Raw genomic sequence first — 112,224 nt, 5'->3', positions numbered from 1 at the left:
CCGTCGCCAAGATCGAGGGGGCGGTCAACGCCTACGAGGACGTGATCACCGCCTGCCGGGTGAACAGTTTCCCGGGCGCCACCCGGGTACTGATGGCGGACGGCTCCCGCAAGGCGATCCGGGACGTACGGGTGGGTGACCTGCTGCTCGCCGGCGACCCGCTGACCGGGCGGTCGGCCGTGCAGCCGGTGACCGACACCTTCCGGCATCCGACGACGCGTCTGATCGACATCGCCCTCGCGGACGGGGCCCTCACCAGCACCGCCGGCCACCGGTTCTGGGTGGAGGGCAGGGGCTGGACCCTGGTCTCCGACCTCCGGACGGGCGACCGGCTCCGCACCCCGGACGGCGCCCTCCACGCGGTGACGGGGCTCACGGACCGGAGCGGGCTGGCGGCGCGCGAGGTCTTCGACCTGACGGTCGACGCGCTGCACACCTTCTACGTCACCACCGAAGGCACCCGGCCCCAGGACGTCCTCGTCCACAACTGCACCGACATCGTCGGTGACGAGGGCATCGAGGGCGCCCACACCCTGCGCGACCACGTGAACAAGACCGACGCGCAGATGAAGCAGAAGGCGCTGGACTCGGTCCGGGGCATCGCGACGCGGTGGCTCGACGAGGCGACCGCCGCACGCGCCGTCGACAAGGCCATGAGGCAGTGGATCGCACAGCCGCGCAACGCCGACAAACTGGAGACCTGGAAGAACAAGCAGGCCCAGCGCATCGGGAAGGGGATCGGTTTCGACCCGCGGAAGGATCTGCTCACCTTCACCTGGACGCTCGGCGACGAGGGATCCTTGGGCTTCAAGTGGGTGAGGAACGGCGACGACGCGGTCAAGTCCGCCGCCGGCAACAAGGTGTCGATCAGCCTGAAGTACGTGGGCAAGCAGCACAAACCGACCAAGTACGTGGTCTACACCGCCTACCCGGAAGGCTGACCCATGACCGACGGAACCGGGAAAGGACCGGGCACCCTGAACGAGTACCTGGAAGACACCTTCGTGGAGGACATCGGCCTCAGCTGGGTGACCTCCAAGTGGAACGTCCCCGACGAGCTCTCCCCGGAGGACGCCGAGCGCTTCCTTCCCGGGGGCGGGCCGTCGGCGTGGTGGCTCACGCTCCCCGCGGCCGCGGTGGAGAACTTCGACCGGTCCAGAGCCGTACGGCTGGGGCACGACATCCGCGCTCTGGTCGAGTCGCCGCTGCCGGACGGGACCATCCGCACGGTGTGGCTCGGCGCCACGCACGGCACCTTCGACCCGGGGGCGTACGGCTTCGGCGCCCGCGCCTGGCTGCGAGCGCTGGAGGACGCCTGGCTCACCCGGGTCCGTGAGGACGATCCCGCCTTCACGCCTCCGCCGGCACGGCCGGTGCTGGACGAGCAGGCGCGGCAGGCCGTCCTCGGGGCGATCCGCCCGGTCGCGGAGGACCTGGACCGTGCGGCCTCGGACCCCGGCTACGGGCTCCCCGTGCGCGGCCTCGTCCCCGCACTGCGGCAGGTCGTCACGGAGGCCTGTGCCGACCTGGGTTACCGGCTGTTCCTGCGCGCCGTGAAGGCGTACTTCGTGGAGATCGACACGTCGAGCCATGAAGCCTTCGTCGCTCTCGGGCAGCGGTTCGGCTATCCGGAGTTCCTGGTGGAGGACAACCTCAACCACCGGCACTGATCCGGAAGCGGCGGACGGCGGGGGCACCTGATGGTGTCCCCGCCGTCCGCCGTTTCCGGAAGTGCGCCGGCGCCGTGCTAGCCCAGCGCCGACTTCACCGCGTCCGCCAGGCGGCTCGCGACCGAGCGGGCCTGGTCGATGTCCGCCGCCTCGACCATGACGCGGACCAGGGGTTCCGTGCCCGAGGGACGGAGGAGCACGCGGCCCGTCCCGCCGAGTTCGCGTTCGGCCTCGGTGACGGCCGTGGCGAGTTCCGCGGAGGTCTTCACGCGGGACTTGTCGACGTCCGGGACGTTGATCAGGACCTGCGGGAGGCGCTCCATCACCGAGGCGAGTTCCCGCAGCGTACGGCCGGTGCCGGCGACCCGTGCGGCGAGCAGCAGGCCGGTGAGCGTGCCGTCGCCGGTCGTCGCGTGGTCGAGGACGATGACGTGGCCGGACTGCTCGCCGCCGAGGGCGTAGCCCTTCTCCTTCATCTCCTCCAGCACGTACCGGTCGCCGACCGCGGTCTGCACGAACCGGATGCCCTCGCGCTCCATGGCGAGCTTGAAGCCGAGGTTGGACATGACGGTCGCGACGACGGTGTCGGAGCGCAGTGCGGAACGCTCCCGCATCGCCAGCGCGAGCACGGCGAGGATCTGGTCGCCGTCGACCTCCTCGCCGGTGTGGTCCACGGCCAGGCAGCGGTCGGCGTCGCCGTCGTGGGCGATGCCCAGCGCGGCCCCGTGCTCGACGACGGCGGCCTTCAGCTGGTCGAGGTGGGTCGAGCCGCAGCCGTCGTTGATGTTGAGGCCGTCCGGGTCGGCGCCGATGGTGACGACCTCGGCCCCGGCCCGGGTGAACGCCTCCGGGGAGACCTTCGCGGCGGCGCCGTGCGCCTCGTCGAGGACGATCCTCAGACCGTCCAGCCGGTTCGGGAGGACGCCGACGAGGTGGGCGACGTAACGGTCGAGCCCCTCCTCGTAGTCCCGCACGCGACCGACGCCGGCGCCGGTCGGGCGGTCCCAGGGGGCGCCGGTGCGGTGCTCCTCGTACACGGACTCGATGCGGTCCTCCAGCTCGTCGGCGAGCTTGTGGCCGCCGCGGGCGAAGAACTTGATGCCGTTGTCCGGCATGGCGTTGTGGCTGGCGGAGAGCATGACGCCGAGGTCGGCGCCGAGCGCGCCGGTGAGGTGCGCCACGGCCGGTGTCGGCAGCACGCCGACCCGCAGGACGTCCACGCCCGCGCTGGCGAGGCCCGCGACGACGGCGGCCTCCAGGAACTCTCCGGACGCGCGTGGGTCACGTCCGACCACGGCGGTGGGCCGGTGTCCTTCGAACGTGCCCGCCTCGGCCAGTACGTGCGCGGCGGCGACGGACAGGCCGAGCGCCATCTCCGCCGTCAGGTCCGCGTTGGCGACACCGCGCACGCCGTCCGTGCCGAAGAGTCGTCCCACTTGTCCTCCTGAGGAAGCGTCAGTATCGAAAGCCGTCGCCGGGGCCGTGCCGGGGCGTTGGACCCGTCCGCGCGGTCGCCGGTCGTACCGCTGACGGAGCTTGTGGTGTGTTCGACGGTCGTGATGCGTATGCGGCTCCGCGTCTTCATCCGGCACGCGCGCCATGGCGACATGCCCGACCATCCGATCACATTAGCCTTTGAGCGCCTTGTGCCGTTATACGCCCACGGCGGTGAATAAACGAACGCCCCGACGGCACTGTGGCGTGCCGCCGGGGCGTTCGGAGTACGCGCGAGCGCCTGCGATTTAGCGCTTGCTGTACTGCGGGGCCTTACGGGCCTTCTTCAGACCGGCCTTCTTGCGCTCGACCGCACGGTCGTCGCGCTTGAGGAAGCCGGCCTTCTTCAGCGGGCCGCGGTTGTTGTCGACGTCCGCCTCGTTCAGCGCGCGGGCGACACCGAGACGGAGCGCACCGGCCTGACCGGAGACACCGCCACCCGCGATGCGGGCGATGACGTCGTAGCGGCCCTCGAGCTCGAGCACCTTGAAGGGCTCGTTGACTTCCTGCTGGTGCACCTTGTTCGGGAAGTAGTCCTCGAGGGTGCGACCGTTGATCTTCCACTTGCCGGTGCCCGGGACGATCCGGACGCGGGCGATGGCGTTCTTGCGGCGGCCCAGGCCGGCGGCCGGCTGGGGCTCACCGAAGCGGGAGGCCATGGACTCCGAGGTGTACTCGCCCTCGACGGGCACCTCGGACTCGGTGGTGTAGCTGTCGATGTCAAGCTCTTCGAGCGGCTGCTCGGCAGTGGTCTCGGCCACGATTCTCCTCAGATTCTGTTCAGTCTTAGGGGGTGGCCGGACTTACTGCGCGACCTGGGTGATCTCGAACGGCACCGGCTGCTGGGCAGCGTGCGGGTGCTGGTCGCCCGAGTAGACCTTCAGCTTCGAGAGCATCTGACGGCCCAGGGTGTTCTTGGGGAGCATGCCCTTGACGGCCTTCTCGATGGCCTTCTCGGGGTTCTTGTCGAGCAGCTCGTCGTAACGGACGGAGCGCAGACCACCCGGGTAGCCCGAGTGGCGGTACGCCATCTTCTGGGTCCGCTTGTTGCCGGACAGGTGCACCTTGTCGGCGTTGATGATGATGACGAAGTCACCGGTGTCGACGTGGGGCGCGTAGATCGGCTTGTGCTTGCCGCGCAGGATGGAGGCCGCAGTGGAGGCCAGACGACCCAGGACGACGTCCTGAGCGTCGATGACGTGCCACTGGCGCGTCACATCGCCGGGCTTGGGGCTGTACGTACGCACGGTTCGTAGCCTTCGCTTCTTCAGTGAATGGTCCTGACAAGGTCACCGAAGACGATCACGACAGCCTTGACCGCACCACGGTGACGCAAACCGGGCACTGGTCGCTGGTCATCGGTCCGGTGGACCGGTGTAAGGGCCCCTCACGTGAGAATGAGCAAGCCACTACACACAACGAACATGCAGAATACCCGCCCCCGGCCGGGCGGGTCAAAACGGCCCCGCCCCGGCTGGCTACGCCGGTTCCACGGCCGTACGCCGCTCCCCCGGCACCCCGCTCGGGCCGCCCGCGTCCCGCGTCCCCCGTACGCAGTGGTACGCGACCGTCACCGTCAGTGCGCACAGCGTGAAGGCGTCCCGGAAGGCCCGGCGCCTGCCCGACTCCAGCCACGGCCAGGTCACCCCCGGAAGCTGCGGCACCAGGGCCAGCCAGAACCAGGGCCGCCGCGCCACCGCCCCGGCGTGCGGCAGACCGGCGAGCAGCAGCGGCAGGACGACCAGGAGGTAGTGGTTGTAGGAGGGGCGGGAGACCAGGAACGCGGAGAGCATCAGCCCCGCGGACGTCTCCGCCAGCCGTGGCCCCGCGGGGCCCGGCCCGTGCCAGCGCCGGTACGCGCACACCACTCCCGCGGCGGCCGCGAGCAGCGCGAGCAGCGTGGCCGGGACCCCGGGCACGCCGAGCCGGGGCAGCACCGCCGCCGGCGAGGCCTCGTAGAGCCGTACGAAGGCGTCGTCGCCGCTCAGCAGGAAGGGCAGGGTCCGGGTGAGGAAGCCGGTGGGGTCGGGCAGGAACAGCGCCGCCACCACCGAGGCGACCGCCGGGACCAGCACCAGCACCGCCAGCGCCCGCCACCGGCGCGCGAACAGGAACAGCAGCGCCATCGGGGCCAGCAGCGGCTTCAGCGCCACCGCCACCCCGACGACGGCGCCCGCCGCGATCCACCGGCCCCGGCCCGCCAGCAGCAGGCACAGCGGCAGCGCCAGTACGGCCGTCACCGTCCAGTTGCCCAGCCGCACGAGCTGCCCGAACGGCGCGAAGCCGGCCGCGAGGCCCAGCAGCCCGAGGACGGCGAGCCTGCTGCGCAGCGGCACCCGGTGCAGCAGCAGGGCGCAGGCCCAGCCCAGCGCGAGGGCGAGGACCACCGCCACCGGCACGGCCACGTCGAGCACGGGCCGCGGCAGCAGCGCCAGCGGGGCGGCGGCCACGACCGCGCTCGGAAAATAGAGGAAGTGCCGGTCGTCGTACGGCGAGCCGCCGTCCAGCCAGGTCCGCCCGGCGTCCACGACGATCGCGTTGTCCATCCCTCCGTCCGAGGTCACCAGCACCGTATGCACCGTCAGCGCCCCCAGCACCGCCACGAGTCCGGCCCACAGGGGCCCGCTCGCGGGGCGCACCAACCACCCGGAGATGTCGCTTTTGCCCGTTGCCATGCGGGCAACGCTAGGGCTTCCGAGGCCGGTTGACGGGGACCAGCACACCCGGCGCCCCGTCTAAGATGCGCCCCATGAGTTTTGGGCAGGGGGGACCTCAACAACAGTGGGATCCCTGGAAACCGAATTCCCAGCAGCCCTGGAGCGGCGGCGGCTCCGGTGAGTCACCCGACTGGGCCGCGCTCGCCGACGCCTCCGAGGCCCGCGCCAAGCGGCGCCGGCTGCTGTTCATAGGCGGCGGGGCGCTCGCCACCGTCGCGATAGGCACGGCCGTGGCGGTCGCCGTCGTCTCGGCCAACGGCAGTGACGAGGCCTCGCCGGGCACCTCCTCCCAAGTGCCCGGGGCCACCGACTTCGACATCCCGAGCCCGACGGGCACGGCCCCGTCGTTCGCCCCGACGAGCGCCCCGCCGCCGCTGGACCCCAAGGACTTCATCGCCAGCGCGAAGAAGGACAAGGCCCCGCTGAGCCCCGACATCCTCTTCCCCGGCACCCAGCTCACCATGGGTGAGACGGTGTACAAGAAGGGCCCGACGGCGGACACCGGGAACTGCGCCTCGGCCGCGAAGTCCACGCTCCCGAAGGTCCTGGACGACAACGACTGCACCCGCCTGATCCGGGTCACCTACACCAAGGACGGCATGGCGGTGACGGTCGGCGTGGCCGTCTTCGACACCGAGGCCCAGGCGACCAGGGCGAAGCAGCAGGCCGACAAGAAGAGCATCGTCAAGTCGCTGTCGGGCGGCGGCATCAAGGACTTCTGCTCCGGCGCGGTCTGCCGCTCCACCACCAACTCCTACGGCCGCTACGCCTACTTCACCATCGCCGGCTTCACGTCCGGCAAGGACGTGACGACGAAGGACACGGCCGTCTTCGCCGGCGGTGACGACCTCCAGGAGTTCACGTTCCGCCAGATCCGCCGCAGGGGCGAGGCCCAGGCGTCGGCGGCGGCCAGCGAGTAGCCGCCGCCCGGCGCTCAGGAGGTCTTGATCCAGATCCGGTACTCACCGGTGCCGGCGGAGTTGCGGAACGGCAGGTCCGCCAGGAGCCGGTAGTGCGGATTGCCCCTGACCGCCTCCGCGATGATGTCGTCCACCCGCGGGTTGGTGAGCCCGTCGAGGACGATCAGGTCGAACTCGCCGTCGCGCAGCGCCGCCCGGTAGGCGTCGTCCCCGGAGAGGTACTTCCCTTTCTCGTCCGTGTACTCCATGCCGAAGACGCTCTGCCACTGGCGGTGCGTGGTCTCCTCGCGGAAGTAGTAGAGGGGCACCTCGGGGGTGGAAGCGAGGTAGTGGCCGCGGGAGTTCACGTAGGGCTCGACGGCCCGGACCATCTTCGAGGAGTCGGGCCAGAGGGCGAACCGCCAGTCCGCCTGCGCGATGCCCAGGCAGAGCATCGCCGTCCACAGCATGATGCCGAGCTGCGGGTACCGGAAGTGCGCGCCCACCAGGCGGGTCACGCCGACACCGGCCATGGGCGCGGCGAAGAGCAGCCCGAAGCCGATGTGCTTGAACAGCGACACCTGGGTGGCCAGGTGGACCTGGTAGGCGGGCGCGAGCACCGCCGTGCCGCACAGCACCAGCCCGAGCAGGGCCCGCCGGCGCCGGCCGGGGTCGTCCAGCCGCCGCGCCAGGGGTGACTCGTGCATGCGGCTGCGCCGGACGTAGGAGACGGCGCCGCCGACGGCGGTGAGGAACATCAGGCCGCCCCACTCCGCCGACCGCCGCAGCAGGAATCCGGCGCCGTCGGTGCCGTGCTCCCGGTCGGTGGTGGTCTGCCGTACGCCGGCCATCAGGTCGGTGGCGTACACGCCGGCCGCGAGGAGCGCGCCGATGCCCAGGCCGAGCAGCGCCATCCGCCCGACCGCCGCCCCGACGCCACGGCGGGGCCAGGCGGTGAGCAGGGCCAGTACGACGACGGTCGGCAGGTACAGCGCGGCCGCGTACTTCACGCCGACGGCCAGGACCGCCACGGGCGCGGCGAGCAGGACGGCCGCGGCGGGCGCCCGGTCGGTGCGGACGACGATCCAGGTGGCGAGCGCCAGCAGGAACACGGCGGCGGCGTCGTAGGTGGCGTAGTACCCCATGACGACGGTCGAGTGCAGCACCGCGAACAGCGCCGCCGCGGCCAGTGCCGCCCGCTCGTTGAACAGGCGGCGGGTGAGGGAGTACAGCAGCCCGGTGGTGGCGAGCATGAACACCAGGCTCAGTGACCGCGCCCCCGCGAGCCCGAACCACCCGTCCACGAGCGCGGCGAGCACCGGGTAGAGCTGCGGCGAGCCGGAGAAGTACGCCGCGTAGTCCTTCGGGAGCGGGGTGCCGTGCAGCAGCTGGTCGAGCTGGGCGTGCCCGGCCGCCAGGTACAGGGCCTCGTCCTGGAAGGCGGTGTTGGACAGCCGCAGCGAGAGCACGGCCTGGACGGTCAGGACGCACAGCAGCACGGCCCGGCTGACCCAGGCCCGCCGTCTGCTGGCGGCCATGTCCCAGCTCACCTCGGGGGTGTCGGGCACGTGGTAGCCCGGCTCGGCCGGCGCCTGTTCCGCCACGGCCCGCAGCGCGTGGGTCGGCTGGTCGTCGTGACCGCCCTGCGGCTGCTCCGGGATGCCGGGCCGGTACGACGGCTGCTGCTGGTACGGGTGGGTCCGGGCGTCGTAGCCGTGGCCGTGGTCGTACCCGTCCTGCGGATCGCCCGGCTGCCATGGTGCGAACCCGTCGGAGTTGAACCAGCCGCCGGCCGTGTCCTCCTCGGCGTACGGATCGTGGGGTCCCGGCGCGTAGTGGTCGTGTCGGGTCATCACGGCTTCCGTACGTCGAAGCCGAACCGGTCGTCGGCGGCCAGGCGCCTGAACTCCTCCAGCGCCAGGGGGCTCGCCTCCAGCCGCCAGTCGGCGCGCTTCTTGTGGTTGAACCAGACGAAGCCGAGCATGTCGTCGTCGGCCGTGACGCCCTCGAAGAGGCTGCGGACGTCCTCCCGCCGCCGTTCGCCGGCCATGGCCGCCGTCTCCAGCAGCAGCATCGGCTTCCCGGTGAAGGCGCGGACCTGGTCCCGGGTCGGCCCGAAGACGCTGTCGAAGGCGCCGTCCTCCTCCAGCGTCCAGTAGCCGATCAGGCCGATCCAGTCGACGTAGCCGTCGCCCGGGTAGTACGGCTCGAGCTCGACCTCGCTGACCGGGTTGACGATGTTCGGCGACCAGGCCCAGATGACGTTCGAGGCGCCGACGTCGACGAAGGTGTCGTGGACGCGCCGCCAGGCGGCCACGTACTCCTCGGGGGTGGTGTGTTCGGTGCCCCACTTCTCCCAGTGGCCGTTGAACTCGTCCGCGAAGGAGATCACGACGGGCAGGTTCAGCTCGCGCACCGCCGTCGCGTACTCCTTGGTGTAGGCGTCCGACTCGCCGGCCGCGATGTCGGCCAGCGGGGTGTCGAAGGGCTCCCAGGACATCAGCGTCAGGGCGCCCTCCGCCCAGGCGTTGCGCACACCGGTGGCGTCGAAACCGTCGCCCCAGGCGGCGTAGTACTCGATCAGGTTCGGCTGTTTGCCGACCATCTCGGTGTAGGCGTCGATGCCCTTCATCGAGTGCGGTGAGCCCTCGACGGCGGCGCCGAAGTATTTCCTCGACGGCTCCAGCAGCGGTACGACGTCGTAGGGGACGCTCGCCTCGGAGCTCCCGGTGCTCCCGGCGCTCGGGCCGCCGCCCGCCGCGTCCGGTCCGGCCGGCTCGTCGCCGGGCGACGAGCAGCCGCCGAGCAGCAGTGCCGCGAGCAGGCAGGAGGACAGCACCGTACGGGTGCGGGGGAGGAAGCGCATCAGGCCGTCACCTCCGCCCGGGGCTGCACCAGGGCGCGGGCCACCACCAGGGCGTAGAAGAGTCCGGAGGACAGGATCAGCGCGAAGTCCGGGGCGTTCATGGTGAACGTGCGGTACACCGCGGCGACCACCCACACCACGGCGGTGCCACCGCTCCACGCCCACATGCCGATCCAGAAGCGCCGGGTCTTGTTCTTCCTGGCGCCGGACGAGCCGGTGGGCTGCCAGCCCATGCGGTTCTTGCGCAGGATGTCCCAGATGGCGAAGACGTGCGCCCAGCCGTACATCATGCGGGTCGCCCACGCCTCCAGGCGGTAGGGCGCCCTGTGCCACATCGGGAAGACGATCGTGGTGTAGATGATGCTGGGGAGCACCAGGAAAAGGTGCTCGACCAGGAGCTTCTCCGGCATCGCCAGCAGCAGCACGATCGGGATCACGGGGGCCGCGAAGGTGAACAGCGCCGTGTGGATGTAGTAGAAGAAGCCGGACATGTAGCACAGGCGGCTCGCCGGCCTGATCTTCATCCGCCAGAACTTCCTGCTGCCCAGCAGGCTCATGGAGCCGGAGCACCAGCGGTACTGCTGGTTGAAGAAGGCGCCCGCGCTGTCCGGGCACACGCCCGTCGACACCGCGACCGGGATGTAGCGCAGGTCCCAGCCGAGACCGCGCAGGTCGAAACCGGTGTGCACGTCCTCGGAGTGCTCGATCAGCGTGGTGCCGCCGTTGGTGTCCAGGGCCGCGCGCCGGTAGACGGCGCAACTGCCCACGCAGATCGCGCCGTCGCTGCCCTGCCGGGAGACCTGCACGGACCGGTAGAACAGCTCCTGCACGGCGCCCGCGCCGCGCTCGATCCAGTTCTGCGAGTCCAGGACACGGAAGTACTGCGGCGACTGGACGATGCCGATGCGCGGATCCGCCGCCATGTACGGCAGCATTTCCTGGAGCAGGTCGGCGCGCGGCGTGAAGTCGGCGTCGAGGATCAGGATGAACTCGCCGTCGGACCGGGCGAACCCGAAGTGCAGGTTGCCCGCCTTCTTGAACCAGCCGCGGTTCTCGCGGGTCCCGTAGCGGAACCCGAAGTCGCGTGCCATCGCCTCCAGTTCGGGGCTGGCACCGTCGTCCAGCACGAACGGGACGCAGACGCCCGGATAGTGGTCGGCCATCGCCCGCACGTGCTTCCAGGTGTTGTGCAGGACCTCGATGGGCTCACCGCACACGGGCAGGAACACGTCGACGGTGGGGTACACCTTTGGCCGCCAGTCGTGGACCAGCCGCCTGTGGCGGGCGATGTCGAAGTCACGGCTGAAACCGTTCACCCGGAGCGACACCAGGTAGTAGACGACCGTGAAGGCGAGCAGCGGCGTGTACGCCCACAGCAGCGGCGCGGACTGCGCCAGCTTGAACTGGCTGACCACCAGGCAGCAGAAGCTGATCAGCGAACTGATCGTCAGGATCCATAAGTGCCGGCGCGCGTAGGCGTACTTCTCCTTGTCCGTCGGCGGCAGCGGCAACAGCCCCAGCGGGGCTCCGCCACCGCGCACCGCCCTGCGTCGCCCGCCGCTCCGGCGCGGATCACGGCGCCCCCCGGCCCGCACAGGGCCCACTGAACCCATATGAAACTCCCCGGACCTCGACCGGCCCGTCGCCCCCACCCTCACCCGGCCTCCCCTACCCCATGGCCGAGCGCCCCAAGGCTATACGAGAGACAAGAGGACGGTAAGGGGACGACTGGAGCACTACGTTCCGAACGTTCCAGGAGGGACGCGAGAGCGGGAACGGAACGGAACTAGCAGGACGCGCATCCTGTACTCCCGGGCAGGGACCGCTTGTTGCGGGCCTCCTTGCTGCGGGCCGCGAGGAGTTCGTCGGCCGGGTAGCCGACCTCCTCCAGGGTCAGGCCGTGCGGGCGCACGACGTGGACGGCCGAGTCCCGTACGCCCGCCGCCAGCACCTTGCCCGGCCAGTCCGGCGGCCGGTGGCCGTCCCCGACGAACAGCAGCGCGCCGATCAGCGAGCGGACCATGTTGTGGCAGAAGGCGTCGGCCCGGACGGTGGCGGTGATGATCCCGTCCTCGCCGCGCACCAGGCTCAGCTCCTGGAGGGTCCGGATGGTCGTGGCCCCCTCCCGCTTCTTGCAGTACGCGGCGAAGTCGTGCTCCCCCAGCAGACCGCGGGCCGCCTCGTTCATGGCGTCGACGTCGAGCGGCCAGTCGTGCCACAGCACGTGGCCGCGCAGCAGCGGGTCCACCCCGCCCGGGTTGTCGGTGACGCGGTAGGCGTAGCGCCGCCAGATCGCGGAGAACCGGGCGTTGAATCCGCCGGGCGCCTCCCTGAGCGCCCACACCCGTACGTCCCTCGGCAGCCGCCCGGCGAGCCGCTTGAGCAGCTTCGTGTGGTGCTCGGCCCAGACCTCCCGCGGCAGGTCGACATGCGCGACCTGCCCCCGGGCGTGCACCCCGGCGTCGGTACGGCCGGCCACGGTCAGCTCGTACGTCGTCCCCCCGGACCGCGTCACGGTCCGCAGCGCGTCCTCGATCTCCCCCTGCACGGTCCGCCGCCCACCGGCCTGCTTGGCCCACCCGGAGAAATCGGCCCCGTCGTAGGAAAGATCCAGCCGCACCCGCACGAACCCGGGCTGCACTTCGTCACTCACGTACAGATCCTCTCAGACACACGAAAGCGGGCCCGCCCCTGAAAAGGAACGGACCCGCAACGCGCCCCGAAGGGGCGCGGGGAACTGCGCGACAAGCCACGACGAAGCCGCAGCCGCCATCACACAGCCCCCGGCAGAACGCTTACGCGTCCTTCGACTCCTCGGCGGCAGCCTCGTCGTCGGCCTTGGCCGTGTCGACCTTGGTCTCGGCGGCCTCGGCCTCCTTGACCGCACGCTTCGTCGCGGCCTCGGCCTCGCCGGTGGCCTCCTGCGCCACCGTCAGCGCCTCGACCAGCTCGATGACGGCCATGGGCGCGTTGTCGCCACGGCGGTTACCGATCTTGGTGATGCGGGTGTAGCCACCGGGACGGTTCTCGTACCGCGGGCCGATCTCGGTGAAGAGCGTGTGGACGATGCTCTTGTCCGTGATCACCTGGAGCACCTGACGGCGGTTGTGAAGGTCGCCCTTCTTCGCCTTGGTGACCAGACGCTCGGCGTAGGGACGCAGCTTGCGCGCCTTCGCCTCGGTGGTGGTGATGCGGCCGTGCTCGAACAGCGCCTTCGCGAGGTTCGCGAGGAGCAGCTTCTCGTGCGCGGCACTGCCGCCCATACGGGCACCCTTGGTGGGCCTCGGCATGGTGTTTCTCCTAGGTGTCTGCCCCGGCCGTATCAGGTACCGGGGTCAGTATCCGAGCGAGCGGTTGCCCGTCGGAGATCCGGGCGCCATTTCTGACGCCCGGAGGGTCCGCGCCCCATGGGGGCGCGGGGAACTGCGCGACCAGCCATGACCGGCCCGCAGACGCAGTACGGCCTCCCCGCGGAGCGCCTAGTACTGCTCGGTCTCGACGAAGCCCGCGTCCGCGTCGTCGTCCGCGCCGAACGCGTCCGCGGCAGCGGTCGGGTCGAACCCGGGAGGCGAGTCCTTGAGCGCGAGGCCCATACCGGCGAGCTTCGCCTTGACCTCGTCGATGGACTTCGCACCGAAGTTGCGGATGTCGAGCAGATCCGCCTCGGAGCGGGCGACGAGCTCACCCACGGAGTGGATGCCCTCACGCTTGAGGCAGTTGTACGACCGAACGGTGAGCTCCAGCTCCTCGATCGGCAGCGCCAGGTCGGCGGCGAGGGCGGCGTCCGTGGGGGACGGGCCCATGTCGATGCCCTCGGCGTCGATGTTCAGCTCGCGGGCGAGACCGAACAGCTCGACCAGGGTCTTACCGGCGGAGGCCATGGCGTCACGCGGACGCATCGCCTGCTTGGTCTCGACGTCGACGATCAGCTTGTCGAAGTCGGTGCGCTGCTCGACACGGGTCGCCTCGACCTTGTAGGTGACCTTGAGGACCGGCGAGTAGATCGAGTCGACCGGGATACGGCCGATCTCCTGGCCGACCTGCTTGTTCTGCACGGCGGAGACGTAGCCGCGACCGCGCTCGACGGTCAGCTCCATCTCCAGCTTGCCCTTGCCGTTGAGCGTGGCGAGGACGAGGTCGGGGTTGTGCACCTCGACACCGGCCGGCGGGGCGATGTCGGCGGCGGTGACCAGACCCGGGCCCTGCTTGCGCAGGTACATCACGACCGGCTCGTCGTGCTCCGAGGAGACGACCAGCTGCTTGATGTTGAGGATCAGGTCGGTGACGTCCTCCTTGACGCCCGGCACGGTGGTGAACTCGTGCAGGACGCCGTCGATGCGGATGCTGGTGACGGCGGCACCGGGGATCGACGACAGGAGGGTGCGGCGGAGCGAGTTGCCGAGGGTGTAGCCGAAGCCCGGCTCCAGCGGCTCGATCACGAACCGGGAGCGGAATTCGTCGACGACCTCTTCGGTCAACGAGGGACGCTGAGCGATCAGCATGTGGTGTTCCTTCAGTCAGGGGCGCCCGCTATTTGACGCCCGACCAGTACTGCAAGGGTACGGGCGATACGACCCGAAAGAGTCGTACCGCCCGTGAAAACCCTGGTGAAGCAAGATCAGACGCGTCGGGAACGACGCGACGGATCAGACGCGACGGCGCTTCGGCGGACGGCAGCCGTGCTGCGACATCGCGGGGGACGACCCCCGCACCCCCAGCAGGGAGCCGACCGTCCGAACCCGTGCGTCAGACGCGACGGCGCTTCGGCGGACGGCAGCCGTTGTGCGGGGTGGGCGTGACGTCCTGGATGGAGCCGACCTCAAGACCGGTCGCCTGAAGCGAACGGATGGCGGTCTCGCGACCCGAACCCGGGCCCTTGACGAACACGTCGACCTTGCGCATGCCGTGCTCCTGGGCGCGGCGGGCGGCCGACTCGGCGGCCATCTGCGCGGCGAACGGCGTGGACTTCCGGGAGCCCTTGAAGCCGACGTGGCCGGCGGAGGCCCAGGAGATCACGTTGCCGGACGGGTCCGTGATCGACACGATGGTGTTGTTGAACGTGCTCTTGATGTGCGCGTGGCCGTGAGCGACGTTCTTCTTTTCCTTGCGGCGCACCTTCTTGGCAGCGCCCTGACGACCCTTGGGGGGCATCTGTAACTCCTACGGGAGGTGGTCGGTCCTACAGCGAAGACCGCTGGACGGCGAAGTCCGCTGCGGACTACTTCTTGCCCGGCTTCTTCTTGCCGGCGATGGCGCGACGCGGGCCCTTGCGGGTACGCGCGTTGGTGCTGGTGCGCTGACCGCGGACGGGCAGACCGCGACGGTGACGCAGACCCTGGTAGGTGCCGATCTCGACCTTGCGGCGGATGTCGGCCTGGATCTCGCGACGGAGGTCACCCTCGGTCTTGATGTTGTTGTCGACGTACTCGCGGATCGCGACGAGCTGCTCCTCGGAGAGGTCGCGAACGCGGGTGTTCGGGTCGACGCCGGTGGCGGCCAGCGTCTGCTGCGAAAGGGTCCGGCCGATGCCGAACACGTAGGTGAGGGCGATCTCCACGCGCTTTTCGCGCGGGATGTCAACACCGGAAACGCGTGCCATTCAATGGCTCCAGTTGATTGTCGGAGGTCTTCCACAGGACCGGATCCCGGCCCGCCGTACCAGGTACGGACCAGGTCCCCGGCCTCCGAGCCGGGGGTGTCGAGCCGTGCGGCTCGGGACCTGCGTATGAACATGTGTTGCTCGCGTCGCGCGAATTTCTGCGGAAGTCGCAGAGGGTCGATCGTGCTGCGGTCAGCCCTGGCGCTGCTTGTGGCGCGGGTTCTCGCAGATGACCATGACCCGGCCGTGACGGCGGATCACCCTGCACTTGTCGCAGATCTTCTTGACGCTCGGCTTGACCTTCATGGGTGTGAGGTTCTCCGGGTCAGTGCCATCACCCCGGCGGGCCGGGGAGCGGGCAAGATCTACTTGTACCGGTAGACGATCCGGCCACGCGTCAGGTCGTACGGAGACAGCTCCACCACGACCCGGTCGTCAGGGAGGATGCGGATGTAGTGCATGCGCATCTTGCCGCTGATGTGTGCCAGGACCTGGTGGCCGTTCTGGAGCTCGACCTTGAACATGGCGTTCGGAAGAGACTCGACGACAGTGCCCTCGATCTCGATGGCACCTTGCTTCTTGGCCACGCTTCGCCCTTCGAATCGACTACCTTGATCGACTCTGGCGTGCACCGTGAGTAGCACATGCGGACATGCGGGTGCACAAGAGCCGACGAGTCAGTCTACGTCAGCGCACCCGGAAACACGAATCGAGAGATCCTGCCCCACGCGGGAGATCCTTAACCGAGCGGGTCCGGCGCCGCCGCCGTGCCCGTCTCCGCGGTCTCGGCCTTGCCGCCGGCCCGATCCTCGACGCCGCTCTCGCGGGCTCGGCGCCCCGGAGGGCGCCTCACGGGCTTCGAGCGGCCGCGCCGGCCTCCGACCGGCGGACCGGGCGGCCGGCGGGACCGGTGGACCGTCAGGGTCCGACCGTCAGCCGAGCGGGTCCGGCGCCGCCGTGATGCCCATCTCCGCGAGCTTGGCCTTGCCGCCGTCGGGGGCGGTCAGGACCAGGGGGCCCTGCTCGGTGAGGGCGACCGAGTGCTCCCAGTGGGAGGACCAGGTGCCGTCGGTGGTGATGACCGTCCAGTCGTCGGAGAGGACCTTCGTCTTCGGGGTGCCCAGGGAGACCATCGGCTCGATGGCGAGGCAGAAGCCCGGGACCAGCTTGGGGCCCTTGCCCCGCTTGCGGTCGACGTAGTTCAGCAGGTGCGGGTCCATGTGCATCTCGGTGCCGATGCCGTGGCCGCCGTAGTCCTCGATGATCCCGTACTTGCCGCCGCCCGGCTTGGGCTGGCGGCGGATGTACGTCTCGACCGCGCGGGAGATGTCGACGAGCCGGTTGCCCTGCTTCATGGCCGCGATGCCGGCCCACATCGACTCCTCGGTCACCCGGGACAGCTCGACCAGCTCCGGGGAGTGGCCGGAGCCGACGAACGCGGTGTACGCGGCGTCGCCGTGCCAGCCGTCGATGATCGCGCCGCAGTCGATGGAGATGACGTCGCCGTCCTTGAGGACGACGTCGTCGGAGGGGATGCCGTGGACGACGACGTCGTTCACCGAGGTGCAGATCGTCGCGGGGAAGCCTCCGTAGCCGAGGAAGTTCGGCTTGGCGTTGTGCTCCGCGAGCACCTTGCGGGCGACCTGGTCCAGATCCTTGGTCGTGGCCCCGGGCACGGCGGCCTCACGGGTGGCCGCGTGGATGGCGGCGACCACCAACCCCGCCTCGCGCATCTTGGCGATCTGCTCAGGGCTCTTGATCTGCACCATGGGGGACGACGGCCTTTCTGGGACCAGAAGAGGAAACGAACACTTCCAACGATACGGGGCGCCGGCCCCGCTCCCGCGGGCAATCACGCCGCCGCATCACACCAACCGCGGGCAGTCGCGCCTCCCCCGGTGCCTTGAGGGCCCGGGAGGCACCCCCAGGGCGATGGGGGTATCTCCCGCTCGAGCGCAGCCGAGAGTGGGGGAGGCACCCCGTAGGCGCCGGGCCGCGCGACCACCCCCGCCAAGCCACAGCCGCGGCCCCTTGCCCAAGGGACCGCGGCTGCGACCGGCGTACGGAAAACTACTCCCCGCGCTTCAGCGCCTCCAGCGCCCGCCCGGTGACCTCGTCGACCGCCCCCATCGCGGAGATGGTGACGACGAGCCCCTGCGCCTTGTAGTAGTCGATGATCGGCTCGGTCTGCGTGTGGTAGACCTCCAGCCGCGTCCGCACGGTCTCCTCGGAGTCGTCGTCCCGCTGGTACAGCTCACCACCACAGACGTCGCACACGCCCTCCTGCTTCGGCGGGCTGTACGTCACGTGGAACACGTGCGCGGAGTCGTTGCGGCAGGTCCGCCGGCCGGCGATCCGCTTGACGACCTCGTCCTCGGGAGCCTCCAGATCGAGGACCGCGTCCAGCTTGACGCCCTCGGACTGCAGCAGCTCGTCCAGCGCCCCGGCCTGCGACACGTTGCGCGGGAAGCCGTCCAGCAGGAAGCCGCCCTCGGCGTCGGGCTGCTCCATACGGTCCTTGGCCATGGCGATGGTGACCTCGTCGGGAACGAGATTGCCCGCGTCCATGTAGGACTTGGCGAGCTTCCCCAGCTCGGTCTGCCGGCTGATGTTGGCGCGGAACAGGTCGCCTGTCGAAATGTGCGGGATGCGCAGTTTCTCGGCAAGGCGGGTGGCCTGCGTACCCTTACCGGCACCCGGCGGCCCGACGAGGACGATTCGCATCAGCGGAGGAACCCTTCGTAATTGCGCTGCTGGAGCTGGCTCTCGATCTGCCTCACCGTCTCGAGACCGACACCCACGATGATCAGGATGCTGGTCCCGCCGAACGGGAAGTTCTGGTTTGCCCCGAAACCAGCCAACGCCATTGTCGGCACGAGAGAGATCAGACCCAAGTACAGCGAACCCGGCCAGGTGATCCGGTTGAGTACGTAGCTGAGGTACTCAGCGGTCGGTCGGCCAGCCCGGATGCCCGGGATGAAGCCACCATACTTCTTCATGTTGTCGGCGACTTCCTCGGGGTTGAAGGAGATCGCCACGTAGAAGAAGGCGAAGAACACGATCAGGAAGAAGTACAGGACGATGTGCGCCGTGGCTGCCGGGTCGGCGAGGTTCGCCTCGATCCACGTCGCCCAGCCCGCCGTCGAGTTGGAGAACTGGACGATCAGCGCCGGGATGTACAGCAGCGACGCGGCGAAGATGACGGGGATGACACCCGCCTGGTTCACCTTGAGCGGGATGTACGTCGACGTGCCGCCGTAGGAGCGGCGGCCGACCATGCGCTTGGCGTACTGCACGGGGATCCGGCGCTGGGCCTGCTCGACGAAGACGACCAGGCCGACCATGACGAAGCCGACGAGCATCACGGTGCCGAACTCGATCCAGCCGTCCGCGAGGGTGCCCCCCTGCTTGATGGCCCACAGGGCGGAGGGGAAGGTCGCGGCGATCGAGATGAACATCAGGATCGACATGCCGTTGCCGATGCCGCGGTCGGTGATGAGCTCACCGAGCCACATGACGACGGCCGTACCGGCGGTCATGGTGATGACCATGGTGACGGTCACGAAGATCGACTGGTCCGGGACGATCTGGCTCGCTACCGGGCAGCCCTGGAACAGGGCGCCGCTGCGGGCGGTGGCCACCAGGCCGGTGCCCTGCAGGATGGCCAGCGCCACCGTCAGATAACGGGTGTACTGCGTGATCTTCGCCGTACCGGCCTGGCCCTCCTTCTTGAGGGCTTCCAGACGCGGGATCACCACGGTCAGCAGCTGCAGAATGATCGCCGCGGTGATGTAGGGCATGATGCCCAGTGCGAAGATCGTGATCTGGAGCAGCGCCCCGCCGCTGAACATGTTGACCAGACCGAACAGACCCGAATTGGCTTCGGCGTTGTCGATACAGGTCTGGACGTTGCGGTAGTCGACGCCCGGAATGGGAACGTTGGTACCGATGCGGTACACCACGATGATGCCGAGCGTGAAGAGCAGCTTCTTGCGCAGGTCGGGCGTCTTGAACGCCCGGGCGAACGCGGTGAGCACGGTGCCTCCTGCGACCCCCCGCGCAACTGCGTCAAGGGTGACGGTCTTGAGATTCCGACTAAGGACGAATACGTAACGGTCAACTGCCGCCCTGAGTGCCCGCTTGGGGCGCCCGAGGTCAGTGGGCAGCGCAGGCCACCTTACCGGCGACCATGCCGCCCTAGGAACGACCAACCGGGGATACCCCAAATGTGGGGTATCCCCGGTCGGGATCGCTCTACGTCATCGAGACACCTGAAAGGGTCAGACGAGCTCGGTGACGGTACCGCCGGCGGCGGTGATCTTCTCCTTGGCGGAGCCGGAGACGGCGTCGACCGTCACCTGCAGCGCCACGGAGACCTCGCCCTGGCCGAGGACCTTGACGAGGCTGTTCTTGCGAACGGCACCCTTGGCCACCAGGCCCTCGACGGTGACCTCGCCACCCTCGGGGTACAGCGCGGCCAGCTTGTCGAGGTTCACGACCTGGTACTCGGTCTTGAACGGGTTCTTGAAGCCCTTCAGCTTCGGGAGGCGCATGTGGAGCGGCATCTGGCCACCCTCGAAGCGCTCCGGAACCTGGTAACGGGCCTTGGTGCCCTTCGTACCACGACCGGCCGTCTTACCCTTCGACGCCTCACCACGACCGACACGGGTCTTGGCGGTCTTGGCGCCGGGGGCGGGACGGAGGTTGTGGATCTTCAGCGGGTTGTTCTCCGCCATGATCAGTCGACCTCCTCGACCGTCACGAGGTGGCGGACGGTGTGCACCATGCCGCGGAACTCGGGGCGGTCCTCCTTGACGACCACGTCGTTGACCTTCTTCAGGCCGAGCGAACGCAGGGTGTCACGGTGGTTCTGCTTGCTGCCGATGTAGGACTTGACCTGCGTGATCTTGAGCTGCGCCATGATCACACACCCGCCCCGGCACGTGCGCGGAGAAGAGCCGCGGGGGCGACGTCCTCGAGCGGCAGACCGCGGCGGGCCGCGATCTCCTCGGGACGCTGCAGGCCCTTGAGGGCCGCCACGGTCGCGTGCACGATGTTGATCGCGTTGTCGGAGCCGAGCGACTTCGACAGCACGTCGTGGATACCGGCGCACTCGAGCACGGCGCGCACCGGACCACCGGCGATCACACCGGTACCCGGGGACGCGGGCTTGAGCAGCACGACGCCGGCAGCCTTCTCACCCTGGATGGGGTGCGGGATGGTGCCCTGGATGCGGGGGACCTTGAAGAAGTGCTTCTTGGCCTCCTCAACGCCCTTGGCGATGGCGGCCGGCACCTCCTTGGCCTTGCCGTATCCGACACCCACGGTGCCGTCACCGTCGCCCACCACGACCAGCGCGGTGAAGCTGAAGCGACGACCACCCTTCACAACCTTGGCGACGCGGTTGATCGCGACGACGCGCTCAACGTACGCGGTCTTCTCGGCGGCAGCTGCGCCGCCGTCACGGCCCTTCCGGTCCCGCCGCTCGCCGCCACCGGCACCGCCACCGCGGCGCTGGGGTCCAGCCATTGGAATTACCTCTCTCTGTTTCCGCTAGCTCGCAGCAACATAAGTCGCTACCGCGACGGGCGGCTCTAGAACTTCAGGCCGGCTTCGCGGGCGGCGTCCGCCAGAGCGGCGATGCGCCCGGCGTACTGGTTACCACCACGGTCGAACACGACGGCCTCGACACCGGCGGCCTTGGCACGCTCGGCGACCAGGGCGCCGACCTGCTTGGCCTGCGCGGACTTGTCGCCCTCGCCACCGCGGACCGACGCGTCCAGGGTGGACGCCGACGCCAGGGTGTGGCCCTTCAGGTCGTCGATCACCTGCGCCACGATGTGGCGGTTGGAGCGGGTCACGACCAGACGGGGACGCTCCGCGGTACCCGCGATCCGCTTGCGGATCCGGATGTGACGGCGCTTGATCGCGGCGCGCTTGTAGGCGTCGCCCTTGAGGATCTTCTGCCCGTATGCCATGGCTTACTTACCCGCCTTTCCGACCTTGCGGCGGATGACTTCGCCCTCGTACTTGACGCCCTTGGCCTTGTACGGGTCGGGCTTGCGCAGCTTGCGGATGTTGGCCGCAACCTCGCCGACCTTCTGCTTGTCGATGCCCTCGACCGAGAAACGGGTCGGAGCCTCGACCTTGAAGGTGATGCCCTCGGGCGCCTCGACGGTGATCGAGTGGCTGTAGCCGAGGGAGAACTCCAGGTTCGAACCCTTGGCGACAACGCGGTAACCGACACCGCTGATCTCGAGCTTCTTCACGTAACCCTGGGTCACGCCGGTGATCATGTTCGCCACCAGCGTGCGGGACAGGCCGTGAAGGGCCTTGTTCTGACGCTCGTCGTTGGGGCGGGTGACGTTCAGCACGCCGTCCTCACCCTTGACGATCTCGATCGGCGCCACGACGGTGTGGGTCAGCGTGCCCTTGGGGCCCTTGACCGAGACCGTACGGCCGTCGATGGTGACGTCCACGCCGGCGGGAACCGCGATGGGGAGCTTGCCGATGCGCGACATAGCTGTTTCCTCCGTTCCCTTCCGCTACCAGACGTAGGCGAGGACTTCCCCACCCACGCCCTTCTTGCCGGCCTGCTTGTCGGTGAGGAGCCCGTGCGACGTGGAGATGATCGCCACGCCGAGGCCGCCCAGCACCTTGGGCAGGTTGGTGGACTTCGCGTACACCCGGAGACCGGGCTTGGAGATCCGCTTGATGCCCGCGATGGAGCGCTCACGGTTCGGGCCGAACTTCAGCTCGAGGACGAGGTTCTTGCCGACCTCGGCGTCCTCGGTCTTCCAGCCCGTGATGAAGCCCTCCTGCTGGAGGATCTCCGCGATGTGCGACTTGATCTTCGAGTGCGGCATCGCCACGGAGTCGTGGTACGCCGAGTTCGCGTTCCGCAGACGCGTAAGCATGTCTGCGATCGGATCAGTCATGGTCATGAATTGGCCTTCGGCCTCTCTCGCCGGGGTTTCCTGGTGCGCCATCCCTCTCCCCGATCCGAGACGGGACGGGTGCGGCGCGGTGGACCTACGGCGTAGTAAGTCGTACGGGCACGGCAGGTGCCCAACCCCGCAAGCCTAAGCCATACGGAGCGGGCCTCCTGCCGTTCCCAATGCTTACCGAGAGCCCTGGGAGTCCGGAATTACCCGGGTTACCAGGAGCTCTTGGTCACGCCCGGCAGCTCGCCACGGTGAGCCATCTCACGAAGGCACACGCGGCACAGGCCGAACTTGCGGTACACGGAGTGCGGGCGGCCACAGCGCTGGCAGCGGGTGTAGCCACGCACACCGAACTTGGGCTTACGGGCAGCCTTCGCGATCAGAGCCTTCTTCGCCATCTCGCTCACGCCTCCTTGAAGGGGAAGCCGAGGTGACGGAGAAGGGCGCGGCCCTCTTCGTCGTTGGTCGCCGTGGTCACCACGGTGATGTCCATACCCCGGGTGCGGTCGATCTTGTCCTGGTCGATCTCGTGGAACATGACCTGCTCCGTGAGACCGAAGGTGTAGTTGCCACGGCCGTCGAACTGCTTGGGGGACAGGCCGCGGAAGTCGCGGATGCGCGGCAGCGCGAGCGACAGGGTGCGGTCCAGGAACTCCCACATGCGGTCGCCACGGAGCGTGACGTGGGCACCGATCGGCTGGCCCTCACGCAGCTTGAACTGCGCGATGGACTTGCGGGCCTTGGTGACGGCCGGCTTCTGACCGGTGATCGTGGTGAGGTCGCGGATGGCGCCCTCGATCAGCTTGGAGTCGCGGGCGGCGTCGCCCACACCCATGTTGACCACGATCTTGACGAGGCCGGGAACCTGCATGACGTTCTCGTAGGAGAACTGCTCGCGCAGCTTGCCCGCGATCTCCTCGCGGTACTTCGTCTTCAGACGCGGAGTGGTGGTGGTCGTCATCAGATGTCCTCACCCGTCCGCTTGGCAACGCGGATCTTGTTGCCTTCGTCGTCGAAGCGGTAACCGACGCGCGTGACGACCTTCTTGCCGTCCTTCTCCACGACCAGCTGGACGTTGGAGACGTGGACCGGGGCCTCGGTGGTCACGATGCCGCCGGCCTGCGAGCCACCGGCGGTCGGGCCGGCCTTGGTGTGCTTCTTGACCCGGTTGACACCCTCGACCAGGACACGGTCCTCGCGGGGGAAGGCCGCGATGACCTTGCCCTGCTTGCCCTTGTCCTTGCCGGTGATGACCTGGACCAGGTCGCCCTTCTTGATCTTCATGCTCACAGCACCTCCGGCGCGAGGGAGATGATCTTCATGAACTTCTTCTCGCGCAGCTCACGGCCGACGGGGCCGAAGATACGGGTGCCGCGAGGGTCGCCGTCGTTCTTCAGAATGACGGCGGCGTTCTCGTCGAAGCGGATGTACGAGCCGTCCGGACGGCGGCGCTCCTTGACGGTGCGAACGATGACCGCCTTGACGACGTCACCCTTCTTCACGTTGCCACCGGGGATCGCGTCCTTGACGGTGGCGACGATGACGTCACCGATGCCCGCGTAGCGGCGACCGGAGCCACCGAGCACACGGATGCAGAGGACTTCCTTCGCACCCGTGTTGTCGGCGACACGCAGTCGCGACTCCTGCTGGATCACGTCTATCTCCTGTTTGTCTGCCGGTTCCCCGGGGGCCGTTCGGCTGAACGGCCCCCGGAGCCTGGCGGAACTGTCCTGCGAGGGATGCCCCGCAGGAACGTACTTTTGGGAATTCCCTCGCGGGAACTACCTACTTGGCCTTCTCGAGGATCTCGACGATGCGCCAGTGCTTCGTGGCGGACAGCGGCCGGGTCTCCATCAGGAGGACGCGGTCACCGACGCCGGCGGCGTTCTGCTCGTCGTGGGCCTTGAGCTTGCTCGTGCTGCGGATGACCTTGCCGTACAGCGCGTGCTTCTTGCGGTCCTCGACAGCGACGACGACGGTCTTGTCCATCTTGTCGCTGACGACGATGCCCTCGCGGGTCTTGCGGTCGCCGCGGACCTCGGAGTTCGTCTCAGTCACGTTGTTCTCGCTCATCAGGCGTTCTCCACCGTTTCGATGCCCAGCTCACGCTCGCGCATCAGGGTGTAGATCCGCGCGATGTCCTTGCGGACCGCCTTCAGACGGCCATGGTTCTCGAGCTGCCCGGTCGCCGCCTGGAAGCGGAGGTTGAACAGCTCTTCCTTGGCCTCGCGGAGCTTCGCCAGAAGCTCCTCGTTGCCCAGCTCGCGCAGCTCGGACGCCTTGGTACCGGCCGACATCACGCTTCACCTGCCTCGCGCTTGACGATCCGGCACTTCATCGGCAGCTTGTGGGCCGCACGGGTCAGCGCCTCACGGGCGATCTTCTCGTTGGGGTAGGACAGCTCGAACATGACCCGGCCCGGGTGCACGTTCGCGATCCACCACTCCGGAGAACCCTTACCGGAACCCATGCGGGTCTCGGCCGGCTTCTTCGTGAGCGGGCGGTCCGGGTAGATGTTGATCCAGACCTTGCCACCACGCTTGATGTGGCGGGTCATCGCGATACGGGCCGCCTCGATCTGGCGGTTGGTCACGTACGCCGGCGTGAGGGCCTGGATGCCGTACTCGCCGAACGCAACCGTCGTACCGCCCTTGGCCATACCACGGCGCTTCGGGTGGTGCTGCTTGCGGTGCTTGACCCTACGGGGGATCAGCATGTCGGTCAGGCCTCCGTTCCGGTGCTCTCAGCCGGAGCGGCAGCCGGAGCCTCGGCCTTGGGGGCCTCGGCAGCGGGAGCCTGCTGCGGCTTGCGGCCGCGACCGCCACGCTCGCCACCGCGGCCACCACGGGCCGGGCGGTCGGCGCCACCGCGGGCCGGGCGGTTACCCGCACGGGCAGCGGCGTTCTCGGCGCGGACCTCGGCGATGTTCTTGACGTCGCCCTTGTAGATCCAGACCTTCACACCGATGCGGCCGAAGGTCGTCTTGGCCTCGAAGAAGCCGTAGTCCACGTTCGCGCGGAGCGTGTGCAGGGGCACACGGCCCTCGCGGTAGAACTCCGAGCGGGACATCTCGGCGCCACCGAGGCGGCCACCGCACTGGATCTTGATGCCCTTGGCGCCGGCCTTCATCGTGCCCTGCATGCTCTTGCGCATGGCGCGACGGAAGGAGACGCGGGAGGAGAGCTGCTCGGCGACGGCCTGGGCCACCAGCTGAGCGTCCGTCTCGGGGCTCTTGACCTCGAGGATGTTCAGCTGGACCTGCTTGCCGGTCAGCTTCTCCAGGTCACCGCGGATGCGGTCGGCCTCGGCGCCGCGGCGGCCGATGACGATGCCGGGACGGGCGGTGTGGATGTCCACACGCACGCGGTCACGGGTGCGCTCGATCTCCACCTTCGAGATGCCGGCGCGCTCCATGCCGGACGTCATCATCCGACGGATGGCGACGTCTTCCTTGACGTAGTCCTTGTACAGCTTGTCGGCGTACCAACGCGACTTGAAGTCGGTCGTGACACCGAGCCGGAACCCGTGCGGGTTTACCTTCTGGCCCATTACCGGGTTCCTTCCTTGCTGCTGACGACCACGGTGATGTGGCTGGTCCGCTTGCGGATCCGGTAGGCACGGCCCTGGGCGCGCGGACGGAACCGCTTCAGGGTCGGGCCCTCGTCGACGTACGCCTCGGAGATGTAGAGGCTGTCGGCGTCGGTGTGGTCGTAGTTGTGCGCGGCGTTGGCGATGGCGCTGTCCAGCACCTTGCCGACCGGCACGCTCGCGGCCTGCGGGGCGAAACGCAGGACCGCCTGAGCCTCCGTGGCGTCCATGCCACGGATGAGGTCCACCACGCGGCGGGCCTTCATGGGCGTGACGCGGATGTACCGCGCCTGGGCCCTGGCTTCCATGGTTGTCCCTTCAGTGTTTGTCATGGTCAATCCACCCCGCTGACTAGCGGCGCTTCGACTTCCGGTCGTCCTTGACGTGACCCCGGAAGGTGCGCGTCGGCGAGAACTCGCCGAGCTTGTGGCCGACCATGGACTCGGTGACAAACACCGGGATGTGGGTCTTGCCGTTGTGCACCGCGATCGTGTGGCCGAGCATCGCCGGGACGATCATCGAGCGGCGGGACCAGGTCTTGATGACGTTCTTGGTACCGGCTTCGTTCTGGGCGTCCACCTTCTTGATCAGGTGGTCGTCGACGAAGGGTCCCTTCTTCAAGCTACGAGGCATCTCAACCCGTCCTTAGCGCTTCTTGTTCGTCTTGCGGCGGCGGACGATGTACTTGTTCGACGCCTTCTTGGGCGAACGAGTACGGCCTTCCTTCTTGCCCCACGGGGACACGGGGTGGCGGCCACCGGAGGTACGGCCCTCACCACCACCGTGCGGGTGGTCGACCGGGTTCATGACGACACCACGGACGGTCGGGCGGACGCCCAGCCACCGCTTGCGGCCGGCCTTGCCCCAGTTGATGTTCGACTGCTCGGCGTTGCCGACCTCGCCGACCGTGGCGCGGCAGCGCTGGTCGACCAGGCGGATCTCTCCGGACGGCATGCGCAGGTGGGCCATCGAGCCCTCCTTCGCGAGCAGCTGCACGGAGGCACCGGCGGAGCGGGCGAACTTGGCACCGCCACCGGGACGGAGCTCGATCGCGTGGATCGTGGTACCGACCGGGATGTTGCGGAGGGCCAGGTTGTTGCCCGGCTTGATGTCGGCCCCGGGACCGTTCTCGACGCGGTCGCCCTGCTGCAGGTTGCGCGGGGCGAGGATGTAGCGCTTCTCGCCGTCGGCGTAGTGCAGCAGCGCGATGCGCGCGGTGCGGTTGGGGTCGTACTCGATGTGCGCGACCTTCGCCGGCACGCCGTCCTTGTCGTGACGACGGAAGTCGATCACTCGGTAGGCGCGCTTGTGGCCACCGCCCTGGTGGCGGACGGTCACACGACCGGAATTGTTACGGCCGCCCTTGCTGTGCAGGGGACGGACCAGCGACTTCTCCGGCGTGGACCGCGTGACCTCGACGAAGTCGGCGACGCTGGAGCCACGACGGCCCGGAGTCGTCGGCTTGTACTTGCGGATACCCATTTCTCAGTCCTCGTCCGATATCGAACGATCCTGACCGCTTACGCGGTCGGACCGCCGAAGATGTCGATACGGTCGCCCTCGGCGAGGGTCACGATCGCGCGCTTGGTCGCCGCGCGCTGGCCGAAGCCGGTGCGGGTGCGCTTGCGCTTGCCGACGCGGTTGATCGTGTTGACCCCGGTGACCTTGACCTCGAAGACCGCCTGGACGGCCTGCTTGATCTGGGTCTTGTTCGCGCTGGGGTCGACGATGAACGTGTACTTGTTCTCGTCGATGAGCGCGTAGCTCTTCTCCGACACGACCGGCTTCAGCAGGACGTCACGGGGGTCCGTGTACGCCTTGCTCGCCGGGGTGACGACGGTGTTCTTGCCTTCGGCCTCGTGGCGGCGCGCCTTGGCGACGCGCGCGGCCTTGGCCTTCTTGGCCGCCTTGGAGGCGATGGAGGGGTGACGGGCAGCCATCAGACCTCGCTCCCTTCGTTGTCGTTGGCCTTGTTCGGGCCGGCGACGAAGGACTCGAAAGCGGCCTTGGTGAAGACCACGTCGTCCGAGACGAGAACGTCGTACGTGTTCAGCTGGCCCGGCTCCAGGATGTGGACCTGGGGCAGGTTGCGGGCGGACAGCCACGCGGCCTCGTCGGCGCGGTCGACGACCAGGAGCAGGTTCTTGCGCTCCGAGATCTTGCCGAACAGCGACTTGGCGGCCTTCGTGGAGGGGGTCTCGCCCTCGATCACGCCGGAGACGACGTGAATGCGGTTGTGGCGCGCCCGGTCGGTGAGGGCGTGACGCAGGGCGGCAGCCTTCATCTTCTTGGGGGTGCGCTGGGAGTAGTCGCGCGGCACGGGACCGTGCACGACGCCACCACCGGCGAACTGCGGCGCGCGGGTCGAGCCCTGACGGGCGCGGCCGGTGCCCTTCTGGCGGTACGGCTTCTTGCCGCCACCACGGACCTCGCCACGGGTCTTGGTCTTGTGGGTGCCCTGGCGGGCAGCGGCCAGCTGCGCGACGACGACCTGGTGGATCAGCGGGATGCTGACCTTCTCGACGTCGAAGATCTCCGCGGGGAGCTCGACGGTACCGGCCTTGTCGCCCGCCGGCGAAAGGATGTCAACAGTGCTCATCGGTTACCTCAGGCCCCCTTGGCCGCGGTGCGGACCAGGACGAGGCCGCCGTTCGGACCGGGAACCGCGCCCTTGATGAGCAGCAGACCCTTCTCCGCGTCAACGGCGTGGACGGTCAGGTTCTGGGTGGTGACCCGCTCGTTGCCCATGCGACCCGCCATGCGCAGGCCCTTGAACACGCGACCCGGGGTGGCGCAGCCACCGATGGAACCGGGCGAGCGGTGCTTGCGCTGGGTGCCGTGTCCGGCGCCGAGGCCCTTGAAGTTGTGACGCTTCATGACACCGGCGAAGCCCTTGCCCTTGCTCTTGCCGGTGACGTCGACCTTCACGCCCGACTCGAAGACCTCAGCGGTGACTTCCTGGCCCAGCGTGTACTCGGAGGCGTCCGCGGTGCGGATCTCGACGAGGTGACGACGGGGGGTGACGTCGGCCTTGGCGAAGTGGCCCTTGAGGGGCTTGTTCACCTTGCGCGGGTCGATCTCGCCGAAGGCGATCTGGACCGACTCGTAGCCGTCGACGTCGTTCGTGCGGACCTGGGTGACGACGTTGGGGCCGGCCTTGACGACGGTGACCGGAACAACACGGTTGTTCTCGTCCCACACCTGCGTCATGCCGAGCTTCTCGCCCAGGATGCCCTTGATCTGCTTAGCCATTCTCAGATCACCGGCCTTCAGAGCTTGATCTCGATGTCGACACCGGCCGGGAGGTCGAGTCGCATCAGAGAGTCAACGGTCTTGGGGGTCGGGTCGAGGATGTCGATCAGGCGCTTGTGCGTGCGCATCTCGAAGTGCTCGCGCGAGTCCTTGTACTTGTGCGGCGACTTGATGACGCAGTACACGTTCTTCTCAGTGGGCAGCGGCACCGGGCCCGCGACCGACGCACCAGTGCGGGTCACCGTCTCGACGATCTTCTTCGCCGAGGAGTCGATGACCTCGTGGTCGTAGGCCTTGAGCCGGATGCGGATCTTCTGTCCCGCCATGGCTACTTCGTAGTCCTGTCTCTCTTTACGCTCCGGAACCCGATGTTCCAGGTCTCGTCCTCCGACCCACGCGGTCGGGCGTGTCGCACTCTCGCTGACATGGATGTCCCTTGTTCGAACATCCCCGCGGGATTGACACAGCCCTACCAGAACCGTGGACCGGGGGCGAAAGGCCCACCGGGCGCCTGGCCGGTGCCGCGCTCCGCTTCCCGGAAGATTCCCGTACGTCCGCCCCTGATCAGGGACGACGAGTACTGTGGGACTCGCTTCCGGTCCTCCCGGCGGGAGGCGCGCAGCATCAACACTCGACCGAGCAACTCCGACAGTCTGCCATACGGGGACCGGGGCTGGCCAATCGGGCGGAAGAGATTACCCCGGAGGAGGCCAGGATCAAACAAGGGATCGTCCCTCGTCCGGGAGCCGGACCGTGGAGCGAGGCCGTTCCGGTCGTCAGCCGCGTACCGGCCGGGCCCTCCCGTCAGCGCCGTCGGCGCAGGGCCTCCCAGGCGTCACCGGCCACGTGGGCGGACTCCAGCCGCCAGGTCTCCAGTTTGTCCAGCACCTTCGACACGGCCTTCCATCGTCTGAGCCACGGCGGCAGCTCCCGGAACGGTACGAAGGTCAGCGTGTCGTCGATGGCGTCCCCGGCGATGCTCCTGCGGCCGGGGCCCTCCGCCCGCAGCACGGCGTACAGCTCCGGCGTCAACGCGCCGTTGAGCCTGGCCGCGGTGCCCACCGCCGTGAACGCGTACCTCCGCTGAGCGGCGTCCGGCAACCGCGTCGCCCGGACGATCCGGGGTGACGCCTCCTCCAGCGAACAGTTGAAGGCCAACCCGATCGCCGCGGTGCCGAGATGGTTCTCGCCGCGCGAGAACGCGGCATCCCAGTCCGCGGGGTCGTCGATGCCCAGCAACCCCTCGCCGGTCTCCCAGTCCCCTTCGGACACCGTGGTCACCTCGCGTCGCCTTGCGCGCCGGGTTCGGTCGCGATGACGTGCCGCACCTGCCGGCGGGCCTCCTCCCGACGGGCACGGCGGGCGACGTACAGGCAAGGGACCGGAGTGCCGGGGCCGCGCCCCGCCGCCCCGCCGAGCATCCGCTCGGTGCCGACCCGCGCGGCGTCGAGGGTCAGACCTGCTCCCCTGGCGAGGACGTGCCTGTCGGTGTCCCACCGTGCGGCGAGCTCCGGGAGCCGCTCCTTCGCTTCGGGCAGCCGGGGGGATTCTCCGAGATCGATCGCCTCATGGGCAGCCTCGACGTACTCCAGGCACGCGGCCGGCACAGGCTCCGCGATCTCGTCCCGCTCGATGTCCGGCACGTGTCGTGCGAAGTCCAGCGCCAGATGAGCCGCTCGCGTCTGATCGACCTGTTCGAGCAGGTCGCCCAACGGTCGACCACCCACCCGGCTCGGTCCTTCTCGTCTGCCGTGCCTGCGATGTGGACGTGGGCGTCCGGGGCCGCGGTCAGGCCCGGGGGGATCCGGACTGAGGTGCCGGCCCGTTTCCGGGTCGTGGTGGCGGTGCGGGTTGTCGTGGTGCCCCGTCCCGGCGTCGTCGTCCCGCCCCGGGAGAGCGAAGCGGGATTCCTGCACCGCCGTCCGCCCGTTCGGCCACCGAGGGGGGCGGCACCTCGCAGGTCGGGTCACCCGTTCCCCGCGTTCCGCATGCGTGCGAACGACGTGTCCAGTCCCCGCTTCAGCAGCCGGGACACGGGGCGTTCCACGAGGCGGTGGATCAGGTAGCTCAGTACCAGGAAGCCGGCGATCACCACGGCCACCAGCAACCGGGCGTCCATCGTGTCGTGGAAGCAGTTGATCAGTGTCGTGCCTGCCGCGTAGTGGATCAGGTAGAGGGGGTAGGTCATGGCACCCGCCGTGACCAGCCACTTCCAGCGGATGCGGTCGGTGTGACCGAGGGCGACAGCCACCATGAAGAGCAGGAAGACGGTGAAGATCGCCACGCTGCCACGCCAGCTGGAGACGCGTTCCACCTCCTCGATGCGGTTGCCCAGCTCCAGCTGCCCCATCAGCCATGCCATGGCGAGGATGCCCCACAGGAGGAGGTCCTGGCCGAAGCGGTGCATGAGATAGAGGGCGAGTCCCGCGATGAAGTACCAGGCGCCTTCCGGGTTGGCGACCAGTTCCAGCAGGGGGAGGTCGGCGACGGGCGCGAGCATCGCCGCCGCGCCCCACACACAGCAGAAGACCACGACCCTGCGGTACGTCAGGCCCATGGCGACCACGACCAGGAAGAGCAGGTAGAAGCGCAGCTCCGACCAGAGGGTCCAGTAGACGCCGTCGACGTTCGGTACGGCCGAGCCGGACTGGAGCATGGTGAGGTTGAGGAGGATCTCGCGCAGGCGCAGGCGTTCCCACACTCCCGGTACGGCGACCAGGACGGCCGTGGTGAACAGGACCGCGAACCAGTACGCCGGATAGAGGCGGATCACGCGGGAGACGAAGAACTGACGCGGGGTGCGGCCCCAGCACGACATGCAGATCACGAAACCGCTGATCACGAAGAAGATCTCGACGCCGATCCAGCCGTAGGAGGCGAACCGGAAGACCGTCGGCATGAGGTCGGAGACCGGCCGGTCCCAGATCAGGTTGCCGGGCCGGTCGGCCCGCCAGGTGCCGGCGTAGTGGTGCACGGCCACCATCAGCGCGGCGAGCAGGCGGATGCCGTCGATGACGTACAGGCGGCCGCCCGGCCGCACGCGCGTCGCCGGCCGCGGGGCGGTCTCGGCCGGCAGGGTCGCGGCGAGCGGCGGGAGCGGCCGCTTCAGCAGTCCCACCGCTCGTCCCGCGTCCCGCTCGGGTATCGATGTCCCACTGTCCGCCGCACGCACCATCCGCCCAGACAAGAACAACACGCACGTCGGCGGTAGTGCTTTCGACGACTTGCCGACTACGTCCCATGCGGAGTTGGCGGCGCGTTCACCCGTGCGTCAGATGACGCCCCGGTCCGGCATCGTGCCGGCGACGCGCTCGAAACCGGCGGTCTTCCCGTCCTTGCCGGTGATGTACTCGTGCCGGTCCAGGATCATGATCCCGCCACATGCGCGGCGTCCGTCTCGTCGATCTGGCCGGGCAGGCCGCTCGGCAGCCCGGGAAGACGATCGCTGTCAGCTCCTGGACGCGTTCAGATCACGCGGAAGAGGTCGGCGGTGGTGTGGACGTCGGTGAGGTCCTCGATGAGGCGGAGGTTGTCGCACAGAGCCTGAAGGACCGAGTCGGCCGCGGCGGCGCGCGGGGCGCCGATGACCAGGCCGAAGACCCGGAAGCCCAGCCGGTGCCTGGTGTCGTTCCAGGCGCGCGTCCACTGCTCGGTGACGCCGCAGTCGTCGTCGGTGATCATCACGATGTCGCCGCGCATGCGGGCGGTGTCGTCGAATTCCGCCTCCAGCAGCTCGCCCGCCGCCGACAGCGGGGTCTGGTAGCTGGTGCCGCCGCCGAGGAAGGTCTCGGCGAAGTCGACGGTCCGCTCGACGGGGGCCGGTTCGTCCGCCGGGAAGCGGAAGACCTGGAGCCTGCCGGGGGCGGAGAACAGGATGCCGACGAAGTCGCGTCCCGCGGCGCGGGCCTGGTCGAGCAGGGCCAGGGCGCACGCCTTGGACCAGGCCTCCCGGGTGATTCCGCCGGGTCCCTCCTCGTACATGGAGTGCGAGGTGTCCACGCAGGCGATGATCGCGCCCCGGCCGGTGGTCTGCTCGCCCTGGCTGTCGTAGAGCATCAGTTCCCCGGCGGCGTAGCGGGCGGCGAACACCGCGCGCAGTTCGGGCAGGCCGAGGTGGGCCAGTTCGGAGGGGATGACGCGGGAGAGGTCGTCGCCGAGGGTGACGCCGACCAGTTCCCCGGTGGCGTTCTCCACCTTGCGGGCGCGCTCGCCGTCGGCCATCTGCCGGAACCGGCCGATCAGGTCGGCCCACCGGGCGAGGCGGCCGGTGCGCAGCCGCTCCGCGAGGCGGGCGCGCTCGGCGAACGGCATCCGCTCCAGTTCGCCGGATCCGACTCCCCACGCCCGCATCAGCGCGGCCTCCCCCCGGACGGTCTCCGCGGCCTTCGCCACGGCGCCGCGTGCGGTGGCGCGGATTCCGGGGACGGCCGTCGCGGCGGCCAGGGCGGCCTGCCGTGCCGCGGCCTCGGCCGCCTCGGCCGCCTCGGCGGTCTCGATCGCCCGGCGTACGGCGTCGGCGGCCTGCGCGGTGCCGGCCTCGTCGGCCTCCTCCGCGGCCTGCTGGAGCGTCTCGTCCACGGCGGTCGCCGCCGCGGCGGCGGCCCGCTGGGCCCGCTTCGCCCGCTCGCCCCGCTCCTGTGCGTCCCGGGCGCGCTCCAGCAGCCCGCGCAGCGCGCCGGCCTGGGCGAGTACGGCCATGGCGGCGGCGTAGGGATCGCCGGCCGTCTCCCGGCGCAGCCCGGTGAACTCCGGTGACTCCATCAGCGCGGTCATGATCTGGTGGTTGACCAGCCGGGAGGGGTCCATCGCGGCCGGTTCGCGCAGCCGCGGGCCGGCCTTGTACGCGGCCAGGAACACGTCGGTGAGGAGGTCGGCGGTGTGGTGGCCGTGGCGGTCGCCCAGCTCCGCCGCCAGCTCGCGCAGGGCGGCCGACTGCTCGTGGGTGTCGTGCCAGGTGATGCGGTCGAACCGGTCCGCGACCACGGCGGCGGTGTGCCGTCCGGGGCCGGGGACGGCGGAGGTCCGGGCGAGCCGTGCCCCGGCCCCGGTCGTGAGCTCGTCCATGGCGCCGCTCAGAGCTGCGCCTGCACCGTGCTCGCGTCCACGCCGAGGGCCTCGGTGAGGACACGGGCGCGGACGGCGCGCTGGCGGCCGGCGACCCGGTCGATGGCGGTGGTCGAACGGCCGGCGCCCACCGCCTCGGCCCTCAGCTTCTCCAGCCGTCTGCCCGCCGTGGCGAGCTGGTGGTGCGCCTTCTTGATGACCCACTCGCTCAGCGCCTCGCGGGACTGTCCGGCCATGGCGTCGAGCTGGGCCTCCAGCTCCTCGATGGTGTCGGCCAGGTCGAGCGCCTCCTTGGCGTCGGGGTTGACCAGGTGCAGCACCTCGCGTTCGACGGTCGGGCGCTGGGCCGGGGAGTCCCACAGCACATGGGTCAGCACCGGCAGGTCGGTCTCGGCGACCGTCGTACGGCCGTCCAGGTACGCGGAGGCCTGGAGCAGGCCCACCGCCTGCCGCCAGCGGCGGTCGGAGGCGACGAGTTCCTTGCGGCGCAGGGCGGCCCGCAGCGTGCACACCGCGTCGACGATCGCGTCGGGGACGTCCACGGCCGGGACGGCCTCGGCCACGGCGTGCCGCAGCGCGGTCAGCTCGACGGTCGTCCGGGCCGGGGCGGCCGGGCGGTGGACGGCGGAGCGGACGAGCGCGGCGAAGTTCGAGGGGTCCTCCAGGTAGCCGACCTCGATCCGCACCAGCAGCCGGTCGTAGATCGCGGCCGAGTCCTCCCCGCTGGGGAGTTCGTTGCTGGCGGTGATGGCCCCGATGAGGGGGCAGCGGATCGGTTCGCCGCCGTTCTCGGGGTGGTAGATCCGCTCGTTGAGGTAGCCCAGGGTCTCGTTCAGGGCCGCCGTGGAGCATTTGAAGATCTCGTCGATGAACGCGACGTGGGCGGTGGTGGCGCGGCCCTCGTAGACCTGGCGGTACTCGCCCCGGGCGAGCGCGGCGACGTCGATGGGGCCGAACATCCGCGTCGGCGCGGTGAACTTCGACAGCAGGATCTCCCAGTAGGCCGCGCCCTCGATCCGGCCCGTGAGCTCCCGCGCCATCTCGGACTTCGCCGTTCCGGGCGGTCCGAGCAGCAGCGAGTGCTGTCCGGCCAGCAGGGTCACCAGCAACGTCCGTACGACGTCGGCGCGTTCGTAGAACCGCTCCGACAGCTCGTCGCCGATGGCCCGCAGTCGTCCGGCCGTGTCCTCCGCGTCCATGCGCGCTCCCCTTTCCCTCGTGCGTACGCCCGGCGGCCCCCGGTCCACGGAGCAGAACGTCGACGTGCTCGCGTCGAAGACGTCGAAGACGTCGAAGACGGAGTCCGCGAGGTCCGGAACCTGGCTGCCGCAGGCCACCAGGGCGACCTCGCCCTCCTGGCCGGGCACCGGGAGGAAAGTCTGCACGAGCACCGCGCGAACGGTCCGGTCGAGTTCGTCCCCGGGGACGGGGACGAACTCGATGCCGTACGTCCGCGCGGCCGGGTCGGTGGGCAGCGGGTCGCCCTTGCCCGTGCGCCCGCCGGCCGGCGGGACCGGCCGACTCAGCGGCAGTCCAGCGTCTTCACGGTGGCGGGGAAGTAGGCGCGCATGAACTTCTCCATTTTTGCACGGTTGGCTTCTTCCAGGATGCTCGCCTGCGGCAAGTGCAACTTGAGCGTGAAATATCGCCCGCGATCAGTGATGCATGAGGCACTCACGATGGCGCCATTTCTGCCGATGATCGCCTCGTCGCCGATGTCCGCTTTGCGGAACTGTGAGACGTCTTCGAGCACTGGATCGAATTCTGACCGTTGAGCCAACCCGGGCGCGTCCGAGGTCCAGTAGAAGTTGAACTCCATCTCTCGGTCATCTCCAGAGAAAAGCGTACACGGGGCGGAGATCGCTTTCGAACGGTCCACCCGGCTGTACTCATGAAGATCTTCCGCAGACTCGACAAGCGGTTCGGCGAGTTCCCAATCGACCGGCGTACCACAGATCTCCTCAGGAGGCTGGGGCTTGTCGCCTCGCCCGCAGGACACTACGAGGCAGGTGAGGATCAGGCCGAGGGCTGCGGTCCGTCTCGTCGGGCTGCTCATTCTCACTTCGGCTCCACCCCGGACACATCCCTGCCCTTTGCTTCACCCCGGCCAGCCGCCGTGTCGATGGTGTTCTGCGCATCATAGGCGCCATCGAATTCGCCTTCGCGCGCTTCCTTCCATTCGTCCACAAGCGCCATGAGTTGCCTGTTTCTCGATTCGGCAACCTCGATGTTGCTCTCGACTCTCTGATTGTCGATCCTCTTCTGCTCGTCCTCCAGCCACATGCCCGTGACGTAATCGAATCCTTGCTGCGCCTTGTCACTGACCACAGGGATATAACTGATCGCTTCGTCGATGAGTGGCTTGGCCGCGAATTCCGCAACCTCGGGATCGCCTTGCGCCTGGGTGCGTGCCTCCTCCAGGAAACCCACTGTCCGCCCGGCACGCACGAGGGACTCCGTCGAGTCGGGCCGGGTGTCGGCATGGAAGTCCGTGACCATCGCCTGGTTCAGCCCGCCGTTCAGCGTGCCGTAGGCGTCCTGGTCCTTGGAGATCTGCTTGGTGACCTCGAAGAGGTCGGTCTGGTCCAGGGGGGACCTTGCGACGGCGACCTCGCTCATCGCCGTGTGCACGGTGTCCCCATGGTTGACGAGAATGTTGGCCATGGGCTCCCGCAGGGACGGCGGGAAGTCGTCGCCCTGGCCCGCCAGAGTCGTCAAGGCCGACTTGAGGACCGCCTCGTTCTGCTCGGTGTGCTCGACGTAGCGGGCGTTCTCGTCCGACGGGTCGATACCGGTCGCCGCGGCCTGCAGGGCGGCGCCGAAGCCCACGCGGCTGTCACCGTCCACGCCGCGTGTGTACGTGGTCACCTTCATCCCCTCCCGCTCGTGCAGGGTGACCTCCCAGTCCCGCTCCTTCATGAGGTACTTCATGTGTTCCTCGGAGCTGAGATAGTCCGCCGCCGCCGCGGGGTTCCGGCTCATGAGGCCGAGCATGCCGTCCACCGGGTCGTTGGCGAACCAGCCGCCCCGCTCTCCGTTGTACTCGTGCTTCAGGCGCCAGATGCCCGGGTCCTTCTTCTCGGCCGCGATCATGTCGTCGGTCAGGTCCCCGAGCATGTCCGGTGCGTACCCGTCGCCCTTCTGCATGAGGGTGACCAGTGACTGGTAGCCGACCGCCTTGTCGAGGCGGGCGCCCTGGGCGTCGGTGCCGTAGCGCGCCACGCCGGCCTCCCGCATGTCCTCACGCCAGCCCTCGTACCACGGCGATCCGGTGTCCCGGGTCGCCGAGGCGAGGGCATGGGCCAGGCCTGTCTCGATCTTTGTGTAGTGGTCCACGCGGCCGTCACCCCACACGTGGATGAGGTCGTTCAGCTCGTTCGTCAGTCTGATGGTGCCCTCGGCGCCCAGGCCGGCCAGGAGCGTGCGGGAGAACTCGGGGTCGTCACCGTTGTCGCGGAACGTCCGCTCGAGTTCGGCGAGTTCCTTGTCGGACAGGCGCTCGCCCTTGCGAAGCCGCTCCAGCGCCTTCTCGGCCGCCTCACCCTCGTACTTCTCGATGTCGCCCTTCGCCTCACCGTTGAAGCCCTTGCCGCCGACGGTGACACCGGAGTCGGTCACAACGGCCTGCAGGGCGATCCGGACGCCGGTGTCCGCGTCCGTGACGTCCCGCACCGCCTTGTCGATGCGCTCCTGCCACGACTGGACGGCCTCCAGGTATCCCGGATCCTGGCGCACCGCCCTGCGTGACTCCTCCGGTAATCGCTCGATGTCGAAGCTCACACGTCCGCTCTCGGACACTTTCATGCCCGCATCGACGGCGTCCTGCCGGGCCGACTTCAGTCGGCCGCGCAGTTCGACGAACTGTGTGTGCGCGTCACGCAGCAGCGCGGCCACCGCCTTGGCCTCCGTCTGCGCGTACTGGAACTGCTGGAGGGTGATGTCGAAACGCCTGTTGGCCGCATCGGCGCTCAGTCCCGCCCAGCCGGTGCCCATGGAGATGCCGTGCACGTCCCGGCGGTAGGCCTTCTCCTGCTCGGCGAACTCACCTGCCATCCCGTCCCATTGTTCGGCGGCCGTGGTGAGTGCGCCGAGGTCCGTGGTCATGATCTCGTGGTAGGTCGGCATCTCGGTCCCCCGGGGTGTCTCGGCAGGGCTCGTCGTCTGCGGTCAGTAGCGGTCGAGCGGGGAGGTCCGCCCGGCTTCGGCGCCCATCGCGAGATCCGTGCCCCGCAGCACGGTGTTGGCGCTGCGCAGCGCGCCCTTCTCCGCGTCGAGCCGGTCCTTCGGGTTCTCCACCTGCCCGCCCCAGGCCTCGTGGGCCTTCTTCAGCGCCGTCGATGTGGCCCAGCCGTCCCCGGCCTCCGCCCGGAACGCCTTGACCGCGCTGTGCCGGTGTCCTCGTCCGGCTTTCGCCGTGTCGGGTTCGATGTGCTCCTCGATCGCCCTCGCGGCGGCCTTCTTCTGGGCGGGCGACGAGGCCAGGTCCTTCCGGCCGCCCGTCGGCGCTCCTCCGCCCCGCTCCGCCGGGAGCTGGTTCAGCCTCGTCCCGACCGTCTGCTCCGTTCCAGCGGTGCCCGTCACCACGAACCGTCCTCCCCGTTCCGGTCACTCTCCCGCGCTACCACACCGGTGCCGGAGGTGTGATCGTCATCGCACACAGTATCGCGGCATCACGAAGTGTGACATTGCGGTCGCTCCGCCCGTCTCGTCCCTCCCCGTGAAGAAGCGCTTGCACCAGGGCGGCTCTTCGGCGGCGGCAGTCGGTCCCCCGCGGCCCCGCCGACACCGACCGCTCGGTGGGGCCAGGCAACCGGCGTCCGTGCCGCCGGACGTAGTGACCCTCCTGAAACGACTGCATTCACGAACTCTCGTACGGTTGTATACCTTCATGCGAAGATCCACGACGGGGACGCGTGCATGGGGTGGGGCGGCGCTGGTGTGCGCCGCTGTCGCGGCTTTCCTGCCGTTGTCGCGTTACGGCGCTCCGGCTCCCCGCTGGGACGTCCTCGCCGCGCTGGGCGCGGCACTGCTGTGCGGGCTGGGCTGGGTGGCGGCGACCTGGCGGGCCCCGCGGTTCGTCCCGGCGCCCCCGGAGGCCCGGCCCGCGGACGACACCGCCCGCCTGCCCGCCAGGCTGCCGCGCCCGCCGCTGGTCTCCCTGTCCCGCGGCCTGGCGGTCGCCCTCGCGGGGTACGCGCTGGTGTCGGCGCTGCTGCTGGCCTGGCAGCCGGACGGCCGCCAGTCACGCACCCTCGCCGCGCTCCAGGACGCGGGCGCGACCGTCTCCACCGGCAGGATCACGGACGTGACGTCGCAGGAGGAGTCGAACGTGGGCGTCTCCGGACAGAAATTCGGCAGCTACTGGTACGCGTCCTTCACCGCCGAGCTGCCCGACGGCACCCGGCTGCCCGTGGACCGCGGCATCGTCGCCAACACCCCCTCCGGCTGGAACGAGGTCGAGGTGCTGCACGTCCCGGGCCGTCCCGAGCTGGGCGGCTGGGTGGACGACAGCACCGACATCACGGCGTACGTCCAGACCTGGCGGCCCCCGTTCGCCGCCGGCCCCTGGTTCCTGACCGCCCTCGCGGTCGCGGCGAGCCTGGCGCACCTCGGCGGGCGCAGCGGACGCTTCGGGCCCCACCGGGTGCTGGCCGAGGACGCGGCGGCGGGCCGGGTGAAGGCGTTCCGGGTGGACACCCTCACCGCGGTCCGGGACGAGCACACGACCGTCGGCGCCCGCGCCGGCACCACCCAGGTGGTGATCCGCCGCTCCCTGAATGCCTCCGGTGAGCGCGGGAAACTCCGGCTGTACGTGCCGGACGCCGACATGCCCGCCCTGGCCGCGGAGTTCGGGGCTTCCGGGGGCTGGCTGATGTGGGCGAACCGCTGGCGTCTGGTGCGCGAGAGCAAGTTCGTTCCTTGCGTCTTCGTCGCCCCCGACGGCCGGCTCTTCCGCTGTACCGCCTACCCGCCGGACCTCGCCCGCCTGCGGGAACGCGGGGTGGCGTCGGAGCAGTCGACGGACCCGTCCGTCACGGTCCGCGACTGGACCGGCCTGTGCGGGACGTCACCGGCCGTCCGTCTGCTGCTGGTCGTCCTGTACACCGCCGTGGCCGCCTGCGCGCTGCCCGCCCTGACGGGCACGGCGAGCCACCTCACGGGCTACTTGCCGCTGGCGGCGGCCGGGGTGGCCGCGGCCGTCGCCGGGTACCTGGTGACGCGCCCCGCCACCGCCACGGACGACCTGCCGGTCTGGGAACGGCGCAGAAGCCGGGACCGGAGGGTCCGGCGAGCGGGGACCTGAGCCCCTCCAGGTGCGCGGGGCTGTGTCTGTATGCGGCTCCGCCGCGCGGGCGCGGCCAACCTCCACGCACCCGCACGGGCCCACCGGCCGGATCGCCCTCAGGGGCGCGGGGCTGTATCCATATGCGGCTCCGCCGCGTGGGCGCGACCAGCCACGACGGCGCCGCAGACGCCGAACGACCGGCGGAGCGCTCAGCCCTGTTTGGCGACCGTGAGGAGCACCGCCGCGTCCTCCAGTGCCTCCAGGCCGTGGCGGGCGGGAGGGATGACGAGGAGATCCCCGGTGCGGCCCTCCCAGTCGGTGTCACCGCTGGTGAGGCGGACGCGTCCGCGCAGGACCAGCAGGGTGGCCTCGCCGGGACTGTCGTGCTCGGCGAGGGACGTGCCGGCGGTCAGCGCGAGGAGGGTCTGGCGCAGGGTGTGCTCATGGCCTCCGTGGACGGTGGTGGCGCTGCGGCCGTTGGAGGAGGCGGCGGCGCGTTCCAGGTGTTCGCGGGCGAGGGCGTCGAGGGAGAGCTTCTGCATGACATCGAGCTTTCCCGGGGGGCCTTGCCGGCCACCAGGGCCATGTGGGGCACATCGTGGTGCCCACCACGTTCACTCGTACCGCCGTACGGCCGCCGGCGCCCTCCGCGATACTGGCGCGGTGCCGCCGACACCGCGCCCACAGCCGATCACGCCCGACCCGCCGGAGGCGATCGCGCGTCCGCTGCTCACCCAGTCGTGGCTGGACCTGACGTTCGTCCACTGGGCGGTGGACCCGGCCGACGTGGCCCCGCTGCTGCCGCCGGGCACCGTGCCGGACACCCTGGACGGGGTCACGTACGTCGGTCTCGTCGCGTTCCGGATGCACAGGGTGGGATGGCTGCGGCTGCCGGGTGTCCCCTATCTCGGGAACTTCCCGGAGACCAACGTCCGCCTGTACTCGGTGGACGCGCACGGGCGGCGCGGGGTCGTCTTCCTCTCCCTGGACGCCTCCCGGCTGATCCCGGTGGCGGTCGGCCGCCTCGGGTTCCGGATGCCGTACCTGTGGTCCCGGATGCGCGTGGAGCACCTCGACGGCGGCACGGTGACGTACACCGCTTCCCGGCGCTGGCCCGGACCGCGGGGCGCCGGCGGCCGCATCACCGTGCGCAGGGGCGAGCTGATCGCGGAGCCGACCGGTCTCGAACACTTCCTGACCGCCCGCTGGGGCATGCACGGCGCCTTCTTCGGGCGGTCGGTGTACCTGCCCAACGCCCATCCGCGCTGGCCCCTGCACCGGGCCGAGCTGCTGGAGTGCGAGGAGGACCTGGTCACCGCGGCCGGGCTGCCGAGGCCGGCCGGGGAGCCGGTGAGCGTGCTGTACTCACCGGGCGTCCCCGCCCGCTTCGGACGCCCGGCCCGCCCGGCCGGCATCCCCACACCGTGATGCCTCGACGCATGCGTCAGATGACGCCCTGCGCGAGCATCGCGTCCGCCACCCGCTCGAAGCCGGCGATGTTCGCGCCGGTCACGTAGTCGCCGGGGGCGCCGTAGCGCTCGGCGGTCTCCGCGCAGGTGGTGTGGATGTCGGTCATGATGCGGGCCAGCTCGTTCTCGACCTGGTCGGCCTTCCACGACGTGCGCGACGCGTTCTGCGTCATCTCCAGCGCGCTGACCGCGACCCCGCCCGCGTTGGCGGCCTTGCCGGGGCCGAAGGCGACGCCGGCCCGCTGGAAGAGCTGCACGGCCTCCGGGGTGGTCGGCATGTTGGCGCCCTCGGAGACCGCCTTCACGCCGTTGCGGATGAGGGCGTCGGCGTCGACGGCGTTCAGTTCGTTCTGGGTCGCCGACGGCAGGGCGACGTCGGCCGGGACCTCCCAGACCCGCCCGCCGGGCACGAACCGCGCGGAGGCGCCCCGGCGCTCCGCGTAGTCGTTCACCCGGCCGCGCTCGACCTCCTTGATCTGGCGCAGCAGCTCCAGGTCGATGCCCTTCTCGTCGACGACGTAGCCGCTGGAGTCGGAGCAGGTCACGGGGTTGGCGCCGAGGGCGGTCAGCTTCTGGATGGTGTAGATCGCGACGTTGCCGGAGCCGGAGACGACCGCGGTCTGCCCCTCCAGGTCCTCGCCGCGGGCCCGCAGCATGGCCTCCGCGAACAGCACGTTGCCGTATCCGGTCGCCTCCGGGCGGATCAGCGAGCCGCCCCAGCCGGCGCTCTTGCCGGTGAGCACGCCGCCCTCCCAGCGGTTGGTGATCCGCCGGTACTGGCCGAAGAGGTAGCCGATCTCGCGGGCGCCGACGCCGATGTCACCGGCCGGGATGTCGGTGTACTCGCCGATGTGCCGGTACAGCTCGGTCATGAAGGACTGGCAGAAGCGCATGACCTCGGCGTCGCTGCGGCCCTGCGGGTCGAAGTCGCTGCCGCCCTTGCCGCCGCCGATGCCGAGCCCGGTCAGGGCGTTCTTGAAGATCTGCTCGAAGCCCAGGAACTTGATGATCCCGAGGTTCACGGAGGGGTGGAAGCGCAGGCCGCCCTTGTAGGGGCCGAGGGCGCTGTTGTATTCGATCCGGAAGCCCCGGTTGACGTGGACCCGGCCCTGGTCGTCCTGCCACGGCACCCGGAACATGATCTGCCGCTCCGGCTCGACCAGCCGCGCGACGAGCCCCGGCTCGGCGTACTCGGGGCGCGCTTCGAGCACCGGGGCGAGGGTCTCCAGCACCTCGCGCGCGGCCTGGTGGAACTCGGGCTCCGCCGGGTTACGGCGCTCTATCTCGGCGCGCAGCAGGTCGAGCGAGGTCTTGGGGTCGGGTCGTGAGGTCACGAGGTCCCTTTCTGGCGCGGCTGACACCGGTACAGATAGCCGGTGATGGGCGCTCGGCGCCGTTGCCGCGCGCAGGACAACGGCCGCCCCGGTCGTATACGACAGGTCGGCCGACCCTCCCAGTGTTACCCCTGTGTTAACTCGATACCAAGAGCCGGGCCGGATTGTCCGCTATTTGAGACTTGGCGTGCAGAAAACGGGACGGTGGGCCGGTGCCCGATCTCCCGGCCGGCCGTAGCATCCCGCGATGACCCTGTCTCGCTTACGGCCGTCGCCGGCCGACGCCGTCGTCGCCCTCGGTTTCGCGGCGGTCGGCTGCCTCGCGGGTGCCTACTACCGGCCGCCCGGCTGGCACGCGTTCGACGGACTCGGCTGCGTCCTGGTCTGCCTGACCGCGCTGCCCCTGGCGTTCCGACGACGGCTGCCGGTTTCGACGGTGCTGGCGTCGGCGGGCGCGTACGCCGTCTATCTCGGCTGCGGCTACCAGCCGTCCGTGAACGTCTGGACGCCGGTCGTCGGCCTGCTCAGCCTGGCCGGATGCCGTCCGCTGCCCGTCGCCTGGGCCGGGAGCGTCCCCGTGGCCGCGGTCATGGCGCTGAGCGGCCTCGCCGGTCGGCTGCATCCCGCGCTGGTGGCCGCCCAGGCCGTCCTCATCCCCGTGGTGGCCATCACCTTCGGCCACACCCGCTACCTCCTCGTACAGGCCAACGCCAGGCTCCGCGACGTCACCGCGGACCTGGTGGCCGGGCAGGAGGCGCGCGCCCGCAACGCCGTCACGCTGGAACGCATGGCGATCGCGAGGGAACTGCACGATGTGGTGGCCCACCACATGTCGGTGATCACCATTCAGGCCGGACTCGCGGAGACGGTGCTCACCTCGGACGTCCCGGCGGCCCGCAGCGCCCTGCGGGCCGTCGCGGAGACCGGGCGCGGCGCGCTCGACGAGTTGCGGCGCCTGCTCACCGTTCTGCGCGTCCAGTCCGACGACGACGGGCAGGAGGCCCCGTACGAGGCGGCGCCCCGCCTCGACCGGCTGCCCGAGCTGGTCGGCGGTGCCACCGCGGCCGGCCTGGACATACGGTTCACGGCAGCGGGTGAGCCGGTCCCCCTGCCGCCCATGGTCGACGTGTGCGTCTACCGGGTCGCCCAGGAGGCGCTCACCAACGTCATCAAGCACGCCCCCGGCGCACGGGTGGCCCTCACCCTCGACTACACCCCGGACGAGGTCGTCCTCATGGTCCGGGACGACGGCGGCCCGGACGGCCGCGCCCGCACGGGCGAGCGACCTGAAACCGTCCCCGGCTCGGGACTCGGCTTGATCGGCATGCGTGAACGGGCCAGGATCTGCGGTGGACACCTGTCCGCAGCACCCCACGACGGAGGCGGGTTCGAGGTCGAAGTGGTCCTCCCGCTGCACGCGTCCCGTCGTGCGCGCCCGGAGGAGTCGGAGGGGCAAGGACCATGACACGCGTACTGGTGGTGGACGACCAGGAGCTCGTCAGAGCCGGCCTGGCCTCCCTGCTCCGGACGGCACCGGACATCACCGACGTGCGGGAGGTCTCCGACGGCGAGGCGGCCGTCGAGGCGGCGTGCCGCGAGCGGTGGGACGTGGTCCTGATGGACATCCGGCTGCCGGGCATGAGCGGTATCACCGCCACCGAGGAGATCCTGGAGAAGGCGCCGGACCCGCCCCATGTGATCGTGCTGACGACCTTCGACGTGGACGAGTACGTGTACGCGGCGTTACGCGCCGGCGCCAGCGGCTTCCTGCTCAAGGACACGTCGCCGCGGCGGCTCGTCGAGGCGGTCGAGGTCGTGACCCGCGGCGAGATGCTCTTCGCCCCGGCCGTGACCCGGCGCCTGGTGGAGGCTTATACCCGGCAGCCCGCCTCGGCGGTCGAGCTGGAGGCGGTGTCGGAGCTGACCGCACGGGAGAGGGAGGTCCTGCGGCTGGTCGGCCTGGGCATCGACAACGAGGCCATCGCCCAGCAGTTGCACGTCACCGAGGGCACGGTCAAGACGCACCTGTACCGGATCATGGGCAAGCTCTCCCTCAACAGCCGCGCCCAAGCGGTCGTCATGGCGTACGAGAGCGGGCTGGTCGTCCCCGGACAGGCCCGGTGACCGCGTGGCGCACCGCTCCCCCTTAGTGGTGCGCCACGCGTTCGGCCTCAGCCGTCCGCGCTCACCCGCGACGCCTCGGCGCACCGGCTGAGCGTGTTGTTGCTGTCGAAGAGGCACACCTTGATGCCCACCTTCTGACCACCGGTGACGTTGCCGAAGGGGTCCCAGACGACGGCGGAGCCGGCCAGCCCGTTGGTGTTGTTCTTGGCCCCGAGGTACGTGCTGCCGATCCAGGCGTACGCCCTGACGCCCTTGCCGTCCCCGCAGTAGTCGTGGATGACGAGGTAGTCGTCGTTGTTGCCGCCGCCCGGGGCGCCCGCACCGTAGTCGACGAAGTTGACCACGCCGCATCCGCCGCTCGTCGTGCCCACCGCGAAGCTGTCGTTCGTGGCGGCGACGGCGGCCTGGGTGCCGAACAGCATCGTCGCGGCGGCGACCGCCGTGGTGGTGAACGCCGCACGGGCGGCAATGGCACGGAAGTTCATGGTGCATCCCCCATTTCGGTGTCGTCGGCCACCGCGTTCCTCGCCGCGGCGGCCTCGCGCTGACAGGTCGTCGTTCGACCTGCGCATGACACTACGAGCGCCGCACCGGCCCGTCGTCCGGCCCAGACCTGAGATACGCCGGCCACCGTGCGCTCTCCGCCGTATGCCTGTGGTTGACACCGCCCCCGGTGCCCCGCACGCCGACGCGCCCCACTCCCGGCGACAACCGGGCGTGGGGCGCGTGGCGTTGGAGCGTCAGCACTCCGAGGCGTACGTCACGAAGTCCGCCCACGCGTCCTGGGCGACCGCGAGTCGAGGGCCGCCCAGGTTCTTGGAGTCGCGGACGTGGATGGTGTGGGGCGCTATCGCGATCTCCACGCAGGAGTTGCCATCGGGGCCGTCGCTGTAGCTGCTCTTGAACCAGACCAGTTCAGCAGCGTCCCCGGCAGAAGCCTTGCGGATCATGTCTCTCCCAGCACTTGCTCAATGAAGGCCAGCGACTCCCGAGGAGTGAGAGCCTGCGCCCGGATCGTCCCATACCGCAGCTCAAGGATCCGTAGCTGCTTCGGATCGAAAGTCGGCCGACCACTGAACGCACCGTCGGAACGACCTGCCGCCGTACCGTCGGTGAACTTCAGCACCTCGATCCTGCCGTCCAGCCCAGGGTGAGCCCCCGCACTGGTAGGCATCACCTGCAACGTGACGTTACGCAACCGCCCCACCTCCAGCAGGTGTTCGAGTTGCTGCCGCCACACCATTGTGCCTCCGACAGGTCGACGCAGCGTGGCCTCTTCCAGGACGAAGCTGAGAGCCGGAGCAGGAGACCGTTCGAAGATCGACTTACGCGCCATGCGAGCGGCGAGCAGACGCTCCGCCTCCTCCTCCGAGTACGACGGCTGCCATGCATCGAACAAGGCCCGCGCATGCTCGGGCGTCTGCAACAACCCATGAATGCTGAGCCCGACGTACACGCCGAGCTCGACCGCCCTGGCCTCCAACTGCGCCAATGCCCGCACGCTCTTCGGATACCGGACCCTCTTCACGTCCTCCCAGGCCGCCGAGAGCAGCCCGCCCGCCCCCAACACCTCGTCGGCCTTGTCCAGATACTCCCGCTGAGGAATCCGCTTCCCGCCCTCGACCTTGTAGACGAGGTCCTCCCCGTATCCGATCGCCGCCCCGAACTGGCCGGCCCGCATCCCCGCCGCCTCGCGCCGCAGCTTCAACTGCCGCCCCACCGTGGTGATGACGGCGACACCCCACTCGTCGTCCGGATCCACCTCCCACCCCGGCTCGTCCGCCTCGCCCGCCGCTTCCGTCGGCCGTACCGCCTCACCGTCCACTGCCGTCACGCCGCACCCCTCCGTCGTCCCGCGCCGCACCGCGACGCCCTACCCGCACCAACCGCCCCGACCGTCCGGACAGCACCGGACAAGCAGTGGACAGTCACCACCAGCAGGGAGATCCACCACCACTCACGCTAGATCGCGACAAGACCCCCGGTGAGGAAAACCCATAATTCATACTTTTAAGCGCTATGTCACACAGAACACCCATACCCGACCTCATGATCTGACCATGATCAATAGGTCGGGTGGGTTGACCAGCCCCCGGCCGCATGCAAGTCCCACTTGGGGGAAAGAATGAAGCGCGCTGCATTCGCAGTCGTTGCCATGTGTGCCGTCACTTTCGCGACTCCGGGAGTCGCCTTCGCGGATTCTCCGGAACCCGCCCCGCTGGGTGTCTGCGACGGGGGATGGAAGACCGACATCTACGCCCAGTCAAAGAAGCACCTGGGCAAGGGCCGATCTACAAGGACGGCCCCGGGGGGACCATGGTCCTGACGCGGGTGAAGGCCGGATCCGTGGCGACCAAGATCACGGTCGGCGGAGGAGTGTCCGTCAGCGGCATCGTGGCCGAGGCAAAGGCCGAGGTGAGCCGCGAGTCGGTCAAGGAAGTGTCCTGGGAGACGCAGCACCAGTACCGGCGCAACACAAGCCGCAACAAGTACGGCAACGCACAGTTCGGCTCATGGGGTCACCACGTCAAGTGGCAGAAGTACTACCAGTTGCCCAACTGCAAGAAGACCCAGATCTCGTACGGGGAGGCCGACGTCGCCAACAAGACCGTCGGGTTCAAGTACCGGGAAACGAGTTCCTGATGCGATCCAGTCGTGCGGCCTTCGCCACGGCAGCCGTCCTGTGCGGGTTGCCGACCTCCTGCACGGGCGAGGACGACTCGGACAAGCCCAACGTTCCGGATGCGACCCCGTCGAGCGTCACGCCACCTCCCCAGGAACCACTGACCGCCCCCGAGCTGGACGCCGGATACGAGGAAACCCTCTCCGAAGGCCCTCATCACGGCGTCCGGCAATTCGGCGCGAAAGGTCCACTTCACCGTGGCGACGGAGGATTCCGTCCGCTGGTACGTCAGCATTCATGTTCCCAAACGCTGACCGATCCCCTCCCTGAGAAGGGAGGGGAGTCCCGGCACGGGCCGCACCGACAACGCCGACAGCCTCGGACACGTCACCGACAGTCACGGCACGCGCCTCCGTAATCACTCATGGCAACGGATGCGGGCCATCACTCTGAATGCCGTGCATCAGGAAACCGCCGGCATCACGGCTCAACCGACCAGCCCCTTCCCCCACTTCAGCGTGCTGCTGTCCGCCACCCCGCGCAGCGCCCGCCTCGCCCGCCTCCTCACGGACGCCCAACTCCGGGACTGGGGGTACGACTCGGAGACCGCACGCCATGTCGTGGCCGAACTGGCGGCCAACGCCGTCACCCACGGTCGCGTCCCGGGCCGGGACTTCCGTCTTGAGTTCTACGTGGTGGACGACACGCTCCGTATCGAGGTCACCGACACACGCGGCGAACGCCTGCCCCAGCTCCAACCGCCCTCCGTCGACACCGAGTCGGGCCGCGGTCTGCTTCTCGTGGAAACGCTCGCGGACCGCTGGGGCGTGACCGAGGACCGCTTCCCGCGCAAGACCGTCTGGGCCGAACTGCGCCTTACATCACCGCAACCCGGGATCTGAAGCTCCGGTGCCGTCGGCGCCTTCCCAAGGGAATAACTCGGGGGAAAGCACCCCACCAAGCCCCACCCCTTCCCGCCCGAGGCGCGTGATCACTCGGGCGGGTGAACATCACCGACTCAGCTGGATTTTCGGGTGCCCGGCTCCCCTACGCTCAGCGCACACAGCCCGAAAAAGACTTCGGCCCCCGCCGGCAATCCGACCCGGTCGCGTCACCACACCGGCGGCGTCATCCACGACAACACCCGCCACCCCATCACCGGTCCGTCACCCACTACGCAACTGCGACGGCTGCGACCACGCCTTCCGCGCCCCCGGAACCGAGACCCACTGCCGCACCTGCCGCACAGCCGCCTCACCCACTCGCTGAGCGGAGGAAGGACACCGTGATGTTCGCGCCCGAGTACCCCAGCCGTCCCGGACCACTCCCCTGGCCAGTGCACTCCCGGGAGGACTCCATGAGCACGCAGGCCGACCACGGACACGAGCTGGTTCCCCGCCCCGAGCAGACCCCGGACGCCCTGCGGGCCGCCCTCGCCGTCGTGGACCCGAAGCGCCTGCCCGAGATGCAGCGCACGAAGGACGAGGCATTCGCCAAGGCCGTGGAGTGGCAATCCCTCAGCCCGGTGCGGAGCTGGGTCCTGACCTGGGCCCGTGACATCGAGATCGCCCGCCGCCCCGACCTCTCCACCCGCCACTCCCGCGCCAAGGACAACCTGGAGCACGAGGACGCGGCGACCGCCCGCGAGGCCCTGCGGGAGTTGACCTCGGTCCTGGACGAGGCCATGAAGGCAGTCCACGCTTGAGTTGGACCTGGGAGTACGCTTTCGGCGCTGAGGAAGCCGCCCGAACCGCCCCGCCCGCCTTCCTCAGCGAAGTGGAACGCAGAGCCGCCGAGCTGGTCAGAGCGGCCGGAGCACAGTACCTGCACGGCCGCGCGCACGCAGGGGCGACCCGAAGGGCGGCGACATCACCGTTCGCGGCGGGATGTTCACATACCAGATCGTCGTACGCAACGAACGCGTCCACGTCGTCCAGATCACCTACCTGGGCTTCTGATACGACACCGCTCGGACAAGGCGCGACCGGCGACGAGGGCGGGGCGTACGTGGCGGTGGCCCGCAAGGTGTGAGGCCTCGCGGGGCAAGACGGCGGGGCCGCCCCCGTCAGGGGCGGCCCCGCCGGGCGTACTCAGTGCTTGTGGTGCTTGTGGTGCTTCTTGCAGTCGTCCTCCCGGGCCGCTTCCTTCAGCGTGTCCCGCAGGGCGTAGAAGGCGGGCTTGCGCTCGTAGTCGTCGGTCATGACGTTCGCGAAGCCCTCGCCCTCGAAGAACACCGGCACCCATGAGTACTTGTCGGTGAAGCCCCAGATGGTGAACGAGTTGCAGCCGTCGACGGCCAGGCAGGCCTCGAGCGTCCGCTGGTAGTAGTCGGCCTGCTTCTGCTCCTGCGCCTCGGTGGGCACACCGCTCTCCGGCAGGTCCATGCGGACGTCCAGCTCGGTGACGGCGGTCTCCAGGCCGAGCGCGTCGAACCGGCGCAGGTTGTCCTCCAGGTCGCCCGGGAAGCCGTACCGCGTGCTCAGGTGCCCCTGCACGGAGAAGCCGTCCACGGGTACGCCCTGCTCCAGCAGGTCCTGGATGAGCGCGTAGTAGGCGTCGCTCTTGGCGTTGACGCCCTCGACGTTGTAGTCGTTGAAGAACAGCTTGGCCTTCGGGTCGGCCTCGTGGGCCCACCGGAAGGCGTCGGCGACGATGCCCGGTCCCAGCTCGCGGATCCAGATGTTGTCCTGGGTCCGCAGCTTGCCCTGGTCGTCGAAGATCTCGTTGGCGACGTCCCACTGCTGGATCTTGCCGGCGTAGCGGCCGACGACGGTGGTGATGTGCTCGCGCAGGATCTCGCGCAGCTCCTCCTGGGAGAAGTCGCCCTGCTCCAGCCACGCCGGGTTCTGGCTGTGCCACAGCAGGGTGTGGCCGCGCACGACCTGCTTGTTGCGCTCGGCGAACTCGACGATGGCGTCGGCCTGTCCGAAGTCGTAGCGGTCCCGCTCGGGGTGGATGTAGTCCCACTTCATCTGGTTCTCGGGGGAGACCGAGCTGAACTGGCGCCCCAGGACCTTCCGGTACTCCCTGTCGTACGTGAAGGGGTCCGGGTAGTCCTGCTCCAGGTGGTGGCCGCCGCCTGCCACGGCGGTGCCCACGACGAAGTCATCGGGAGCGGCCGAGCGCAGCCGGTCGAACTTGGCGTTGGAGTGCGGCGCCGCCTCCTTGCCGGCCGACGGGTCGGCGGCGGCCGAGCCCGTCGCGAGCGGCAGGGCCAGGGCGGCGGTGGCGAGGGCCACGGTGGCGAAACGAATGGATCTCATGCGGGGAGTCTCATTCCCATCGTCATTCTCGAAAGTTTCGAACATGAATCCGAAACATTAGGGATGGGCGGACGTTAAGGTCTGGCCGAGCCGCGCGTCAATACCTGTGCGCAGGTCATGTCCGCACCCGTGCGCGGTTCACGTCCGCTCCGACGACCGGTCGGACAGCAGGTCCGTACCAACCCCTTGCTCCCGCACCCATCACGTCGCAAGCTCCCCTCATGGAGCTGGAGTTGCGGCATCTGAAGACGATCCGGGCGATTGCCGACGCCGGCAGCCTGACCAGGGCGGCGACGGCCCTCGGGCTCGCGCAGCCCGCGCTGAGCGCACAGCTCAAGCGGATCGAACGCGCCTTGGGCGGTGAGCTGTTCGAACGCGGGCGGCACGGAGTACGGGCGACCCCGCTGGGCGAACTCGTGCTGGAGCGCAGCCGGATCGTGCTGCCCGCGGTCACCGAACTGCAGCAGGAGGCGGCGCGGTTCGCCCGCACCTCGCGCGCGACCGCCTGCTTCCGGCTGGGCGGCACCCACGGTCCGCTGCTGGGCGCCCTGGTGGACCGGCTGGCGGACGCGACGCCGGACGCCCGCGTCACCACCTGCACGTCCTGGTCCGAGCGGGAGCTGGCCGCACTGCTCGTCGAAGGCCGGCTGGACTTCGCCCTCGCCGGGACCTGCGGCTCGGCCGAACCGCCCGGCGCGGAGGGCCTGGTCTGGCGGGAGGTCGCGGTCGACCCGGTGTTCGTCATGATGCCGGAGGGCCATCCGCTCGCCCATCCCGGCGAGGTGGACCTGACCGAGCTGGCCGGCGAGCAGTGGGCCTGCGTCCCCGGCGACGGCTGCTTCGGGGACTGCTTCACGGCGGCCTGCGCCCGCGCCGGCTTCACCCCGCGCCGGATGTACGAGACGGACACCTCGTCCCTGGTCCACCTGGTGCAGGTCGGCCGGGCGGTCGGGCTGTGCCGGGCGACCTTCCCGACCACACCCGGAATCACCACCCGGCCGCTCACGGGCACCCCGCTGACCTGGCGGCACCTGCTGGGCTGGCACACCGTGACACAGCGGGCGGAGACCGCCGCCACCGTCCTCGAACAGGCCCGGCTGGCCCACGCGGGCGTGGCGGCGCGCAGCGACAGCTATACGGAGTGGCTCGCCGCCCAGCCCGTTCCATAACACCGGGGGGAGGGCCGGCCGGGCTCTTACGCCCGCCGATCGGCCCTCCCTACGGTTTCGGCACCTCCCCACCGAACCGAGGAGATGCCCCATGCCCCACCGACACCTCCCCCGGCGTACCAGATCCGTGGGTGCCGCCGCCGCGGCGACGGCCGCCCTGCTCGTGGCCGGGCTCAGCGGCTCCGCGAGCGCGGAGCCGGCCACCCCGGCGGCACAGACGCTGCGCACGGACGCCGCCCCGCCCGCCCTCCTCGAGGCCATGGAACGCGACCTCGGTCTGGACCGGGCGCAGGCCGAGCGGCGCCTGGCCAACGAGGCGGAGGCCGGAGCGACCGCGGGCCGCCTGCGCGCGGCGCTCGGCGCCGACTTCGCGGGCGCCTGGGTGCGCGGCGCCGAGTCCGGCACCCTGACCGTGGCGACGACCGACGCCCGCGACATCCCGGCCATCGAGGCACAGGGCGCGAAGGCCACCGTCGTACGCCACGCCCTGACCGACCTGGACGCGGCCAAGTCCCGCCTGGACCGGGCGGCTCAGCGCAACGACACCACCGACGCCCCCGTCTGGTACGTGGACGTCCGCACGAACACGGTGGTCGTCCAGGCGGTACGCCCCTCCGCCGCCCGCGCCCTCCTGTCGGCGGCCGGCATCGACCACTCCCTCACCCGGATCGAGAAGTCGGCCGACCGGCCCCGCGCGCTGTACGACCTGCGGGGCGGCGAGGCGTACTACATCAACAACAGCGGCCGCTGCTCGATCGGCTTCCCCATCACCAGGGGCACCCAGGAGGGCTACGCCACCGCCGGCCACTGCGGGCGGACCGGTGACAGCACGAGCGGCTACAACCGGGTGGCGCAGGGCACCTTCCAGGGCTCGGTCTTCCCGGGCCGGGACATGGCGTGGGTGGCCACCAACTCCCAGTGGACGGCGACCCCCTACGTGAACCGGGGCGGCCAGAACGTCCAGGTCACCGGCTCCACGCAGGCCCCGGTCGGCGCCTCGGTCTGCCGCTCCGGCTCCACCACCGGCTGGCACTGCGGCACCATCCAGGTGCTGAACACCAGCGTGACCTACCCCGAGGGCACCATCACCGGCGTGACCCAGACCACGGTGTGCGCCGAGCCGGGCGACTCGGGCGGCTCGTACATCTCCGGCAGCCAGGCGCAGGGCGTCACCTCGGGCGGCTCGGGCAACTGCAGCAGCGGCGGTACGACGTTCTTCCAGCCGATCAACCCGCTGCTCCAGAACTACGGCCTCACCCTGAAGACGACCGGCGGCGGCGAGGAGCCGCCCGAGGAGGAACCGGGCGGCACCTGGTCGGCGGGCACCGTCTACCAGCCGGGCGACACGGTGACGTACGGCGGCGCCACCTACCGCTGCCTCCAGGGCCACCAGGCCCAGACCGGCTGGGAGCCGCCGAACGTCCCGGCGCTGTGGCAGCGCGCGTGAGCTGACATCTCCGACGGGGGGAGACCGGCCCCGGGTGCGCTGTGGTGGGCGCGCCCGGGGCCGGTCCCATGACGTCGGCGTCCCGGGGCGTACATGGCACACATGGCGCACATCAGGAAATCCGCCCCCGCCGCCCCTTCCCGTCCCGAACCTGAGGGCTGCGCCCCCAGACGGGCTGACTTCCAGCCCCTCCGGCGTTTGAGGAGCGGGGTCCGGGGCGGAGCCCCGGGGTCGGGACGGGAAGGGGCGGCGGGGGCGAAGAACCGTCAGACCGGACCAGCCGCCGCACCCCGTACCGCCGGGCGGCGATAGCGAACGCAACCAACCCTCGCCGCCCCGGCAGCCGCGGCCCCCTCCCCCGCGCCCCGACCGGAACCTTCCCGCCGGCCGACCCCCCGGCCACCCAGCCCCCGACCCCGGGACACCAGGTACGTACACGCGGAATTCACCGCAGTGGCGGGCAAAGGACCGGCCGGTGCGTTAACGCCCGGGAAACTCCGGACGACCACCGGGTTCCGCACCGCCGTTCGGTGATCGCAGGCCGGATTCACCCTCGAACCACCAGCCTCGACCGGGTTATCGTTCACACGGTCGAGCCCGCCCTGACGTGCGAGGACAGGGCCGGGGAACGCCGAATGGGCGGTACGCGCCCGGCATGGGGACATGGGGGGTCATGGCCGAGGAACCAGCGAGGGCGGAGCCGGAGAGAGAGTTCCCTTCCTTCACACTTCTCGGGCCGCTGCAGGTGCGCGGACCCCACGGCCCGCTCCACGTCCCACCGGGACGGCAGGAGGCCATTCTCGCCGCGCTGCTCCTGCGCGCCAACCAGGTGGTCGGCACGGACCACCTGGTGGATCTGGTCTGGGGGGACCACCCGCCAAAGACAGCGCGTACGCAAGTGCAAATATGCATCTCCCGTCTCCGGAAGCTCCTGGGCCGGGCCGCCCGCCCCGCGGCCATCACCACCCGGCCCCCCGGCTACATCCTCACCACGGAGCCCGGCAACGTGGACGCCGCGCTGTTCACCGACCTCGTGGCGGAGGCCAGACAGCTCGGCCGGCAGGGCCGGCGGGAGGAGGCCGTGGACCGGCTGCGTACGGCCGCGGCCCTCTGGCGGGGCGACTGCCTGAGCGGCCTCGGCAACCACCGTCTGGCCAACAGGACCCGTCACCTGGACGAGGAGCGGCTGACCGCCACGGAGCTCCGTATCCAGCTGGAGCTGGACCTCGACCGGCACGAACAACTGGCGGGCGAACTGGAGATGCTCGTCGGCGAGCATCCGCTGCGGGAGAAACTGCGCGGGCAGCTGATGACCGCCCTGTACCGGTCGGGAAGGCGGGCGGAGGCCTTGAAAACCTACCGCCGGGGCCGGGACCTGCTGGTCCGGGAGCTGGGGCTGGAGCCCGGACCGGAGCTCAGGGAGCTGGAGTCGGCGATCCTGGCCGGCCGCCTCTCCGCCGACGCCGCGGCCGGCTCCCCCACGAGGAGCGCCGGAACACCCGCGCCGCAGCCGCCGGCCGCCGAACAGGCACCGAACGCCACCACGCCCCCGCCCGGACCCGTCCGCGTCGTCCCGCGCCAGCTTCCCGCGGACATACCCGACTTCGTGGCCGAGGCCGGCCGACCGGCCGTGCTGGAGGAGGCCCTGACCGGTGGCGGGAACCCGGAGGGCGGCGGACCGGTCGTGATCACCGGCAAGCCGGGCACCGGCAAGTCGGCCCTGGCCGTGCGGGTGGCCCACCGCCTGGCCGAGGCGGACTTCCCCGACGGCCAGCTCTACTGCGACCTGCGCGGCACCACCGGCTCCCCCGCGACTCCCGCGGAGGTGCTCGGCCGGTTCCTGAGAGCGCTCGGCATACCCGGCCAGATGATCCCGGAGTCGCCGGACGAGCGGGCCGAGATGTACCGCACGCGGCTCGCCTCCCGCCGCATCCTGGTGGTGCTGGACGACGCCGCGAGCGAGGGACAGGTCCTGCCGCTGCTGCCCGGCAGCGGCGACTGCGGAGTGATCGTCACCAGCCGGTCCCGGCTGACCGCGCTGCCCGGTGTGCACCGGCTCGAACTCGACGTCCTCGACGAGGACCGTGCCCTGGAACTACTGGCCCGCATCGTGGGCCGGCAGCGGGTGGAACGGGAACGGCCCGCGGCCGAGGCGCTGATCCGCACGGTGGGGCGGCTCCCGCTGGCCCTGCGCATCGTCGCCGCCCGGCTGGCGGCCCGCCCCCACTGGACACTGGCTTCGATGGTCCACCGACTGGCCGACGAACGGCACCGGCTCGACGAGCTGACCCACGGCGAACTGACCATGCGGGCCAGCCTGTCGCTGACCTACGACGGGCTCGGGGAGAAGGACCGGCGGCTGCTGCGCCTGCTCAGCATGGCCCGGACCCCCACCCTCCCCGGCTGGCTGGCCGGGGCGCTCGCCGACGACCGCCGCCCCTTCCTCCCGGACCTCCTCGACCCCTTGGTCGACGCGCAGATGCTGGACGTCGTCGGGGTGGAGGGCTCCGGCGACTTCCGCTACCGGTTCCACGAGATCATCCACGTGTACGCCCGGGAGCAGCTCGCCGCCCAGGACAGCGAGGAGCTGCGCGGCGCGGCCTTCGCGCGGATGGCCGGCGGCTGGATGCACCTGGCCCAGGAGGCGCACCGCCGGGTGTACGGCGGCGACTTCACGGTGCTGCACGGCGACGCCCTCCGCTGGTCCCCACCGGAGCCGTACGTGGAGCGGCTGCTGACCGACCCGCTGGCCTGGCTGGACGGGGAACAGGCCGCCCTGTGCCGGATGGTGGGCCATGCGGCGGACGAGGGACTGCACGACCTGAGCTGGGACCTGGCCACCACCCTGGTCACCCTGTTCGAGGTACGCGGCCACTACGACCTGTGGGAGCAGACCCACCTGCGGGCACTGGAAGCCGTCAGCCGGGCGGGAAACCTGCGCGGCACCGCCGCCGTGCGCGCCTCCCTCGGATCGCTCTACATGCGCCGGAACCAGTCCGTTCCCGCCCGGAACCTCCTGGAGTCGGCGCTGAGCCTCTTCCTGACCCTGGAGGAGCCCCGGGGGAAAGGGCTGTGCCGCCGGGACCTGGCGCTCATCGCCCGGCGGGAGGGCGACCACGCCACGGCCGGCCTGCTGTACGCGCAGGCCATGGAGGACTTCACCGCGAGCGACGACGCGGTGGGCCGGGCGAGCGTCCTCACCCAGAGCACCCACGTCCTGCTGCACCAGGGCCGCGGCGACGCCGCCCAGCGGCAGCTGGACGAGGCGTTCCGGATCTACGAGGCCCTCCGCTACACCGGTGGGCAGGCGCGGACCCTGCGCCGGTCGGGACAGGTCCTGCTGGAGCGGGGAGAACCCGAGCGGGCGCTGATCGCCCTCACCGAGGCACTGGAGTTCTGCCGTGACTCCGGCGACGTCATCGGGGTGGGACACCTGCTGCACGACCTGGGCCACACCCTCACCGCCCTCGGCCGGACCCGGAGGGCGCGGGAACTCTACGAGCAGTCCCTGGCGGCCCGGGAGCAGATCATGGACCTGAGCGGCAGCGCCCTGGTCCGGCTGGACCTCGCCCGGCTGCTGGCCGCGTCCGGCGACCGGGAAGGGTCACGGGCACTGCTGGCGCCGGTGGTCGAGGTGTTCCACGAACGGCACATGGGCCGGGAGGCCGCGGAGGCGGAGCGACTGCTCGGCACCGGCTGAGCCACAGGACGGCCCCGACGACCTCCACGGCCTCCCGCCCCGGGGCCGGTTCTCCGCCCCGGACGTCCGGTCCCGCCCCGGACGTCTGCGCCGACCCCGCCCCGGACGCCCGGTCCCGCCCCGGACGTCTGCGCCGACCCCGCCCCGGACGCCCGGTCCCACCCCGGACGTCTGCTCCGACCCCGCCCCGGACGCCCGGCCCCACACCGGACGTCTGCTCCGCCCCGGCCCCGGATGCCCGGCCCCACACCGGGCGTCCAGCCCGGCCCCACCCCAGGCACCCGGCCCCGCACCGGGGATCATCCGGTTCAGTCCCAGGGGTCGTTGGCCTCCCGGCCTCCCACGAGCACGCGGGGCTCCGTCGCGGGGACCGTCTCGTCGGCGGCGCGGCCCATCGGGGCGGCCACGGACACGGCCGCCGCGGCGGACAGGGCGGCGGGCGCGGTACGGAGTGCGTGACGTGCGGTCCTGCTCCGGGACATGGTGTCTCCTGGGTGCGGGCGGATTTCCCTCGTGGCGCGCTCCGCACGCTAGGAACAGCGGGATTCCCCGGACCGCCCCCGGCCCTATCACCGCGCTATCCCGTCCGTCCGGCCGTCCTTCGGCGGGCCCGGCCGGACGGACGGGACGGGCGCCCCGGACGCCGACAGCGCGTCCGGGGCACCCGTCCTCGTTCCGTGCGGCCCGCCCGTCGCGGGCGCCTCACCCGTACGGGGGTCAGCCCATCGGCAGCGGGGACGGAGCCGCCGGGGCGGCGCCCACGACACGGAAGTTGTCGGCGTGCGCCAGCGTGAAGCGCTCCCAGCCACCGGCGACGCTGTCCGAACGGGCCCGCAGCTGACCCGCGTCCTCGCCGGTGTAGTTGGCCTCGGTCACGACGTACTTGCCGTTCGCCCGCGACTGCAGGGCGTACTTCTGGTCCCCCTGGGGCACCAGCGTGTACAGCTCCCACCCTCCGGTCACGGATTCGCTGCGGGCACGCAGCATCCCCTCGTGGTCACCGGTCCGGTTCAGCTCGGTGGCGACGAAGAGACGGCTGGCCTCGGACCGGAGCGCCACGGTCGTCCCGTTGTCACGGGTGTGGAAGGTGAACTGTTCCCAGCCCGCCACCGTGTCGCTGCGCGCCCGCAGCCGGCCCTGGTTCTCACCGGTGGTGGTCACCGCGGCGGACACGTACTTGTCGTTCGCCTGCGCCTTCAGCGACCAGCGGGCGACCCGGGCGCCGATCCAGTCCGTGATGTCGTCCAGCCGGGTGCTGACGGCGTCGGTGCCGGTGACGCTCTCGTCCACGCCGAAGCAGCCGCCCTGCGAGGACCGGCTGCTGACCGCGACGAGCTCGACGCCCTGGCCGGTCTCGCGCAGGACCGGGCCGCCGGCGTCGCCGGCGCAGACCGCGGCGCCGTCCTTGCCCTCGATGTCCAGCTCCGCGGCACGGGTACCGGTGGCGGAGAACGCGCCGACGTGCAGCCGGGTGGGCGCCCACTCGTCCTGCGTGCGGCCGTAGCCGGCGACGGCCAACGACTCTCCCCCGGCGGGTGCCACGGTACCGAGCGGCACGGGGGCGACGGTCCGCACCGGCGAGGACAACCGTGCCAGCACGAGATCCCGGTCGACGCGCGGGACCAGCTCCACGATGTCCCGCACCTCACCGCCCGCCGCCGTCAGGTCGGTTCGCCCGATGGTCGCTTCGGCGGGAACGGGAGGCGCTCCCGCGGCGACCGACGCGTACTGGGCGGGGTCCTCGGCGAAGCAGCTCGCCGCCGTGGCGATCCACCGCTCCTCGACGAGCACCCCGGAACAGGCGCGGTCCGTGTCGCCTATCTCGATTCTCGCGACGTAGGGCTTCTCCCCGTCGCCCGCCGAGCCGCCCACCGTCGCCTGCGCCGGGCCGGCGACGAGCGTTCCCGCCATCATCAGCGCACCGGCGAAGCACGCCCCGTATCTCTTTCCCTTGCTCACGCTTCTGCTCCTGTCACAACTCGTCGACCGACTTCTCATGTGATGGCCGGCTTCTTTCCGGTCGCTCGGATCAAAGTTCCGTCCACGCGCGGCACACCCCGGGCGTACGGCCGTACGGAAGCCGTCACCGAGGACGGGCGTGCGGACCCGCAGGAGTCCGTCAGGGGCCGACGGGCCCCGCCCGGCTGCACGGGATCGCCGTCTCCGCCGTGCGGGTCCCGGGGAGGCCGTCGCCGCCCCGGGGCCCGCACGGTCGGTGGTTCAGCGCATCGTCATGCCGAAGGCCTTGCCGGTCAGCGGCAGTCCGCCCTGGCCCGGCTGATGGGTGGTCACGGTGCCGCCCGTGCCGCCCATCGCGTTCGACCACGGCAGGGCGTGGACGGCTCCGCGTTCTGCGGGGCCGTGCGGCATGCCGATCCACAGGTGGGTGCCGGTGCCGTTCAGGTAGCCGCCCACGCGCTGCGACGGCCCCGGGGTCCCCGGCAGACCGCGGGCGTTGCCGGCCTCGATCCAGTGGTCGGAGTCACCGGGCGCGTCCAGGAGCGAGAAGGTCTGCACCATGCCCGCATCCGTGGCCGTGCCGATGTCCTTTCCGGGCACGCCGACCGCCAGCAGCATCGTCCCGGCGGTGCCCGGCGCGTCCGGAGCGGTGTTCACGGCGGCCACCTCGGCACCGAAGCCGTCACCGGCCGCCGAGGCGCCGTTGACGCCCTCGACTCCCTGGTGAACGGTTGCCAGCTGCGTCACGGCACCCGCCGCCGCGACCCTGAGAGTGGTCACCTGTCCGGCTCCCGCGAAGGAGTCCGTGCCCACCCAGAGGGTCTCACCGGGTGTGCCGACGGCGATGACCGAGTCGGTCGCGGCAGCGGCACCGGACGGACGGTACGCGGTCATCGACAGTGACGCACCGAACAGGTCACCGGCTTCGGCGGCGTCGCTGATTCCGTCGGTCTCCTGGTCGACCGTGGCCACGGGCGCGGGGATGCCGTCCGCGCTCAGCTCGTGCTTCAGGACGTGCACCGCACCGGCGTCCGAGGACTCGCCCGGTGCGCCGATCGCGAGGTGGTTCGGGGAACCCGCGACGGAGGCACCGAACCGGTCCCCGTCCCCGATGACACCCGCCACGCCCGGGTCGTCCTGGTGGATCGAGACGTTGGTCGTGCCCCGGAGGTAGTACGCCAGACCCGCGTGCACATGGCCCTTGAGGTTCTTGCCGGGCACCCCTATCAGCAGATAGGGCTCGCCGGTGGCGGTCCGGCCGGCCGCCAGGGAAGCGCCCATCAGGTCGTCCTTCTCGGACGCCCGCTCCTTGATCGCTCCGGTGCCCGTGCCCTGCTGAAGGTTGAACGAGGCCTTGCCGAGGCCCAAGCCCTCCCGGGAGCCGTAGAGCACGGTCACCTGGCCGCCGTCCACCACGTCGCCGATGTCCTCCGTGGGGACGCCCACGGCCAGGTCGGTGCAACCGTCCTCGTCGTGGTCGAGCACGGCCAGCGTCCTGCCGAAGGCGTCGCCGGCCTCGGCACCGCCGGTCACCAGACCGAGGTCCTGGTGAATCACCGCGGACTCGCGTCCGCCGCCGTAGACGACGCGCACCAGACCGGCGCCGGACTGGCTGTTCACCGAGGCCGTCGGGTCGCCGACCGCGACGTCCTCGGTGCCGTCGCAGTCGAAGTCGGTCACCCGGGTCGCGCCGACTCTGCCCGCCACCCAGTCCTTCAGGTCGTCGACACGGACGGCGATGCCACCGGTGCGGGTCCCATCCGCATCGGCGCCGAAACAACCCCCCTGCCAGGAACGGCTGTTGATGGCGACCAGAGAGGGCTGACCACCCGTCACCCGGACCGTGGGTCCGCCCGCGTCGCCCATGCAGACGGCGGCACCGTCCTTGCCGGTGACCGCGGCGGTGGTGGCGTCGACGGCGTCCACCGAGAACGCGCCGGTGTGCAGCTTCAGCGGGGCCCACTCGCCCTCGGTGCGGCCGTATCCGGCGACGCGCAGCTCCTCTCCCGCCGTGGGCGCGGTGGTGGCCAGGGCGACGGTGGCGGATGTGGTGACCGGCCGGGAGAGGCGGGCGAGGACCAGGTCACGGTCGGTACGCGGGACCAGTTCCACGACCTGCCGGACCACGCCCTGGCTGGTGGTGAGGTCGGCACGGCCGATGGTCGCGGTCGTCTTCAGTTTCGGCGCTCCGGCGGGCACCGCCAGGCTCGCAGCCGGGTCGTCGGCGAAGCAACTGGCCGCCGTGAGCAGCCATTCGGCATGGACGAGGGTGCCGGAGCAGGCACGCGCGCCGTCGCCGATGTCGAGGCGCGCGGTGTAGGCGTAGGTGGTGTCGTCGGTGGCCGAGCCGGTCACGGCGGCGCCGGGTGCGGCGGTCAGCATCGCGGATCCCGCGATCAGGACCGCGGACAGCGCGGTGAGGCGCACAGGTCTGGTGTGTCGCATGAGTCAGTCCCTAGTGGCAGGTCTGGCGGGAGGAGTCGACCGGCCGCTACTTGGAGGTCCTGATCTCCACGAGCGTGTGGGGGCCGCTCTCCGGGTCGGCGGTCTGGCCGACGGGGGTCCAGGTGTTCTGGGTGATGTCGAAGGTGCGTTCCTCACCGCCGACGGTCATGTCGACCTGGGACTGGTAGTCGTTGCCCCGCACGGCGTACACGGCGGGCATCTCCAGGGCGAGGTAGCCCTCGTCGCCGGTGACGCGGAAGCAGAACGGGGTGGTGTGGCCGGTCGCCCAGACCTGCAGCGGGTTCTCCACGGAACCGCAGTCGGTGAGGACGATGTGGCCGTCGCCGCGCTTGAGCAGGATGCCCCGCTCCTGGAGGATCCGGTCGGCCTGCGGATAGTCGAACGTCTCCACGGCGTAGCCCGGGGCCTCGTCCGCCACCGGGGCGACGGCGGCGCCGCCGTCCTGACCGCCGGCGGACCCCATGGCGAGGAGACCGGCGACGGCCGCCGCCACGGCGGTGACACCGAGCACCCTCCGGACGCCTGCGCCGGCCACTCCGCGCTTCGTGAGCAGTCTCTTCACGGACATTCCTTCTCCATCCTGGTGCGGAAAAGCCTGTGGCGGTCCGCGGTTCTCCGGCCACGGAAGCCAGGAGCGGCCCGGGCCCCGCCGGTGCCGGACATTCATCAGCAGGGCGCTATCCACCGGACGATCACGCCGCCAACTCCCCCCTTTCACCGGGCGGACAAAGTTCCGCGATCCGGGTGGCCGGCCGTGTCCGTGACAGCGGCGGGATAGCGCCGGAACCGGTCCCGTGAAGGTGCCGCTTCCTAGCCTGCGGGGCGAAGAGACGCCGGCACCGGCGGGACGGGGGGAGAGGAGCGGCCGACGCCGAGGGATCCTGCCGAACGCCGTGTGCCCCTGCGCCCCTGAAGCCGGATCAGGAACCGTTCCGGCCCTGCGGCGCACGGCCCGTCCAGGACCGCTTCGCGACGACCGCACGTACCGCCTGCCCACCGGTGCGAGGGCGTTCCTCCGAACGACGAGCGGCGTCCGGCCGTTTCCCGCCGGCGTCCGCGGCCAGGTGCCCCGACCGAGGAGTGGGTCAGCGAGCGATGAGTACGAAGCTGTGGAACCGAAGGAAATTCCTGCAGACACTGGTGGCCGGCACCGCCGGTGCGGTGGCCTATCAGGCACTGGGCCCGGCCGCCGCGCGCGCGTACGCCACCGACGCGCCGGGAAGCGTCCTCCCCGACACGGACCGGGCCAGAGCGGTGGAGGCCTGGCAGACCGGCGGCACGGCGATACGTGCGGCCGCGGCGGCGGCACTGGTCGGTCCGGACGCGGACGTACGCCAGTTCCTGGACGTGGAGCTGCCCCGCCAGAAGGCCGAGGACCACCGGATGGCGGTGCTGAGGCTCATGACCGCGGCCGGGGCCTCCGTGCGGGCGGCCGCGAACACGGCCCTGTCCGGCACCGACGCCGATGTCGCGGCCTTCATGGCCTCGGGCTACCGGGAGCCCCGGACCGAGGACCTGCGGATCGCCACGCTCACCGTCATGAACAACGGCGGCGCGGCGGCGAAGCGGGCGGGGCAGGCGGCGCTGGACGCCGCCACCACCGAGGCTCTGGAGACCTTCCTGAGCACCGGCCTGGAGACCGCGCGGGCCGAGGACGACCGCATGGAGACCCTGCAGATCATGACGCAGGGCGGTCCCGAGGTGAAGACCTACGCCACCCGGGCACTGGACGGCACCGCCGAGGACGTGCGCTGGTTCCTGAAGACCGGTCAGCACATCGCCCGGGCCCGCGACCAGGAGTCCCTCACCGTCACCCAGCTGGTGCAGGCCGTGGAGGCGGCCGGCAAGCGCGCCAAGCAGGAGACCGACCAGGCGGTGGATGCCTCCGAGCGGGCGAAGACCGCCGCGGCCGCCGCCAAGGCCGCCGCCCAGGAGGCCGCCCGGGAGGCCGAGGCGGCCCAGGGCGATGCCCGGCAGGCCGGTGCGGCCGCGGACCGCGCGGCCAAGGCGGCCCAGGGCGCGGCCTCCGCGGCGCGTACCGCGATCATCGCCTCCAACACGGCGGTGTCGGCCTCCCACCGCGCCTCGGAGGCCGCCCAGGCGGCCGCCTCCGCGGCCGCTGTCGCGGGCCGTGCCGCCGCGGGCGCCTACAACGCGGCGATCGCCGCGTCCAAGGACGCCTCGAAGGCGTCCGCGGCACGGGCCGCGGCCGAGGGCGCCCGCGACGCCGCGGCCGGTGCCCGCAAGGCCGCGGCCGCCGCGGGCGCCGCCGCGACCGCGAGCGACCAGTCCAGGGTGGCCGGTGCCGCCGCGGCCTCCGCCGCGCAGAACGCCGCCGCCGCGGCGACGGCCGCCGCCAACGCCGCCGCCGCGTCCGGGGTGGCGAACCAGCAGGCACAGCGGGCCCGGGCCGCCGCGGCCGAGGCCAACGCCGCCGCCGCACGGGCCACCGCCGCCGCCGGACGCGCCGAGAGCCTCGCGTCCACCGCCGCCACCGCCGCCCGGCAGGCGAGGGACGCCGCCAACCGGGCGGCGGAGCACGCGGAGAACGCGGCGGAAGCGGCCGACGAGGCCGCCGCCCACGCGGGCGAGGCCCTGGACTACGCGAACAAGTCCACCGCACACGCCGACGCCGCGGTGGAGGCCGCCAACACGGCCACCGAGGCCGTCCAGCGGGCCCAGGACGTCGAGCGGCTGGCCCGTGAGGCGGAGGCGCAGTTCATCGCCGACGACATGGAGACCGGCATGGCGGACGCCCGCCTGGTCGCCGCGTCCGAGACAGCGTACGTACAGGACTGGGAGCGGCTCGCCACCCAGGGCGGGGCCATGCTGGACGACGTCGCCGACCGGCTCGACCAGGCGGCGGCGGCTCTCGCCGCCGGTGACCGGGCGGCGGCGGTGGACCACGGGCGCCGGGCGGCGGTCGGCCTGCTCGGGGCCACCGGTACCTGGACCCGTGACGCCGCCGCGTTCGCGCTCTCCGGCTCCGACGCGGACGTCCTGGCCTGGCTCGACGCCGACCGGGAACTGGCGCAGGACCAGGACGACCGGGACTCGGTGGTCTACACGGCGCGGATCGGTCCCTCCGCGTTCGGTGAGGCGGCGCAGGCCGTCCTCGACCAGGACGACCCGGCGGTGGTGCGCAGATTCCTCACCCAGGACGCCCACCAGGTGCTCCTGGAGGACTACCGCGTGCGGGCCCTGCGGCTCCTGAACGACTCCGGTCCCTCCGTGACCGCCGCCGCGTCCGCCGCCCTCGACGACGGGACCGCGGAAGCCCTGCGGAACTTCCTCTACGACGGGTACCGCCTGGCCCAGATGGAGGACGACCGGATCACCGTCCTTTCCGTCATCGAGCAGGGCGGCGCGTACACCCGGGCGGCCGGCCAGATCGCGATGGACGGCTCGGCCGGGATGCGCCGCAGCTTCGTCCAGGAGGTGCAGTACCGGGCGGCCCAGCTCGACCACGACGCCGCCACCCACGTCGCCGCCATCCGCGCGGCCATCGCCCACGCGGCGAGCATCGCCGCCAAGGCACAGGTGAACGCCGCACTGGCGAGCAAGGCCGCGGCGGAGGCGCGGAAGGCGGCGAGCGAGGCCCAGCAGTGGGCGGACCGGGCCGACGACTCCGCGGCGGAGGCGGCGAACCACGCCCAGCAGGCACGGGACGACGCGGACGCCGCGGACCGGTCCGCGGCCGACGCGGCGGCCTCGGCCCAGCGGGCGCGGGAGGCCGCGGCCACCGCCCGGCGCGCCGCCCGCAGCGCCAACTACTCGGCCAACTCGGCCGTCGCCTCCGCCCAGCAGGCCTCGGCGTCGGCGCAGAGCGCCCAGCGGTCCGCGTCCTCCGCCCGTGCCTCGGCCCTGGAGGCCCAGCAGGACGCCACCGCGGCGGCCGCCGCGGCCAGCGAGGCCAAGCACATCGCGGCCGATCTGCGCCGGAAGGAGCAGGCCGCCGCCGCCCGTGAGGCGGCCGAGGCGGCCCGCCGCCGCGAGGAGGCGGGCACCGATCCCACGAACACCTCGGAGAACGACCGGGCCGACGTACCGGGGAACAGCAAGGAGGACTGGGCCGACACCGCGGACGAACTGCAGCGGTACTCGAACTACCTGGGCATCGCCGCCGGAGGCCTGGGGCTGGCGGCGGCCGGTGCGGCCCTCATACCGGGGGGCCAGCCCGTGGCCGCCTTCCTCGGTGCCACCGCCCTGGGCCTGCAGGTCGCCAGCCTCACCCTCGACGTGGTCGCGCTGGGCATGACCGCCTACGCGGAAGGCATCACCAGCAAGGAATTCCTGATGGACGCGTCCGCCAGCGCGTGGAACGTCGTCACGGGGGTCAGGTTCATCCGTTCCGTCAGCGGCTTCGCGGCCCACGGAACCGGCGCCTTCCAGTCGGCGCTCGACTCCGGGAAGGAAGTGGCGTCCTCGACGTTCGGTCTCTTCAAGGACGAGGTGACGGATTTCTTCGGCTTCTAGGAACAGCGTCCCCGGCGGCCGCCGGAGCGGGATCCCCCGCTCCGGCGGCCGCCGGCACCGGGCAGGACCCCCGCCCCACCCACCGCCGTCCCCATAGTCCGATCAGTCCCCACGGTCCGATCAGTCGCCTCGGGCCGTTGATCGGCGCGAACGCAGCAGGAACCTCCATGGATGACCGCTTTCCCGTGCAACCCGAACCGCTCCGGCCGACCACCCTGGTCACGGCCGTCGGGGCCGAGCACGTACGCCTGATGTACCACTACCTCGACCGGGGCGACCTCGACGCCTGCGGATCCCTGCTGGACGAGCAGGTGCGGTTCGAACTCCCCGGCAGAGCGGCCGTGCACGGGCGGAACGCCGTGCACCGGGTGCGCCGCGCGCTCCTCCGCGACGGGCTCCCGCACCACATCGAGCGTCTCGTGGTGCGGGGCGCGAGCGTCGTCGCGGTGGGCCGGCACGCCCCCTTGGGGCAGCGGGAGCCGATTCGCTTCGTCGACGTCCTCACCCTCTCCCCGCACGCGATGGTGCGCAGTTGCACCCGCTCCCACCGCACACCGCCGCGGTGAGCCGGACCGCGCACGACGAAAGGGCCCGCACGACCGAAGTCGTGCGGGCCCTCTCAGGTGCTCGCGCTGGAGCTACCAGGTCAGATCAGCAAGCTCACTTGTTGATCTTGGTGACCTGGCCGGCGCCCACGGTCCGGCCACCCTCACGGATGGCGAACTTCAGGCCCTCCTCCATGGCGACGGGCTGGATGAGCTCCACCTTCATCTCGGTGTTGTCACCCGGCATGACCATCTCGGTGCCCTCGGGGAGGGTCACGACGCCGGTCACGTCCGTCGTACGGAAGTAGAACTGCGGGCGGTAGTTGTTGAAGAAGGGGGTGTGACGGCCACCCTCGTCCTTCGACAGGATGTAGGCCTGGGCCTCGAACTCGGTGTGCGGGGTGACCGAACCGGGCTTGATGATGACCTGGCCGCGCTCGACGTCCTCGCGCTTGATGCCGCGGAGCAGCAGACCGACGTTCTCACCGGCCTGGCCCTCGTCGAGCAGCTTGCGGAACATCTCGATGCCGGTGACCGTGGTGGTGGTCTTCTCGGTCTTGATGCCGATGATGTCGACGGTCTCGTTGACCTTGAGGACACCACGCTCGATGCGGCCGGTGACGACCGTACCGCGACCGGTGATGGTGAAGACGTCCTCGATCGGCATCAGGAACGGCTTGTCGACGTCACGCTCGGGCTGCGGGATGGACTCGTCCACGGCCTTCATCAGCTCGAGGACGGAGTTGCCCCACTCCTTGTCGCCCTCGAGGGCCTTGAGCGCGGAGACCTTGACGACCGGAACGTCGTCGCCCGGGAACTCGTACTCGGAGAGCAGCTCACGGACCTCGAGCTCGACGAGCTCCAGGATCTCCTCGTCGTCCACCATGTCGGCCTTGTTCAGGGCGACGACGATGTACGGAACGCCGACCTGGCGGGCCAGGAGCACGTGCTCCTTGGTCTGCGGCATCGGGCCGTCGGTGGCGGCGACCACGAGGATGGCGCCGTCCATCTGCGCCGCACCCGTGATCATGTTCTTGATGTAGTCCGCGTGACCGGGGCAGTCGACGTGGGCGTAGTGACGCGTCTCGGTCTGGTACTCGACGTGCGCGATGGAGATGGTGATACCGCGCTGGCGCTCTTCGGGAGCCTTGTCGATCTGGTCGAAGGCCGAGGCCTCGTTCAGGTCCGGGTACGCGTCGTGCAGCACCTTGGTAATGGCGGCCGTGAGGGTCGTCTTACCGTGGTCGATGTGACCGATGGTGCCGATGTTGACGTGCGGCTTAGTCCGCTCGAACTTCGCCTTCGCCACTGGGGTCCTCCTGTGGAGTGGTTCTGTACGCCTTACTTCATCGGCGCCAGGTGATCTTTGCTGGGAAACCCGGGCCCGGGGCATTCCGCCGGGTTGGCGGTGGAATGCCCCTTGCAGGCTCCGGGGTCAAGCCTAAAGCGTGTGAACGGGGTCCGTTAAACGGAGTCCGTTACTCGCCCTTGGCCTTCGCGATGATCTCCTCGGCGACGTTCCGCGGAACCTCGGCGTAGGAGTCGAACTGCATGGAGTAGCTGGCGCGGCCGGACGTCTTGCTGCGCAGGTCGCCGACGTAGCCGAACATCTCCGAGAGGGGCACGAGACCCTTCACGACGCGGGCACCGGCCCGCTCCTCCATGGCCTGGATCTGGCCACGGCGGGAGTTGATGTCGCCGATGACCTCACCCATGTAGTCCTCGGGCGTGGTGACCTCGACGGCCATCATCGGCTCCAGGAGCACGGGCGAAGCCTTGCGCGCGGCCTCCTTGAAGGCCTGCGAACCGGCGATCTTGAACGCGAGCTCGGAGGAGTCGACCTCGTGGTAGCCACCGTCGATGAGCGTGACGCGGACGCCCGTCATCTCGTAGCCGGCCAGGATGCCGAACTGCATGGCCTCCTGCGCACCGGCGTCCACCGAAGGGATGTACTCCTTCGGGATGCGGCCACCGGTCACCTTGTTCACGAACTCGTACGAGGCGTCGCCGCCCTCGATCGGCTCGATCGCGATCTGCACCTTGGCGAACTGACCGGTACCACCGGTCTGCTTCTTGTGGGTGTAGTCCACGCGCTCGACGGCCTTGCGGATCGTCTCGCGGTAGGCGACCTGGGGCTTGCCGACGTTGGCCTCGACCTTGAACTCACGGCGCATACGGTCGACCAGCACCTCGAGGTGCAGCTCGCCCATACCACCGATGATGGTCTGGCCCGTCTCCTCGTCCGAGTGGACCTGGAAGGACGGGTCCTCCTCGGCCAGACGCTGGATCGCGACGCCCAGCTTCTCCTGGTCGCCCTTCGACTTGGGCTCGATGGCGACCTGGATGACCGGCGCCGGGAAGTCCATGGACTCCAGGATGACCGGGTTCTTGTCGTCGGACAGCGTCTCACCGGTGGTGGTCTGCTTCAGGCCCATGACGGCGACGATGTCGCCGGCGCCCACCGACTCGATCTCCTCACGCTTGTTGGCGTGCATGCGGTAGATCTTGCCGATGCGCTCCTTCTTGCCCTTGACGGAGTTCAGCACGGCGGTGCCGGACTCCAGGCGGCCCGAGTAGACCCGGACGAAGGTGAGCTTGCCGAGGTGCGGGTCGCTCATGATCTTGAACGCGAGCGCGGCCAGCGGCTCGTCCTCGGACGGCTTGCGCTTGACGACGACCTCGGCGTCCTTGACGTCGTGGCCCTCGATGGCCTCGACGTCGAGCGGGGTCGGCAGGTAGCGCACGACCGCGTCGAGCAGGGGCTGGACGCCCTTGTTCTTGAACGCGGTGCCGCAGAACACCGGGGTGACGGTGGTCTCGTTGGACTTGCCGGAGGCGATGGTGATGCGACGGATCGCGGCGTACAGCTGCTCCTCGGTGGGCTCCTGGCCCTCCAGGTACAGCTCCATGATCTCTTCGTCGTTCTCGGCGACGGCCTCGACCAGCTTGCCGCGCCACTCCTCGGCGGCCTCGGTGTGCGTGGCCGGGATGTCGACGACGTCGTACATCTCGCCCTTGGCGGCCTCGGCGGACCACACGAGCGCCTTCATGCGGACCAGGTCCACGACGCCCTGGAAGTCGGCCTCGGCACCGATCGGGAGCTGCATGACGAGCGGCTGGGCGCCCAGACGGTCCGAGATCATGTCCACGCAGCGGTGGAACTCGGCGCCGGTACGGTCCAGCTTGTTGACGAAGCAGATGCGCGGGACGCCGTAACGGTCGGCCTGACGCCACACCGTCTCGGACTGCGGCTCGACACCGGCGACACCGTCGAACACGGTCACGGCACCGTCGAGCACACGCAGGGATCGCTCCACCTCGACGGTGAAGTCGACGTGCCCCGGGGTGTCGATGATGTTGATCGTGTAGTCGTTGTCCTCGAGCGGCCAGTGACAGGTGGTGGCAGCGGACGTGATCGTGATGCCACGCTCCTGCTCCTGCTCCATCCAGTCCATGGTGGCGGCGCCGTCGTGGACCTCACCGATCTTGTACGACACACCGGTGTAGAACAGGATCCGCTCGGTGGTGGTCGTCTTGCCCGCGTCGATGTGGGCCATGATCCCGATGTTGCGGACCTTGGCCAGGTCAAGTGAAGTGGTAGCCATAAGGCTTCAGTCTTCTCTCGGTCTCGATGTGGGTAGCGACTACCAGCGGTAGTGCGCGAAGGCCTTGTTGGACTCGGCCATCTTGTGCGTGTCCTCGCGCTTCTTCACAGCGGCACCCAGGCCGTTGGAGGCGTCGAGAAGCTCGTTGAGCAGACGCTCGGTCATGGTCTTCTCGCGACGGGCGCGGGAGTAACCGACCAGCCAGCGCAGCGCGAGCGTGTTGGCGCGACCGGGCTTGACCTCGATCGGGACCTGGTACGTCGCACCACCGACACGGCGGGACTTGACCTCGAGGGTCGGCTTGATGTTCTCCAGCGCGCGCTTCAGCGTGATGATCGGGTCGTTGCCCGTCTTCTCACGCAGACCCTCCATGGCGCCGTAGACGATGCGCTCGGCGGTGGAGCGCTTGCCGTTGAGCAGCACCTTGTTGATCAGGGAGGTCACCAGAGGAGAACCGTAGACCGGGTCGATGATGACCGGGCGCTTCGGGGCGGGGCCCTTACGAGGCATTCTTACTTCTCCTTCTTGGCGCCGTAACGGCTGCGAGCCTGCTTGCGGTTCTTGACACCCTGGGTGTCGAGGGAACCGCGGATGATCTTGTAGCGAACACCCGGCAGGTCCTTCACACGGCCGCCGCGCACGAGCACGATGGAGTGCTCCTGCAGGTTGTGTCCCTCACCCGGAATGTAGGCCGTGACCTCGATGCCGCTGGTCAGACGCACACGCGCGACCTTACGCAGGGCCGAGTTCGGCTTCTTCGGGGTGGTCGTGAACACACGCGTGCAGACGCCACGACGCTGAGGGGAACCCTCGAGTGCGGGCGTCTTGTTCTTCTCGACCTTGTCCTGCCGGCCCTTGCGGACCAGCTGCTGGATCGTAGGCACTACTTCTCCGGTTTCTGTGTGCCGAATGGTGAAGCTAACCTGGAACGTCACCGACCCACGCGGTCGGGTGTGTCGAATCCCGCGGACTTCCGCAGCAAGGCGGAAAGAACGTGTGGATTGCGGTGGCCGTTCATCGGCCCCCGGTGCGGTGTGATGGCACGCACGAAGGCCAGGGCACACCCCAGGCACAAGGTCTGAGCGTACCTATCGCATTCGCTGCGGTCAAAACAAATGGGCCCGACCCGCGCCGCCGGGCGGAACACGCCGGTCTTCGCTTGTCAACCGGAGGCCAGCGCGAGGGCGAACGACAGCAGCATCAGGACCACCCACGCCCCGTTCGCCAGCCAGCCGAGCGCCAGACCGGTCAGCGCCAGTCCGTCGCCCTCCTCCCCCGTGCGCGCGATCTCGGCCCGCGCCGTGTGCCCCAGGATCACCGCCGGGATGCCGGTGAGCCCGAAGGTGAACAGGCAGAGCCCGCCGCACACGGCGGAGGCGACCGCCTTGCCGTTCACCCGCGCCCGGGGCGCCGGCAGGAACACCGCCGGCACGGCGGGCGCGGCGGGCGGTACGGGCCCCTGCGGCAGGTCGGCCACCAGCAGCGCCAGCTCCCCCACCGTACGGGCGGCGTACGCCCGCGCGACCCTCCGGTCGAACTCGGGCTTCTCCAGCCGCCCCTCGCCGTAGCCGGCTCTGAGGACGTCCACGGCGCGCTCGCGGTCGGCGTGCGAGGCGAGCATCGCGGCGGCACCGGCGCCGGCCCACTGCTGCGGAACACCGCTCCCCTGCCACGGCTGCCACGGCTGCCACGACGGATGGGTCATGGAGCACCTCCCCCGTAATGGTCGGGCTCCCTCCATGATGCGCCCCACCGCCGTTTCCGACATCAGGGTGTCTCCGGGATCCCCGACCACTGCCGGACACCGGCAAGTTACGGCCGTAGGAAACAGCCGACGTCGGCACCTGTCTGCCCGGACCGCCCTCCTGCACTCTGGCACCGGTACAGCCGTCCGGCACAACGAGTTCGACGGGGGGACCTCACCATGACACCGAACCCGGGCATCCGGCCCGGCGGCCTCGACGCAGTCGACGTCGACGTCCGTCTGGCCGTCGTCGAGTACGACGACTGCCTCGCCGCCCACGGTCCGCGCGCCGACGACACCACCGTCCCGGGGCATGTCCTCGACGACTACGCGATCGCCCTGGACGTCCTCGCCCTGGCCCGCCGCGTGCCCACCGGCGACGTACCCGCGCTGCTCGCCGTGGGCACCAGAGCGCTGCTCCGCGTCCACCGCGCTCTCCACCCCTGACCGGGACCGCCGACAGGGCCGAACGGGGGAACCATGAACCGCACACCCGACGACAGCGCGCCCGCCCGCACCGGCGCCGGCCACACCCGCCGCTGGCCGAAGGCCCTGCTGCACGGCTGGATCGGCGGCACCGCCACCATGCTGTTCCTGCTGGTCGTCATCGGCGCGCTCCCGCTCGGCGACGGCACCGCGTTCCTGGTGCTCTACCTGGCCTTGACGGTGTCGCCGACGGTCGTCTCGTACCGCCTGCTGCCCCGCACCCGGCCGAAGCGCGAGGCGCCGAAGGCCACGGTCGAGGCCACCGCGGAAGCCGAGCGGGCCATCACCCGGTACGGCGAGTTGCTGCGCGCCCACCCCTACTCCCCCGGCGAGGCGGCCGACGCCGACGAGCTGACGGACTACCGCACGGCGCTCGACGCGTACGAGCAGGCCAAGCGGGTCGCGCCCGGGCGGGTGCCGACGGTCCTGGCCGGCGGCCGGGCGGCACTCGACCGGCTGAGCGCCGGCCACCGCACCGCCTCGGACATCGCCTGGAGCCGGGGGCGGGGCACGATGAGGCTGGCCCTGCCCAGGCCCGCTCCGGGCGTGCCCGCGGTGCTGGTCTTCGAGACCGACGTGAAGCAGTCCTTCTCCGTGCACACCCGCTCGGGCCGCGGGGGCCGCCGGCGGATCCTGCTGGACGGCGGGATGGGCCCGACGAGCGCGCACGTGGGTGTGCCCGCGCAGGACACCGACGTCCTGTTCGTGGAGGTCACCGCGTCCGGGCCCTGGCGCATCGCGCTGCGCCGCGTCGGCGAGGCCCGGCAGCTGACCGACGGTGGGTGGCTGCGCGGCCACGGCACGGAGACCGTGCTGAGGCGTGGCGGGTCCAAGGTGGTGGAGTTCGAGCACCGGGGCGACACGGACTTCACCGTCCGTCGGCTCACCCGGTCGTTCCGCCCGGCCGGCGTGCTCGCCGAGGGCCGGGGCGGCGCGAGGCTGAGCATCCCGGTTCCGGGCCGCTGCGTCCTGCGGATCGACGCGGTCGGGGACTGGAAGCTGCGCGACCCGGCCGCCTGAGCGGTTCCGCACGCGGGCGCCCGAGCGGCGCCGTACGGACGCGGCGGCGTCGTCGCCGTACGAACGCCGAAGGGCGGCCACCCCGTCGCGTACGGGGTGACCGCCCTTCGGTTCAGGCGACTCGCTTACTGGTTGTACGGACCGTAGTCGTAGTCCTCCAGCGGAACGGCCTGGCCGGAGCCCGTGCCGAACGGCGAGTAGTCGATGTCGTCGTAGCCGACGGCCGAGTACATAGCGGCCTTGGCCTCCTCGGTCGGCTCGACCCGGATGTTGCGGTAGCGGGACAGACCCGTACCGGCCGGGATGAGCTTACCGATGATGACGTTCTCCTTGAGGCCGATGAGGCTGTCGGACTTGGCGTTGATCGCCGCGTCCGTCAGGACTCGGGTCGTCTCCTGGAAGGAGGCGGCCGACAGCCAGGACTCCGTCGCCAGCGAGGCCTTGGTGATACCCATCAGCTGCGGACGACCGGAGGCCGGGTGACCGCCCTCCTGGACCACACGACGGTTCTCGGTCTCGAACTTCGAGCGCTCGACCAGCTCGCCGGGCAGCAGCTCGGCGTCGCCGGACTCGATGATCGTCACACGGCGGAGCATCTGCCGGATGATGATCTCGATGTGCTTGTCGTGGATCGACACGCCCTGCGAGTTGTAGACCTTCTGGACCTCGCCGACCAGGTGGACCTGGACGGCACGCTGACCCAGGATGCGCAGCACGTCGTGCGGGTTGGTGGCACCCACGGTGAGCTGCTGGCCCACCTCGACGTGGTCGCCCTCGCCGACCAGGACCTTGGCGCGCTTGGAGATCGGGAACGCCGTCTCGTCGCTGCCGTCGTCCGGGGTGACGACGATCTTCTTGGTCTTCTCGGTCTCCTCGATCCGCACGCGGCCGGAGGCCTCGGAGATCGGGGCGACACCCTTCGGGGTACGGGCCTCGAAGAGCTCGACGACACGGGGCAGACCCTGGGTGATGTCGTCACCGGCCACACCACCGGTGTGGAAGGTACGCATCGTCAGCTGGGTACCGGGCTCACCGATGGACTGGGCGGCGATGATGCCGACCGCCTCACCGATGTCGACCAGCTTGCCGGTGGCCAGCGAACGGCCGTAGCACATCGCGCAGGTGCCGACGGCGGACTCGCAGGTCAGGACCGAGCGGGTCTTGACCTCCTCGACGCCGCGGGAGACGAGCTCCTCGATGAGGACGTCGCCCAGGTCGGTGCCGGCCGGGGCCAGCACCTGTCCGTCGACCACGATGTCCTCGGCGAGGCAGCGCGCGTACACGGAGGTCTCGACGTCGCCCTCCTTGCGGAGCACGCCCGTCTCGTCCCGGCTCGCGATCTTGAGGCGCAGACCGCGGTCGGTGCCGCAGTCCTCCTCGCGGATGATGACGTCCTGGGAGACGTCGACCAGACGACGGGTGAGGTAACCCGAGTCGGCGGTACGCAGAGCGGTGTCCGCCAGACCCTTACGGGCACCGTGCGTGGAGATGAAGTACTCCAGCACGGACAGGCCCTCACGGAACGACGCCTTGATCGGACGCGGGATCGTCTCGTTCTTCGCGTTCGACACCAGACCACGCATACCGGCGATCTGACGCATCTGCATCATGTTGCCTCGTGCGCCCGAGTTCACCATCATGAAGATCGGGTTGGTCTTCGGGAAGTTGTCGTTCATCGCCTCGGCGACCTCGTTGGTCGCCTTGGTCCAGATGTTGATGAGCTCCTGCGTGCGCTCGTCCTTGGTGATCAGACCGCGCTCGTACTGCTTCTGGACCTTCTCGTCCTGCGCCTCGTAGCCGCGGACGATCTCCTTCTTCGCCTCGGGGACGACGACGTCGGAGATGGCGACGGTGACACCGGAACGGGTGGCCCAGAAGAAGCCGGACGCCTTCAGGTTGTCGAGCGTCGCCGCCACGATGACCTTCGGGTAGCGCTCGGCGAGGTCGTTGACGATCTCGGAGAGCTGCTTCTTGCCGACCTCGTAGTCGACGAACGGGTAGTCCTCGGGCAGCAGCTCGTTGAAGAGCGCGCGGCCCAGGGTGGTGTTCAGCCGGAAGCTGTCACCCTGCTGCCACTCGGGCTCGCCCTCCTCGCGCGCCGGCGGGGTCCAGCCGCGCGGCGGGATGGTGCCGACCGGGAAGCGGACGTCGATCTTCGACTGGAGCGACAGCTCGCCCGCGTCGAAGGCCATGATCGCCTCCGCGACCGAGGCGAAGGAACGGCCCTCGCCCTTGAGGTCGCGCATCTCGCCGTCGGTGGTGAGGAAGAACAGACCGAGGACCATGTCCTGGGTCGGCATCGTCACCGGACGGCCGTCGGCCGGCTTGAGGATGTTGTTCGAGGACAGCATCAGGATGCGGGCCTCGGCCTGCGCCTCCGCGGACAGCGGCAGGTGCACGGCCATCTGGTCACCGTCGAAGTCCGCGTTGAACGCGGTGCAGACGAGCGGGTGGATCTGGATGGCCTTGCCCTCGACCAGCTGCGGCTCGAAGGCCTGGATGCCGAGGCGGTGCAGCGTGGGCGCACGGTTCAGCAGGACCGGGTGCTCCGCGATGACCTCTTCCAGCACGTCGTACACGACCGTGCGGCCGCGCTCGACCATGCGCTTGGCCGACTTGATGTTCTGCGCGTGGTTCAGGTCGACCAGGCGCTTCATCACGAACGGCTTGAAGAGCTCCAGCGCCATCGCCTTCGGCAGACCGCACTGGTGCAGCTTCAGCTGCGGGCCGACGACGATCACGGAACGCGCCGAGTAGTCGACTCGCTTGCCGAGCAGGTTCTGACGGAAGCGGCCCTGCTTGCCCTTGAGCATGTCGGACAGCGACTTCAGCGGACGGTTGCCGGGGCCCGTCACCGGGCGGCCACGACGGCCGTTGTCGAAGAGCGCGTCGACGGCCTCCTGGAGCATCCGCTTCTCGTTGTTCACGATGATCTCGGGCGCGCCGAGGTCGAGAAGCCGCTTCAGGCGGTTGTTGCGGTTGATGACACGGCGGTACAGGTCGTTCAGGTCGGAGGTCGCGAAGCGGCCACCGTCCAGCTGCACCATCGGACGCAGGTCCGGCGGGATGACCGGCACGCAGTCGAGCACCATGCCCTTGGGGCTGTTGGACGTCTGCAGGAACGCGGAGACGACCTTCAGCCGCTTGAGCGCACGGGTCTTCTTCTGGCCCTTGCCGGTGCGGATGATCTCGCGGAGACGCTCGGCCTCCTCCTCCAGGTCGAAGGACTCCAGGCGCTTCTGCAGCGCCGCGGCACCCATCGAGCCGTCGAAGTACGTGCCGAAGCGGTCACGCAGCTCGCGGTAGAGCAGCTCGTCGCCCTCGAGGTCCTGGACCTTGAGGTTCTTGAACCGGGTCCACACCTCGTCGAGGCGGTCGATCTCGCGCTGCGCGCGGTCGCGCAGCTGCTTCATCTCGCGCTCGGCGCCCTCGCGCACCTTGCGGCGCACGTCGGCCTTGGCGCCCTCGGCCTCCAGCTCGGCCAGGTCGGTCTCGAGCTTCTTGGCGCGGGCCTCCAGGTCGGCGTCGCGGCGGTTCTCGACCTGCTGGCGCTCGACGGAGACGTGGGCCTCCAGCGAGGGCAGGTCGCGGGTGCGGCGCTCCTCGTCGACGTACGTGATCATGTACGCCGCGAAGTAGATGACCTTCTCCAGGTCCTTCGGGGCGAGGTCGAGCAGGTAGCCGAGGCGCGACGGGACGCCCTTGAAGTACCAGATGTGCGTGACGGGCGCGGCCAGCTCGATGTGGCCCATCCGCTCGCGGCGCACCTTGGCGCGCGTGACCTCGACGCCACAGCGCTCACAGATGATGCCCTTGAAGCGGACGCGCTTGTACTTGCCGCAGTAGCACTCCCAGTCCCGGGTCGGACCGAAGATCTTCTCGCAGAAGAGTCCGTCCTTCTCGGGCTTGAGGGTGCGGTAGTTGATGGTCTCGGGCTTCTTGACCTCGCCGTGGCTCCACTGACGGATGTCGTCCGCGGTGGCCAGGCCGATCCGGAGCTCGTCGAAGAAGTTGACGTCGAGCACTATGCGTCAATCCCTCTCAGGGTCGTGAGTCTTGGGGTCTGATACGGGGGTCCTGGGGCGGGCGGCCCGTTGTTCGGCGGGCCGCCCAACTCCCGTCAGACCTCTTCGACGCTGCTCGGCTCGCGCCGGGACAGGTCGATGCCGAGCTCCTCCGCAGCGCGGAAGACGTCCTCGTCGGTGTCACGCATCTCGATGGACATACCGTCGCTGGACAGCACCTCCACGTTCAGGCACAGGGACTGCATCTCCTTGATGAGGACCTTGAAGGACTCGGGGATGCCGGGCTCGGGGATGTTCTCGCCCTTGACGATGGCCTCGTAGACCTTCACGCGGCCGGTGACGTCGTCGGACTTGATGGTCAGCAGCTCCTGGAGCGCGTAGGCGGCGCCGTACGCCTCGAGTGCCCACACCTCCATCTCGCCGAACCGCTGGCCACCGAACTGAGCCTTACCACCCAGCGGCTGCTGGGTGATCATGGAGTACGGGCCGGTCGAACGCGCGTGCAGCTTGTCGTCGACCAGGTGGTGCAGCTTGAGGATGTACATGTAGCCGACCGAGATCGGCTCCGGGAACGGCTCGCCCGAGCGGCCGTCGTACAGCCGTGCCTTGCCGGACGGGAGCACCATGCGCTCGCCGTCGCGGTTCGGGATGGTGTGCTGGAGCAGACCCGCGAGCTCGTCCTCACGCGCACCGTCGAAGACCGGGGTGGCGACGTTGGTGCCGGGCTCGACCTTGTCGGCGCCGATGGCCTGGAGCCGCTCGGCCCACTCCTCCGCGAGGCCGGAGACGTCCCAGCCGCGGCTGGCGAGCCAGCCGAGGTGGATCTCCAGGACCTGTCCCGGGTTCATTCGGGACGGGACACCCAGCGGGTTGAGGATGATGTCGACCGGGGTGCCGTCCTCCAGGAACGGCATGTCCTCGATCGGGTTGATCTTGGAGATGACGCCCTTGTTGCCGTGGCGGCCGGCGAGCTTGTCACCGTCGGTGATCTTGCGCTTCTGCGCGACGTAGACGCGCACCAGCTGGTTGACACCGGGGGGAAGCTCGTCGCCCTCCTCGCGGTCGAAGACGCGCACGCCGATGACCTTGCCGGTCTCGCCGTGCGGCACCTTCAGCGAGGTGTCACGGACCTCACGGGCCTTCTCACCGAAGATCGCGCGCAGCAGGCGCTCCTCGGGGGTCAGCTCGGTCTCACCCTTGGGCGTGACCTTGCCGACGAGGATGTCGCCGGCGATGACCTCGGCACCGATGCGGATGATGCCGCGCTCGTCGAGGTCGGCGAGGACCTCCTCGGAGACGTTCGGGATGTCCCGGGTGATCTCCTCGGGGCCGAGCTTGGTGTCACGGGCGTCGACCTCGTGCTCCTCGATGTGGATCGAGGAGAGGACGTCGTCCTGCACGAGGCGCTGCGACAGGATGATCGCGTCCTCGTAGTTGTGACCCTCCCACGGCATGAACGCGACCAGCAGGTTCTTGCCGAGCGCCATCTCGCCGTTCTCGGTGGCCGGGCCGTCGGCGAGGACCTGGCCGGTGATGATCCGGTCGCCCTCGTTGACGATGACCTTCTGGTTGACCGAGGTGCCCTGGTTGGAGCGCGAGAACTTGGCCAGGCGGTACGTGATGTACGTGCCGTCGTCGTTGGCGGTGGTGATGTAGTCCGCGGAGACCTCCTGGACCACACCGTCCTTCTCGGCCTTGACCACGTCGCCGGCGTCGACGGCGGAGCGGTACTCCATGCCGGTGCCGACGAGCGGGGACTCGCTCTTGATCAGCGGCACGGCCTGGCGCATCATGTTCGCGCCCATGAGGGCACGGTTGGCGTCGTCGTGCTCGAGGAACGGGATCATGGCGGTCGCGACCGACACCATCTGGCGCGGCGAGACGTCCATGTAGTCGACGTCGTCACCGGGGACGTAGTCGACCTCGCCGCCACGGCGGCGGACCAGGATCCGGTTCTCCACGAACCGCATCTCGTCGTTGAGCGGCGCGTTGGCCTGCGCGATGACGAAGCGGTCCTCCTCGTCGGCGGTCAGGTAGTCGACCTCGTCGGTGACCTGGCCCTCGACGACCTTGCGGTACGGCGTCTCGATGAAACCGAACGGGTTGATCCGGCCGTACGAGGCGAGCGAACCGATCAGACCGATGTTCGGGCCTTCGGGCGTCTCGATCGGGCACATGCGGCCGTAGTGCGACGGGTGCACGTCACGGACCTCGAAGCCGGCCCGCTCACGGGAGAGACCACCCGGGCCGAGGGCGTTCAGACGACGCTTGTGCGTCAGCCCCGACAGCGGGTTGTTCTGGTCCATGAACTGGGACAGCTGGCTGGTGCCGAAGAACTCCTTGATGGAGGCGACGACCGGCCGGATGTTGATCAGGGTCTGCGGCGTGATCGCCTCGACGTCCTGGGTGGTCATGCGCTCGCGCACGACGCGCTCCATACGGGCGAGACCCGTACGGACCTGGTTCTGGATCAGCTCGCCGACGTTGCGGATGCGGCGGTTGCCGAAGTGGTCGATGTCGTCGGTCTCGACCATGATCGAGCGACCGGACTCGCCGACCGTCTCGGTCTCACCGGCGTGCAGCTTCACCAGGTACTTGATGGTGGCGATGATGTCGTCGGTGGTGAGCACGCCGGCGTCCAGCGGCTCGTCCCCGCCGAGCTTCTTGTTCACCTTGTAGCGGCCGACCTTCGCGAGGTCGTAGCGCTTGGGGTTGAAGTACAGGTTCTCGAGGAGCGTCTGCGCGGCCTCACGCGTGGGGGGCTCGCCCGGACGCAGCTTGCGGTAGATGTCGAGCAGCGCGTCGTCCTGGCCCTGGGTGTGGTCCTTCTCCAGGGTGGCGCGCATGGACTCGTACTCGCCGAACTCCTCGAGGATCTGCTCGGTGGTCCAGCCGAGCGCCTTCAGGAGGACGGTGACGGACTGCTTGCGCTTGCGGTCGATACGGACACCGACCATGTCGCGCTTGTCGATCTCCATCTCCAGCCAGGCACCCCGGGACGGGATGATCTTGGCGGAGAAGATGTCCTTGTCGGACGTCTTGTCGATGGAGGAGTCGAAGTAGACGCCGGGCGAACGGACGAGCTGCGACACCACGACACGCTCGGTGCCGTTGATGACGAACGTGCCCTTGTTCGTCATGAGCGGGAAGTCGCCCATGAAGACGGTCTGGGACTTGATCTCGCCGGTCTCGTTGTTGGTGAACTCGGCGGTGACGAAGAGCGGGGCCGCGTACGTGAAGTCGCGCTCCTTGCACTCGTCGATGGAGTTCTTCGGCGGCTCGAAGCGGTGGTCGCGGAAGGTCAGCGACATCGACCCGGAGAAGTCCTCGATCGGGGAGATCTCTTCGAAGATCTCCTCCAGACCGGACTTGGTGGGGACGTCGTGCCCGTTCTCGAGAGCCTCCTCGACCCGACTCTGCCAAGCGGTGTTCCCGAGCAGCCAGTCGAAGCTTTCGGTCTGCAGCGCGAGCAGGTTCGGAACCTCGAGAGGCTCCTTGATCTTTGCAAAGGAGATGCGCAGCGGGGCGGTGCTGGCACCGTTGTTCGTATTCGCGGTCGAGGCGTTGCGCGAGGCGGCCAAGAGGGGGTCCTTCCGAGGGCTCGGACTCACTACGCGCGTACCGGCCCCCCACTGGGCAGAGAGACAGACATCCCAGGTCAGAGATGATCTAGTCGTCGGTGCTCGAGCGAGGGCATGCCCCTGGTGACGGGCAGGGGACAGCTAACAGGCAGCGCAAAGGGTCAGTGTAGCCATTTGGCACACTGATGTCCAATGCCGGTTTACGAAGCCGGTGGAGGCCCTCGTTCTTCTCAACTCCTGCGACAAGGCGCTGCCCTCAACGCACGGTGATACTGCCCTCTTTGCCGTCGATCCATGCCTCGGATTCGGATCCTTGTGACGACGCGTCCTGAGAATTGCGCGCTGCGTGCGGTTCGTCAAGGCCCCCCTTGCCGGGACCGCCTGCCACCAGGCGGATCTTCGCGGTCCCCGGAGGCACAACGAAGATCACCTTACTCCCCGCCGTCACGGGTGCAAGGCAGCCGCCGCCGGACCCCTCATACGCCGAGGAGCGACCACCCGGATGGATGATCGCTCCTCAGCGCTTGAGCGTTACACGTCCCTGGGGACGCGCTGGGGCCCCGTGGGGACCCCGGAGGTGTTACTTGACCTCGACGGAGGCGCCGGCGCCCTTGAGGGACTCGGCGGCCTTCTCGGCGGCGTCCTTGGCGACCTTCTCGAGGACCGGCTTCGGGGCGCCGTCCACGAGGTCCTTGGCCTCCTTCAGACCCAGGGAGGTCAGCTCACGCACGACCTTGATGACCTGGATCTTCTTGTCGCCGGCGGCGGTGAGGATGACGTCGAACTCGTCCTTCTCCTCCTCGGCCGGAGCGGCCGGGCCACCCTGGGCCGGGCCCGCGGCGACGGCGACGGCCGCGGCGGCGGTGACGTCGAACTTCTCCTCGAAGGCCTTCACGAACTCGGAGAGCTCGATGAGGGTCATCTCCTCGAACTGGGCGAGCAGGTCTTCCTGGCTGAGCTTCGCCATGATGGCGGTCCTTCCACTAAATCGGCAGGTGCCGGATGTACGGGATGTGGCGGGCGTACGTCGGGCCCGCGTCGGCCCTCATCACGTGTGGTTCACGCGGCGAGGACCGCAAAGCGAGCCGAATTACTCGGCACCGCCCTGCTCGTCCTGCTTGGCACGGAGCGCGTCCACGGTGCGGACGAGCTTCGAGGGGAGCGCCTGGAAGAGCTGAGCAGTCTGCGTCTGCTTGCCCTTGAAAGCGCCCGCCAGCTTGGCGAGCAGAACCTCGCGGGACTCGAGGTCCGCAAGCTTCTTGATCTCGTCGGCGGACAGCGCCTTGCCGTCAAGGACACCGCCCTTGATGACGAGATTCGGGTTGTCCTTGGCGAAGTCACGAAGACCCTTCGCCGACTCCACCGGGTCACCGGTGACGAAGGCGACCGCCGTCGGGCCAGCGAAGAGCTGGTCGTCGAGCGTGATCCCGGCCTCGTTGGCCGCAATCTTGGTCAGCGTGTTCTTCACCACGGCGTACTGGGCGTTCTCACCGAGCGAACGACGCAGCGTCTTGAGCTGCGCCACGGTGAGACCGCGGTACTCGGTCAGCACGGCGGCGTTGGAGCTGCGGAACTTGTCCGTCAGCTCGGCAACCGCGGCAGCCTTGTCGGGCCTCGCCATAGAGCCTCGGCCTCCTTCCGGGTGATTCGGACCGCGCGGACCCGAAGGAGGACTGGGGAAAACGAAACGCCCCGGGCGCAGGCGCACGGGGCGTAGCTCAACCGGTCACTCGCGTTCTTGCGGCGGCGAACTCCGGGAACTCTTCCACTGACACCTGCGCGGGTCGTCCGCAGTTCAGCGGATCCTTCGGCCACCGTGAACTCTGACGAGCGCACGGCAACTACCAGCGGTCTTTGGCTTCCGTGGAAGAGTACGCGAACGGAGCGGCGTCAAGCAAATCGGCCGATCGGGGGCATCAGGCGTCGAGACCTGCCTCGGAGTCCGCCCCCAGGCCCTCCAGCTCCTTCATCATCTCCATGAAGTCGAAGGTGTCCTTCGCCGGCGGCGCCTCGACGTCGGCGGCGGCGCCGTAGTCGGAGTAGTGCGCCGTCATCTTCATCTCGCCGGAGTCCATCTGCATGCCGACGACCATCTTGGCCGGGTAGTTGTCCTCGTTGACCCAGACCTCGGTGTCGTACCCCTTCAGGCCCGTCTTCTTCATGTTGGCGACGAGCTGCTCGCGCTCCTGCGCGGTGAACACGCCGTCGAGCGCCTTGTTGGCGTCGAGCATCTCCTCGATGGTCAGCGTGCCCTTGTAGTGCTGCGTCTGGACTCCGTCGACCTTCTCGGGACCCACGTGCTTCAGGTTCTCCGACCCGAGCAGCAGGGCGAGCTGCTGCGCCGGGTCCTGGTTCATGTTCTCCATGCCGCCGGTCATCTGCTTCTGGATCTCCGGGTCGCCGGACGCCTCGGCGATGGCACCGAAGTCCATCTTCATCCAGCGCTTGCCGTCCATCTCGGCGGCCTGCTCCGCGCCCATGTCCATGTACATGGCCTGGTCCAGCATGATCATGCGGACCTGCTCGGGCGCGTCCGGGTCGCCCGCCGTGAGCGCGGAGCCCTTCATGGTGACGTCCATGACGGTCGGGTCCCAGCCCTGCACACCGGACATCTCCATGGTGCCGCCGCCCGCCGCGGCCGGCACCGTCATGGTCATCCGGACCTTGGAGGACTTGGCCTCCGAGGTGTTCTTGAAGGCCGCCTGGAGGACCTCCGTCATCTCGTTCTGCGTCTGGACCCCGGACCCCGCCGAGTCGGCGGCCTTCTTCTTCGTCCCGCCCCCGTCACCGTCCTGACAGCCCGCGACGCCCGCGACGACGGCCACGGCCGTCAGACAGACACCCACGCGCTTCCATGCGGCCATGCCCATGAATCCCACCCCTGGTTGTTTCGCTGTGTCACATCTGTGAAGTCAGAAGAAAGGTATCCCACGCCACTGACACCGTCGTGCGAAAAAACCCGTCCCCGCGCCTCGGACGAGACGCGGGGACGGGTTTTCGGGTTTTCCGCGGTGCGCACGGGCCGGTCGCCCGGCCCGCCCGGCTCAGACGGCGGCCGGGTCCTCCTCGACGAGGAGGTTGCGGGTGCGGTTGGAGTCGAGCGGAATGCCGGGGCCCATCGTGGTGGTGATGGCGGCCTTCTTGATGTAGCGGCCCTTGGCGGCGGACGGCTTCAGACGGAGGATCTCCTCCAGCGCCGCGGCGTAGTTCTCCACCAGCTTGGTGTCGTCGAACGACGTCTTGCCGATGATGAAGTGCAGGTTCGAGTGCTTGTCGACGCGGAACTCGATCTTGCCGCCCTTGATGTCGTTGACGGCCTTGGTGACGTCCGGGGTCACGGTGCCGGTCTTCGGGTTCGGCATCAGGCCACGGGGACCGAGCACGCGGCCGAGGCGGCCGACCTTGCCCATGAGGTCCGGGGTGGCGACGACGGCGTCGAAGTCCAGACGGCCCTTCGACACCTCGTCGATCAGCTCGTCGGCGCCGACGATGTCGGCGCCCGCGGCACGCGCGGCCTCGGCACGGTCACCGGTCGCGAAGACCAGGACCCGGGCGGTCTTACCGGTGCCGTGCGGGAGGTTCACGGTGCCACGGACCATCTGGTCGGCCTTGCGCGGGTCGACACCCAGACGGAAGGCGACCTCGACGGTGCCGTCGAACTTGGTCGTGGACGTCTCCTTGGCGAGACGGACGGCCTCGAGCGGGGCGTACAGCTTCTCCCGGTCGATCTTGGCGTCCGCAGCGCGGAGAGACTTGCTGCGCTTGCTCACTGAAAGCTCCTGTGAATTGTCGAGGAGTCGTGGTGCGGGCCGAGCCGGCCCTTCCACTACTGCTTGGCTTACGGGGGTGGAGGTCAGCCCTCGACCGTGATGCCCATGGAACGGGCGGTGCCGGCGATGATCTTCGACGCGGCGTCCAGGTCGTTGGCGTTGAGGTCGGGCATCTTGGTGGTGGCGATCTCACGGACCTGGTCGGCGGTGATCTTCGCGACCTTGGTCTTGTGCGGCTCGCCGGAGCCCTTCTCCACGCCCGCGGCCTTGAGGATCATCTTGGCGGCCGGCGGGGTCTTGGTGACGAAGGTGAAGGAACGGTCCTCGTAGACCGTGATCTCCACCGGGATGACCCAGCCGCGCTGCGACTCGGTCGCGGCGTTGTAGGCCTTGCAGAACTCCATGATGTTCACGCCGTGCTGACCCAGCGCGGGGCCGACCGGCGGAGCCGGGTTCGCGGCACCGGCCTGGATCTGGAGCTTGATGAGCCCCGTGACCTTCTTCTTCTTGGGAGGCATGGCTCTCCGGGTCCTTTCGATTCGGGTCCTGCCCGCGTCAAGGGGACAACCCGGACGCAGGCATACCGCACAACGATAACGGGTATAGATGCGCGGCCAAAAACCGAGCAGGTCAGACGGACGCTCGCACGCCCGTCTGACCTGTTCGGAAGCTGTGTGCCAGAAGGACTGTCCTGGACTAGTTCTTCTGGATCTGGTCGAAGGAGAGCTCGACCGGAGTCTCGCGGCCGAAGATCTCCACCAGGCCCTTGACCTTCTTGGAGTCGGGGTTGATCTCGTTGATGGTCGCCTGCAGCGTGGCGAACGGACCGTCGGTGACGGTGACCGAGTCGCCGACCTCGAAGTCCAGCACCTGGACCTCGACCTTGCGCTGCGGGGCCGGCTTGCCCTCGGCCTCGGCGGCCTCGCGGGCGGCCTTCTCCTCGGCCTCCGGGGCGAGCATCTTGACGATCTCGTCCAGCGTCAGCGGGTACGGGTCGTAGGCGTTGCCCACGAAGCCGGTGACACCGGGGGTGTTGCGGACGACGCCCCAGGACTCGTTCGTCAGGTCCATGCGGACCAGGACGTAGCCCGGGAGCTTGTTCTGCTTGATCGTCTTGCGGTCGCCGTTCTTGATCTGGACGACCTCTTCCTGCGGCACCTCGGCCTGGAAGATGTAGTCCTCGACGTTCAGCGAGACGGCGCGCTGCTCCAGGTTGGTCTTCACCCGGTTCTCGTAACCCGCGTACGTGTGGATGACGTACCACTCGCCGGGCAGCGTCCGCAGTTCCTCGCGGAGCTTCTCGACCGGGTCACGGTCGTCCTCGGGCTCCTCGGCCTCCTCGGCCGCTTCCTCGGCCTCGGTGGTCTCGTCCGCCTCGGCGCTCTCGTCCGCGGTGGTTTCGGCAGCCTCGGCCTCGGCGGAGGCCTCGGTGTCCTCGACGTCCGCGCCCTCGACGGCGGCGAGCGCGTCCTCGGCGGACTCGGCCCCTTCGCCGTAAGGCTCAACGGCGTCGTTCACGTTCGGGTCAGACACGGTGGCTGCTTCTTCCTGGATACAAGGGGTGGAACATGCGAAAAGGAGCGCCGGATACCTCGGCGCTCTTCGCTCTCGGCTCAGCCGAAGACGTACTTGGCGGCGTGGCTGAGGCCATAGTCGAACAGGGTGATCAGACCGATCATCACGACGACGAAGACGATCACTGCGGTCGTGTACGACGTCAGCTGGTTGCGGGTGGGCCAGACGACCTTGCGGAGCTCCGCGACGATCTGGCGGTAGAAGAGCGCGAGGCGCTTCAGCGGACCCTTCTTGGCCCGCTTGCCGCCCTTGCGGGTCTTCTTCTGGGAGTCCGGCGCCTCATCCTGGGCATCAGGCATGTCGATGGAGCCCACGGCATCCGTCACTCGTCCTCACCTGATTCCGGGTCGTGGCCGTGCCGCGCCCGGTCCGAGCCCGCACGGCGGTGCATTGCTGTACGTACATGCGCACACATCCTGGCGAAGGTGTGTGTAGCAGGGCCGGAGGGACTTGAACCCCCAACCGCTGGTTTTGGAGACCAGTGCTCTACCAATTGAGCTACGACCCTTTGTGCGTTCCCCAACGTACCGCATCCGACCGGATGCTTGGTGTGCACCGGTTGAGCGCGGGCCGCTGAAGGCCAACGAGGTGAGAGTGTACGTGTTCCTGGGCCGGGCGTCGAACAGAAAGTGCTCAGGAGACACCGTTCCGGCGGAAGATCGTCCAGGCGGTGGTGGACCGGCGGCGTCGATCCGGACTGGTGTTCAGGGGTTTGCCCGGTGTTGTTCAGTACGTGAAACCCCCGTGCCGCGTGGGTTTCCGGTCTGGAACGATGGGCCCCATGAGCGCTGCAACCCCTCCCACCGAGCGCCGGGTCTCCGCCCGAGTCGGCGCGATCTCCGAGTCCGCCACCCTCGCCGTGGACGCCAAGGCCAAGGCCCTCAAGGCCGCCGGGCGACCGGTGATCGGCTTCGGCGCCGGTGAGCCCGACTTCCCGACGCCGGACTACATCGTCGAGGCCGCGATCGAGGCCTGCAAGAACCCGAAGTACCACCGGTACACGCCGGCCGGCGGTCTGCCGGAGCTGAAGGCCGCGATCGCCGCGAAGACGCTGCGCGACTCCGGCTACGAGGTCGACCCGTCGCAGATCCTGGTCACCAACGGCGGCAAGCAGGCCATCTACGAGGCCTTCGCCGCGATCCTCGACCCGGGCGACGAGGTCATCGTCCCGGCGCCGTACTGGACGACGTACCCGGAGTCGATCCGGCTGGCCGGCGGCGTCCCGGTCGAGGTGGTCGCCGACGAGACGACCGGCTACCGGGTGAGCGTGGAGCAGCTGGAGGCGGCCCGCACCGAGAAGACGAAGGTCGTCCTCTTCGTCTCCCCGTCGAACCCGACCGGCGCGGTCTACAGCGAGGCCGAGACCGAGGCGATCGGCCGCTGGGCCGTCGAGCACGGCCTGTGGGTGCTGACGGACGAGATCTACGAGCACCTGGTCTACGGCGACGCCGTGTCCGTGTCGCTGCCCGCGCTCCTGCCCGAGCTGCGCGACAAGTGCGTCGTGGTCAACGGTGTCGCGAAGACGTACGCGATGACGGGCTGGCGGGTCGGCTGGATCATCGGCCCGAAGGACGTGGTGAAGGCCGCGACCAACCTCCAGTCGCACGCCACGTCGAACGTCTCCAACGTCGCCCAGGTGGCCGCGCTCGCCGCCGTCTCCGGCGACCTGGACGCCGTCGCGACCATGCGCGAGGCCTTCGACCGCCGGCGGAAGACCATCGTCCGGATGCTCGACGAGATCGACGGCGTGGTCTGCCCGGAGCCCGAGGGCGCGTTCTACGCCTACCCCTCCGTGAAGGCGCTGATCGGCAAGGAGATCCGGGGCAAGCGGCCGCAGAGCTCGGTCGAGCTGGCGGCGCTCATCCTGGAGGAGGCCGAGGTCGCGGTGGTGCCGGGTGAGGCGTTCGGCACACCGGGTTACCTGCGGCTGTCGTACGCGCTGGGCGACGAGGACCTCGTCGAGGGCGTGAGCCGGATCCAGAAGCTGCTGGCGGAGGCGCGCGACTGACGTCGCCCTTCGCCACAGGGGCGCCCGGGTTCTTTCCCGGGCGCCCCTGTTCGTTTGTGCGAACAAGACCACGAAAGGGGAAAGCCCTACCCGGACGACGGGAGCGTGCGGCAACATCCAGGGATGGAGCGTGTACGTGATCTCTCTGAACTGCCGAAGGCCCATCTGCACCTGCACTTCACCGGGTCCATGCGGCCCACCACCCTGCTGGAGCTGGCCGACAAGTACGGCGTGCGCCTGCCCGAGGCGCTGACCGACGCGCTGACCAGCGGGGAACCGCCGAGACTGCGCGCCACGGACGAACGCGGCTGGTTCCGCTTCCAGCGGCTGTACGACGCGGCGCGCTCGTGTCTCAGGGAGCCGGACGACATCCGGCGCCTTGTGCGGGAGGCGGCGGAGGAGGAGGTGCGGGACGGCTCGGGCTGGCTGGAGATCCAGGTGGACCCGACGTCGTACGCGCCCCGGCTGGGCGGGCTGATCCCGGCGCTGGAGATCATCCTGGACGCGGTGGACGCGGCGACGCGGGACACCAGGATCGGGATGCGGGTGCTGGTGGCGGCCAACCGGATGAAGCACCCCCTGGACGCGCGCACGCTGGCCCGGCTGGCGGTGCGGTACGCGGACCGGGGGATCGTGGGGTTCGGCCTCTCCAACGACGAGCGGCGCGGGATGGCCCGCGACTTCGACCGCGCGTTCGCGATCGCGCGTGAGGGCGGGCTGCTGTCGGCGCCGCACGGCGGCGAGCTGACGGGCCCGGCGTCGGTACGGGACTGCCTGGACGACCTGGAGGCGGACCGCATCGGGCACGGGGTGCGGGCGGCGGAGGACCCGCGGCTGCTGCGGCGGCTCGCGGACCGCCAGGTGACGTGCGAGGTCTGCCCGGCGTCGAACGTGGCGCTGGGCGTCTACGACAAGCCCGAGGACGTGCCGCTGCGGACCCTGTTCGAGGCGGGCGTACCACTGGCGCTGGGCGCGGACGACCCGCTGCTGTTCGGCTCCCGCCTGGCGGCCCAGTACGAGATCGCACGGAACCACCACGGCTTCACGGACACGGAACTGGCCGAACTGGCCCGCCAGTCGGTACGGGGTTCGACGGCCCCGGAGGACACGAAGGCGAAACTGCTGTCGGGCGTGGACGACTGGCTGGCCGCCCCGGCGTAACCGTGGGCGATCGTGCCTCCCCCGGTGCCTCAAGGGCCTGGGAGGTACCTCCGGGGCGGCACGGGTGGGCACGGCGGCACCCCGCAGACGCCGGGCCGCGTCACACCTCCCGGCCCGCCCCCGCACCGGGCCGCTTGAAATGGGCGTACGGCGGATACGGCTTGAAGCAGACCAGCACCTCGTAGGGATGTCCGCCGCCGGGCTTCTGCGTGAGCCCCCGGACACCCGACACCAGAGCCGCCCGCCCCTTCGCCACGCCCTTCCGACGCGGCCCCCACCCCGCCGCGTACGCGAAGGACATGGCCGCCTCGGCGAAGACGTCCCGGCTCCCGAAGAGGAAGAACGTACGGGCGTGGTCGGCGTGCCGCAGCTCGTCCCGGCAGTCCGCGCGCCACGAGCGCCGCCGCCAGTTCGCGGCGTCCCGGCCCGTGCGCGCCTCGTCGGTACGTACGGACAGCGGCCTGCCCGGACCGAGCGAACGACGCAGCTCCGGCCACTTGCCGGGCCGCAGCCCGTAGGAGTGGTGGACCAGGACGAGATCGACCGGTTCCCCGAGACCCTCGTCCGGCGGAACGCCACCCCGCAGCGGCACATGGACGATCGTGCGGCGCGAGTACGCGGCGAAGGAGAACAGGCCGGCGAGCCGGTTCAGTCCGTCGTGGTCGCCGAGGAGCAGTCCGATCGGTTCCGGTGCGCGCAGCGAGGTGTGGCGCAGGGTGTGCCGGGGCTGGACGACGCGGTGTTCGCGCGGGCCGGTCCGGGGACGGAACTCGCGCAGTCTCAGGTGCATGGGGTCGGCCTCACGCGCCCAGGATCGCGGGCCCGCGCGCCGGACGGCAACGGGGATTCGGCTACAGGCTGACGCCCACCGTGACCGGTTCGTTGACCAGGGTGACGCCGAACGCGCTGTGGACGCCCGCGACGACTTCCCGGGCCAGGGCGAGGAGGTCCTCGGTCGTCGCCTCGCCCCGGTTGGTGAGGGCGAGGGTGTGCTTGGTGGAGATGCGGGCCGGGCCCTGGCCGTAGCCCTTGGTGAAGCCGGCCTTGTCGATCAGCCAGGCCGCGGAGGTCTTGGTGCGGCCCTCGCCCGCGGGGTACGCGGGGGGTTCGACGCCGTCGCCGAGCCGCTCCCGTACGCGCGCGTGGAAGGCCGCGAACGCCTCGTCGTCGAGGATCGGGTTGGTGAAGAAGGAGCCGGCCGACCAGGTGTCGTGGTCCTCGGGGTCCAGGACCATGCCCTTGCCCGCGCGGAGCTTCAGCACCGTCTCGCGGGCCGTGGCCAGCGGTACCCGGTCGCCCGGCGCGACACCGAGGACGCGGGCCGTCTCGGCGTACTTGACGGGCCCGGAGAGGCCGCCCGCGTCCTCCAGCGCGAAGCGCACCCGCAGGACGACGTAGCGCTCGGGGTCGGCCTTGAAGCGGCTGTGGCGGTACGAGAAGGCGCACTCCTCGTTGCCGAGGGTGACGGTCTCGCGGGTGCGGCGGTCGTAGGCGACGACCTCGGTGATGGTGGAGGAGACCTCCTGGCCGTACGCCCCGACGTTCTGGATCGGGGTGGCGCCCGCCGAGCCGGGGATGCCGGCCAGGCACTCGATGCCGGCGAGACCCGCCTCCACGGTGCGGGCGACGGCGTCGGTCCACACCTCGCCGGCGGCCAGCTCCAGCCGCGTGCCGTCCAGGGCGAAGCCCTTGGTGGCGACGACGAGGGCGGTGCCGTCGAAGCCCTTGTCGCCGATGACCAGGTTGGAGCCGCCGCCGATGACCAGCAGCGGCGTACCGCTGTCGTCGGCCTCGCGGACGACGGCGATCACCTCGTCGTCGGTCGTCGCGGTGACCAGCCGGGTCGCGGGGCCGCCCAGCCGGAAGGTGGTCAGCGGGGCGAGGGGGGCGTCGTGGAGTTCCTGCACGGGCCCAAGACTACGAGACGGCGCCGACAAGCCCCCGTCCCCGCCGTGTCCGGCCCGGCTCAGCCCAGCCGGACGACCGCCCGTGACATGCCCAGCACCTTCTGTCCGGCGCTGGTCGCGGTGAGGTCGACGCGGACCGTGTGGTCGTCGAGCTTGGCCGCGACCTTGCCGCTGACCTCGATGGTGGCGCCCCGGTCGTCGTTGGGGACGACGACCGGCCGGGTGAAGCGGACGCCGTACTCGACGACCGCGCCCGGGTCGCCCGTCCAGTCGGTCACCACGCGGATCGCCTCGGCCATGGTGAACATGCCGTGCGCGATGACGTCGGGGAGGCCGACCTCCTTGGCGAACTTCTCGTTCCAGTGGATCGGGTTGAAGTCGCCGGAGGCGCCCGCGTACTGGACGAGGGTGGCCCGGGTCACGGGGAACGTCTGTGCGGGCAGCTCGGTGCCGACCTCGACGTCGGCGTAGGAGATCTTCGCCGTCATGATGTGGGTCACGCCTCCTCGGCCGCGCGGGCCACCAGCTTGGTCCAGGCGGTCACGACGTGTTCGCCGGCCTGGTCGTGCACCTCGCCCCGGATGTCCAGTATGTCGTTGCCTGCCATCGACTTGACCGCCTCGATGGTCGAGGTGACGGTGAGCCGGTCACCCGCGCGCACGGGACGGACGTAGGCGAACTTCTGGTCGCCGTGCACCACCCGGCTGTAGTCGAGGCCGAGCTGCGGGTCGGCGATGACCTGCCCGGCGGCCTTGAAGGTGATCGCGAACACGAAGGTGGGCGGGGCGATCACATCGGGGTGGCCGAGCGCCTTGGCGGCCTCCGCGTCCGTGTACGCCGGGTTGGCGTCCCCCACCGCCTCGGCGAACTCGCGGATCTTCTCCCGGCCCACCTCGTAGGGCTCGGTGGGCGGGTAGCTCCGCCCCACGAAGGACTGATCGAGCGCCATGCGCGCGGCACCTCCTGTGTCTGACTGTGTCCGGCTGCTCTGCCCGGTCTGTCTGGTCTGCCTGGTTCTGCCTGCGGTCGGCCGGTCCTGACCGTGTCCGGCCGACGGGAAAACGACACGAGGCCGCCCCCCTGGCTGGGGGGACGGCCTCGTGTACGAGCCTGATTTATCGCGTTTCGCGGTGCGCGGTGTGCGCGTTGCAACGCGGGCAGTGCTTCTTCATCTCAAGACGGTCCGGGTTGTTACGCCGGTTCTTCTTGGTGATGTAGTTCCGCTCCTTGCACTCCACGCAGGCCAGCGTGATCTTCGGGCGGACGTCGGTGGCAGCCACGTGAGTGCTCCTTGACGAACGGATTGACTGTATTTACGCAAGAAAGAGTAGCCGATCGAAGGACCGACCCCGCAATCGGCTACTGTCTGTAGCGGTGACCGGACTTGAACCGGTGACACAGCGATTATGAGCCGCTTGCTCTACCGACTGAGCTACACCGCTTTGATGCGATCGGGCCCCGCCTCGCGGCGGGAACCTCTCACACCAGAGCCCCAAAACGGAATCGAACCGTTGACCTTCTCCTTACCATGGAGACGCTCTGCCGACTGAGCTATTGGGGCGAGCGATGAAGACATTACACGGTCCGCCGCCGTTCGCCCAAATCCGTTTCGGCCCCCCTCTCCCGGGTGGACCACGCCGGTACGACTATTGGGCTCCTCCCGGCGAGGAACGGGCCCCCGGCCTAGGCTCGGACTCACTCTGCGTGATCTTGCCCGCGTGATCTTCCCTGCGTGACCTTGCCCTCCGTGCGCAGCCCGAGCCCCTGGAACGCGATGCCCGACAGCCGGCCGCAGCCACCGTCCCGTCCGCCCTCGTCCTCGGGTCCGGCTCCGGGACCGGCCGCGGCCGATCCGGCCCCGCTGCTGCTGTGCGGCGCGCGTCTCACCGACGGCCGGACCGTGGACGTACGGCTGGGCGGCGGGCGCATCGAGGCGGTCGGTACGGCCGGCAGCCTGACGGCGGACGGCACGCGCGCGTGCGGCACGCAGATCGACCTCACCGGCTATCTGCTCCTGCCGGCCCCCGCGGAGCCCCACGCCCACGCGGACACCGCCCTGTCCGCCGACGCCGGCGGCCCCGTCTCGTACGACCCCCGGGACGTCCAGTGCCGCGCGACAAAGGCGGCGCTGCTCCAGCTCGGGCACGGCGCGACGGCGCTGCGGGCGCATGTGCGCGTGGGGGACGTGGCCGGGCTCGGTGCGCTGACCGCCGTGCTGCGGGCGGAGCGCTCGCTGCGCGGGCTGGCCGAACTGACGACGGTGGCGGTGCCGCGGGTGCTGACCGGGGTGGCCGGGGCGGACGGGCTCGCGGTGCTGCGGGACGCGGTGAAGATGGGTGCGTCCGTGGTGGGCGGCTGCCCCGATCTCGACCCCGATCCCACGGGGTACGTGGAGGCGGTCCTGGAGGTCGCCGCCGAACACGGCTGCCCCGTCGACCTGCACACGGACGCCGCCGATCCCGCCCGGCTGGCCCGGTTCGCGGCCATGGCGGGCGGGCTGCGGCCGGGGGTCGCCCTCGGCCCGTGCGGCGGTCTCGCCCGGCTGCCCGCCGAGCCGGCCGCACGGACCGCGGACCGGCTCGCGGCGGCCGGGGTGACGGTGGTGTGCCTGCCGCAGGGCGGCTGCGGCGCCGTGGACCGCCGGACCACGGCACCGGTCCGGCTGCTGCGGTCGGCGGGGGTGCGGGTGGCCGCCGGGAGCGGTGCCCTGCGGGACGTGTCGAACCCGGTGGGCCGCGGTGACCCGCTGGAGGCGGCGTACCTGCTGGCCTCCCGCCACGGGCTGTCCGCCGAGGACGCCTACGCCGCGGTGAGCACGTCGGCGCGGGCGGCCCTGGGGCTGCCCGAGGTGCGCGTGGAGGCGGGTTTCCCGGCCGAACTGCTGGCGGTCCGCGGGGACGGGCTCCCGGGGGCGCTGTCGCTGGGGTACAGCCGCGTCGTGGTGCACGGGGGGCGGGTGGTGGCGCGGACGAGCGCGGTGCGGGAGTACTGCGGTCCGGCGGCGTCGGCGGCGTCATCGTCGGCGGAGGGGGAACCGGGACTGCCCCGGCAGGGCCGGGGCACGGCGTAGAGCCGGGCGGGTCCCTGGTGCGTTGCGCGGCGGACGGGGTGGCCCCGGCGTACGGTCGGAGGCATGCGCATTGTCATCGCTGGTGGTCATGGTCGGATCGCGCTGCGGCTGGAGCGGCTGCTCGCCGCGCGCGGGGACGAGGCGGCGGGCATCATCCGCACCCCCGAACAGGCGGACGAACTGCGGCAACTGGGTGCCGAACCGGTCGTGCTCGACCTGGAGTCGGCGTCGGTGGAGGAGGTCGCGGAGCGGCTGGAGGGCGCGGACGCGGCGGTGTTCGCGGCGGGCGCCGGGCCGGGCAGCGGTGCGGGCCGCAAGGAGACGGTGGACAGGGCAGCGGCGGTCCTCTTCGCCGACGCGGCCGTCCGCGCGGGCGTACGGCGTTTCGTGATCGTGTCGTCCATGGGCGCGGACCCGGCCCACGAGGGCGACGAGGTCTTCGACGTGTACCTGCGCGCCAAGGGCGAGGCGGACGCGTACGTACGCGGTCTGGACGCCCTGGACTGGACGATCCTGCGCCCCGGTCAGCTCACCGACGACGCCGGGACCGGCCTGGTCCGCCTGGAGGCCCACACGGGCCGCGGCCCGGTCCCGCGCGACGACGTGGCCGCCGTGCTGGCGGAGCTGGTGGACACCCCCGCGACGGCCGGTCTGACCCTGGAGCTGATCAGCGGCCCCGCGCCGGTGTCGGTGGCCGTGAAGTCGGTGGCCGGCAACTGAGCCGACCGGGCTAGAAGAGGGGCATCTGCCCCGGGAACTCCGGCACCGCGTAGCCGTCCAGCGAGGGCTGTTCCGCACCGAGCCGGGCGTGTCTGCGCGACCCGGGGCACGAGGTCAGTTCCCCGCTCCCCCGGGCGCCGGGCGGATCGTGCCGCGCGTACCGCCCGGCGACGACGGCGATCTCACGACGGCACTCGGGGCAGGAACGGCGACGGGACGACATGGGGCCAGTGTGCCCTGGTGCCTCCGCCCGCGAACAGCATGCGCCCGCGCACACGAAGAGACCCCCTCCGGACTGCGTTTCCGCAGTCCGGAGGGGGTCTTCCCCAGTGTGGCGGCGCCAGGATTCGAACCTGGGAAGGCTGAGCCGGCAGATTTACAGTCTGCGCTCACTCCTAGCCACGACCAGCACTGCCGCGCATCTGAGCCCTCCCCGCCCCGCAGGGGCCCCACAATCAGGCTTGGTGCTTCTGTCCGCTACTCCTGTCCTTGTCCTGCCTGCCCTGCCTCACTCGGACGGTGTGGGGCAAGTTCGGTCAATGGCTAGCCCGACCGGCTCTCCCTCCCTACGCTGCCAACATGGGATGGCTTGAGGGGGCCCTGTGGGGAGCCTTCGGGGGCTTTGCTATGGAAGCCCTCGACTACATAATTGCGGTTCGAAGATGGCGCAAACTGCCATGGAAAGTGCAGGCAAGTAGCTTACGAGGCGGCGTTCAACAGTCACCGGAATCCACCGAAGCTTCACATGAGCTACCTCCTCCAGGTCTATTGGCTTACTGCATCGCGGGGTTCTTGCGAATCACTTTGGGAGGCGGCGTGACGGCCGCTGTTACCGTCACTTCTCCGGATGCCGTATCGGCGTGGCTAGCCGTTCTAGTGGGAGCCACATCGCCGATAGTCCTTGAAAAGATAACGATGTTCGTCCCGCTCGTCGTGCAGGTAGGAAAGGAAGGAATTGCAGCCCACATACAACAGTCACAACAAGCGCCCCAAGCTGCGAACAATCCTGTCTTGCCAGCGCCACCGTCACAGTCGCCAGTGAACGCAGCCCAGGACAGCACGGCAACGGGACAGGGAGGCATCTGATGCGAAAGCCTCGACCATCCTTTGCGCCACAGACAGTAACTCCCAAATTGACCGCCCACCGCACCGGGCGCGGAATTCACGCGGAAAGTCTGCTCGGCCGAATCATTGCTGTACTGTCTCGACGTTCCGCCGCTTTCCAACCGCCCCTCTCATGGAATACTGCAGTGCAACGTGCCGCCCAACCAGTTGCGCCTCGCCTTCAGGCGGGCAAGGCCAGGCGAGCTATACCCACGCAAGCAGACGATTCATCCCGCCGATTGCCCCTTCCTCACCGACCCCACCCTGGTCCCCATCTCGATGGCCGTGACTTAAGAGGCCGCGATCTGGATCGTCTGTCATGGAAGCGACAGACCCTGATGCACACGAATCTGACGCTTACCAGCCTCCGCTATGCGGATTTACATAAATCGAACCTAAACGGCGCTATACTCGATGGCGCCGACCTGACGGGCGCCCGACTCAGTTCAACCAGTCTTGTAGGAGCATTTCTTAGTCAGACCAACTTCACTCAGGCAGATCTGTCGCACGCAAACCTAGCTGGCGCCCAGCTCGATCGTACCGATTTCCGCGACGCGGATCTCAGAGGAACGAATCTAAGAGCTTTCGACCCAGGCTGGTTTGATAGCGCAGAATCCCACCTCTGGGAAGACAGCCTAGCTTGGCTTCCTGAGTTTGTAGGCGCACGTTGGGATGATGACACGTGCTGGCCCACTGCCAAGTTCAAGGAATGGCTCCTGCGTCTGTCAGAGCGCGCAGATGACGACAGTTACACGGTCCGAGGGCACGAGGCTCACGATCGGGTTCCCACCCAGTTCCCGAGGATCCCCTGAACGCATCGCACTCGTGGTACACCTCCGGCGTGGCCGCTAATAAGAACTTCTGGTCAGCCGCAGTCACAGTCGGGCTACGCTGGTACGCACCACTTTAGAGCGGAGAGTGCGTCGCGGATGGGACCGAAGACGACCAAGGTTTACGAGACGCTTCGGGAGCGGCTCGCCGGGGGCGAGTACGCCTCCGGCGACAAGTTCCCTTCGGAACGCGCGCTGGTCGAGGAACTCGGCATCGGTCGGACGGCACTGCGGCAAGTGCTCGCCCGTCTGGTCGCCGAGGGGGCGCTGGAGGTACGGGGCAGAAGCTCCTACCGAGTACCAGGCGCTGTGAGTGTCAGGCAACCGGAGGGAGTAGAGCCGTGGCGTATCCACGGTGAGCGCGACCTGTACGACAACCGATGGGTGAAGCTTCAGCTCTGGGACGTGGAGCCGCCCGGCATGGAGTCGTTTGAGCATCACGTGGTGAAGTTGCACCACGTGGCCGTGACCGCCGTTCTGGACGACCACGACCGCGTGCTCATGATGTGGCGCTACCGCTTCGTACCCCAACAATTCGGTTGGGAGCTCCCGGGCGGCATCGTCGACGCCGGCGAGCAACCGGCGGACACCGCGCTGAGGGAAGTGGTCGAAGAAACCGGGTGGCGCCCGAAGGCGCTGGAGCACGTCGTGACCTATCAGCCCATGGTTGGCATGGTCGACTCGCCGCACGACATTTTCGTCGGCCACGGGGCGGAAAGGGTCGGTGACCCGACCGATCTGGAGGAGGCCGGCCACATCGAGTGGGTTCCCCTCGCCGACATTCCGGGACTCATGGCCCGCGGTGAGCTGATGGGGTCCGGCACCCTCGTTGCGCTGCTGCACATCCTGGCCAGTCGGCGCACGCCGGGAGTCACAGCCGCGCGCTGAGCATGTCGACGCGACGGCGCTGCCGCACCGAACCAGTGCGGCCCGCCAGTAACCGGGCCTGCCTCAGATGGGTGTGGGCGTCGTCGTACTCGGCTCGCGTCAGGTGCGCTTGCGCCAGGTCCGTGTGCAGTCCGGCGCGCGCCCGGACAAACGACGGGTCCATGTCTTCCAGCGCTCCGTACAGACGCGTGACTGCGTCGCCGTCACCGAGCATGGCAAGCACATTGCCGTGCCACCGGGCAAGGTGTGCGCCGTTCAGGAAGATGCTCAGCATGTCGGGGTCCCTGTCGTCCGGGCCCGGCGGGATGACGGCCAGGGCCGCATCGAGCGCGTGCCGGGAGTCGTCCGGCATGCCGGCATATGCGCACATCTCCGCTTCGGCCGCGTACAGCCACGCCCGCAACCGGGCGGAACCCAACTGGCCAACGGTGCGCCGCGCGTCCCGTACGAGGTCGACCCCGAGGGCGGGCCGACCGGCCTCACAGAGCACGTACGCCTGTTCCGCCATGGCATGGGCGAGGTACATCGGAGCCTCAGCGTCACGCGCAGCTCGCTTCGCGAGTTCGTAGTGCCGCCACGCCCGTTCGACCGCTCCCGAATCGATGGCCTGCCACGCTGCGAGGGTCGACGCACCCGCGAGGGCGAGCGCGACGGGGCGGCGCGTGGTCGGCAGCACAGCAAAGTTGAGTGCGTCTTCCAGGGCGGCAAGGTGCCCCGTCATCTGGTCGACCAGACCGGCCGCGCCCCTCTGCCTGTCCATGGTGCGGAGTAACTCCGTCTGATCGTTGAACGCCTGAACCATGGACTCACCGACACTGCCGGCCGCGTCGATCCGGCTGAGTAGTTCGTCGTAGCCGTCAACGGAAGCGGCCACCGGCACCGGTCCAGCGCCTCTCAACTCCGCGTCAGTGACGCCGAGAAGCTTCCGCAGAATGCCTGCATACCGGTCTGAGAGCGTGCGCTTCCCGTTCTCCCACTCGGACACGTACACCCGCAGGCTCGCGGTTGAGGCCACGTCCGTGACGTTCCGCCGGGCGTACTGCTCGATCTCGCGAACCAGTCGCTCCTGAGACCAGCCTCGCGCCGCCCGCGCGCTTCGAAGTCCTGCGCCCACAGATCACCGTCCGACGGTAAAAGCCCTCACTGGCGCTCTCAGCATGCCGCACGTTGCCGCAGGTCAACAGGGGTTAACAGGCCGGATGTTAAGAGCTGTTGGCTACCGGCAGCCCTGCCCTGAGCGGTCTTCTGTAGAAGCACCACAGGGAGCGAACGCCACCTGAAATGGCGAACCACCTTGACTCTGGTGCGCACCAGATGCAATCTACTGGTGCGCACCAGTTTACGGAGCTGGCTCCGGTCCCTGGTGCGCGGAACGACCCCGCCGGTCCTGCCTACGCGCAGCCCGTGCGGCACGGGAGACGTCAAAGTCCGTCGTCTTCACGGATCGATCGGTGTCATCGGCTAAGCCGCTGGTCTGACCCTCGGGCGTAGACCCAGGGACCGGATCACGGGGACCCCGGTGATTGGGCTGCACCCGGTCCATGACACCCGCGAGGGATGGGAGCGCCGTTCAGCGAGTGACGACTGAGCGGCACGGCAATGGCGCGCCGTCCAAGGGAGGCGGAGCAAGGCGCAGTTCGGAGCCGTGGGAGATCAAGTCGATTCCCTGCGATCCACGGGGGTTCGGTGTGAACCGACGACATACCTGGGGTGCCGCTGGAGGCCGGACCGGCCGGCGGCACCCGTTCGACTTCCCGGTCCGTCTCTTCCTGGTCTCGCAGCGCTGACGCTGCGGCCGGCTGCCTCTCCTGCCCGTCCGTTCCGCGCATCGCATGAGGACGTACGGGCGGGGGTGCGGGGAGCCGGAACCGACTCCAACGGCGCGCACCCACCGGAGCGGCTACTCCGGTGGGTGCTGTTCGGGCCGTTCCATCGCTGAGAGGAACACGACCCAATGGAGCACATCGTCACTGTTCAGGACGCTGTTACCGCGTTCGCCGACTTCATGGAGCCGACGAACGCCGAGCTGGACGCGATCGAGCTGGAGATGCCCGTCATCCTGGCGGACGTCGACCTGCTCGACGCGCACATCACCACGCTGGACCGCACGCCGACCGAGCTGGACGCCCGCCGCATCCGCCGGGCCCGCCGCCGCGCCCTCGCCGCCCGCGTCGCCCTGCTCAACCGCACCACGGCCGCGAGCCTGCCGGGCGGTGCGGCATGAGTGCCACCGACCGGAACCTGATCGCCGCGCACGCCGAGGTGAAGGCGGAGATCACACGCACGGACAGCAAGACGGCCCTGCTGCTGGCGTTCGTCGGCGCGGTGCTCGCCGGATCGTGGACGGTCGCCCGTGACCTGCCGCTGAACCCGCCCGCCGCCGTCGCGGGCGGTGCCGGTCTGGCGCTGCTGGTCGTGGCGGCCGGTCTGCTGCTGCGGTCGGTCCGCCCGAACCTGTCCGGCCGGCACGGCTTCCCGCTGTGGGCGACGCTCACGGCGGAGGAGATCAGCGCTGCTGTCTCAGTCGACCTGGCCGCCGACATCGCCGGACTGTCGAGGCTGGCGGTCGCCAAGTTCACCTGCCTGCGCCGCGCGGTCGACCTCATCCGCGCCGGCGGGGCGCTGCTCATCCTCGCCGCCCTGCTCACCGCGGGAGGTGCGGCATGGGGACGCTGACCGCGCAGATGTCGAGCACCGGCAGCGCGTGGCGCCTGTACGTCGTGCTGTACGGAGTGCCGGACTGGCCCACCGTCCGGTGGGAGCGCACCGGGCCGGTGCCCACCGTGGCGGAGCGCCGGCGCGCGCTGGCCGCCCTGGGCTACGAGGTGGCGCCGGGCGCGGCGTGGTCCTGGACGGAGGACAGTCGGGACCCCGACGACGGCAACACCCCGGTCGTGCTGATCGCGGCCGTCGCGGTGCGCCCCCGAGAGGTGGTGACCGCATGAGGGCCAAGACCGTTCTGCCGGCTGTCGCGATGACGGCCGTGTCCATGGTGCTCACCTTGGCCGTGGTGGTGATGTGGCTCGGTACGGCGGTGCCGTGGCCGATCGCCGTAATCGTCGGTCTCGGCATCGACGGCGGATGGCTGGCCACCCTCGCCTACGAACGCCGCCTGGCCGCGCAGGGCGACCACAACCGGGCCGTGACCGCCGTCGGCTGGTCCTTCGGCATCCTCGCCGCCAGCGTCCTGGTCGCGCACGCGCTGACCGCGGAGCACTCCGCCGGCGCGTGGTTGGCCGTCGCGTGGCTGCCGATCGCCGCCAAGGCCCTATGGCTGGTGCACGGGCTGTGGGAGCGCACCGCGCTCACCCCGGTCGCCCTCGATGCGATCCGCGGTATCCAGCAGGAGGCCCGTGACGAGGCGGCTGTGGCCCGCGCCCGACTGCGCGCGGAAGCGACCACCGAGGAGACCCGGCTGACTGCCGTGACGGAAGCCGGGGCCCGCGTCGCACGCGTCCAAGCGCGAACGGCGCAGACCCTCGCCGGGGCATGGTCGACGCTAGAGACAGCCCGCGCCGGCGAGGAGACCGGCAGGGCGCTCACCAGCGTGACGACCCCCGTCACACCCGGTGTCACGCCCCGCTGGGAACTCCCCGTGTGGGGGCCGACGGAGCCGGTTTCGGCCCGCTCCTTGGAGGCCGCGCCAGCGCTCACCGATGAGGCGCTGGACGTGATCGTGGACGAGATCCGCACCAGCGAGACCCCGGCTCTCTCATACCGGGAGATGGCGTCCCGGTTCCGGTCCGCCGGCCACTCCGCCTCCGAGGTGCGGCTGCGGGCGGCGTGGAAGCGGGTTGCGTGATGGGGGCGCTGCCGGTGTTCCGGTGGCGCCTGGCCCCGGACGGCTACGCCACCCGCCGACAGTTGCGCGCCCTCGGCCTGCGGCCCGGTGGTCAGGACGTGGCCGCGCAACTCGAACGCCCCCGCCGACGGCGGGGGCCGCTGGTCGCCTACCTCTACCGCGTCGACTTGGCCCTGCCGGTCCGGCCCATGACGCCCGCCCGATGGGCGGCGCTCGCCAAGGCAAACGCCGCCCGCCGCCTCTGCCCCGACTGCGGGCGCGATGCCGGCTACGTCATCCCCGCCGCGCTGGGCACCTGCGTCCCCTGCGCCTACCCCGACCTGTACGGGTCCGATGGGAGCACTTCATGAGTAACGCCGACCTGCGCCGCCTGGACCGCGCGATCCGGGCGACCACGAAGAAGCTGGAAGCGGTCCGCCGGGGCGAGCTGTGGCCGCTCAGCGGCCGCGAGCGCCGCGCCATGGCCCGCGCCGTCACCACCGGCGCCTACCGCACCCTGCGGGGCCGCAGCTCCAGCCGCGCGGAGCAGCAGATCGAGTCCACCGGCAGCGCCGCCGAGATGCGACTGACCGCCGAGCTGAACGCGCTGCACGGCGAGCGGCAGCGGCTCATCACCGAGGCCGCCCGCGAAAAGGCCACCAAGAAGTCGAACGGGTGGTGGTGATCACGTCCGCCGCGTGACGCGACCGCCTGAAAGGTGCCAGGGCGAACCCTAAGGCTCGCCGGGCTCGTACTTCCCCACCAGCGGAACCCGTCCGTACGTCACACCTACCCGGGGTGGCCGTCCCCTGCGACGGACCCGGCCACCCCGGCTCTCCCTCACTCCCGCCCCGAACGGGGCAGTCAGGAGCTGTTCCAGCATGTCTGAGAACGTCGTCCACCTCCACAAGCACACCGACCCGCCCGCCGGACCGGCGACCGTGACCACCCTCACCGTGGTGCCCGACGCGCCCCCGGCGCGGCCGGTGCCGCTATGGGTGCGCTCCGGCCGCGCGGTGAAGTCGGCCGTCACCCATGAGGGCACCAAGGCCACTGTCCGCACGGTCGCCCGGCACGGTCTGTACACGTTCAACGGCGGGCGGATCGTGGCCCGCCGTGCCTGGGACGGCCACACCGGGTCCCGGTACGAGCGGATGATCCGGGCGGCGGAGGCCGCGGGGAACCTGGAAGCGGCCGAGGAGTGGGAGGAGCGGCTGCAGCGCTTCCGCGCCGCCCGCCATCACCGCCGCATGGACCTGCTGCACTCCCCCGTCGACGCAGCCAAGGGCGTGGCCGTCGGCGCCGGCATGAGCATCGGCCTGCTGGTCGCCCTCGGCATGGTCATGGCCATCAGCACCGGCCAGGCCGAGGACGTCATCACCCCGCTCGCGGCGACCATCGACTTCATCGCCTTACTGATCCGCATCGTGCAGATCGTCTGGGGCCCCGCGCTCACCATCGGCCCGTTCCTCGCGCTGCTGGCCCTGTGGTCAGTCGGCCGCAAGCAACACGCCGCCCCCGCCTGGGCCCTGCCCGCGAATGTCCGGTCGGGCGAGGGGGAGCCGATCACGCCGTCCATCGTGGTCAAGGCCCTGCGCGACCTCGGAGTGCCCGCCCTGGCCCGCGCCATCAAGGAGATGGGCGACGCCGGCGCCTCCATGCTCGGACCGATCCGCATCGCCGGATGCGGCGTGGAAGTCGACGTCACCCTCCCCTCGGGGGTGTCGACGGTGGAGGTGCAAAACCGGCGTCGCAAGCTCGCCGAGAACCTCACCCGACACGAACACGAGGTGTTCATCACCATCCCCACCGCCGCCCGCACGGTACGGCTGTGGATCGCCGACAGCGGAGCGTTGGACGAGCCGATCGGCCCCTCCCCGCTGGTCACGGACGAGACCTTGACCGCCAACTACAAGACCGGCCGGGCCCCGTGGGGCCAGGACCTGCGCGGCGACGCCGCCGAGCTGTCGCTGTATCAGCGGCACCTGCTCATCACCGGTCTGTCCAACCAGGGCAAGACCGCCGCCCTGCGCGCCCTTGCCCTGTGGCTGGCTCTGGACCGGTCGGTGGAGTTCTGGATGGGTGACCTCAAGGGCGCAGGGGACTGGGCCATGTTCGACGGGATCGCCTCCCGGCTCATCCAGGGCCCGACCGACGACCACGTCATCCAGGTCACCGAGATGCTGGAGGACGCGGTGGAGGAGATGAACCGCCGTCTCCAGGCACCGCCCGGCACTGACTTCCCGCTGCTGGTCGTCATCGTGGACGAAGCGCAGGTGGCGTTCATGTGCCCGGTCAAGGGCGAGGACAAGCGCCCCTACGGCGGGTCCAGTGCCACCTCCCGCTACTTCATGGGGGCCCGCAAGATTCACAACCAGGGCCGTGCGGTGAACGTGCTGCTGTGGCAGGGCACCCAGGACCCCACCGACCAGAACCTCCCCAAGCTCGTGCGCGAGGGTGCCCACACCCGCGCCTCCCTCGCCCTGGGCACCGAGTCGCAGGCCCGCATGGCCTTGGGGGACAAGGCCGTCGACGGTGGCGCCGCCCCGAACCTTCTGCGGCCCGGTCTGGACAAGGGCACCCTGGTCGTCGCCTCCGACGGGATCGAGATCCCCAAGGGGCAGTCGTCCATCACGGTGCGCACGCACTACATCAGCACCGACGACGCGCACACGATCGCCGGCCGAGCCAAGGCCCTGCGCGACGGGGTGACCACCCTGCACGTCATCGAGCGGGGCGAGGAGCGCGACCCGCTCACCGACATCGCCGCCGTCCTCGGCGACGCCGCCCGTGTGCTGACCGCCGACGTCCTCAAGCGGCTGTCCGCGCTCAGCGAGGACGCCTACGGCACCTGGACGCCCGGCGACCTCAAGCGCGTGCTCGAGGACGCCGGCGCCGAGCCCTACAAGTCCGACGGCCGCATGGTCGTCGGCCGCGACCGCGTCGCCCGCGCCCTCGCCAACCGCGACACCAACGGTTCCGCTTCCGCCGACTGACGGCAGGGAACCGACCCCCGACGGGTCAGGGAGGCAGGGAGAACTCCCTGCACGCCTCCCTGACCCGCCTCCCTGACCTTGACCTGCACGAATGATCGTCCAGGGAGCCAGGGAGGCACGCCGGTCACACCCCCGAAACCCCCTCCACAGGCGCCCCGGAAGGGGGTGCCTCCGCCTCCCTAACCATCGACCGGAAGGGATTCCGCATGTACCCCGAACCCGCCCGCCCCGCGCCCGCCGAACGGGCCGTGGCCGCCTACCGGCCCGCCCCGATACCGCCCTCCGTCGTCCACCCGGCACCGGTCGTCCCCGTCCAGCCGGACACCGTTCCGGCGGTCGCGAGCATCGTCCTGCCCGACGGCCGGATCGTCACCGGCTACGCCATCGACGCCGTCCGCCCGGAGCCGGTCACCGCCAAGCCGGCCGTCTCCCCCGCGGCGGCGAACGTCGCCCTCGGGGGCGTCGGCTTCCTCGCGGTCTGCGGCGGGCTGCTGCTGCTCACCTCGTTCATCGCTGCCCTCACCGCGTTCGTCACGCAGCTCATCATCCTCGCCGCCGTCGTCTTCGGCGGATGGATCGCCGTCCAGGTCCTCGGGAGCAGCAGCCACCGCAGCGGCACGACCGTGAACATCCGCCGGGCCGTCTTCAAGCGCAACCACTTCCACGGCTGAGACCCAGGTGTCCGTGGGCTGGGCCGGCTAGGACTCCGGCCGATGGAGACGCCAGTGCCTACCGAGCCAGGTGCGGTGTTCCCTTTGCAGGGGTACTGCCACCGGTTTTCCCTGCAAGCTCGCGTACAGCGGATACGCGAGCATCTCCGCGGAGATGTCGAGCGTGCCTGTCGTGGGATTCACCGCGATCTCGCCCAGGTCGAAGAGACGGTGGATATCGCGCCGCAGGAGCAGCCCGCCATGCTCGTGGTGCTCGCCGCTCTGGGCATAGCTGTAGAGGTGGGCTGCTTCCAGGGCTGTGGCGGGCGCAGGGCCTGTGAAAGCACAAAGCTCGCCTTGGTCGGCCAGCAGCCGTTTACGGAAGGCGCCTTGCCCTATACGAACCCGTACGACCGACTCCCGGTGTCCTCCGGGAATGGCCAAGCGCGTCTCTTCCAGCACATCGAGTTCAGCGACGTCGCCCGTGACAGCCGTCAGGGCGTTGCGTAGCTTCTCCCACCGCGCGGGTCGCATGCTGTGCTGCGATCGCGGCGAGTCACACAGGGCCCGTAGTTCCGCCCCGGACAGTAGCCCTCGTACCTCCGTCCATGCCTTGCCATGGCGTGACCGGTAAGTCGTTACCTGCTTGGTTGTGCGGCCGGGGACGTCGAACGACGCTCCGCAGTCGTAACACCGGTACTGGGGCGCCTTCTGCTGTCTCCGTTTGATCGCTGCCTTGTCGCAATTCGGGCAGAAATACAGCGGTTTCTCGCGAGTGTCCGTCTCGATGGCCTCGATGACCGAGACACCGATCAGTTCCTTCCTGTCCCAGAGGGCGATCACGTCTCCCTCTGCCAGGCGCGCGTGATTGGGAACCGTGCTGTCCCAGCTGTAGTGCTCCGCCGGGTTGTCGTCATACCCGTCGTTCCCGGCGTGCTCTCGCCTGTCCCCCAGAGCCAGCACCAGCCACGCAGTCGTCATTCCACCCCCAAGTTGTCATGACTCGGGGCGGTCGCCTCTCGCCAAAGACCGCGACCGCCCCGTCAACCAGCACCCAACAAGAGAACTGGAGACACCCCAGCATGACCCAACCCACCGACATTCGGCGAGCACCTGACTCGCCGCACATCCTGTCGCTGTGCGCCGGCTACGGCGGCTTAGAGGCCGCGATCCGGGCCCGCATCGGCGGCCAGGTCGCCGCCTTCGCCGAGAACGACCCGCACGCCGCCACCGTGTTCACCCACCGGCACCCCGGGATGCCCAACCTCGGGGACATCCGGCACGTCGACTGGGACCGGGTCCGGGACGTGTTCCGGCCGGACGTGATCGGCGCCGGTTTCCCCTGCCGCAACACCTCCAACGCTGGACGAAGGGACGGGATCAATGGGCAGTGGTCGCGGGTCTGGAAAAACGTCGCTGAGGCTGTGGGCCACCTTCGACCGCGCCTCGTCTTCCTGGAAAACGTGGCGGCGCTCCGCTCGCGGGGGCTGGACGTCGTCGCCGCGGACCTGGCCGCGCTCCGGTATGACCTCCGGTGGACATGCGTACGCGCTGGTGACCCCGAAACCGGCGCCCCGCACGAGCGCGACCGCTGGTTCGCAGTTGCCCATCCCACTGATGCCGACCCCCACCAGCTCGGACGGCACTGGCGGCCCCGGAACCTCGCCGAAGCGCAAGGGCGGGATGAACCTGCGCACCGCGGTGACGAAACTCCCGCCCCCGCAGCCGTGAGCCTGCTGCCCACCCCGGCGGCCCGCGACTGGAAGTCCGGCGCGTCCAACCTTCTCGACAGGAACGCCCGGCCGCTGAACGAGGTGGCCGTAAACCTGCTCGCCGGCGTGGACACCACCCCGTCCGGGCCGGTCCCGCTGGACGAACGATGGGTGGCCGCCGACGGCACCGACTACGGGCCCGCGATCCGCCGGTGGGAGCACATCACCGGACGGCCGGCACCGTGCCCGACCGAACCGGGCACCCGCGGCAACCGGCGCCTGTCCCCGCTGTTCACCGAGTGGATGATGGGCCTGCCCGAAGGGTGGATCACCGCCGTGCCCGGCATCCCCCGCAAGGAGCAACTGAAGATCCTCGGCAACGGCGTCGTACCCCGCCAGGCCCACCACGCCTACGGCCTGCTGCTCGGCACCGTCACGGCCAGGCCCGCGTGGGGGGTGGCGGCATGAGCGAGGACCTGATGCGCGCCGCTCTGAACGCGGCCGAGCGAGGTTGGCGGGTGTTCCCGCTCCGTCCCGGTACGAAGCGGCCCGCGCTGCACGGCGAGAAGACGTGCACCGGCACCGGCCCGTGCACGGCCGGGCACCGGAAGTGGGAGCAGCGCGCCACCACCGACCCGGACCGCATCCGCGCGGCCTGGTCGCGGGCGCCGTTCAACGTCGGCATCGCCACCGGCCCGTCGGGACTGGTCGTGGTCGACCTGGACACGCCCGAGCACAAGGGCAGTTCGGACGCGCCTGACGGCGCGACGACCTTCGCAGCGCTCTGCGAGCGCGCCGGCCACGCCGTCCCCGACACCTACCGGACCCGGACCGCGAGCGGCGGGACGCACCTGTACTTCACCGCCCCGGACGGCGTCCGGCTGCCGAACACGGCCGGTACCGTCGCGGACGCGGTCGACACCCGCGCATGGGGCGGCTACGTCGTCGCCGCGGGCAGCATCACCCCCGCCGGACGGTACGAAGCGCTGAGCGACCCTGTGGCCGCGCCGCTGCCCGGATGGCTGTTGAGCATCCTGCAACCGGCTCCCGCGCGGCCCGTGGGCCCGCTCAGGCTCCCGGCGGTCGACGGGAGCCGGGCGGCCGTGGCCGCGCTGGAAGCCGAGTGCGCCGTCGTGGCCGCCGCACCGGAGGGGCTGCGCAATACCACGCTGAACCGCAGCGCGTTCAAGGTGGGGCGGTTCGTCGCGTGGGGCGACCTCCCCCGACACGTGGCCGAGGACGCCTTCCAAGCGGCAGGGGAGGCGGTGGGACTCACCGCTGCCGAGTGCCGCACCACGATCCGCAGCGCCCTGGACAGCAGCCTGCGCACCGCCCGGCCACGGGAGGTGGCATGAGCACCCCGCCCCGCCCCCGCTTGGAAGGCCAACCGGCCCCGACCACCGGCCCGCGCGCCGCCGGACCGAGCAGCGCCCGGTCGGCCGTGGGCGAGCCAGCAGGCGCCGCCCGTCAGGGCGTCGTCACTGCTTTTCGTTCGAACCGGTTCCCCGCCGACGGAGCGCACCCCAGTGCCGACCCGACGCCGGAGCGGCCCGGTATCCGCATCTACGCCCCGCCGGTCTACCGCCACCACTACGACGGGGCCCGCTGGTCCACACGGCACGGCGACACCCCCACCGCCGCCTACGCCTGCCCCTGCGGGCACACCAGCACCGCCCGCGGGCAGGACGCCGTGGCCGCGCTGGTCACCGAGTACGCCGCGCACAAGCACTTCTGCACTGGAGCTCCCACCCTGGGCGCCGAACGGAGGAACGCCGCATGAGCACCGCCATTGACGGGGCCGCGCTGCTGAACGAGGTGGAAGCCTTCCACCGGCGCTTCAACGTCTTCCCCACCGAGGCCGCCTACGTCGCCGTCGCGCTGTGGGACGCACACGCCCACCTGCTCGACTGCTTCGACTCCACCCCCCGCATCGCCTTTCTGTCCCCCGAACCGGGGTCCGGGAAGTCGCGGGCGCTGGAGATCGTGGAAACCCTCGTGCCGCAACCGATGGTGGCCGTCAACGCGTCCGCCGCCGCCCTGTTCCGGGCCGTGTCCGGGGCGAATGGCCGGCCGACGATCCTGTTCGACGAGATCGACACCATTTTCGGCCCCAAGGCTGGGGACAACGAGGAGTTGCGCGGGTTTCTCAACGCCGGTCACCGCCGCTCGGGCGTGACGTACCGGTGCATCGGCGACGGCGGCAACCAGACCGTGCAAGCCTTTCCGTCCTACTGCGCGGTCGCGGTCGCCGGTCTCGGCTCGCTGCCGGACACGATCCTGACCCGCTCCGTCGTCATCCGTATGCGCCGCCGGGCCCGCAGCGAACGGGTGGAAGCCTTCCGCGCCCGCATCCACGAGGCTGAGGGACACGCCCTGCGGGACCGGCTCGCCGCGTGGGCGGAGCAGGTCCGCGGGCAGGTGACGGGGGCGTGGCCGGAGATGCCGGACGGGGTGACCGACCGGCCGGCGGACGTGTGGGAACCTCTGCTCGCCGTCGCCGACGCCGCCGGGGGCGACTGGCCGCGCCGGGCCCGCGAAGCGTGCGTTGCGCTGGTCACCGCAGCGCAGCACACCGACAAGCACAGTCTCGGCATCCGGCTGCTGACCGACCTGCGCGATCACGTGCTGATCGGCATCGACCGGTTGCCGACCATCGCCATCATCGATCGGCTCAACGCCCTCGATGACGCCCCGTGGGCGGACCTGGACGGCAAGCCGCTCGACAACCGCAAGCTGTCGCGGATGCTCGGGGAGTACATGACGGCCGACAACGAGCCGATCCGCTCCCGCAACATCCGCACCGCTGGCGGAGTCCTCAAGGGATTCCACGCCGCCGACCTGGCCGACGCGTGGGCCCGCTACTGCCCACCTCCCCAGAACTCCGCTACATCCGCTACGCCGCTACAGCCCAGCTCAGAGCCGGTGAATCTGTAGCGGCACCCCAGCGTGTAGCGGCTACACCCGCTACCCCGTAGCGCGGACGTAGCCGCTACACGCAACCTCTCCGCTACAAAAAACCATCCGCTGACCTGCGATGTAGCGCTGTAGCGGATGTAGCGGACTTCTGAGAAGGCCCCCGGACGCCTCACCCCAGAAGGAGTCACCACCTTGGCCAGCCCCAAGATGCTCAAGCTCCCCGAAGTCCTCACCGAAATCGGCATGAGCCGCGCCGCCTTCTACCGCATGCGCGCCCGTGGGCAGGCGCCGCGGCTGGTGAAGCTGCCCAACGGCCACCTGCGGGTTCGCCGCAACGACCTGGACGACTGGCTCAGCAACCTGGACACCCCCGCCTACTGAACACATCGGCTCACCGACACCACCCAAGGGGCCCGGCTCATGCCGGGCCCCTTCCCAGAAAGGTTCCGATGGGAAAGACGTACGACGTTCGGATCTGGTCCGTCCGGCAACGGAAGGACCGCGGACAGACCTCTGCAGAGCTGCGCTGGAAAACGGGCGAGACTCCGCACTCCCAGACGTTCCGCACCAAGACCCTGGCAGACGGCCGACGCGCCGAGCTGCTGCGGGCAGCGCACGCCGGCGAGCCGTTCGACGAGTCCACCGGGGTGCCGGTCTCCGAGCTGCGGAAGCGCAACGACGTGAGTTGGTACCAGCACGCACGCGAGTACATCGAGATGAAGTGGCAGCACTCCCCCGGTTCGACGCGTCGGACGCTCGCGGAAGCCATGGCCACGGTGACGCCGGCGCTTGTCACAAACACCAAGGGAATGGCCGACGCCAAGACCGTGCGAACGGCTCTCTACAGCTGGGCGTTCAACATGAGCCGCCGTGACCAGGAACTCCCGGACGACGTGGCCGCCGTGCTGGCATGGTTCGAGCGGAAGTCGCTGCCCACGTCCGCTCTGGCCGACCGGATGCACGTGCGCGCGGCTCTGGACGCCCTGACCAAGAAGCTGGACGGCACCACGGCATCCGCGTCGACCATCCGGCGGAAGCGGGCCATCTTCCACAACGCCCTCGGCTACGCCGTCGACGCTGGCCGCCTAACGGACAACCCTCTGCCACAGGTGCAGTGGAAAGCTCCGGAGCAGGTAGCGGAGGAACTGGACCCCGCCTCAGTGCCAGACCCCCGGCAGGCTCTCGCGCTGCTCGATGCCGTGCGCACGCAGAGCCCTCGCGGGCGGCGCCTGGTCGCGTTCTTCGGCTGCATGTACTACGCGGCGGCACGGCCAGCGGAAGTCATCGGTCTCCGTCTCCAGGACTGCGACCTGCCCCGGCGAGGGTGGGGCACTCTGCGCCTCCGAGAGACCCGCCCGCGCTCGGGGTCGGCCTGGACGGACAGCGGTGAGGCGCACGACCGGCGAGGGCTCAAGCACCGGCCCCGGAAAGCAGTCCGCACCGTGCCGATCCCGCCCGATCTTGTGAGCCTGCTCCGGTGGCACGTCATCGCGTACGGCGTCGCTCCCGACGGGCGGCTGTTTCGGACGCAACGCGGCGGGCTCATCCAAGACACCGGATATGGCGAGGTGTGGGCAGAGGCCCGCACACGCGCTCTCACGCCCGCTCAGTGCGCTTCGCTGCTGGCGAAGCGCCCATATGATCTACGCCACGCCGCCGTGTCCACGTGGCTCAGCTCCGGTGTGGAACCGCAGGAGGTGGCCGCGCGCGCCGGCCACAGC

The 112,224-nt window shown here is 70.0% G+C and carries 115 protein-coding genes, 4 tRNA genes and 1 pseudogene (2 of these 120 running past the window's edge); 37 read left to right on the top strand and 83 right to left on the bottom strand.

Features of this window, described 5'->3' with window-relative positions; all coding sequences use genetic code 11:
• Positions 1-941 carry the final stretch of a ricin-type beta-trefoil lectin domain protein gene (locus ACZ62B_RS11335; protein ID WP_469690071.1) on the top strand. It extends 3,976 nt beyond the left edge of the window, so only the last 941 of its 4,917 coding nucleotides appear in the window; its start codon lies off the left edge, out of view; its stop codon occupies positions 939-941.
• Positions 942-944: 3 nt separating this feature from the next.
• Positions 945-1,670: a hypothetical protein gene (locus tag ACZ62B_RS11330; RefSeq protein ID WP_344557954.1), complete on the top strand. Its 726-nt coding sequence runs from the start codon at positions 945-947 to the stop codon at positions 1,668-1,670.
• A gap of 77 nt (positions 1,671-1,747) precedes the next feature.
• Here ACZ62B_RS11330 and glmM read toward each other — a convergent pair whose 3' ends face one another.
• The 4 genes from glmM to ACZ62B_RS11310 form a co-directional block, all read right to left on the bottom strand.
• On the bottom strand, positions 1,748-3,106 hold the full coding sequence (glmM, locus tag ACZ62B_RS11325) for a phosphoglucosamine mutase (protein WP_344557956.1): 1,359 nt from the start codon (positions 3,104-3,106) through the stop codon (positions 1,748-1,750).
• Positions 3,107-3,412: 306 nt separating this feature from the next.
• Positions 3,413-3,925, bottom strand: coding sequence for a 30S ribosomal protein S9 (gene rpsI, locus ACZ62B_RS11320; RefSeq protein WP_004927169.1), 513 nt, complete (start codon positions 3,923-3,925; stop codon positions 3,413-3,415).
• Positions 3,926-3,967: 42 nt separating this feature from the next.
• Positions 3,968-4,411, bottom strand: coding sequence for a 50S ribosomal protein L13 (gene rplM, locus ACZ62B_RS11315; protein ID WP_004927173.1), 444 nt, complete (start codon positions 4,409-4,411; stop codon positions 3,968-3,970).
• Positions 4,412-4,642: 231 nt separating this feature from the next.
• Entirely contained in the window at positions 4,643-5,839 is a 1,197-nt protein-coding gene (locus ACZ62B_RS11310) for a glycosyltransferase 87 family protein (RefSeq protein WP_468884665.1), read from the bottom strand.
• 74 nt (positions 5,840-5,913) lie between these two features.
• Here ACZ62B_RS11310 and ACZ62B_RS11305 point away from each other — a divergent pair, with 74 nt between their 5' ends.
• A complete protein-coding gene (locus ACZ62B_RS11305) occupies positions 5,914-6,801 on the top strand; it encodes a hypothetical protein (protein WP_468884667.1) in 888 nt (295 codons plus the stop codon).
• 14 nt (positions 6,802-6,815) lie between these two features.
• Here ACZ62B_RS11305 and ACZ62B_RS11300 read toward each other — a convergent pair whose 3' ends face one another.
• The 43 genes and pseudogenes from ACZ62B_RS11300 to ACZ62B_RS11090 form a co-directional block, all read right to left on the bottom strand.
• Positions 6,816-8,633 (bottom strand): glycosyltransferase family 39 protein, encoded by a 1,818-nt coding sequence (locus ACZ62B_RS11300; RefSeq protein ID WP_344557962.1) that lies wholly within the window; start codon positions 8,631-8,633, stop codon positions 6,816-6,818.
• Positions 8,633-9,646: a glycoside hydrolase family 26 protein gene (locus ACZ62B_RS11295; RefSeq protein ID WP_344557964.1), complete on the bottom strand. Its 1,014-nt coding sequence runs from the start codon at positions 9,644-9,646 to the stop codon at positions 8,633-8,635. Before ACZ62B_RS11295 ends, ACZ62B_RS11300 begins: the two co-directional genes overlap by 1 nt.
• On the bottom strand, positions 9,646-11,061 hold the full coding sequence (locus tag ACZ62B_RS11290) for a glycosyltransferase family 2 protein (RefSeq protein ID WP_469690069.1): 1,416 nt from the start codon (positions 11,059-11,061) through the stop codon (positions 9,646-9,648). Before ACZ62B_RS11290 ends, ACZ62B_RS11295 begins: the two co-directional genes overlap by 1 nt.
• Positions 11,062-11,432: 371 nt before the next feature.
• Complete coding sequence (gene truA, locus ACZ62B_RS11285; protein WP_468722197.1) at positions 11,433-12,299, bottom strand: tRNA pseudouridine(38-40) synthase TruA; 867 nt, start codon at positions 12,297-12,299, stop codon at positions 11,433-11,435.
• A gap of 142 nt (positions 12,300-12,441) precedes the next feature.
• A complete protein-coding gene (gene rplQ / locus ACZ62B_RS11280; protein WP_468722199.1) occupies positions 12,442-12,936 on the bottom strand; it encodes a 50S ribosomal protein L17 in 495 nt (164 codons plus the stop codon).
• Between the two features lie 189 nt (positions 12,937-13,125).
• The gene (locus ACZ62B_RS11275; RefSeq protein ID WP_003966937.1) at positions 13,126-14,148 is read right to left on the bottom strand and encodes a DNA-directed RNA polymerase subunit alpha; all 1,023 of its coding nucleotides are present in this window, start codon (positions 14,146-14,148) and stop codon (positions 13,126-13,128) included.
• 244 nt (positions 14,149-14,392) lie between these two features.
• The gene (gene rpsK, locus ACZ62B_RS11270) at positions 14,393-14,797 is read right to left on the bottom strand and encodes a 30S ribosomal protein S11 (protein WP_003956432.1); all 405 of its coding nucleotides are present in this window, start codon (positions 14,795-14,797) and stop codon (positions 14,393-14,395) included.
• Between the two features lie 67 nt (positions 14,798-14,864).
• A complete protein-coding gene (gene rpsM / locus ACZ62B_RS11265) occupies positions 14,865-15,245 on the bottom strand; it encodes a 30S ribosomal protein S13 (RefSeq protein ID WP_004984507.1) in 381 nt (126 codons plus the stop codon).
• Between the two features lie 192 nt (positions 15,246-15,437).
• A complete protein-coding gene (rpmJ, locus tag ACZ62B_RS11260; protein ID WP_003998809.1) occupies positions 15,438-15,551 on the bottom strand; it encodes a 50S ribosomal protein L36 in 114 nt (37 codons plus the stop codon).
• Between the two features lie 59 nt (positions 15,552-15,610).
• A complete protein-coding gene (gene infA / locus ACZ62B_RS11255; RefSeq protein WP_003948620.1) occupies positions 15,611-15,832 on the bottom strand; it encodes a translation initiation factor IF-1 in 222 nt (73 codons plus the stop codon).
• A gap of 345 nt (positions 15,833-16,177) precedes the next feature.
• Positions 16,178-17,014, bottom strand: coding sequence for a type I methionyl aminopeptidase (gene map, locus ACZ62B_RS11250; protein ID WP_344557970.1), 837 nt, complete (start codon positions 17,012-17,014; stop codon positions 16,178-16,180).
• A 301-nt stretch (positions 17,015-17,315) separates the two neighbouring features.
• Entirely contained in the window at positions 17,316-17,969 is a 654-nt protein-coding gene (locus tag ACZ62B_RS11245; RefSeq protein WP_344557972.1) for an adenylate kinase, read from the bottom strand.
• Positions 17,969-19,282, bottom strand: coding sequence for a preprotein translocase subunit SecY (gene secY / locus ACZ62B_RS11240; RefSeq protein ID WP_344557974.1), 1,314 nt, complete (start codon positions 19,280-19,282; stop codon positions 17,969-17,971). Before secY ends, ACZ62B_RS11245 begins: the two co-directional genes overlap by 1 nt.
• Before the next feature lie 243 nt (positions 19,283-19,525).
• Positions 19,526-19,981 carry a 50S ribosomal protein L15 gene (gene rplO, locus ACZ62B_RS11235; protein WP_006140897.1) on the bottom strand — a complete coding sequence of 152 codons (456 nt, stop codon included), beginning with the start codon at positions 19,979-19,981 and terminating at the stop codon, positions 19,526-19,528.
• A gap of 2 nt (positions 19,982-19,983) precedes the next feature.
• Positions 19,984-20,166, bottom strand: a complete 183-nt coding sequence (rpmD, locus tag ACZ62B_RS11230; protein ID WP_004984515.1) for a 50S ribosomal protein L30 — start codon at positions 20,164-20,166, stop codon at positions 19,984-19,986.
• 2 nt (positions 20,167-20,168) lie between these two features.
• On the bottom strand, positions 20,169-20,774 hold the full coding sequence (rpsE, locus tag ACZ62B_RS11225) for a 30S ribosomal protein S5 (RefSeq protein WP_030860989.1): 606 nt from the start codon (positions 20,772-20,774) through the stop codon (positions 20,169-20,171).
• A gap of 65 nt (positions 20,775-20,839) precedes the next feature.
• A complete protein-coding gene (rplR, locus tag ACZ62B_RS11220) occupies positions 20,840-21,223 on the bottom strand; it encodes a 50S ribosomal protein L18 (RefSeq protein ID WP_030860987.1) in 384 nt (127 codons plus the stop codon).
• Positions 21,224-21,226: 3 nt separating this feature from the next.
• A complete protein-coding gene (gene rplF / locus ACZ62B_RS11215; RefSeq protein WP_073932757.1) occupies positions 21,227-21,766 on the bottom strand; it encodes a 50S ribosomal protein L6 in 540 nt (179 codons plus the stop codon).
• Positions 21,767-21,790: 24 nt separating this feature from the next.
• Entirely contained in the window at positions 21,791-22,189 is a 399-nt protein-coding gene (gene rpsH / locus ACZ62B_RS11210) for a 30S ribosomal protein S8 (protein ID WP_030831671.1), read from the bottom strand.
• A 212-nt stretch (positions 22,190-22,401) separates the two neighbouring features.
• Positions 22,402-22,587, bottom strand: a complete 186-nt coding sequence (locus ACZ62B_RS11205) for a type Z 30S ribosomal protein S14 (protein ID WP_003948630.1) — start codon at positions 22,585-22,587, stop codon at positions 22,402-22,404.
• Positions 22,588-22,592: 5 nt separating this feature from the next.
• Positions 22,593-23,150, bottom strand: coding sequence for a 50S ribosomal protein L5 (gene rplE / locus ACZ62B_RS11200; RefSeq protein WP_030860981.1), 558 nt, complete (start codon positions 23,148-23,150; stop codon positions 22,593-22,595).
• A complete protein-coding gene (gene rplX, locus ACZ62B_RS11195) occupies positions 23,150-23,473 on the bottom strand; it encodes a 50S ribosomal protein L24 (protein ID WP_217128186.1) in 324 nt (107 codons plus the stop codon). The genes rplE and rplX overlap by 1 nt, the downstream gene beginning before the upstream one ends.
• A 2-nt stretch (positions 23,474-23,475) precedes the next feature.
• Complete coding sequence (gene rplN, locus ACZ62B_RS11190; RefSeq protein WP_030831680.1) at positions 23,476-23,844, bottom strand: 50S ribosomal protein L14; 369 nt, start codon at positions 23,842-23,844, stop codon at positions 23,476-23,478.
• Between the two features lie 130 nt (positions 23,845-23,974).
• Complete coding sequence (gene rpsQ, locus ACZ62B_RS11185; RefSeq protein ID WP_344557983.1) at positions 23,975-24,262, bottom strand: 30S ribosomal protein S17; 288 nt, start codon at positions 24,260-24,262, stop codon at positions 23,975-23,977.
• Entirely contained in the window at positions 24,262-24,486 is a 225-nt protein-coding gene (rpmC, locus tag ACZ62B_RS11180) for a 50S ribosomal protein L29 (RefSeq protein WP_007494763.1), read from the bottom strand. The genes rpsQ and rpmC overlap by 1 nt, the downstream gene beginning before the upstream one ends.
• On the bottom strand, positions 24,486-24,905 hold the full coding sequence (gene rplP, locus ACZ62B_RS11175) for a 50S ribosomal protein L16 (RefSeq protein WP_007443989.1): 420 nt from the start codon (positions 24,903-24,905) through the stop codon (positions 24,486-24,488). The genes rpmC and rplP overlap by 1 nt, the downstream gene beginning before the upstream one ends.
• Positions 24,906-24,910: 5 nt before the next feature.
• Positions 24,911-25,738, bottom strand: a complete 828-nt coding sequence (gene rpsC, locus ACZ62B_RS11170; protein ID WP_037929573.1) for a 30S ribosomal protein S3 — start codon at positions 25,736-25,738, stop codon at positions 24,911-24,913.
• Positions 25,738-26,085 carry a 50S ribosomal protein L22 gene (rplV, locus tag ACZ62B_RS11165; RefSeq protein ID WP_019329637.1) on the bottom strand — a complete coding sequence of 116 codons (348 nt, stop codon included), beginning with the start codon at positions 26,083-26,085 and terminating at the stop codon, positions 25,738-25,740. Before rplV ends, rpsC begins: the two co-directional genes overlap by 1 nt.
• A 43-nt stretch (positions 26,086-26,128) precedes the next feature.
• Positions 26,129-26,410, bottom strand: coding sequence for a 30S ribosomal protein S19 (gene rpsS / locus ACZ62B_RS11160; protein ID WP_010036728.1), 282 nt, complete (start codon positions 26,408-26,410; stop codon positions 26,129-26,131).
• A 12-nt stretch (positions 26,411-26,422) separates the two neighbouring features.
• On the bottom strand, positions 26,423-27,259 hold the full coding sequence (gene rplB, locus ACZ62B_RS11155) for a 50S ribosomal protein L2 (RefSeq protein WP_004927281.1): 837 nt from the start codon (positions 27,257-27,259) through the stop codon (positions 26,423-26,425).
• A 38-nt stretch (positions 27,260-27,297) separates the two neighbouring features.
• Entirely contained in the window at positions 27,298-27,717 is a 420-nt protein-coding gene (gene rplW, locus ACZ62B_RS11150) for a 50S ribosomal protein L23 (protein WP_344557988.1), read from the bottom strand.
• Entirely contained in the window at positions 27,717-28,376 is a 660-nt protein-coding gene (rplD, locus tag ACZ62B_RS11145) for a 50S ribosomal protein L4 (RefSeq protein WP_085571014.1), read from the bottom strand. Before rplD ends, rplW begins: the two co-directional genes overlap by 1 nt.
• A gap of 8 nt (positions 28,377-28,384) precedes the next feature.
• Entirely contained in the window at positions 28,385-29,029 is a 645-nt protein-coding gene (gene rplC, locus ACZ62B_RS11140) for a 50S ribosomal protein L3 (RefSeq protein ID WP_030046373.1), read from the bottom strand.
• Between the two features lie 17 nt (positions 29,030-29,046).
• A complete protein-coding gene (rpsJ, locus tag ACZ62B_RS11135) occupies positions 29,047-29,355 on the bottom strand; it encodes a 30S ribosomal protein S10 (protein ID WP_003948644.1) in 309 nt (102 codons plus the stop codon).
• 478 nt (positions 29,356-29,833) lie between these two features.
• A complete protein-coding gene (locus ACZ62B_RS11130) occupies positions 29,834-30,310 on the bottom strand; it encodes a hypothetical protein (RefSeq protein WP_469689956.1) in 477 nt (158 codons plus the stop codon).
• Complete coding sequence (locus tag ACZ62B_RS11125) at positions 30,307-30,756, bottom strand: hypothetical protein (RefSeq protein WP_469689953.1); 450 nt, start codon at positions 30,754-30,756, stop codon at positions 30,307-30,309. The genes ACZ62B_RS11130 and ACZ62B_RS11125 overlap by 4 nt, the downstream gene beginning before the upstream one ends.
• 239 nt (positions 30,757-30,995) lie before the next feature.
• A complete protein-coding gene (locus ACZ62B_RS11120) occupies positions 30,996-32,204 on the bottom strand; it encodes an acyltransferase family protein (protein ID WP_382052844.1) in 1,209 nt (402 codons plus the stop codon).
• 290 nt (positions 32,205-32,494) lie between these two features.
• Positions 32,495-34,093, bottom strand: coding sequence for a VWA domain-containing protein (locus ACZ62B_RS11115; RefSeq protein WP_344557997.1), 1,599 nt, complete (start codon positions 34,091-34,093; stop codon positions 32,495-32,497).
• Positions 34,094-34,101: 8 nt separating this feature from the next.
• A complete protein-coding gene (locus ACZ62B_RS11110; RefSeq protein ID WP_344558075.1) occupies positions 34,102-35,292 on the bottom strand; it encodes an AAA family ATPase in 1,191 nt (396 codons plus the stop codon).
• A gap of 42 nt (positions 35,293-35,334) precedes the next feature.
• A pseudogene (locus ACZ62B_RS11105) lies at positions 35,335-35,595 on the bottom strand (hypothetical protein); the annotation flags it as partial.
• A gap of 20 nt (positions 35,596-35,615) precedes the next feature.
• Complete coding sequence (locus tag ACZ62B_RS11100; protein ID WP_469689951.1) at positions 35,616-36,149, bottom strand: hypothetical protein; 534 nt, start codon at positions 36,147-36,149, stop codon at positions 35,616-35,618.
• Between the two features lie 2 nt (positions 36,150-36,151).
• Positions 36,152-38,197 (bottom strand): hypothetical protein, encoded by a 2,046-nt coding sequence (locus ACZ62B_RS11095; protein ID WP_344558001.1) that lies wholly within the window; start codon positions 38,195-38,197, stop codon positions 36,152-36,154.
• A 63-nt stretch (positions 38,198-38,260) separates the two neighbouring features.
• Complete coding sequence (locus ACZ62B_RS11090) at positions 38,261-38,674, bottom strand: hypothetical protein (RefSeq protein WP_344558003.1); 414 nt, start codon at positions 38,672-38,674, stop codon at positions 38,261-38,263.
• A 307-nt stretch (positions 38,675-38,981) separates the two neighbouring features.
• On the opposite strand from ACZ62B_RS11090, the gene ACZ62B_RS11085 reads away from it, so the two are divergent.
• Positions 38,982-40,397 (top strand): hypothetical protein, encoded by a 1,416-nt coding sequence (locus tag ACZ62B_RS11085; protein ID WP_469689949.1) that lies wholly within the window; start codon positions 38,982-38,984, stop codon positions 40,395-40,397.
• 191 nt (positions 40,398-40,588) lie between these two features.
• Here ACZ62B_RS11085 and ACZ62B_RS11080 read toward each other — a convergent pair whose 3' ends face one another.
• A complete protein-coding gene (locus ACZ62B_RS11080; protein WP_344558007.1) occupies positions 40,589-40,921 on the bottom strand; it encodes a cupin domain-containing protein in 333 nt (110 codons plus the stop codon).
• 121 nt (positions 40,922-41,042) lie between these two features.
• Here ACZ62B_RS11080 and ACZ62B_RS11075 point away from each other — a divergent pair, with 121 nt between their 5' ends.
• A complete protein-coding gene (locus ACZ62B_RS11075; RefSeq protein WP_344558009.1) occupies positions 41,043-41,807 on the top strand; it encodes a YqjF family protein in 765 nt (254 codons plus the stop codon).
• 16 nt (positions 41,808-41,823) lie between these two features.
• On the opposite strand, the gene gdhA is transcribed toward ACZ62B_RS11075, so the two are convergent.
• Positions 41,824-43,182 carry an NADP-specific glutamate dehydrogenase gene (gene gdhA, locus ACZ62B_RS11070; RefSeq protein ID WP_344558011.1) on the bottom strand — a complete coding sequence of 453 codons (1,359 nt, stop codon included), beginning with the start codon at positions 43,180-43,182 and terminating at the stop codon, positions 41,824-41,826.
• Positions 43,183-43,429: 247 nt separating this feature from the next.
• Here gdhA and ACZ62B_RS11065 point away from each other — a divergent pair, with 247 nt between their 5' ends.
• Both ACZ62B_RS11065 and ACZ62B_RS11060 read left to right on the top strand, forming a co-directional pair.
• The gene (locus ACZ62B_RS11065) at positions 43,430-44,647 is read left to right on the top strand and encodes a sensor histidine kinase (RefSeq protein WP_344558013.1); all 1,218 of its coding nucleotides are present in this window, start codon (positions 43,430-43,432) and stop codon (positions 44,645-44,647) included.
• On the top strand, positions 44,644-45,306 hold the full coding sequence (locus ACZ62B_RS11060; RefSeq protein ID WP_344558015.1) for a response regulator transcription factor: 663 nt from the start codon (positions 44,644-44,646) through the stop codon (positions 45,304-45,306). The genes ACZ62B_RS11065 and ACZ62B_RS11060 overlap by 4 nt, the downstream gene beginning before the upstream one ends.
• Before the next feature lie 47 nt (positions 45,307-45,353).
• On the opposite strand, the gene ACZ62B_RS11055 is transcribed toward ACZ62B_RS11060, so the two are convergent.
• From ACZ62B_RS11055 to ACZ62B_RS11045, 3 genes are all read right to left on the bottom strand, one after another.
• Complete coding sequence (locus ACZ62B_RS11055; RefSeq protein ID WP_344558016.1) at positions 45,354-45,791, bottom strand: hypothetical protein; 438 nt, start codon at positions 45,789-45,791, stop codon at positions 45,354-45,356.
• Between the two features lie 255 nt (positions 45,792-46,046).
• Positions 46,047-46,256, bottom strand: a complete 210-nt coding sequence (locus tag ACZ62B_RS11050; RefSeq protein WP_468884711.1) for a DUF397 domain-containing protein — start codon at positions 46,254-46,256, stop codon at positions 46,047-46,049.
• Positions 46,253-47,140: a helix-turn-helix domain-containing protein gene (locus ACZ62B_RS11045; RefSeq protein ID WP_469689945.1), complete on the bottom strand. Its 888-nt coding sequence runs from the start codon at positions 47,138-47,140 to the stop codon at positions 46,253-46,255. The genes ACZ62B_RS11050 and ACZ62B_RS11045 overlap by 4 nt, the downstream gene beginning before the upstream one ends.
• A 512-nt stretch (positions 47,141-47,652) precedes the next feature.
• Here ACZ62B_RS11045 and ACZ62B_RS11040 point away from each other — a divergent pair.
• The 3 genes from ACZ62B_RS11040 (at position 47,653) to ACZ62B_RS11030 (ending at position 49,634) form a co-directional block, all read left to right on the top strand.
• Complete coding sequence (locus ACZ62B_RS11040; protein ID WP_469689943.1) at positions 47,653-47,949, top strand: hypothetical protein; 297 nt, start codon at positions 47,653-47,655, stop codon at positions 47,947-47,949.
• 429 nt (positions 47,950-48,378) lie between these two features.
• Entirely contained in the window at positions 48,379-48,831 is a 453-nt protein-coding gene (locus ACZ62B_RS11035) for an ATP-binding protein (protein ID WP_469690067.1), read from the top strand.
• A gap of 455 nt (positions 48,832-49,286) precedes the next feature.
• Positions 49,287-49,634, top strand: a complete 348-nt coding sequence (locus ACZ62B_RS11030; RefSeq protein WP_469689941.1) for a hypothetical protein — start codon at positions 49,287-49,289, stop codon at positions 49,632-49,634.
• Between the two features lie 385 nt (positions 49,635-50,019).
• On the opposite strand, the gene ACZ62B_RS11025 is transcribed toward ACZ62B_RS11030, so the two are convergent.
• A complete protein-coding gene (locus ACZ62B_RS11025) occupies positions 50,020-51,192 on the bottom strand; it encodes an endo-1,4-beta-xylanase (protein ID WP_344558032.1) in 1,173 nt (390 codons plus the stop codon).
• Between the two features lie 221 nt (positions 51,193-51,413).
• Between ACZ62B_RS11025 and ACZ62B_RS11020 the strand changes: the two genes are divergently transcribed.
• The 3 genes from ACZ62B_RS11020 to ACZ62B_RS11010 all read left to right on the top strand — a co-directional run bounded on the left by ACZ62B_RS11020 (position 51,414) and on the right by ACZ62B_RS11010 (position 57,508).
• Positions 51,414-52,361, top strand: a complete 948-nt coding sequence (locus ACZ62B_RS11020) for a LysR family transcriptional regulator (protein ID WP_344558033.1) — start codon at positions 51,414-51,416, stop codon at positions 52,359-52,361.
• A 91-nt stretch (positions 52,362-52,452) separates the two neighbouring features.
• Positions 52,453-53,808: a carbohydrate-binding protein gene (locus ACZ62B_RS11015; protein WP_468884717.1), complete on the top strand. Its 1,356-nt coding sequence runs from the start codon at positions 52,453-52,455 to the stop codon at positions 53,806-53,808.
• Positions 53,809-54,481: 673 nt separating this feature from the next.
• Positions 54,482-57,508, top strand: coding sequence for an AfsR/SARP family transcriptional regulator (locus tag ACZ62B_RS11010; RefSeq protein ID WP_469689938.1), 3,027 nt, complete (start codon positions 54,482-54,484; stop codon positions 57,506-57,508).
• A gap of 308 nt (positions 57,509-57,816) precedes the next feature.
• Here the strand turns inward: ACZ62B_RS11010 and ACZ62B_RS11005 are convergent, their stop codons facing one another.
• The 4 genes from ACZ62B_RS11005 to ACZ62B_RS10990 form a co-directional block, all read right to left on the bottom strand.
• Complete coding sequence (locus tag ACZ62B_RS11005) at positions 57,817-57,990, bottom strand: hypothetical protein (protein WP_468722237.1); 174 nt, start codon at positions 57,988-57,990, stop codon at positions 57,817-57,819.
• A 235-nt stretch (positions 57,991-58,225) separates the two neighbouring features.
• The gene (locus ACZ62B_RS11000) at positions 58,226-59,467 is read right to left on the bottom strand and encodes a trypsin-like serine protease (protein WP_468722239.1); all 1,242 of its coding nucleotides are present in this window, start codon (positions 59,465-59,467) and stop codon (positions 58,226-58,228) included.
• Between the two features lie 261 nt (positions 59,468-59,728).
• Complete coding sequence (locus ACZ62B_RS10995) at positions 59,729-61,912, bottom strand: trypsin-like serine protease (protein ID WP_468722241.1); 2,184 nt, start codon at positions 61,910-61,912, stop codon at positions 59,729-59,731.
• Positions 61,913-61,958: 46 nt separating this feature from the next.
• Positions 61,959-62,501 (bottom strand): hypothetical protein, encoded by a 543-nt coding sequence (locus ACZ62B_RS10990; protein ID WP_344566077.1) that lies wholly within the window; start codon positions 62,499-62,501, stop codon positions 61,959-61,961.
• Between the two features lie 527 nt (positions 62,502-63,028).
• Here ACZ62B_RS10990 and ACZ62B_RS10985 point away from each other — a divergent pair.
• Together ACZ62B_RS10985 and ACZ62B_RS10980 are read left to right on the top strand one after the other, a co-directional pair.
• Entirely contained in the window at positions 63,029-66,409 is a 3,381-nt protein-coding gene (locus ACZ62B_RS10985) for an ALF repeat-containing protein (protein ID WP_469689930.1), read from the top strand.
• Positions 66,410-66,576: 167 nt separating this feature from the next.
• A complete protein-coding gene (locus ACZ62B_RS10980; protein ID WP_344560831.1) occupies positions 66,577-66,975 on the top strand; it encodes a nuclear transport factor 2 family protein in 399 nt (132 codons plus the stop codon).
• Positions 66,976-67,069: 94 nt separating this feature from the next.
• On the opposite strand, the gene tuf is transcribed toward ACZ62B_RS10980, so the two are convergent.
• From tuf to ACZ62B_RS10955, 5 genes are all read right to left on the bottom strand, one after another.
• Complete coding sequence (gene tuf / locus ACZ62B_RS10975) at positions 67,070-68,263, bottom strand: elongation factor Tu (protein ID WP_030823490.1); 1,194 nt, start codon at positions 68,261-68,263, stop codon at positions 67,070-67,072.
• Between the two features lie 169 nt (positions 68,264-68,432).
• Positions 68,433-70,559 (bottom strand): elongation factor G, encoded by a 2,127-nt coding sequence (gene fusA, locus ACZ62B_RS10970; RefSeq protein ID WP_344560849.1) that lies wholly within the window; start codon positions 70,557-70,559, stop codon positions 68,433-68,435.
• 39 nt (positions 70,560-70,598) lie between these two features.
• Positions 70,599-71,069 carry a 30S ribosomal protein S7 gene (rpsG, locus tag ACZ62B_RS10965; protein ID WP_003992340.1) on the bottom strand — a complete coding sequence of 157 codons (471 nt, stop codon included), beginning with the start codon at positions 71,067-71,069 and terminating at the stop codon, positions 70,599-70,601.
• Positions 71,070-71,071: 2 nt separating this feature from the next.
• Positions 71,072-71,443 carry a 30S ribosomal protein S12 gene (rpsL, locus tag ACZ62B_RS10960; RefSeq protein WP_003948652.1) on the bottom strand — a complete coding sequence of 124 codons (372 nt, stop codon included), beginning with the start codon at positions 71,441-71,443 and terminating at the stop codon, positions 71,072-71,074.
• Positions 71,444-71,721: 278 nt separating this feature from the next.
• The gene (locus tag ACZ62B_RS10955; protein WP_344560851.1) at positions 71,722-72,264 is read right to left on the bottom strand and encodes a DUF1707 and DUF4190 domain-containing protein; all 543 of its coding nucleotides are present in this window, start codon (positions 72,262-72,264) and stop codon (positions 71,722-71,724) included.
• A gap of 219 nt (positions 72,265-72,483) precedes the next feature.
• Between ACZ62B_RS10955 and ACZ62B_RS10950 the strand changes: the two genes are divergently transcribed.
• Positions 72,484-72,750, top strand: a complete 267-nt coding sequence (locus ACZ62B_RS10950; RefSeq protein ID WP_469689925.1) for a hypothetical protein — start codon at positions 72,484-72,486, stop codon at positions 72,748-72,750.
• Positions 72,751-72,783: 33 nt separating this feature from the next.
• Positions 72,784-73,809, top strand: coding sequence for a hypothetical protein (locus ACZ62B_RS10945; protein WP_469689923.1), 1,026 nt, complete (start codon positions 72,784-72,786; stop codon positions 73,807-73,809).
• A gap of 125 nt (positions 73,810-73,934) precedes the next feature.
• Here the strand turns inward: ACZ62B_RS10945 and ACZ62B_RS10940 are convergent, their stop codons facing one another.
• From ACZ62B_RS10940 to ACZ62B_RS10895, 10 genes are all read right to left on the bottom strand, one after another.
• Entirely contained in the window at positions 73,935-77,834 is a 3,900-nt protein-coding gene (locus ACZ62B_RS10940) for a DNA-directed RNA polymerase subunit beta' (protein WP_344560857.1), read from the bottom strand.
• Between the two features lie 95 nt (positions 77,835-77,929).
• Positions 77,930-81,415: a DNA-directed RNA polymerase subunit beta gene (gene rpoB / locus ACZ62B_RS10935; RefSeq protein ID WP_085570270.1), complete on the bottom strand. Its 3,486-nt coding sequence runs from the start codon at positions 81,413-81,415 to the stop codon at positions 77,930-77,932.
• Positions 81,416-81,995: 580 nt separating this feature from the next.
• Positions 81,996-82,382 (bottom strand): 50S ribosomal protein L7/L12, encoded by a 387-nt coding sequence (gene rplL, locus ACZ62B_RS10930; protein WP_344560860.1) that lies wholly within the window; start codon positions 82,380-82,382, stop codon positions 81,996-81,998.
• A 123-nt stretch (positions 82,383-82,505) separates the two neighbouring features.
• A complete protein-coding gene (gene rplJ / locus ACZ62B_RS10925) occupies positions 82,506-83,036 on the bottom strand; it encodes a 50S ribosomal protein L10 (RefSeq protein WP_030860896.1) in 531 nt (176 codons plus the stop codon).
• 295 nt (positions 83,037-83,331) lie between these two features.
• Positions 83,332-84,285 carry an SCO4651 family lipoprotein gene (locus tag ACZ62B_RS10920; RefSeq protein WP_469689920.1) on the bottom strand — a complete coding sequence of 318 codons (954 nt, stop codon included), beginning with the start codon at positions 84,283-84,285 and terminating at the stop codon, positions 83,332-83,334.
• A gap of 174 nt (positions 84,286-84,459) precedes the next feature.
• Positions 84,460-85,185 carry a 50S ribosomal protein L1 gene (gene rplA / locus ACZ62B_RS10915; protein WP_004927356.1) on the bottom strand — a complete coding sequence of 242 codons (726 nt, stop codon included), beginning with the start codon at positions 85,183-85,185 and terminating at the stop codon, positions 84,460-84,462.
• Positions 85,186-85,268: 83 nt separating this feature from the next.
• Complete coding sequence (gene rplK / locus ACZ62B_RS10910; RefSeq protein ID WP_073932788.1) at positions 85,269-85,703, bottom strand: 50S ribosomal protein L11; 435 nt, start codon at positions 85,701-85,703, stop codon at positions 85,269-85,271.
• 178 nt (positions 85,704-85,881) lie between these two features.
• Entirely contained in the window at positions 85,882-86,718 is an 837-nt protein-coding gene (nusG, locus tag ACZ62B_RS10905; protein ID WP_344560865.1) for a transcription termination/antitermination protein NusG, read from the bottom strand.
• Positions 86,719-86,798: 80 nt separating this feature from the next.
• The gene (gene secE, locus ACZ62B_RS10900) at positions 86,799-87,086 is read right to left on the bottom strand and encodes a preprotein translocase subunit SecE (protein WP_344560867.1); all 288 of its coding nucleotides are present in this window, start codon (positions 87,084-87,086) and stop codon (positions 86,799-86,801) included.
• A gap of 109 nt (positions 87,087-87,195) precedes the next feature.
• A tRNA-Trp gene (locus tag ACZ62B_RS10895) sits at positions 87,196-87,268 on the bottom strand.
• A 273-nt stretch (positions 87,269-87,541) separates the two neighbouring features.
• On the opposite strand from ACZ62B_RS10895, the gene ACZ62B_RS10890 reads away from it, so the two are divergent.
• Positions 87,542-88,768: a pyridoxal phosphate-dependent aminotransferase gene (locus tag ACZ62B_RS10890; RefSeq protein ID WP_344560869.1), complete on the top strand. Its 1,227-nt coding sequence runs from the start codon at positions 87,542-87,544 to the stop codon at positions 88,766-88,768.
• A gap of 123 nt (positions 88,769-88,891) precedes the next feature.
• On the top strand, positions 88,892-89,929 hold the full coding sequence (locus tag ACZ62B_RS10885; protein ID WP_469689916.1) for an adenosine deaminase: 1,038 nt from the start codon (positions 88,892-88,894) through the stop codon (positions 89,927-89,929).
• A gap of 100 nt (positions 89,930-90,029) precedes the next feature.
• Here ACZ62B_RS10885 and ACZ62B_RS10880 read toward each other — a convergent pair whose 3' ends face one another.
• From ACZ62B_RS10880 to ACZ62B_RS10850, 7 genes are all read right to left on the bottom strand, one after another.
• Positions 90,030-90,719: a hypothetical protein gene (locus ACZ62B_RS10880; protein WP_344560873.1), complete on the bottom strand. Its 690-nt coding sequence runs from the start codon at positions 90,717-90,719 to the stop codon at positions 90,030-90,032.
• A gap of 61 nt (positions 90,720-90,780) precedes the next feature.
• Positions 90,781-91,836: a UDP-N-acetylmuramate dehydrogenase gene (locus ACZ62B_RS10875; protein ID WP_469689914.1), complete on the bottom strand. Its 1,056-nt coding sequence runs from the start codon at positions 91,834-91,836 to the stop codon at positions 90,781-90,783.
• A gap of 59 nt (positions 91,837-91,895) precedes the next feature.
• Positions 91,896-92,324 carry a MaoC family dehydratase gene (locus ACZ62B_RS10870; protein WP_344561059.1) on the bottom strand — a complete coding sequence of 143 codons (429 nt, stop codon included), beginning with the start codon at positions 92,322-92,324 and terminating at the stop codon, positions 91,896-91,898.
• 8 nt (positions 92,325-92,332) lie between these two features.
• Positions 92,333-92,785, bottom strand: a complete 453-nt coding sequence (locus ACZ62B_RS10865; RefSeq protein WP_344560877.1) for a MaoC family dehydratase N-terminal domain-containing protein — start codon at positions 92,783-92,785, stop codon at positions 92,333-92,335.
• Between the two features lie 166 nt (positions 92,786-92,951).
• Complete coding sequence (gene rpmG, locus ACZ62B_RS10860) at positions 92,952-93,116, bottom strand: 50S ribosomal protein L33 (RefSeq protein ID WP_003948671.1); 165 nt, start codon at positions 93,114-93,116, stop codon at positions 92,952-92,954.
• 89 nt (positions 93,117-93,205) lie between these two features.
• Positions 93,206-93,278, bottom strand: a tRNA-Met gene (locus ACZ62B_RS10855).
• Between the two features lie 46 nt (positions 93,279-93,324).
• Positions 93,325-93,397, bottom strand: a tRNA-Thr gene (locus ACZ62B_RS10850).
• 213 nt (positions 93,398-93,610) lie between these two features.
• On the opposite strand from ACZ62B_RS10850, the gene ACZ62B_RS10845 reads away from it, so the two are divergent.
• The gene (locus ACZ62B_RS10845) at positions 93,611-94,906 is read left to right on the top strand and encodes an amidohydrolase family protein (protein WP_469690065.1); all 1,296 of its coding nucleotides are present in this window, start codon (positions 93,611-93,613) and stop codon (positions 94,904-94,906) included.
• Between the two features lie 63 nt (positions 94,907-94,969).
• Positions 94,970-95,626: an NAD(P)H-binding protein gene (locus ACZ62B_RS10840; RefSeq protein WP_468727736.1), complete on the top strand. Its 657-nt coding sequence runs from the start codon at positions 94,970-94,972 to the stop codon at positions 95,624-95,626.
• Positions 95,627-95,636: 10 nt separating this feature from the next.
• Here the strand turns inward: ACZ62B_RS10840 and ACZ62B_RS10835 are convergent, their stop codons facing one another.
• Both ACZ62B_RS10835 and ACZ62B_RS10830 read right to left on the bottom strand, forming a co-directional pair.
• The gene (locus ACZ62B_RS10835) at positions 95,637-95,849 is read right to left on the bottom strand and encodes a hypothetical protein (RefSeq protein ID WP_344560881.1); all 213 of its coding nucleotides are present in this window, start codon (positions 95,847-95,849) and stop codon (positions 95,637-95,639) included.
• Positions 95,850-95,958: 109 nt separating this feature from the next.
• A tRNA-Tyr gene (locus ACZ62B_RS10830) sits at positions 95,959-96,064 on the bottom strand.
• Between the two features lie 647 nt (positions 96,065-96,711).
• On the opposite strand from ACZ62B_RS10830, the gene ACZ62B_RS10825 reads away from it, so the two are divergent.
• Together ACZ62B_RS10825 and ACZ62B_RS10820 are read left to right on the top strand one after the other, a co-directional pair.
• Positions 96,712-97,542, top strand: a complete 831-nt coding sequence (locus ACZ62B_RS10825) for a pentapeptide repeat-containing protein (protein ID WP_469689911.1) — start codon at positions 96,712-96,714, stop codon at positions 97,540-97,542.
• Between the two features lie 117 nt (positions 97,543-97,659).
• Positions 97,660-98,448 carry an NUDIX domain-containing protein gene (locus ACZ62B_RS10820; protein WP_469689908.1) on the top strand — a complete coding sequence of 263 codons (789 nt, stop codon included), beginning with the start codon at positions 97,660-97,662 and terminating at the stop codon, positions 98,446-98,448.
• On the opposite strand, the gene ACZ62B_RS10815 is transcribed toward ACZ62B_RS10820, so the two are convergent.
• Positions 98,432-99,439: an XRE family transcriptional regulator gene (locus ACZ62B_RS10815; protein ID WP_469690063.1), complete on the bottom strand. Its 1,008-nt coding sequence runs from the start codon at positions 99,437-99,439 to the stop codon at positions 98,432-98,434. The two genes, ACZ62B_RS10820 and ACZ62B_RS10815, sit on opposite strands and share 17 nt — an antisense overlap.
• Positions 99,440-100,402: 963 nt before the next feature.
• Here ACZ62B_RS10815 and ACZ62B_RS10810 point away from each other — a divergent pair.
• The 8 genes from ACZ62B_RS10810 to ACZ62B_RS10775 all read left to right on the top strand — a co-directional run bounded on the left by ACZ62B_RS10810 (position 100,403) and on the right by ACZ62B_RS10775 (position 105,896).
• Positions 100,403-100,672 (top strand): DUF6284 family protein, encoded by a 270-nt coding sequence (locus tag ACZ62B_RS10810; RefSeq protein WP_469689907.1) that lies wholly within the window; start codon positions 100,403-100,405, stop codon positions 100,670-100,672.
• Positions 100,669-101,124: a Pycsar system effector family protein gene (locus ACZ62B_RS10805; RefSeq protein ID WP_469689905.1), complete on the top strand. Its 456-nt coding sequence runs from the start codon at positions 100,669-100,671 to the stop codon at positions 101,122-101,124. Before ACZ62B_RS10810 ends, ACZ62B_RS10805 begins: the two co-directional genes overlap by 4 nt.
• Positions 101,112-101,393 (top strand): DUF6303 family protein, encoded by a 282-nt coding sequence (locus tag ACZ62B_RS10800; protein ID WP_469689903.1) that lies wholly within the window; start codon positions 101,112-101,114, stop codon positions 101,391-101,393. Before ACZ62B_RS10805 ends, ACZ62B_RS10800 begins: the two co-directional genes overlap by 13 nt.
• The gene (locus ACZ62B_RS10795) at positions 101,390-102,250 is read left to right on the top strand and encodes a protein spdB (RefSeq protein WP_469689901.1); all 861 of its coding nucleotides are present in this window, start codon (positions 101,390-101,392) and stop codon (positions 102,248-102,250) included. The genes ACZ62B_RS10800 and ACZ62B_RS10795 overlap by 4 nt, the downstream gene beginning before the upstream one ends.
• On the top strand, positions 102,250-102,600 hold the full coding sequence (locus tag ACZ62B_RS10790) for an RRQRL motif-containing zinc-binding protein (RefSeq protein ID WP_469689899.1): 351 nt from the start codon (positions 102,250-102,252) through the stop codon (positions 102,598-102,600). The genes ACZ62B_RS10795 and ACZ62B_RS10790 overlap by 1 nt, the downstream gene beginning before the upstream one ends.
• Positions 102,597-102,914 carry a hypothetical protein gene (locus ACZ62B_RS10785; protein WP_469689898.1) on the top strand — a complete coding sequence of 106 codons (318 nt, stop codon included), beginning with the start codon at positions 102,597-102,599 and terminating at the stop codon, positions 102,912-102,914. Before ACZ62B_RS10790 ends, ACZ62B_RS10785 begins: the two co-directional genes overlap by 4 nt.
• Before the next feature lie 196 nt (positions 102,915-103,110).
• A complete protein-coding gene (locus tag ACZ62B_RS10780) occupies positions 103,111-105,225 on the top strand; it encodes an ATP-binding protein (protein WP_469689896.1) in 2,115 nt (704 codons plus the stop codon).
• 206 nt (positions 105,226-105,431) lie between these two features.
• On the top strand, positions 105,432-105,896 hold the full coding sequence (locus ACZ62B_RS10775; RefSeq protein ID WP_469689894.1) for a hypothetical protein: 465 nt from the start codon (positions 105,432-105,434) through the stop codon (positions 105,894-105,896).
• 27 nt (positions 105,897-105,923) lie between these two features.
• On the opposite strand, the gene ACZ62B_RS10770 is transcribed toward ACZ62B_RS10775, so the two are convergent.
• On the bottom strand, positions 105,924-106,856 hold the full coding sequence (locus tag ACZ62B_RS10770) for an HNH endonuclease (protein WP_469689892.1): 933 nt from the start codon (positions 106,854-106,856) through the stop codon (positions 105,924-105,926).
• A gap of 101 nt (positions 106,857-106,957) precedes the next feature.
• Between ACZ62B_RS10770 and ACZ62B_RS10765 the strand changes: the two genes are divergently transcribed.
• The 6 genes from ACZ62B_RS10765 to ACZ62B_RS10740 form a co-directional block, all read left to right on the top strand.
• On the top strand, positions 106,958-108,055 hold the full coding sequence (locus ACZ62B_RS10765; protein WP_469689889.1) for a DNA cytosine methyltransferase: 1,098 nt from the start codon (positions 106,958-106,960) through the stop codon (positions 108,053-108,055).
• The gene (locus tag ACZ62B_RS10760; RefSeq protein ID WP_469689887.1) at positions 108,052-108,942 is read left to right on the top strand and encodes a bifunctional DNA primase/polymerase; all 891 of its coding nucleotides are present in this window, start codon (positions 108,052-108,054) and stop codon (positions 108,940-108,942) included. The genes ACZ62B_RS10765 and ACZ62B_RS10760 overlap by 4 nt, the downstream gene beginning before the upstream one ends.
• Positions 108,939-109,367, top strand: a complete 429-nt coding sequence (locus tag ACZ62B_RS10755) for a hypothetical protein (protein ID WP_469689886.1) — start codon at positions 108,939-108,941, stop codon at positions 109,365-109,367. The genes ACZ62B_RS10760 and ACZ62B_RS10755 overlap by 4 nt, the downstream gene beginning before the upstream one ends.
• Positions 109,364-110,521, top strand: coding sequence for a DUF3631 domain-containing protein (locus ACZ62B_RS10750; protein WP_469689885.1), 1,158 nt, complete (start codon positions 109,364-109,366; stop codon positions 110,519-110,521). The genes ACZ62B_RS10755 and ACZ62B_RS10750 overlap by 4 nt, the downstream gene beginning before the upstream one ends.
• 174 nt (positions 110,522-110,695) lie before the next feature.
• Positions 110,696-110,884 carry a helix-turn-helix transcriptional regulator gene (locus tag ACZ62B_RS10745; RefSeq protein WP_469689883.1) on the top strand — a complete coding sequence of 63 codons (189 nt, stop codon included), beginning with the start codon at positions 110,696-110,698 and terminating at the stop codon, positions 110,882-110,884.
• 68 nt (positions 110,885-110,952) lie between these two features.
• A protein-coding gene (locus tag ACZ62B_RS10740; protein WP_469689881.1) for a tyrosine-type recombinase/integrase crosses the window boundary here: on the top strand, positions 110,953-112,224 show its 5' portion. Its footprint extends 96 nt past the window's final position; only the first 1,272 of its 1,368 coding nucleotides appear in the window; it begins with the start codon at positions 110,953-110,955; the stop codon falls past the right edge of the window.

This window comes from Streptomyces sp. NPDC053426, from assembly GCF_055585405.1.
This window is presented reverse-complemented; position numbering and strand designations above follow the sequence as displayed.

Coding starts and splice junctions, on each gene's coding strand:
- ACZ62B_RS10790 (WP_469689899.1), top strand. CDS start 102,250: ATGGGGGCGCTGCCGGTGTTCCGGTGGCGCCTGGCCCCGGACGGCTAC.
- rplQ (WP_468722199.1), bottom strand. CDS start 12,936: ATGCCGAGGCCCACCAAGGGTGCCCGTATGGGCGGCAGTGCCGCGCAC.
- ACZ62B_RS11310 (WP_468884665.1), bottom strand. CDS start 5,839: ATGGCAACGGGCAAAAGCGACATCTCCGGGTGGTTGGTGCGCCCCGCG.
- rplO (WP_006140897.1), bottom strand. CDS start 19,981: ATGGCGGAGAACAACCCGCTGAAGATCCACAACCTCCGTCCCGCCCCC.
- rplC (WP_030046373.1), bottom strand. CDS start 29,029: ATGGCTAAGCAGATCAAGGGCATCCTGGGCGAGAAGCTCGGCATGACG.
- ACZ62B_RS10810 (WP_469689907.1), top strand. CDS start 100,403: ATGGAGCACATCGTCACTGTTCAGGACGCTGTTACCGCGTTCGCCGAC.
- ACZ62B_RS10765 (WP_469689889.1), top strand. CDS start 106,958: ATGACCCAACCCACCGACATTCGGCGAGCACCTGACTCGCCGCACATC.
- rpmD (WP_004984515.1), bottom strand. CDS start 20,166: ATGGCGCAGCTCAAGATCACGCAGGTCAAGTCCTACATCGGCAGCAAG.
- ACZ62B_RS10785 (WP_469689898.1), top strand. CDS start 102,597: ATGAGTAACGCCGACCTGCGCCGCCTGGACCGCGCGATCCGGGCGACC.
- ACZ62B_RS10890 (WP_344560869.1), top strand. CDS start 87,542: ATGAGCGCTGCAACCCCTCCCACCGAGCGCCGGGTCTCCGCCCGAGTC.
- ACZ62B_RS10820 (WP_469689908.1), top strand. CDS start 97,660: ATGGGACCGAAGACGACCAAGGTTTACGAGACGCTTCGGGAGCGGCTC.
- ACZ62B_RS10755 (WP_469689886.1), top strand. CDS start 108,939: ATGAGCACCCCGCCCCGCCCCCGCTTGGAAGGCCAACCGGCCCCGACC.
- ACZ62B_RS10800 (WP_469689903.1), top strand. CDS start 101,112: ATGGGGACGCTGACCGCGCAGATGTCGAGCACCGGCAGCGCGTGGCGC.
- ACZ62B_RS11055 (WP_344558016.1), bottom strand. CDS start 45,791: ATGAACTTCCGTGCCATTGCCGCCCGTGCGGCGTTCACCACCACGGCG.
- rplF (WP_073932757.1), bottom strand. CDS start 21,766: ATGTCGCGCATCGGCAAGCTCCCCATCGCGGTTCCCGCCGGCGTGGAC.
- rplP (WP_007443989.1), bottom strand. CDS start 24,905: ATGCTGATCCCCCGTAGGGTCAAGCACCGCAAGCAGCACCACCCGAAG.
- ACZ62B_RS11080 (WP_344558007.1), bottom strand. CDS start 40,921: ATGCAGAAGCTCTCCCTCGACGCCCTCGCCCGCGAACACCTGGAACGC.
- map (WP_344557970.1), bottom strand. CDS start 17,014: ATGGTGCAGATCAAGAGCCCTGAGCAGATCGCCAAGATGCGCGAGGCG.
- ACZ62B_RS10985 (WP_469689930.1), top strand. CDS start 63,029: ATGAGTACGAAGCTGTGGAACCGAAGGAAATTCCTGCAGACACTGGTG.
- ACZ62B_RS11020 (WP_344558033.1), top strand. CDS start 51,414: ATGGAGCTGGAGTTGCGGCATCTGAAGACGATCCGGGCGATTGCCGAC.
- ACZ62B_RS11030 (WP_469689941.1), top strand. CDS start 49,287: ATGAGCACGCAGGCCGACCACGGACACGAGCTGGTTCCCCGCCCCGAG.
- rplJ (WP_030860896.1), bottom strand. CDS start 83,036: ATGGCGAGGCCCGACAAGGCTGCCGCGGTTGCCGAGCTGACGGACAAG.
- ACZ62B_RS11050 (WP_468884711.1), bottom strand. CDS start 46,256: ATGATCCGCAAGGCTTCTGCCGGGGACGCTGCTGAACTGGTCTGGTTC.
- rpsJ (WP_003948644.1), bottom strand. CDS start 29,355: ATGGCGGGACAGAAGATCCGCATCCGGCTCAAGGCCTACGACCACGAG.
- ACZ62B_RS11330 (WP_344557954.1), top strand. CDS start 945: ATGACCGACGGAACCGGGAAAGGACCGGGCACCCTGAACGAGTACCTG.
- rplX (WP_217128186.1), bottom strand. CDS start 23,473: ATGAAGATCAAGAAGGGCGACCTGGTCCAGGTCATCACCGGCAAGGAC.
- ACZ62B_RS10865 (WP_344560877.1), bottom strand. CDS start 92,785: ATGGCGCTCGATCAGTCCTTCGTGGGGCGGAGCTACCCGCCCACCGAG.
- ACZ62B_RS10775 (WP_469689894.1), top strand. CDS start 105,432: ATGTACCCCGAACCCGCCCGCCCCGCGCCCGCCGAACGGGCCGTGGCC.
- ACZ62B_RS11300 (WP_344557962.1), bottom strand. CDS start 8,633: ATGACCCGACACGACCACTACGCGCCGGGACCCCACGATCCGTACGCC.
- ACZ62B_RS10750 (WP_469689885.1), top strand. CDS start 109,364: ATGAGCACCGCCATTGACGGGGCCGCGCTGCTGAACGAGGTGGAAGCC.
- rpsK (WP_003956432.1), bottom strand. CDS start 14,797: ATGCCCCCCAAGGGTCGTCAGGGCGCTGCCAAGAAGGTGCGCCGCAAG.
- ACZ62B_RS11015 (WP_468884717.1), top strand. CDS start 52,453: ATGCCCCACCGACACCTCCCCCGGCGTACCAGATCCGTGGGTGCCGCC.
- rpsH (WP_030831671.1), bottom strand. CDS start 22,189: ATGACCATGACTGATCCGATCGCAGACATGCTTACGCGTCTGCGGAAC.
- rplE (WP_030860981.1), bottom strand. CDS start 23,150: ATGACGACCACCACCACTCCGCGTCTGAAGACGAAGTACCGCGAGGAG.
- rpsM (WP_004984507.1), bottom strand. CDS start 15,245: ATGGCACGCGTTTCCGGTGTTGACATCCCGCGCGAAAAGCGCGTGGAG.
- rpsS (WP_010036728.1), bottom strand. CDS start 26,410: ATGCCTCGTAGCTTGAAGAAGGGACCCTTCGTCGACGACCACCTGATC.
- ACZ62B_RS10880 (WP_344560873.1), bottom strand. CDS start 90,719: ATGCACCTGAGACTGCGCGAGTTCCGTCCCCGGACCGGCCCGCGCGAA.
- ACZ62B_RS10770 (WP_469689892.1), bottom strand. CDS start 106,856: ATGACGACTGCGTGGCTGGTGCTGGCTCTGGGGGACAGGCGAGAGCAC.
- ACZ62B_RS11005 (WP_468722237.1), bottom strand. CDS start 57,990: ATGTCCCGGAGCAGGACCGCACGTCACGCACTCCGTACCGCGCCCGCC.
- rplD (WP_085571014.1), bottom strand. CDS start 28,376: ATGAGCACTGTTGACATCCTTTCGCCGGCGGGCGACAAGGCCGGTACC.
- rplR (WP_030860987.1), bottom strand. CDS start 21,223: ATGGCATACGGGCAGAAGATCCTCAAGGGCGACGCCTACAAGCGCGCC.
- ACZ62B_RS11095 (WP_344558001.1), bottom strand. CDS start 38,197: ATGACCACGGACCTCGGCGCACTCACCACGGCCGCCGAACAATGGGAC.
- ACZ62B_RS10950 (WP_469689925.1), top strand. CDS start 72,484: ATGACACCGAACCCGGGCATCCGGCCCGGCGGCCTCGACGCAGTCGAC.
- rpsG (WP_003992340.1), bottom strand. CDS start 71,069: ATGCCTCGTAAGGGCCCCGCCCCGAAGCGCCCGGTCATCATCGACCCG.
- ACZ62B_RS10795 (WP_469689901.1), top strand. CDS start 101,390: ATGAGGGCCAAGACCGTTCTGCCGGCTGTCGCGATGACGGCCGTGTCC.
- ACZ62B_RS11110 (WP_344558075.1), bottom strand. CDS start 35,292: ATGGACGCGGAGGACACGGCCGGACGACTGCGGGCCATCGGCGACGAG.
- ACZ62B_RS10780 (WP_469689896.1), top strand. CDS start 103,111: ATGTCTGAGAACGTCGTCCACCTCCACAAGCACACCGACCCGCCCGCC.
- rpsE (WP_030860989.1), bottom strand. CDS start 20,774: ATGGCTGGACCCCAGCGCCGCGGTGGCGGTGCCGGTGGCGGCGAGCGG.
- ACZ62B_RS11205 (WP_003948630.1), bottom strand. CDS start 22,587: ATGGCGAAGAAGGCTCTGATCGCGAAGGCTGCCCGTAAGCCCAAGTTC.
- ACZ62B_RS10920 (WP_469689920.1), bottom strand. CDS start 84,285: ATGGGCATGGCCGCATGGAAGCGCGTGGGTGTCTGTCTGACGGCCGTG.
- rpsC (WP_037929573.1), bottom strand. CDS start 25,738: ATGGGCCAGAAGGTAAACCCGCACGGGTTCCGGCTCGGTGTCACGACC.
- ACZ62B_RS10835 (WP_344560881.1), bottom strand. CDS start 95,849: ATGTCGTCCCGTCGCCGTTCCTGCCCCGAGTGCCGTCGTGAGATCGCC.
- ACZ62B_RS11085 (WP_469689949.1), top strand. CDS start 38,982: ATGCGAAGATCCACGACGGGGACGCGTGCATGGGGTGGGGCGGCGCTG.
- ACZ62B_RS10840 (WP_468727736.1), top strand. CDS start 94,970: ATGCGCATTGTCATCGCTGGTGGTCATGGTCGGATCGCGCTGCGGCTG.
- ACZ62B_RS11245 (WP_344557972.1), bottom strand. CDS start 17,969: ATGCGAATCGTCCTCGTCGGGCCGCCGGGTGCCGGTAAGGGTACGCAG.
- ACZ62B_RS10845 (WP_469690065.1), top strand. CDS start 93,611: ATGCCCGACAGCCGGCCGCAGCCACCGTCCCGTCCGCCCTCGTCCTCG.
- ACZ62B_RS11115 (WP_344557997.1), bottom strand. CDS start 34,093: ATGGACGAGCTCACGACCGGGGCCGGGGCACGGCTCGCCCGGACCTCC.
- rpmC (WP_007494763.1), bottom strand. CDS start 24,486: ATGTCGGCCGGTACCAAGGCGTCCGAGCTGCGCGAGCTGGGCAACGAG.
- ACZ62B_RS10760 (WP_469689887.1), top strand. CDS start 108,052: ATGAGCGAGGACCTGATGCGCGCCGCTCTGAACGCGGCCGAGCGAGGT.
- fusA (WP_344560849.1), bottom strand. CDS start 70,559: ATGGCTACCACTTCACTTGACCTGGCCAAGGTCCGCAACATCGGGATC.
- ACZ62B_RS10825 (WP_469689911.1), top strand. CDS start 96,712: ATGCGAAAGCCTCGACCATCCTTTGCGCCACAGACAGTAACTCCCAAA.
- ACZ62B_RS11305 (WP_468884667.1), top strand. CDS start 5,914: ATGAGTTTTGGGCAGGGGGGACCTCAACAACAGTGGGATCCCTGGAAA.
- ACZ62B_RS11060 (WP_344558015.1), top strand. CDS start 44,644: ATGACACGCGTACTGGTGGTGGACGACCAGGAGCTCGTCAGAGCCGGC.
- ACZ62B_RS11120 (WP_382052844.1), bottom strand. CDS start 32,204: ATGGTGCGTGCGGCGGACAGTGGGACATCGATACCCGAGCGGGACGCG.
- rplL (WP_344560860.1), bottom strand. CDS start 82,382: ATGGCGAAGCTCAGCCAGGAAGACCTGCTCGCCCAGTTCGAGGAGATG.
- ACZ62B_RS11100 (WP_469689951.1), bottom strand. CDS start 36,149: ATGAGCAGCCCGACGAGACGGACCGCAGCCCTCGGCCTGATCCTCACC.
- ACZ62B_RS11010 (WP_469689938.1), top strand. CDS start 54,482: ATGGCCGAGGAACCAGCGAGGGCGGAGCCGGAGAGAGAGTTCCCTTCC.
- ACZ62B_RS11065 (WP_344558013.1), top strand. CDS start 43,430: ATGACCCTGTCTCGCTTACGGCCGTCGCCGGCCGACGCCGTCGTCGCC.
- rplK (WP_073932788.1), bottom strand. CDS start 85,703: ATGCCTCCCAAGAAGAAGAAGGTCACGGGGCTCATCAAGCTCCAGATC.
- ACZ62B_RS10990 (WP_344566077.1), bottom strand. CDS start 62,501: ATGTCCGTGAAGAGACTGCTCACGAAGCGCGGAGTGGCCGGCGCAGGC.
- ACZ62B_RS11295 (WP_344557964.1), bottom strand. CDS start 9,646: ATGCGCTTCCTCCCCCGCACCCGTACGGTGCTGTCCTCCTGCCTGCTC.
- ACZ62B_RS10995 (WP_468722241.1), bottom strand. CDS start 61,912: ATGCGACACACCAGACCTGTGCGCCTCACCGCGCTGTCCGCGGTCCTG.
- ACZ62B_RS10805 (WP_469689905.1), top strand. CDS start 100,669: ATGAGTGCCACCGACCGGAACCTGATCGCCGCGCACGCCGAGGTGAAG.
- rplW (WP_344557988.1), bottom strand. CDS start 27,717: ATGGCTGCCCGTCACCCCTCCATCGCCTCCAAGGCGGCCAAGAAGGCC.
- rpmJ (WP_003998809.1), bottom strand. CDS start 15,551: ATGAAGGTCAAGCCGAGCGTCAAGAAGATCTGCGACAAGTGCAGGGTG.
- rplB (WP_004927281.1), bottom strand. CDS start 27,259: ATGGGTATCCGCAAGTACAAGCCGACGACTCCGGGCCGTCGTGGCTCC.
- ACZ62B_RS10870 (WP_344561059.1), bottom strand. CDS start 92,324: ATGACGGCGAAGATCTCCTACGCCGACGTCGAGGTCGGCACCGAGCTG.
- ACZ62B_RS10945 (WP_469689923.1), top strand. CDS start 72,784: ATGAACCGCACACCCGACGACAGCGCGCCCGCCCGCACCGGCGCCGGC.
- rpsQ (WP_344557983.1), bottom strand. CDS start 24,262: ATGAGCGAGAACAACGTGACTGAGACGAACTCCGAGGTCCGCGGCGAC.
- ACZ62B_RS10955 (WP_344560851.1), bottom strand. CDS start 72,264: ATGACCCATCCGTCGTGGCAGCCGTGGCAGCCGTGGCAGGGGAGCGGT.
- ACZ62B_RS10980 (WP_344560831.1), top strand. CDS start 66,577: ATGGATGACCGCTTTCCCGTGCAACCCGAACCGCTCCGGCCGACCACC.
- rplV (WP_019329637.1), bottom strand. CDS start 26,085: ATGGAAGCCAGGGCCCAGGCGCGGTACATCCGCGTCACGCCCATGAAG.
- ACZ62B_RS11025 (WP_344558032.1), bottom strand. CDS start 51,192: ATGAGATCCATTCGTTTCGCCACCGTGGCCCTCGCCACCGCCGCCCTG.
- ACZ62B_RS10885 (WP_469689916.1), top strand. CDS start 88,892: ATGGAGCGTGTACGTGATCTCTCTGAACTGCCGAAGGCCCATCTGCAC.
- ACZ62B_RS11275 (WP_003966937.1), bottom strand. CDS start 14,148: ATGCTGATCGCTCAGCGTCCCTCGTTGACCGAAGAGGTCGTCGACGAA.